100 protein-coding genes and 2 pseudogenes (1 of these 102 only partly in view) are annotated in these 113,388 nt (G+C 66.1%); 39 read left to right on the top strand and 63 right to left on the bottom strand.

Annotation, left to right across the window (positions count from 1 at the left end; all coding sequences use genetic code 11):
- The 3 genes from DM373_RS07770 to DM373_RS07760 form a co-directional block, all read left to right on the top strand.
- A protein-coding gene (locus DM373_RS07770) for an ABC transporter ATP-binding protein (RefSeq protein ID WP_110992985.1) crosses the window boundary here: on the top strand, positions 1-34 show its end. It extends 842 nt beyond the left edge of the window; 34 of the gene's 876 nt are visible here — the last part of the coding sequence; its start codon lies off the left edge, out of view; it ends in the stop codon at positions 32-34.
- Positions 31-747 (top strand): ABC transporter ATP-binding protein, encoded by a 717-nt coding sequence (locus DM373_RS07765; protein ID WP_110992984.1) that lies wholly within the window; start codon positions 31-33, stop codon positions 745-747. Before DM373_RS07770 ends, DM373_RS07765 begins: the two co-directional genes overlap by 4 nt.
- A 697-nt stretch (positions 748-1,444) precedes the next feature.
- The gene (locus DM373_RS07760; RefSeq protein ID WP_110992983.1) at positions 1,445-2,212 is read left to right on the top strand and encodes an SDR family oxidoreductase; all 768 of its coding nucleotides are present in this window, start codon (positions 1,445-1,447) and stop codon (positions 2,210-2,212) included.
- Between the two features lie 78 nt (positions 2,213-2,290).
- On the opposite strand, the gene DM373_RS07755 is transcribed toward DM373_RS07760, so the two are convergent.
- From DM373_RS07755 to DM373_RS07745, 3 genes are all read right to left on the bottom strand, one after another.
- Positions 2,291-3,379: an AGE family epimerase/isomerase gene (locus tag DM373_RS07755; protein WP_110992982.1), complete on the bottom strand. Its 1,089-nt coding sequence runs from the start codon at positions 3,377-3,379 to the stop codon at positions 2,291-2,293.
- Positions 3,380-3,534: 155 nt separating this feature from the next.
- Positions 3,535-4,167 carry a TetR family transcriptional regulator gene (locus DM373_RS07750; RefSeq protein ID WP_110992981.1) on the bottom strand — a complete coding sequence of 211 codons (633 nt, stop codon included), beginning with the start codon at positions 4,165-4,167 and terminating at the stop codon, positions 3,535-3,537.
- Between the two features lie 122 nt (positions 4,168-4,289).
- Positions 4,290-4,745, bottom strand: coding sequence for a phage infection protein (locus DM373_RS07745; RefSeq protein ID WP_110992980.1), 456 nt, complete (start codon positions 4,743-4,745; stop codon positions 4,290-4,292).
- Positions 4,746-5,084: 339 nt separating this feature from the next.
- On the opposite strand from DM373_RS07745, the gene DM373_RS07740 reads away from it, so the two are divergent.
- Positions 5,085-7,151 (top strand): AsmA family protein, encoded by a 2,067-nt coding sequence (locus tag DM373_RS07740; RefSeq protein WP_110992979.1) that lies wholly within the window; start codon positions 5,085-5,087, stop codon positions 7,149-7,151.
- Positions 7,152-7,222: 71 nt separating this feature from the next.
- On the opposite strand, the gene DM373_RS07735 is transcribed toward DM373_RS07740, so the two are convergent.
- Together DM373_RS07735 and osmE are read right to left on the bottom strand one after the other, a co-directional pair.
- Positions 7,223-7,750 (bottom strand): ferritin-like domain-containing protein, encoded by a 528-nt coding sequence (locus tag DM373_RS07735; RefSeq protein ID WP_110992978.1) that lies wholly within the window; start codon positions 7,748-7,750, stop codon positions 7,223-7,225.
- 26 nt (positions 7,751-7,776) lie between these two features.
- A complete protein-coding gene (gene osmE, locus DM373_RS07730; protein WP_110992977.1) occupies positions 7,777-8,118 on the bottom strand; it encodes an osmotically-inducible lipoprotein OsmE in 342 nt (113 codons plus the stop codon).
- A 124-nt stretch (positions 8,119-8,242) separates the two neighbouring features.
- Between osmE and DM373_RS07725 the strand changes: the two genes are divergently transcribed.
- Positions 8,243-9,133: an esterase/lipase family protein gene (locus DM373_RS07725; RefSeq protein ID WP_110992976.1), complete on the top strand. Its 891-nt coding sequence runs from the start codon at positions 8,243-8,245 to the stop codon at positions 9,131-9,133.
- A gap of 115 nt (positions 9,134-9,248) precedes the next feature.
- Here the strand turns inward: DM373_RS07725 and DM373_RS07720 are convergent, their stop codons facing one another.
- A complete protein-coding gene (locus DM373_RS07720) occupies positions 9,249-10,121 on the bottom strand; it encodes a DMT family transporter (RefSeq protein ID WP_110992975.1) in 873 nt (290 codons plus the stop codon).
- Between the two features lie 205 nt (positions 10,122-10,326).
- On the opposite strand from DM373_RS07720, the gene DM373_RS07715 reads away from it, so the two are divergent.
- The 3 genes from DM373_RS07715 (at position 10,327) to DM373_RS07705 (ending at position 12,541) form a co-directional block, all read left to right on the top strand.
- Positions 10,327-11,115, top strand: a complete 789-nt coding sequence (locus DM373_RS07715) for an AraC family transcriptional regulator (RefSeq protein WP_110992974.1) — start codon at positions 10,327-10,329, stop codon at positions 11,113-11,115.
- A gap of 63 nt (positions 11,116-11,178) precedes the next feature.
- On the top strand, positions 11,179-11,463 hold the full coding sequence (locus tag DM373_RS07710) for a PsiF family protein (protein ID WP_110992973.1): 285 nt from the start codon (positions 11,179-11,181) through the stop codon (positions 11,461-11,463).
- Between the two features lie 70 nt (positions 11,464-11,533).
- On the top strand, positions 11,534-12,541 hold the full coding sequence (locus DM373_RS07705; RefSeq protein ID WP_110992972.1) for an AI-2E family transporter: 1,008 nt from the start codon (positions 11,534-11,536) through the stop codon (positions 12,539-12,541).
- Between the two features lie 118 nt (positions 12,542-12,659).
- Here DM373_RS07705 and DM373_RS07700 read toward each other — a convergent pair whose 3' ends face one another.
- Complete coding sequence (locus tag DM373_RS07700) at positions 12,660-13,931, bottom strand: Hsp70 family protein (protein WP_110992971.1); 1,272 nt, start codon at positions 13,929-13,931, stop codon at positions 12,660-12,662.
- 164 nt (positions 13,932-14,095) lie between these two features.
- Here DM373_RS07700 and cbpA point away from each other — a divergent pair, with 164 nt between their 5' ends.
- Positions 14,096-15,055, top strand: a complete 960-nt coding sequence (cbpA, locus tag DM373_RS07695) for a curved DNA-binding protein (RefSeq protein WP_110992970.1) — start codon at positions 14,096-14,098, stop codon at positions 15,053-15,055.
- A 2-nt stretch (positions 15,056-15,057) separates the two neighbouring features.
- Positions 15,058-15,363: a chaperone modulator CbpM gene (locus DM373_RS07690; protein WP_110992969.1), complete on the top strand. Its 306-nt coding sequence runs from the start codon at positions 15,058-15,060 to the stop codon at positions 15,361-15,363.
- A gap of 82 nt (positions 15,364-15,445) precedes the next feature.
- Here the strand turns inward: DM373_RS07690 and DM373_RS07685 are convergent, their stop codons facing one another.
- The 7 genes from DM373_RS07685 to urtA all read right to left on the bottom strand — a co-directional run bounded on the left by DM373_RS07685 (position 15,446) and on the right by urtA (position 22,171).
- Entirely contained in the window at positions 15,446-15,988 is a 543-nt protein-coding gene (locus DM373_RS07685; protein ID WP_110992968.1) for a GNAT family N-acetyltransferase, read from the bottom strand.
- 5 nt (positions 15,989-15,993) lie between these two features.
- Complete coding sequence (locus DM373_RS07680; protein ID WP_110992967.1) at positions 15,994-16,518, bottom strand: GNAT family N-acetyltransferase; 525 nt, start codon at positions 16,516-16,518, stop codon at positions 15,994-15,996.
- Between the two features lie 31 nt (positions 16,519-16,549).
- Positions 16,550-17,248 carry an urea ABC transporter ATP-binding subunit UrtE gene (gene urtE / locus DM373_RS07675; protein WP_110992966.1) on the bottom strand — a complete coding sequence of 233 codons (699 nt, stop codon included), beginning with the start codon at positions 17,246-17,248 and terminating at the stop codon, positions 16,550-16,552.
- Between the two features lie 126 nt (positions 17,249-17,374).
- Positions 17,375-18,232 (bottom strand): urea ABC transporter ATP-binding protein UrtD, encoded by an 858-nt coding sequence (gene urtD, locus DM373_RS07670; RefSeq protein WP_110992965.1) that lies wholly within the window; start codon positions 18,230-18,232, stop codon positions 17,375-17,377.
- Positions 18,229-19,308: an urea ABC transporter permease subunit UrtC gene (gene urtC / locus DM373_RS07665; protein WP_110992964.1), complete on the bottom strand. Its 1,080-nt coding sequence runs from the start codon at positions 19,306-19,308 to the stop codon at positions 18,229-18,231. The genes urtD and urtC overlap by 4 nt, the downstream gene beginning before the upstream one ends.
- Entirely contained in the window at positions 19,308-20,828 is a 1,521-nt protein-coding gene (gene urtB, locus DM373_RS07660; protein ID WP_425272568.1) for an urea ABC transporter permease subunit UrtB, read from the bottom strand. Before urtB ends, urtC begins: the two co-directional genes overlap by 1 nt.
- A gap of 77 nt (positions 20,829-20,905) precedes the next feature.
- Positions 20,906-22,171: an urea ABC transporter substrate-binding protein gene (urtA, locus tag DM373_RS07655; RefSeq protein ID WP_110992962.1), complete on the bottom strand. Its 1,266-nt coding sequence runs from the start codon at positions 22,169-22,171 to the stop codon at positions 20,906-20,908.
- Between the two features lie 532 nt (positions 22,172-22,703).
- Here urtA and DM373_RS07650 point away from each other — a divergent pair.
- Positions 22,704-23,003: a hypothetical protein gene (locus DM373_RS07650; protein ID WP_110992961.1), complete on the top strand. Its 300-nt coding sequence runs from the start codon at positions 22,704-22,706 to the stop codon at positions 23,001-23,003.
- Positions 23,004-23,089: 86 nt separating this feature from the next.
- On the opposite strand, the gene cycA is transcribed toward DM373_RS07650, so the two are convergent.
- The 11 genes from cycA to cbiE all read right to left on the bottom strand — a co-directional run bounded on the left by cycA (position 23,090) and on the right by cbiE (position 34,746).
- On the bottom strand, positions 23,090-24,505 hold the full coding sequence (cycA, locus tag DM373_RS07645; RefSeq protein ID WP_110992960.1) for a D-serine/D-alanine/glycine transporter: 1,416 nt from the start codon (positions 24,503-24,505) through the stop codon (positions 23,090-23,092).
- Positions 24,506-24,735: 230 nt separating this feature from the next.
- Complete coding sequence (locus tag DM373_RS07640) at positions 24,736-26,100, bottom strand: PepSY-associated TM helix domain-containing protein (RefSeq protein WP_110992959.1); 1,365 nt, start codon at positions 26,098-26,100, stop codon at positions 24,736-24,738.
- 58 nt (positions 26,101-26,158) lie between these two features.
- Positions 26,159-28,225 carry a TonB-dependent copper receptor gene (locus DM373_RS07635; protein WP_110992958.1) on the bottom strand — a complete coding sequence of 689 codons (2,067 nt, stop codon included), beginning with the start codon at positions 28,223-28,225 and terminating at the stop codon, positions 26,159-26,161.
- A 68-nt stretch (positions 28,226-28,293) separates the two neighbouring features.
- Positions 28,294-28,725 (bottom strand): DUF2946 domain-containing protein, encoded by a 432-nt coding sequence (locus DM373_RS07630; RefSeq protein WP_110992957.1) that lies wholly within the window; start codon positions 28,723-28,725, stop codon positions 28,294-28,296.
- Positions 28,726-28,745: 20 nt separating this feature from the next.
- Positions 28,746-29,231 carry a copper chaperone PCu(A)C gene (locus tag DM373_RS07625; RefSeq protein WP_110992956.1) on the bottom strand — a complete coding sequence of 162 codons (486 nt, stop codon included), beginning with the start codon at positions 29,229-29,231 and terminating at the stop codon, positions 28,746-28,748.
- A 48-nt stretch (positions 29,232-29,279) separates the two neighbouring features.
- Positions 29,280-29,669 (bottom strand): DUF2946 domain-containing protein, encoded by a 390-nt coding sequence (locus DM373_RS07620; protein ID WP_110992955.1) that lies wholly within the window; start codon positions 29,667-29,669, stop codon positions 29,280-29,282.
- A 269-nt stretch (positions 29,670-29,938) separates the two neighbouring features.
- Positions 29,939-30,793 carry an SPFH domain-containing protein gene (locus tag DM373_RS07615; protein ID WP_110992954.1) on the bottom strand — a complete coding sequence of 285 codons (855 nt, stop codon included), beginning with the start codon at positions 30,791-30,793 and terminating at the stop codon, positions 29,939-29,941.
- Between the two features lie 27 nt (positions 30,794-30,820).
- Entirely contained in the window at positions 30,821-31,258 is a 438-nt protein-coding gene (locus DM373_RS07610) for an NfeD family protein (protein WP_110992953.1), read from the bottom strand.
- A 425-nt stretch (positions 31,259-31,683) separates the two neighbouring features.
- Complete coding sequence (locus DM373_RS07605; protein WP_110992952.1) at positions 31,684-32,451, bottom strand: cobalt-precorrin-6A reductase; 768 nt, start codon at positions 32,449-32,451, stop codon at positions 31,684-31,686.
- Positions 32,448-33,542: a cobalt-precorrin-5B (C(1))-methyltransferase gene (locus DM373_RS07600; protein WP_110992951.1), complete on the bottom strand. Its 1,095-nt coding sequence runs from the start codon at positions 33,540-33,542 to the stop codon at positions 32,448-32,450. Before DM373_RS07600 ends, DM373_RS07605 begins: the two co-directional genes overlap by 4 nt.
- Positions 33,535-34,746, bottom strand: coding sequence for a precorrin-6y C5,15-methyltransferase (decarboxylating) subunit CbiE (gene cbiE, locus DM373_RS07595; RefSeq protein ID WP_110992950.1), 1,212 nt, complete (start codon positions 34,744-34,746; stop codon positions 33,535-33,537). The genes DM373_RS07600 and cbiE overlap by 8 nt, the downstream gene beginning before the upstream one ends.
- Positions 34,747-34,987: 241 nt before the next feature.
- On the opposite strand from cbiE, the gene cobG reads away from it, so the two are divergent.
- From cobG to cobJ, 4 genes are read left to right on the top strand one after another with little or no spacing between them, the layout of a single operon-like run.
- Positions 34,988-36,310: a precorrin-3B synthase gene (gene cobG / locus DM373_RS07590; RefSeq protein ID WP_110992949.1), complete on the top strand. Its 1,323-nt coding sequence runs from the start codon at positions 34,988-34,990 to the stop codon at positions 36,308-36,310.
- Positions 36,303-36,929, top strand: coding sequence for a precorrin-8X methylmutase (locus DM373_RS07585; protein ID WP_110992948.1), 627 nt, complete (start codon positions 36,303-36,305; stop codon positions 36,927-36,929). The genes cobG and DM373_RS07585 overlap by 8 nt, the downstream gene beginning before the upstream one ends.
- Entirely contained in the window at positions 36,926-37,660 is a 735-nt protein-coding gene (locus tag DM373_RS07580; protein ID WP_110992947.1) for a precorrin-2 C(20)-methyltransferase, read from the top strand. Before DM373_RS07585 ends, DM373_RS07580 begins: the two co-directional genes overlap by 4 nt.
- Positions 37,657-39,348: a precorrin-3B C(17)-methyltransferase gene (cobJ, locus tag DM373_RS07575; RefSeq protein WP_110992946.1), complete on the top strand. Its 1,692-nt coding sequence runs from the start codon at positions 37,657-37,659 to the stop codon at positions 39,346-39,348. The genes DM373_RS07580 and cobJ overlap by 4 nt, the downstream gene beginning before the upstream one ends.
- A 96-nt stretch (positions 39,349-39,444) precedes the next feature.
- Here the strand turns inward: cobJ and DM373_RS07570 are convergent, their stop codons facing one another.
- From DM373_RS07570 to DM373_RS07505, 14 genes are all read right to left on the bottom strand, one after another.
- Positions 39,445-40,041: a MarC family protein gene (locus tag DM373_RS07570; RefSeq protein ID WP_110992945.1), complete on the bottom strand. Its 597-nt coding sequence runs from the start codon at positions 40,039-40,041 to the stop codon at positions 39,445-39,447.
- 286 nt (positions 40,042-40,327) lie between these two features.
- Positions 40,328-43,093: a hybrid sensor histidine kinase/response regulator gene (locus DM373_RS07565; protein ID WP_110992944.1), complete on the bottom strand. Its 2,766-nt coding sequence runs from the start codon at positions 43,091-43,093 to the stop codon at positions 40,328-40,330.
- A gap of 126 nt (positions 43,094-43,219) precedes the next feature.
- Entirely contained in the window at positions 43,220-44,515 is a 1,296-nt protein-coding gene (gene purD / locus DM373_RS07560; protein ID WP_110992943.1) for a phosphoribosylamine--glycine ligase, read from the bottom strand.
- Positions 44,516-44,648: 133 nt separating this feature from the next.
- Positions 44,649-46,256: a bifunctional phosphoribosylaminoimidazolecarboxamide formyltransferase/IMP cyclohydrolase gene (gene purH, locus DM373_RS07555; RefSeq protein ID WP_110992942.1), complete on the bottom strand. Its 1,608-nt coding sequence runs from the start codon at positions 46,254-46,256 to the stop codon at positions 44,649-44,651.
- Positions 46,257-46,332: 76 nt separating this feature from the next.
- Positions 46,333-46,653, bottom strand: coding sequence for a DNA-binding transcriptional regulator Fis (gene fis / locus DM373_RS07550; RefSeq protein ID WP_008093076.1), 321 nt, complete (start codon positions 46,651-46,653; stop codon positions 46,333-46,335).
- Positions 46,650-47,663, bottom strand: a complete 1,014-nt coding sequence (dusB, locus tag DM373_RS07545; RefSeq protein WP_110992941.1) for a tRNA dihydrouridine synthase DusB — start codon at positions 47,661-47,663, stop codon at positions 46,650-46,652. The genes fis and dusB overlap by 4 nt, the downstream gene beginning before the upstream one ends.
- Before the next feature lie 175 nt (positions 47,664-47,838).
- Positions 47,839-49,173, bottom strand: coding sequence for a DUF3426 domain-containing protein (locus DM373_RS07540; RefSeq protein ID WP_110992940.1), 1,335 nt, complete (start codon positions 49,171-49,173; stop codon positions 47,839-47,841).
- Positions 49,174-49,217: 44 nt separating this feature from the next.
- Complete coding sequence (gene prmA, locus DM373_RS07535; protein WP_110992939.1) at positions 49,218-50,096, bottom strand: 50S ribosomal protein L11 methyltransferase; 879 nt, start codon at positions 50,094-50,096, stop codon at positions 49,218-49,220.
- A 386-nt stretch (positions 50,097-50,482) separates the two neighbouring features.
- A complete protein-coding gene (gene accC, locus DM373_RS07530; RefSeq protein ID WP_110992938.1) occupies positions 50,483-51,838 on the bottom strand; it encodes an acetyl-CoA carboxylase biotin carboxylase subunit in 1,356 nt (451 codons plus the stop codon).
- Positions 51,839-51,855: 17 nt separating this feature from the next.
- The gene (gene accB, locus DM373_RS07525) at positions 51,856-52,314 is read right to left on the bottom strand and encodes an acetyl-CoA carboxylase biotin carboxyl carrier protein (protein WP_110992937.1); all 459 of its coding nucleotides are present in this window, start codon (positions 52,312-52,314) and stop codon (positions 51,856-51,858) included.
- A 98-nt stretch (positions 52,315-52,412) separates the two neighbouring features.
- Positions 52,413-52,865: a type II 3-dehydroquinate dehydratase gene (gene aroQ, locus DM373_RS07520; RefSeq protein ID WP_011535870.1), complete on the bottom strand. Its 453-nt coding sequence runs from the start codon at positions 52,863-52,865 to the stop codon at positions 52,413-52,415.
- Between the two features lie 177 nt (positions 52,866-53,042).
- Complete coding sequence (locus tag DM373_RS07515; RefSeq protein ID WP_110992936.1) at positions 53,043-54,806, bottom strand: protein-disulfide reductase DsbD; 1,764 nt, start codon at positions 54,804-54,806, stop codon at positions 53,043-53,045.
- Between the two features lie 169 nt (positions 54,807-54,975).
- Positions 54,976-56,937: a methyl-accepting chemotaxis protein gene (locus DM373_RS29910; RefSeq protein ID WP_110992935.1), complete on the bottom strand. Its 1,962-nt coding sequence runs from the start codon at positions 56,935-56,937 to the stop codon at positions 54,976-54,978.
- Between the two features lie 119 nt (positions 56,938-57,056).
- Positions 57,057-58,673, bottom strand: a complete 1,617-nt coding sequence (locus DM373_RS07505; protein WP_110992934.1) for a response regulator — start codon at positions 58,671-58,673, stop codon at positions 57,057-57,059.
- A gap of 249 nt (positions 58,674-58,922) precedes the next feature.
- Here DM373_RS07505 and DM373_RS07500 point away from each other — a divergent pair, with 249 nt between their 5' ends.
- The 4 genes from DM373_RS07500 to speA all read left to right on the top strand — a co-directional run bounded on the left by DM373_RS07500 (position 58,923) and on the right by speA (position 63,218).
- A complete protein-coding gene (locus DM373_RS07500; protein ID WP_110992933.1) occupies positions 58,923-59,990 on the top strand; it encodes a DUF2333 family protein in 1,068 nt (355 codons plus the stop codon).
- 1 nt (position 59,991) lies between these two features.
- Complete coding sequence (locus tag DM373_RS07495; protein WP_110992932.1) at positions 59,992-60,528, top strand: NUDIX hydrolase; 537 nt, start codon at positions 59,992-59,994, stop codon at positions 60,526-60,528.
- A 254-nt stretch (positions 60,529-60,782) separates the two neighbouring features.
- On the top strand, positions 60,783-61,154 hold the full coding sequence (locus tag DM373_RS07490) for a translation initiation factor Sui1 (RefSeq protein WP_110992931.1): 372 nt from the start codon (positions 60,783-60,785) through the stop codon (positions 61,152-61,154).
- A 150-nt stretch (positions 61,155-61,304) separates the two neighbouring features.
- Positions 61,305-63,218 carry an arginine decarboxylase gene (speA, locus tag DM373_RS07485; protein WP_110992930.1) on the top strand — a complete coding sequence of 638 codons (1,914 nt, stop codon included), beginning with the start codon at positions 61,305-61,307 and terminating at the stop codon, positions 63,216-63,218.
- A 123-nt stretch (positions 63,219-63,341) separates the two neighbouring features.
- On the opposite strand, the gene DM373_RS07480 is transcribed toward speA, so the two are convergent.
- A complete protein-coding gene (locus tag DM373_RS07480) occupies positions 63,342-64,685 on the bottom strand; it encodes an MATE family efflux transporter (protein ID WP_110992929.1) in 1,344 nt (447 codons plus the stop codon).
- Between the two features lie 232 nt (positions 64,686-64,917).
- Here DM373_RS07480 and DM373_RS07475 point away from each other — a divergent pair, with 232 nt between their 5' ends.
- Complete coding sequence (locus tag DM373_RS07475; RefSeq protein WP_110992928.1) at positions 64,918-69,816, top strand: alpha-2-macroglobulin family protein; 4,899 nt, start codon at positions 64,918-64,920, stop codon at positions 69,814-69,816.
- 117 nt (positions 69,817-69,933) lie between these two features.
- Here the strand turns inward: DM373_RS07475 and DM373_RS07470 are convergent, their stop codons facing one another.
- Positions 69,934-70,227: a hypothetical protein gene (locus tag DM373_RS07470; RefSeq protein ID WP_110992927.1), complete on the bottom strand. Its 294-nt coding sequence runs from the start codon at positions 70,225-70,227 to the stop codon at positions 69,934-69,936.
- A gap of 68 nt (positions 70,228-70,295) precedes the next feature.
- Between DM373_RS07470 and pbpC the strand changes: the two genes are divergently transcribed.
- Together pbpC and DM373_RS07460 are read left to right on the top strand one after the other, a co-directional pair.
- Complete coding sequence (gene pbpC / locus DM373_RS07465) at positions 70,296-72,644, top strand: peptidoglycan glycosyltransferase PbpC (protein ID WP_110992926.1); 2,349 nt, start codon at positions 70,296-70,298, stop codon at positions 72,642-72,644.
- A gap of 109 nt (positions 72,645-72,753) precedes the next feature.
- Positions 72,754-74,421, top strand: coding sequence for a ShlB/FhaC/HecB family hemolysin secretion/activation protein (locus tag DM373_RS07460; protein ID WP_110992925.1), 1,668 nt, complete (start codon positions 72,754-72,756; stop codon positions 74,419-74,421).
- A 417-nt stretch (positions 74,422-74,838) separates the two neighbouring features.
- On the opposite strand, the gene DM373_RS07455 is transcribed toward DM373_RS07460, so the two are convergent.
- Positions 74,839-75,249 (bottom strand): response regulator, encoded by a 411-nt coding sequence (locus DM373_RS07455; protein ID WP_110992924.1) that lies wholly within the window; start codon positions 75,247-75,249, stop codon positions 74,839-74,841.
- A 48-nt stretch (positions 75,250-75,297) separates the two neighbouring features.
- Positions 75,298-75,480 (bottom strand): Flp family type IVb pilin, encoded by a 183-nt coding sequence (locus DM373_RS07450; protein ID WP_110992923.1) that lies wholly within the window; start codon positions 75,478-75,480, stop codon positions 75,298-75,300.
- A gap of 287 nt (positions 75,481-75,767) precedes the next feature.
- On the opposite strand from DM373_RS07450, the gene cpaB reads away from it, so the two are divergent.
- The 8 genes from cpaB (at position 75,768) to DM373_RS07410 (ending at position 83,249) form a co-directional block, all read left to right on the top strand.
- Positions 75,768-76,718, top strand: a complete 951-nt coding sequence (cpaB, locus tag DM373_RS07445) for a Flp pilus assembly protein CpaB (protein WP_110992922.1) — start codon at positions 75,768-75,770, stop codon at positions 76,716-76,718.
- Positions 76,719-76,827: 109 nt separating this feature from the next.
- Complete coding sequence (locus DM373_RS07440) at positions 76,828-78,048, top strand: type II and III secretion system protein family protein (RefSeq protein WP_167409810.1); 1,221 nt, start codon at positions 76,828-76,830, stop codon at positions 78,046-78,048.
- Positions 78,045-79,235 carry a CpaE/TadZ family protein gene (locus DM373_RS07435; protein WP_110992920.1) on the top strand — a complete coding sequence of 397 codons (1,191 nt, stop codon included), beginning with the start codon at positions 78,045-78,047 and terminating at the stop codon, positions 79,233-79,235. The genes DM373_RS07440 and DM373_RS07435 overlap by 4 nt, the downstream gene beginning before the upstream one ends.
- Complete coding sequence (locus tag DM373_RS07430) at positions 79,232-80,488, top strand: TadA family conjugal transfer-associated ATPase (RefSeq protein WP_110992919.1); 1,257 nt, start codon at positions 79,232-79,234, stop codon at positions 80,486-80,488. The genes DM373_RS07435 and DM373_RS07430 overlap by 4 nt, the downstream gene beginning before the upstream one ends.
- Positions 80,485-81,366: a type II secretion system F family protein gene (locus DM373_RS07425; RefSeq protein ID WP_110992918.1), complete on the top strand. Its 882-nt coding sequence runs from the start codon at positions 80,485-80,487 to the stop codon at positions 81,364-81,366. Before DM373_RS07430 ends, DM373_RS07425 begins: the two co-directional genes overlap by 4 nt.
- 8 nt (positions 81,367-81,374) lie before the next feature.
- Positions 81,375-82,256, top strand: a complete 882-nt coding sequence (locus DM373_RS07420) for a type II secretion system F family protein (RefSeq protein ID WP_110992996.1) — start codon at positions 81,375-81,377, stop codon at positions 82,254-82,256.
- A gap of 11 nt (positions 82,257-82,267) precedes the next feature.
- On the top strand, positions 82,268-82,969 hold the full coding sequence (locus tag DM373_RS07415; RefSeq protein ID WP_110992917.1) for a tetratricopeptide repeat protein: 702 nt from the start codon (positions 82,268-82,270) through the stop codon (positions 82,967-82,969).
- Positions 82,970-82,982: 13 nt separating this feature from the next.
- Positions 82,983-83,249, top strand: coding sequence for a DUF3613 domain-containing protein (locus tag DM373_RS07410; protein WP_110992916.1), 267 nt, complete (start codon positions 82,983-82,985; stop codon positions 83,247-83,249).
- Positions 83,250-83,255: 6 nt separating this feature from the next.
- On the opposite strand, the gene DM373_RS07405 is transcribed toward DM373_RS07410, so the two are convergent.
- Complete coding sequence (locus DM373_RS07405) at positions 83,256-84,038, bottom strand: response regulator (protein ID WP_425272567.1); 783 nt, start codon at positions 84,036-84,038, stop codon at positions 83,256-83,258.
- A 110-nt stretch (positions 84,039-84,148) separates the two neighbouring features.
- The gene (locus DM373_RS07400) at positions 84,149-84,619 is read right to left on the bottom strand and encodes an A24 family peptidase (RefSeq protein ID WP_110992914.1); all 471 of its coding nucleotides are present in this window, start codon (positions 84,617-84,619) and stop codon (positions 84,149-84,151) included.
- Between the two features lie 75 nt (positions 84,620-84,694).
- On the opposite strand from DM373_RS07400, the gene DM373_RS07395 reads away from it, so the two are divergent.
- Together DM373_RS07395 and DM373_RS07390 are read left to right on the top strand one after the other, a co-directional pair.
- On the top strand, positions 84,695-85,138 hold the full coding sequence (locus tag DM373_RS07395) for a TadE/TadG family type IV pilus assembly protein (RefSeq protein WP_110992913.1): 444 nt from the start codon (positions 84,695-84,697) through the stop codon (positions 85,136-85,138).
- A gap of 26 nt (positions 85,139-85,164) precedes the next feature.
- A complete protein-coding gene (locus DM373_RS07390; protein ID WP_110992994.1) occupies positions 85,165-87,771 on the top strand; it encodes a PAS domain-containing sensor histidine kinase in 2,607 nt (868 codons plus the stop codon).
- On the opposite strand, the gene DM373_RS07385 is transcribed toward DM373_RS07390, so the two are convergent.
- From DM373_RS07385 to DM373_RS07355, 7 genes are all read right to left on the bottom strand, one after another.
- Positions 87,756-89,711: a pilus assembly protein TadG-related protein gene (locus tag DM373_RS07385; protein ID WP_244215050.1), complete on the bottom strand. Its 1,956-nt coding sequence runs from the start codon at positions 89,709-89,711 to the stop codon at positions 87,756-87,758. The genes DM373_RS07390 and DM373_RS07385 overlap by 16 nt on opposite strands.
- 245 nt (positions 89,712-89,956) lie before the next feature.
- Positions 89,957-90,517 (bottom strand): DUF4136 domain-containing protein, encoded by a 561-nt coding sequence (locus DM373_RS07380; protein ID WP_110992912.1) that lies wholly within the window; start codon positions 90,515-90,517, stop codon positions 89,957-89,959.
- 20 nt (positions 90,518-90,537) lie between these two features.
- A complete protein-coding gene (locus DM373_RS07375) occupies positions 90,538-91,173 on the bottom strand; it encodes a DUF4136 domain-containing protein (protein WP_110992911.1) in 636 nt (211 codons plus the stop codon).
- 21 nt (positions 91,174-91,194) lie between these two features.
- The gene (locus DM373_RS07370) at positions 91,195-91,944 is read right to left on the bottom strand and encodes a methyltransferase domain-containing protein (protein WP_110992910.1); all 750 of its coding nucleotides are present in this window, start codon (positions 91,942-91,944) and stop codon (positions 91,195-91,197) included.
- The gene (locus tag DM373_RS07365) at positions 91,941-92,246 is read right to left on the bottom strand and encodes a MazG-like family protein (protein ID WP_110992909.1); all 306 of its coding nucleotides are present in this window, start codon (positions 92,244-92,246) and stop codon (positions 91,941-91,943) included. The genes DM373_RS07370 and DM373_RS07365 overlap by 4 nt, the downstream gene beginning before the upstream one ends.
- A gap of 107 nt (positions 92,247-92,353) precedes the next feature.
- Positions 92,354-93,205, bottom strand: a complete 852-nt coding sequence (locus DM373_RS07360) for a MaoC family dehydratase (protein WP_110992908.1) — start codon at positions 93,203-93,205, stop codon at positions 92,354-92,356.
- Between the two features lies 1 nt (position 93,206).
- Positions 93,207-94,559 carry a 3-oxoacyl-ACP reductase gene (locus tag DM373_RS07355; RefSeq protein ID WP_110992907.1) on the bottom strand — a complete coding sequence of 451 codons (1,353 nt, stop codon included), beginning with the start codon at positions 94,557-94,559 and terminating at the stop codon, positions 93,207-93,209.
- Positions 94,560-94,673: 114 nt separating this feature from the next.
- On the opposite strand from DM373_RS07355, the gene DM373_RS07350 reads away from it, so the two are divergent.
- Positions 94,674-95,951 carry an acetyl-CoA C-acetyltransferase gene (locus DM373_RS07350; RefSeq protein WP_110992906.1) on the top strand — a complete coding sequence of 426 codons (1,278 nt, stop codon included), beginning with the start codon at positions 94,674-94,676 and terminating at the stop codon, positions 95,949-95,951.
- A gap of 50 nt (positions 95,952-96,001) precedes the next feature.
- A complete protein-coding gene (locus tag DM373_RS07345; RefSeq protein WP_110992905.1) occupies positions 96,002-96,790 on the top strand; it encodes an AraC family transcriptional regulator in 789 nt (262 codons plus the stop codon).
- Between the two features lie 153 nt (positions 96,791-96,943).
- Here DM373_RS07345 and DM373_RS29610 read toward each other — a convergent pair.
- The 5 genes and pseudogenes from DM373_RS29610 to DM373_RS07325 form a co-directional block, all read right to left on the bottom strand.
- Positions 96,944-97,540 (bottom strand): annotated as a pseudogene (locus tag DM373_RS29610) (methyl-accepting chemotaxis protein); the annotation flags it as partial.
- A gap of 261 nt (positions 97,541-97,801) precedes the next feature.
- Positions 97,802-98,734, bottom strand: a pseudogene (locus DM373_RS29605) (HAMP domain-containing protein); the annotation flags it as partial.
- 425 nt (positions 98,735-99,159) lie between these two features.
- Positions 99,160-99,558: a Cu(I)-responsive transcriptional regulator gene (cueR, locus tag DM373_RS07335; protein WP_110992903.1), complete on the bottom strand. Its 399-nt coding sequence runs from the start codon at positions 99,556-99,558 to the stop codon at positions 99,160-99,162.
- Positions 99,555-101,954, bottom strand: a complete 2,400-nt coding sequence (locus DM373_RS07330) for a heavy metal translocating P-type ATPase (protein WP_110992902.1) — start codon at positions 101,952-101,954, stop codon at positions 99,555-99,557. The genes cueR and DM373_RS07330 overlap by 4 nt, the downstream gene beginning before the upstream one ends.
- A 54-nt stretch (positions 101,955-102,008) precedes the next feature.
- Positions 102,009-102,395 (bottom strand): hypothetical protein, encoded by a 387-nt coding sequence (locus tag DM373_RS07325; RefSeq protein WP_110992901.1) that lies wholly within the window; start codon positions 102,393-102,395, stop codon positions 102,009-102,011.
- A 145-nt stretch (positions 102,396-102,540) separates the two neighbouring features.
- Between DM373_RS07325 and DM373_RS07320 the strand changes: the two genes are divergently transcribed.
- Together DM373_RS07320 and DM373_RS07315 are read left to right on the top strand one after the other, a co-directional pair.
- Positions 102,541-102,738 (top strand): heavy-metal-associated domain-containing protein, encoded by a 198-nt coding sequence (locus DM373_RS07320; RefSeq protein ID WP_110992900.1) that lies wholly within the window; start codon positions 102,541-102,543, stop codon positions 102,736-102,738.
- 108 nt (positions 102,739-102,846) lie between these two features.
- Positions 102,847-104,046: a multidrug effflux MFS transporter gene (locus tag DM373_RS07315; RefSeq protein ID WP_110992899.1), complete on the top strand. Its 1,200-nt coding sequence runs from the start codon at positions 102,847-102,849 to the stop codon at positions 104,044-104,046.
- On the opposite strand, the gene DM373_RS29185 is transcribed toward DM373_RS07315, so the two are convergent.
- The gene (locus DM373_RS29185; protein ID WP_110992898.1) at positions 103,979-104,176 is read right to left on the bottom strand and encodes a hypothetical protein; all 198 of its coding nucleotides are present in this window, start codon (positions 104,174-104,176) and stop codon (positions 103,979-103,981) included. The genes DM373_RS07315 and DM373_RS29185 overlap by 68 nt on opposite strands.
- Positions 104,177-104,686: 510 nt before the next feature.
- Here DM373_RS29185 and DM373_RS07305 point away from each other — a divergent pair.
- A complete protein-coding gene (locus DM373_RS07305; protein WP_110992897.1) occupies positions 104,687-105,397 on the top strand; it encodes an ArsR/SmtB family transcription factor in 711 nt (236 codons plus the stop codon).
- Here DM373_RS07305 and DM373_RS07300 read toward each other — a convergent pair.
- The 5 genes from DM373_RS07300 to DM373_RS07280 all read right to left on the bottom strand — a co-directional run bounded on the left by DM373_RS07300 (position 105,394) and on the right by DM373_RS07280 (position 109,817).
- Positions 105,394-106,344, bottom strand: a complete 951-nt coding sequence (locus DM373_RS07300) for an adenosine deaminase (protein WP_110992896.1) — start codon at positions 106,342-106,344, stop codon at positions 105,394-105,396. The two genes, DM373_RS07305 and DM373_RS07300, sit on opposite strands and share 4 nt — an antisense overlap.
- 88 nt (positions 106,345-106,432) lie before the next feature.
- Positions 106,433-107,119, bottom strand: a complete 687-nt coding sequence (locus DM373_RS07295; protein WP_110992895.1) for an SDR family oxidoreductase — start codon at positions 107,117-107,119, stop codon at positions 106,433-106,435.
- A gap of 438 nt (positions 107,120-107,557) precedes the next feature.
- Positions 107,558-108,142 carry an IMPACT family protein gene (locus tag DM373_RS07290; protein ID WP_110992894.1) on the bottom strand — a complete coding sequence of 195 codons (585 nt, stop codon included), beginning with the start codon at positions 108,140-108,142 and terminating at the stop codon, positions 107,558-107,560.
- Positions 108,143-108,151: 9 nt separating this feature from the next.
- Positions 108,152-108,814, bottom strand: coding sequence for a TetR/AcrR family transcriptional regulator (locus tag DM373_RS07285; protein WP_110992893.1), 663 nt, complete (start codon positions 108,812-108,814; stop codon positions 108,152-108,154).
- A gap of 85 nt (positions 108,815-108,899) precedes the next feature.
- The gene (locus tag DM373_RS07280; RefSeq protein WP_110992892.1) at positions 108,900-109,817 is read right to left on the bottom strand and encodes a LysR family transcriptional regulator; all 918 of its coding nucleotides are present in this window, start codon (positions 109,815-109,817) and stop codon (positions 108,900-108,902) included.
- Positions 109,818-109,935: 118 nt separating this feature from the next.
- On the opposite strand from DM373_RS07280, the gene aptA reads away from it, so the two are divergent.
- Both aptA and DM373_RS07270 read left to right on the top strand, forming a co-directional pair.
- The gene (gene aptA, locus DM373_RS07275; protein WP_110992891.1) at positions 109,936-111,282 is read left to right on the top strand and encodes an omega-aminotransferase AptA; all 1,347 of its coding nucleotides are present in this window, start codon (positions 109,936-109,938) and stop codon (positions 111,280-111,282) included.
- Between the two features lie 71 nt (positions 111,283-111,353).
- Positions 111,354-112,847 carry a CoA-acylating methylmalonate-semialdehyde dehydrogenase gene (locus tag DM373_RS07270; RefSeq protein ID WP_110992890.1) on the top strand — a complete coding sequence of 498 codons (1,494 nt, stop codon included), beginning with the start codon at positions 111,354-111,356 and terminating at the stop codon, positions 112,845-112,847.
- Positions 112,848-113,388 lie beyond the last annotated feature (541 nt).

Raw genomic sequence — 113,388 nt, 5'->3', positions numbered from 1 at the left:
CTACCTGGGTGCCGACGAAGAGGAACTGGTATGACCGCACCCATTCTCGAACTGAAGGATCTCGAGGTGTTCTACGGGCCGATCCAGGCCCTGAAGAAAGTCTCGATGCACATCAACGAAGGCGAGACGGTAAGCCTGATCGGCGCCAACGGCGCGGGCAAGTCGACCTTGCTGATGTCGATCTTCGGCCAGCCCCGGGCGGCCTCCGGGCAGATCGTCTACCGTGGCACCGACATCACCCGCAAGTCGTCGCACTACATCGCCTCCAACGGCATCGCCCAGTCCCCCGAAGGGCGCCGGGTGTTCCCCGACATGACCGTCGAGGAAAACCTGATGATGGGCACCATCCCCATCGGCGACAAACATGCCGATGAGGACATGCAGCGCATGTTTTCGCTGTTCCCCAGGCTCAAGGAGCGGCGTAACCAGCGGGCGATGACCATGTCCGGCGGCGAGCAGCAGATGCTCGCCATCGCCCGGGCGCTGATGAGCCGGCCCAAGCTGCTGCTGCTCGACGAACCGTCGTTGGGGCTGGCGCCGATCGTGGTCAAGCAGATCTTCGCCACCCTACGTGAACTGGCGCAGAGCGGGATGACCATCTTCCTCGTCGAGCAGAACGCCAACCATGCGCTGAAGCTGTCGGACCGCGCCTATGTGATGGTCAACGGGCAGATCCGCATGACCGGCACCGGGCAGGAGCTGTTGGTCAACGAGGAGGTGCGTAACGCCTATCTGGGCGGGCACTGAGCAGCCAATCGCGGGGCAAGCCCGCTCCCACGACTGTGGACTGCCTCCCAGGATTGGATGGATTTCCAACTTTCCTGGAGGCAGTTCAACTGCGTGGGAGCGGGCTTGCCCCGCGATGCTTTTTGTGCTCGGTCCAGCATGTGGACAACTTGTCGCATATCTTTCTCGAAGCACTCTACAACCCCCTCGCAAGCCCTTGTTTCCACAGGTACAAAACTTTCCACGATTTATGTGGAACCGCCTGTGGAAAACATGGTGGCACCTCGCTGTGCGCCTTTGTTTTCAAGGTCTTCAAGGGCTTGTACGTTTTTTGATCATGTACGCTTTGTGGTTGATTCAACGACTGTTTTCGCCTGCGGGAGGGCGTGTCCACAAGGGCCGGATATCTGTGGATAACTCTGTGCAAAAACCTTGGACAGACTGCCACAGGCGGCATGGTTGAAAGCGTTGCGCCATCAGTGAGAGATTTCCACAGGGCCTTGGCCGTACAAAAGGTTCCGCGCAACCGACCAGTTGCCCCCAATCCGTGGGGAAAGGCTTGTGGATAAGGTGCGCATAGCTCTCTCAGGGCCATCTAACGCGGGGCTTTCAAGGCTTTGATCATTTTTTGATCAAGCATTGAAACGGTTGTCGCCAGAGCGTGCGCCGGGCATGCTGCGAGGCTTGCAGCAGGTAACCCACAGCCAAGGAGAAGAGCATGACATCCACCGTATTCATTACTGGCGCGACTTCCGGTTTCGGCGAGGCCACCGCCCGCCGTTTCGCCGAGGCCGGCTGGAAGCTGGTCCTCACCGGCCGTCGCCAGGAGCGCCTGGATGCCCTGCGCGCCGAGCTGTCGGCCAAGACCGAAGTGCACACCCTGGTGGTCGATGTGCGTGACCGCAAAGCCATGGAGGCGGCCATCGCCAGCCTGCCGCCGGCCTTCGACAAACTGCAGGGCCTGGTCAACAACGCCGGCCTGGCGCTGGGTGTCGATGCCGCGCAGAACTGCAGCCTGGACGACTGGGAAACCATGGTCGACACCAACATCAAGGGCCTGATGTACACCACTCGCCTGTTGCTGCCACGCCTGATCGCCCACGGGCGCGGTGCGTCGATCCTCAACGTCGGCTCGGTGGCGGGCAACTACCCGTACCCGGGCGCCAACGTGTACGGCGGCACCAAGGCCTTCGTCGGCCAGTTCTCGCTGAGCCTGCGTTGCGACCTGCGCGGTACCGGGGTGCGGGTGAGCAACATCGAGCCAGGCCTGTGCGAGAGCGAGTTCTCGCTGGTGCGCTTCGGTGGCGACCAGGCCAAGTACGACGCCACCTATGCGGGTGCCGAGCCGATCCAGCCGCAGGACATTGCCGAGACCATCTTCTGGATCCTCAACCAACCGGCGCACATCAACATCAACAGCCTCGAGCTGATGCCGGTGAGCCAGGACTGGGCAGGTTTCTCGATCGATCGTTCGGCCAAGGGCTGAATCATGTGATGGGGCCCGCTTTGCGGGCCATACGCGTAGGAGCGGCGGTTCGCCGCTGCGACATGCCCCGCGATTGCGTCAGCCCAGGCGCTGCAAACCTTCCAGGCAGGTCGCTAGGTGGTACGGCGTGGTCGAAGGCATGTCATGCCGGCTGACCGCGCCATTGCCATCCCGGCACTCATGCCAGCCGCCGTCATGCAGGAACTGCCCTTGCAGAGCCTGCAACTGCTCAAGCCATTTTTCATCGCTGGCCGAGCGCAGTACCAGCGCCCGCAGGTACTCCGCCTGGGCCCAGATCCGCTGGGTGGCGTCGAGCACCTTGCCGTCCACATCCAGCATCGCCAGCACCGCCGAATCCTTCACTCCGCACTGTTCGGCATAACCGAACGCACGGCTGATGGAGGCATGCAGCGGCGTGCCGCGCAGCAGCGGCGAGCTGTCGAGCAGGTAGAACCACTCGAACTGATGGCCAGGCTCGAACCAGTTATCCACAGCACCGCGCGGTTTCTCCAGCATCAGGCCGTGTTGCGGTTCGACGAATTGCGCCTGCAGCGCTTCGCACAGTTGCAGCAGCGACTGGCGTACGTGGTCGTCCTCGCGCACGGCCAGCACCTGCAGGAAAGCTTCGGCCAGGTGCATCTGTGGGTTCTGCAACGGGCCGCTGCCCAAGTCCGACCAGTCTTCACCGAGGCTGGCCTCATACAGGCCATCGTCACGGGCGAACTGCTCGGCCACCACTTCCAGGGCGCCATTGAGCGTGGCTTCTACCAAGCCTTCACCGACCTTGCCCCAGTAGTGGGCACAGGCGAAGACGATGAAGGCGTGAGTATAGAGATCCTTGCGCCGGTCCAGCGGCTTGCCTTCGGCGTCGATGCTGTAGAACCAGCCGCCGTGTTCGGCGTCATGAAAGTGCTTTTGCAGCGAACGGAACAGCGCCGCTGCGCGTTCGGCAGCGCCCGGTTGTTCGATGCGGCTGCTGAACAAGTACAGCTGGCGCGCGCAGGCCATGGCGCGGTAGCGCTGTACCGGCAGCGGGCGGTGTTGGGCGTCCAGGGCTTCGTAGGGGAGCGCTAGCTCGGCGTTCCAGCCCGGGCCTTGCCACAGCGGCACGATGCGTTGGGCGAAGTGCTGTTGGAAATGGGTCAAAGCGGGGCGGGGGTCGGACATGCTGGCGCTCATGGACGGTCGGGCAGGGCGCCATGGTAGCAGAACTGGGGGTATGGGATGCCTGTGCCGGCCCTTTCGCGGGGCAAGCCCGCTCCCACGCGGTACAACGTGGGAGCGGGCTTGCCCCGCGATTGGGTCTTAAAGGCGAAATCAGTTCAGCCCGGATTCCCCAACCCCTGCCAATGCCGCGCCCCCACGAAGATGAAGCGCAGCTGCTGGGTGATCTTCTCCTGCGCCGTCATCGCCTGAGGGTTGCCCGGCTCCGGGCTGTCGATCAGCTCCGGCAGGGTGGCGAACACGGTCTTGACCACCAGGTCGGCCATCACCGCCAGGGCGGCGCCGTCCAGGTGCTGCCAGCGCGGCATGCGCGCAAGGTCGGTGGCCAGGTCGCTGCTGATGTCCTGGCGCAGGCGGGCGATGGCCTGGCGTACGGCTTGCGAGCCGCCGTACTGTTCGCGGGCCAGGAACAGGAACTGGGCACGGTGAGCGTTGACCACGTCGAGGAAGATGCGCACCGAGGCGTCGGTGATACCGCCCAGCTCGAATTCGTTGTGCCGCACCAGGCGGATGGTTTGGCGGAAAGTGGTGTCGATTTCGGCGACCAGGGCCAGGCCCAGGGTGTCCATGTCGGGGAAGTGGCGATAGAAGCCAGTGGGCACGATGCCGGCAGCCTTGGCCACTTCGCGCAGGCTGATGCTGCCAAAGCCACGGCCGCTCTCCATGAGCTGGCAGGCGGCGTCCAGCAGGGCCTGGCGGGTCTGTAGCTTCTGTTCGGCACGCGGCAGCATGGGGCGGGATTCTGTGACTGTGAGGCCGGCCATTCTGGATAAAAAAACAAAGCCCGGTCAATGGACCGGGCTAGGTGGGGAGCATATACAGCGGGGCGGTTTGTAGTTTTCGGCCATGGCGATCAGCTCACACGGCTGAGTTCGACGAGGCGATCCGAGCCACCTTCGGCAACGCGGTTGTTGCGTTCGATCAGACGGTCCGAGCCACCTTCGGCAACGCGGTTGTTGCGTTCGATCAGACGGTCCGAGCCACCTTCGGCAACGCGGTTGTTGCGTTCGATCAGGCGATCCGAGCCACCTTCGGCAACGCGGTTGTTGCGTTCGATCAGGCGATCCGAGCCACCTTCGGCAACGCGGTTGTTGCGTTCGATCAGGCGATCCGAGCCACCTTCAGCGACGCGACCGGCACGTTCCTGCAGGCGTTCGGCGCCACCTTCAGCCAGGGTGTTCAGCGGCTGGGCAACAGTGGCTGCGCTGGAGCGCGATTCGGCGCTCAGGTGCTGGTCTTCAGCAGGCAGGGCGAAAGCGTTGGCGGCAAGTACGGACAGGGTCAGGCTCAGCAGCAGATGGCGTTTCATGATTCGGTGCTCCTCTCGGGGGCTGAAAAGTGGCTACGGAGGCAATGCTACGCCGCGTAACGCCAGAGAGAAGTTCATCAGGGTAATGGTAACAATCGATGCTATTGATACTCAGGTGCGACGGCTCTGGGTCAATGGTTTTGGCGATGATGACAACATTGTGCGCTGCCGATCTCGCAGTAACACCAAGGCCCGCGGCAGACCAATAGCGCAGAAAACAGCCTGGAAAACTTCGCTATCATGGCAACCCGGACTAAACCCTGCGGGTTTTCGTCAGTCCGACATGTTAAGTGCCATCGTTATGCCCGCCTCGTGCCCGGCAGTCAGGAGAACCCCGCAATGACGCGCCCCGCCAGAATCCTTGTCTGGACCTTCGCCACCCTGGCCACGCTGCTGGCGATCCTGGTGGTGGTGATCGCCACCTTCGACTGGAACCGCGTCAAGCCGCTGCTCAACGAGAAGGTGTCCGAGGCACTGCACCGGCCCTTCGCGATCAACGGCAACCTTGCCGTGCACTGGCGTACCGAACCGGAAGAAGGCGGCTGGCGCGCCTTCGTGCCCTGGCCGCATTTCACCGCCGAAGACCTCTCGCTGGGCAACCCGGACTGGCTCAAGGAGCCGCGCATGGTCGGCCTCGAGCGGGTCGAGTTCCGCCTGGCGCCACTGCCGTTGATCGTCCAGCGCATCAGCATCCCGCGCATCGACCTGGTCAAGCCCAGCGCCAGCCTCACCCGGCTGGCCGACGGCCGCGCCAACTGGACCTTCGACTTCGGGCCCAAGGACGACAACGAACCACCGTCGAAATGGGTGTTGGACATCGGCGCCATCGGCTTCGACCAAGGCAACGTCAGCTTCGACGACCAGACCCTCAAGACCAGCCTGAAGGTGCAGATCGACCCGCTGGGCAAACCGATCCCGTTCAGCGACATCGTCGGCAAGGCCCGCGCCGAGAAAGCCGGCAACGCCCAGGCCTACGCCTTCGGCCTCAAGGCCCAGGGCCGCTACAAAGGCCAGGCAGTGACGGCCACCGGCAAGATCGGCGGCCTGCTGGCGCTGCAGGATGCCAGCCAGCCGTTCCCGCTGCAGGCCGACGCCCGCATCGGCGACACCCAGGTGGCGCTGGCCGGTACCCTGACCGACCCGCGCAATCTGGGCGCCCTCGACTTGCGCCTGAAGCTGTCCGGCAGCAGCCTGGGCAACCTTTACCCGCTCACCGGCGTGACCTTGCCGGACACCCCGGCTTATGAAACCGACGGCCACCTCAACGCCAACTTGCATGCTGTGGACGGTGCGCAGTTCCGCTACGAGGGCTTCAACGGCAAGATCGGCGCCAGCGATATCCATGGCGACCTGGCTTTCGTCGCCAGCCAACCCCGGCCGAAACTGTCCGGCAACCTGGTGTCGAACCAGTTGCTGTTCAAGGACCTTGCACCGCTGATCGGCGCCGACTCCAACAGCCAGCAGCAGGCCCGTGGCGGCGCCAGCAAGCAGCCGGCGGGCAAGGTGCTGCCGGTGGAAGAGTTCCGCACCGAGCGCTGGCGGGCCATGGATGCCGACGTCTCGTTCGCCGGCAAGCGCATCGTCCACAGCGAGCAGTTGCCGTTCAACGACCTGGCCGCCCATGTGATCCTCGACGATGGCCTGTTGCGCCTGGAGCCGCTGCGCTTCGGCGTGGCCGGCGGCAACCTCGATTCCAACATCAGCCTGGACGGGCGCAGCACGCCGCTGCAAGGGCGTGCCAGGCTCACTGCCCGGGGCTTCAAGCTCAAGCAGCTGTTCCCCAGTTTCGCGCCGATGCAGACCAGCTTTGGCGAACTCAATGGCGATGCCGACCTGCGCGGCCGCGGCAACTCGGTGGCGGCGTTGCTCGGCACCGCCAACGGTGACTTGCGCCTGTTGATCAACGATGGCGCGATCAGCCGCAGCCTGATGGAGATCGCCGGGCTCAATGTCGGCAACTATGTGATCGGCAAGCTGTTCGGCGACGAGGACGTGAAGATCAATTGCGCGGCGGCCGATGTGGGTATCAAGGATGGCCTGGCCACTACTCGCCTGTTCGTCTTCGATACCGAGAACGCGATCATCTACATCAACGGCACGGCCAACTTCGCCAGCGAGCAGTTGGACCTGAAGATCACCCCGGAGTCCAAGGGCGTGCGGCTGTTCTCGCTGCGTTCGCCGTTGTATGTGCGTGGGCCGTTCGCCAAGCCGAATGCCGGTGTGCAGGCGGTGCCGTTGGCGCTGCGTGGCGCGGGGATGGTGGCATTGGGTGTGGTGGTGGGGCCGGCGGCAGGGCTGCTGGCGCTGATCGCGCCGAGCAGTGGCGATGCGCCGAACCAATGCACGCCGCTGTTGCAGCAGATGAAAGCCGGCAAGGCGCCGGCTGCGGTGAAGGCCAAGCAGTAGGGCCTCATCGCGGGGCAAGCCCGCTCCCACGACGTTTATCCCGTGGGAGCGGGCTTGCCCCGCGATATCGATCACAACCCCTGCAACAGATCCGACATATCGTCCGCGTGCTCTTCTTCCTGGGCCAGGATGTCCTCGAAGATTCGCCGTGTAGTCGGGTCGCTGTCGCCGATGAACTGGATGATCTCGCGATAGCTGTCGATGGCGATGCGCTCGGCCACCAGGTCTTCCAGCACCATCTCCTTCAGGTTCTTGCCTTCCACGTACTGGGCATGCGAATGCTTGCTCAGGTGGTCCGGGTTGAAGTCCGGCTCGCCGCCCAGTTGCACGATGCGCTCGGCCAGCTTGTCGGCGTGCTCGGCTTCCTGGGTGGCATGCTCGAGGAATTCCGCTGCAGCGACGCTGGCCTTGATGCCGCTGGCCATGAAGTAGTGGCGCTTGTAACGCAGCACGCACACAAGCTCGGTGGCCAGCGACTCATTGAGCAGGCGCAGGATCTTCTCGCGGTCGGCCTGGTAACCCTCGGTCACCGCGCCGTTTTCAGCGTGCTTGCGCGCACGTTCGCGCAGGGTCTTCACATCGGTCAGTTCAACGCTCATGTTCATCTCCGTAAGCATCAGGGTGGTCATGCGCCGTGGGCGGCGTCGCTGTCTTGCTGGCGTTGCTTGCACGTCTTGAAGCCCTTGGCGTCGACATGCCCGGTGGCGTCAAAGCGCACGTAGTAGGCCTGCTGGTGGCCGTCGCGGTTGAGGATGTAGTCGTTGCAGGTGCCGCCATGGGGCAGATCGATGACATTCGACGGGTTGCCGCCGATGGCGATGACCTTCTGCATGGTCATGCCGTTCTCCACCTGCTTGACCAGCGGCTGGTCGCGGTAGGTCACGTAGTCCACCGGGTTTTCCGGGCGGCTGCTGCAGGCGGCGAGGGTGGCGCTTGCCAGAAGAATGGCCAGGGTCTGCTTGTACATGGTCCCGCTCCTTGCTCGAGGGTCTGTTCAGCTTGGAACCGCGCGGCGCGCCAGGAGTTCGATTGCGCAGGGCTTTGGCGGCGCTGTAGTGTGGGCCGGTCGTCCATGGAAAGGGGCTGGGGCAATGACGCAGGCGTTGGCTACACGCTATCCACTGGTACTGGTGCCCGGCATGCTCGGGTTCGTGCGCTTGCTGCTCTATCCCTACTGGTTCGGCATCGTCCCGGCCTTGCGCCGGGGCGGCGCGCAGGTGTTCCCGGTGCAGGTCTCGCCCTTGCATGGCAGCGAGGTGCGCGGCGAACAGCTGCTGGCCATCATCGAGGACATCTGCCAGCGCACGGGTGCCGAAAAGGTCAACCTGATCGGCCATAGCCAGGGCGCGCTGAGTGCCCGCTATGCGGCGGCGAAACGCCCTGACCGGGTGGCCTCGGTGACCTCGGTGGCCGGGCCCAACCATGGCTCGGAGCTGGCCGACCACCTGGAGCGTACGGCGCCGGGCGACTCGCCCCAGGGGCGCATCCTCAAGGCTGTGCTGCATGGCCTGGCGGTGTTGCTGGTGTGGCTGGAGACCGGCTGGCGCCGCGATCCGCTGCCGATCGACGTGCATGCCTCGCATCAGTCGTTGACCTGCGCCGGGGTGGCGCTGTTCAACCAGGCTTATCCGCAGGGGCTGCCCGAGGTCTGGGGCGGGGAGGGGCCGGCTGAGGTGAACGGGGTGCGCTACTACTCCTGGTCCGGCACCCTGCAGCCAGGGCTCACCGACCAGGGCCGCAATCGCTTTGATGGCAGCAACCGCTTCTGCCGCCTGTTCGCCCGCAGCTTCGTCAGGGAGAAAGGCCAGTGCGATGGCATGGTCGGGCGCTTCAGTTCGCACCTGGGCCAGGTGATCGGTGACGACTATCCGCTCGACCACCTGGACATCGTCAACCAGTCGCTCGGCGCGGTGGGCAAGGGCGCCGAGCCGGTGCGGCTATTTACCGAGCATGCCGCCCGGCTCAAGGCGGCGGGGTTGTGATCAATCGCGGGGCAAGTCGCAGCGGCGCACCGCCGCTCCCACGTGTCAGCAGGCTCTCTAGTGTTGGCAGGCTCGCAGCGTGGGAGCGGGCTTGCCCCGCGATCATGTGCAGGCGCTACCGACGCACCGGCGTAGTCCAGCGCTCGGCCAGCAGCACCCCAACCAGGGTCAGCAACCCGCCAACCAGGTGATAGCTGGCCAGCTGTTCATCCAGCACCACAGCGGCAATCACCGCCGTCACCACCGGCAACAGGTTGAAGAACAGCGTGGTCCGGCTCGGCCCCAGCCGGTGCACCGCCTGCATCCACACCCGTGGCGCGACCATCGAGGCCAGCACGCAGGCATACACCACCAGGCCAATGTTATGGCCGTTCAGCCCGGTCTTGGGCGACAGCAGGAACAGCGGCAGCAGCACCAGGATCGCCACCAGGATCTGCAGGTACAGCAGCTGCATCGGCGGCAGGCGCAGTTGCCATTTCTTCAGCAGGAAGCTGTACAGCGCATAGGCGAAGGTGGCCACCAGCATCATCAGGTCGCCGCTGTTCAGGCCCTGGTGCAGCAGCGCCGAGGGCTGGCCGGCCGAGACCACCTCGAGCACGCCGAAAAACGACACCAGCGCGCCGAGCAAGGCGCCGTAGCTCAGGCGCTGGCCCAGCCAGGCGATGGACAAGGCCAGCGACATCAGCGGCATCAGCGACAGGATGATGCCCATGTTGGTGGCGCTGGTGATGCCGGCGGCGAAGTAGGCCAGGCTCTGGTAGATGGCCATGCCCAGCACGCCCAGCACGAAGACCTTGCTCAGGTGCGGGCGGATCGCCGCGCGGTTGCGCCATACCTGGGGCAGCAGGAAGGGGGTGAACAGCAGGCCGGCCAGCAGCCAGCGGTAGAAGCCGATCTCGGCCGGGAAGATGGCACCGGCGGACAGCTTGGTGACCACGGTGTTGCCGGCCCAGATGAGGATGGCGGTGAGGGGGAAGAGGTAGTTCATGCAACGGGTACTCGCAGTGACAGACTGGGGCCGCTGTGCGGCCCTTCGCGGGTAAACCCGCTCCCACAGGATCTGCGCAATCTTCTGTGGGAGCGGGTTTACCCGCGAAGGGCTGCGTAGCGGCCCCTGATGGGTCGGTATTATCGGTTGTCTGTTGCAAAGCCTATACTCCCATCCAGACAACCCGCCCCGCGAAGCAGCCAACATGCCCCGCCAGTACCTCGACATCCCGCAATTCGACCAGCTCCCCGCCCCGGTCTACTTCCGCTACGACGAATTCGGCGCTGGCAGCCAGAGCGCGCCCCATCGTCACCCCTGGGGCCAGCTCAACTACGCCTCCCACGGCGTCATGCACCTGGATGTCGAAGGCCAGCGCTTCATCTCGCCTCCCCACTACGCCGTGTGGGTGCCGCCGGGCACCGAGCACGGCTGCTACAACCCCCAGGCCATCGTCTACCGCTCGGTGTACCTGGAGCGCAGCCTGTGTGCCGAGCTGCCAGCCCAGCCCTGCAGCCTGGTGGTCAGCGACATCCTCAAGGCGATCCTCGGCGACTTCGCCCGGCGCGACCTCAAGGTGGCCCGGGACGGCTGCGACCAGCGCCTGGTCCAGGTGTTGCTCGACCAGCTGCACCAGGCGCCGAGGCAAACCTGCTACCTGCCGTTCGCCCGCAGCGAGAGCCTGGGCCAGGTGCTCGCCGGGCTGCAAGCCGAGCCCGGCGACAACCGCCCACTGGCCGACTGGGCCGCGCAGGTGCATGTCAGCGAGCGCACCCTGGCCCGGCACTTCCTGCGCGAGCTGGGCATGAGCTTTGGTGAGTGGCGCCTGCGCCTGCGCTTTCTGCGGGCCATCGAGGCGCTGGAGGCCGGCACGCCGATCCAGGCCATCGCCTTCGACCTAGGCTATAGCAGCGGCTCGGCGTTCATCGCCATGTTCCAGCGCCAGGCCGGCTGCACGCCGGAGCAGTACCGGCGGCAGGCCCGGGCAGAGATGTAAGAATTGTTGTCTACACTCAGCTCGACACGCGCGCATCGGGCGCGCCGACAAGGAGACCACTCCATGAAGCTGCTGCATGTGCCACTGCTGGTGCTGGGCATGTTGATCGCCGGGCAAGGATTCGCCGCCACCGCGCAACAGGAAAAGATGAAGACCTGCAACGCCGACGCCACCACCAAGGCGCTCAAGGGCGACGAGCGCAAGGCGTTCATGAGCACCTGCCTGAAGAAGGATGTGCCGCAGACCCAGCAGGACAAGATGAAAACCTGCAACGCCGACGCCACCACCAAGGCGCTCAAGGGCGACGAACGCAAGGCGTACATGAGCGACTGCCTGAAGAAGAAATGACCTGCGCCTATGCCTGTGCTTTGAAGGCTGGCAGACTGCGGGACTTTCCGCTGTCTGCCGTCGAGGCTGTATGACCTTCACCCCCCGCCAGATCTCCCTTGCCAGCCTGGTCATCGTCATCGGCGGCCTGTTGCTGGCATTGCCCCTGAAGTTGCTCCCCAGCTTGCTGGCCGGGCTGTTGGTGTTCGAGCTGGTCAACATGCTCACCCCGCGCCTGCAGCCTTTGATTGCCGGGCAGCGCGCCCGCTGGCTGGCGGTCGCCCTGCTGGGCACGCTGGTGGTGAGTACCCTGACCCTGCTGTTTGCCGGTGCCTTCAGTTTCCTCCTGCACGAGGCCGAGAACCCCGGCGCCTCGCTGGACAAGTTCATGGCCCTGGTCGAACGCGCCCGTGGTCAGTTGCCGCCGTTTATCGAAGCCTACCTGCCGGCCAGCGCGGCCGAGTTCAAGGTGGCTATCGGCGACTGGATCAAGAGCCACCTGAGCGACCTGCAGCTGGTGGGCAAGGGCATGGCGCACATGTTCGTGACGCTGCTGATCGGCATGATCCTCGGCGCCATCGTCGCCTTGCAGCGCATCCCTGACATCTCTCGGCGCAAGCCCCTGGCCGCGGCCTTGTTCGAGCGCCTGAGCCTGCTGGTGCAGGCGTTTCGCAACATCGTCTTTGCGCAGATCAAGATCTCGCTGCTCAACACCGCGTTCACCGGCATCTTCCTGGCCGTGGTGCTGCCGCTGTTCGGCGTGCACCTGCCGCTGACCAAGACGCTGATCGTGCTGACCTTCCTGCTCGGCCTGCTGCCGGTGATCGGCAACCTGATGTCCAACACCCTGATCACCATCGTCGGGATGTCGCTGTCGATCTGGGTGGCGGCGGCGGCGCTGGGCTATCTGATCGTGATCCACAAGGTCGAGTACTTCCTCAACGCGCGGATCGTCGGCGGGCAGATCAGTGCCAAGGCCTGGGAGCTGTTGCTGGCGATGCTGGTGTTCGAGGCCGCGTTCGGGCTGCCGGGGGTGGTGGCGGGGCCGATCTACTACGCGTACCTGAAGAGTGAGCTCAAGCGGATGGAGTTGGTCTGACAGATTGCTTGAAGCTGTACCGGCCTCTTCGCGGGTAAACCCGCTCCCACAGGATTTACGGTGAACCTGTGGGAGCGGGTTTACCCGCGAAGAGGCCGGTACAGGCTAAGGCAAAGGATCAGATTGTCCCGTAGCGCTTGCGCGCCTCGATCGCCAGCCCGCTACCGATGCTGCCGAAGATATTCCCTTCCACATGCCGCGCATTGGGCAGCATCGCCGCCACGCTGTTGCGCAGTGCCGGGATGCCGCTGGAACCGCCGGTGAAGAACACCGTGTCCACCTGGCTTTCATTCACCCCGGCCCTGGCCAGCAGCTCGGTCACGCTGCCACGCACACGCTCCAGCAGCCCATTGATGGCATCCTCGAACAACGCGCGGGTCAGCTCGGCGCAGAGCCCCGGTTCGATGCGGCCAAAGTCGACGCTACGGCTGTCACGCTCGGTCAGCTCGATCTTGCTGGCCTCCACTTCCATCGCCAGCCAGTGCCCGGCGCGCTCCTCGATCAGCTTGAACAGCCGGTCGATGCCTAGGGTGTCCTCGATGTCGTAGCGCATGTTGCCCAGCGCCAGCTGCGACTTCTGCGAGTACAGGGCGTTGATGGTGTGCCAGGTGGCCAGGTTGAGGTGGTAGCTGGTGGGCATCAGTGCGCCGCTCTTCATCCGGCTGCCGTAACCGAACAGCGGCATCACGCCCTGCAGGCTCAACTGCTTGTCGAAGTCGGTACCGCCGATGTGCACGCCGCCGGTGGCGAGGATGTCGTCCTGGCGCTCGTCCACCAAGTGACGCTCGGGCGACAGGCGGATCAGGGTAAAGTCCGAGGTACCGCCGCCGATATCGACGATCAGCACCAGCTCTTCACGGCTGATGCCCGACTCGTAGTCGAACGCCGCGGCGATCGGCTCGTACTGGAACGACACGTCCTTGAAACCGATCTTGCGCGCCACCTCGGCCAGGGTGTCCTCGGCCTCCTGGTCGGCAGCGGGGTCTTCGTCGACGAAGAACACCGGGCGGCCCAGCACCACCTGGTCGAATTCGCGGCCGGCGGCGGCTTCGCCACGTTTTTTCAGCTCGCCGATGAACATGCCCAGCAGGTCCTTGAACGGCAGGGCACTGCCCAGCACGCTGGTATCGTGCTTGATCAGCTTGGAACCCAGCAGGCTCTTGAGCGAGCGCATCAGGCGGCCTTCGTAGCCTTCCAGGTACTCGTGCAGGGCCAGGCGGCCGTACACCGGGCGACGTTCCTCGATGTTGAAGAAGACCACCGAAGGCAGGGTGATCTTGCCGTCTTCCAGGGCGATCAGCGACTCGACGCCCGGGCGGTGCCAGCCGACCGTGGAGTTGGAGGTGCCAAAATCGATGCCGAGGGCGCGGGCCGGGGATACGTCAGACATGAGGGGAAAGCTTCCGGAGGCAAAACGGCCGCGCAGTGTATGCCAGTTGGCTACAGAATCAAGACCGGTCGTCTGCCGTGAGGCAAAGCCAAGCGCACCTTGAAAGGCTATGCTTGGCCCCTATCTTCAGTTGCAACCTGCACTTTCACATTGGTGATCCACAGATGGACTTCAAAGACTATTACAAGATACTCGGCGTCGAACCGAGCGCGGACGAGAAGGCGATCAAGGCCGCGTACCGCAAGCTCGCGCGCAAGTATCACCCCGACGTCAGCAAGGAGCGTGACGCCGAGGAAAAATTCAAGGAGGCCAACGAGGCCTACGAAGTGCTTGGCGACAAGGACAAGCGCGCCGAGTTCGACGAAATCCGCAAGTACGGCGGCCAGCACGGCCGGCCGTTCCAGGCCCCGCCTGGCTGGCAGAGCCGCGGCGGCAACGGCGGCGGCGGTTTCGAGGGCGGCGACTTCTCCGACTTCTTCAGTTCGATCTTCGGCGCCCGGGGTGGCAACCCCTTCGGTGGTGGCGGCCGGCAACAGCGCAGTACCGGCAGACGAGGGCAGGACGTGGAACTGGAACTGGCGGTCTTCCTCGAAGAGACCCTGAACAACGAATCCAAGCAGATCAGCTTCCAGGTGCCGCAGACCAACGGCGCCGGCCAGCGCACCGGGTTCACCACCAAGACCCTGAACGTGAAGATTCCCGCCGGGGTGACCGACGGCGAGCGCATCCGCCTCAAGGGCCAGGGCGCGCCAGGTGTGGGCGGTGGGGCCAACGGCGACCTGTTCCTGACCCTGCGCATGGCACCGCACCCGCTGTTCGATGTCGAAGGCCATGACCTGATCATCACCGTGCCGCTGGCCCCGTGGGAGGCTGCGCTGGGCGCCAAGGTGGCAGTGCCGACCCTGACCGGCAAGATCAACCTGACCATCCGCCCCGACAGCCAGAGCGGCCAGCGCCTGCGGGTCAAGGGCATGGGCCTGTTGAACAAACAGGGCGAGCGCGGCGACCTCTATGCGCAGTTGAAAGTGGTAATGCCCGCCCAGTCCGACGCCGCCGCGCGCGAGTTGTGGACCCAGCTCTCCGAGAAAGCTGCGTTCAACCCGAGGACTCAATGGAGTAAGTGACCATGAGCAGCACCCTGATCGTTCAACTGGACATGCGTACCCTGTGCCAGGAGGCCGATGTCACGGCCGACTGGGTGATCGAGATCGTCGAGCACGGCATTGTTGAACCGTCGGGGCGAACGCCCGACGAATGGCTGTTCGATGACCGCGCGCCGGTTACGTTGAAGCGCGCGGTGAAGCTGCATCAGGAGCTGGAGCTGGAGTGGGAAGGGGTGGCGCTGGCACTGGAGTTGCTGGAGGAGGTGCAGCAGTTGCGCAGCGAGAACAGCATGTTGCGCCAGCGCCTGGGCAGGTTCACCCAGATGTGAGAGCTACAGCATCGCGGGGCAAGCCCGCTCCCACGAAGCACCTCGGTACATGGCGTGGGAGCGGGCTTGCCCCGCGATGGCGTCAACGCCGTTCTGAGGCGGCAGCCAGCACCTTGAAATACAACGCCGTCGCCCGATACACCCCATCCGGCCCACAGGCGTAATCCGGGATCTCCCCCGCCTTGCTGTACCCCTGCGCCCGATAGAACGCCTCCGCGCCGGAGCCGGCCTCGGTATCCAGGTACAGCATCCCCCGCCTGATCCGCCGGGCATCGGCCTCCAGCGCATTCATCAGTTGCTGCCCCAACCCCCGTCGCCGCGCATCGCTGTGCACCAGCAGCTTCTGCACCTCGGCCCGGTTCAGCCCGTTGGGCTTCAGGCACAGGCCCAGCTGCACGCTGGCCAGCACCTCATGGCCCTGGGCGATCACCCATAACAGTTGCTCGCCACTGGCCAGGCGCGCCTTCACCTCATCGAAATAGGCATTGGCCTGCTGCTCGTCGATATCCGCCAGAAAGCCCACCGAAGCACCCTGTCGCACCGCATCCAGCAGCAGGGCCACCAGGCCCTCGCGGTAATAGGCCAGGCCTTCGTGGGTGACGCGTTGCAGGTGGGCGGCGTTCATCGGGTTCAGCTCCTTGAGGGGGGAAGGGCGTTGTCGTCCAGATTCAGCTGCATGAAGGTCAGGTCCAGCCAACGGCCGAACTTCACGCCCACCTGAGCCATCTGCCCGGTGATGGCGAAGCCCAGGCGTTGGTGCAGGCGGATCGACGCGGCGTTGCCGCTCTCGATGGCGGCGACCATCACATGTTTGTCGCAAGCGCGCGCACGTTCGATCAGGGCCGCCATCAGGATCGGCCCCAGGCCTTTGCCACGCTGGTCGCCACGGATGTACACCGAGTGCTCGACGGTATGCCGGAAGCCTTCGAAGGGCCGCCAGTCGCCGAACGAGGCGTAGCCCAGCACCCCGGTTTCATCCACCGCCACCAGGATCGGGTAGCCCTGCTGCGCGCGGGCCTCGAACCAGGCCTGGCGGTTGGCCAGGTCGACCGGGGTTTCGTTCCAGATCGCCGTGGTGTTGCGCACGGCGTCGTTGTAGATGGCGAGGATGCCCGGCAGGTCAGCGGCCAAGGCATCGCGAATCGGGTAACTCATGACAGCGTCTCGCAAGGGAAGTGGATTCAGATTAAATGGTAACCAGGCCACGCACACCTTCGGCCTGCATGTTTTCGCCGCGCCCCTGCTGGACGATCTCGCCACGGGCCATCACCAGGTACTGGTCGGCCAGTTCCTCGGCGAAGTCATAGAACTGCTCCACCAGCAGGATGGCCATGTCGCCACGGTCGGCGAGTTTGCGAATCACCGCGCCGATCTCCTTGATCACCGACGGCTGGATGCCTTCGGTCGGTTCGTCGAGGATCAGCAGGCGCGGGCGGCTGGCCAGGGCACGGCCGATGGCCAGCTGTTGCTGCTGGCCGCCGGACAGGTCGCCGCCACGGCGCTGTTTCATCTGTTCCAGCACCGGGAACAGCTCGTAGATGAACGCGGGTACCTCCCGTGCCTCGCGGGCCGGGAAGCGCGACAGGCCCATCAGCAGGTTTTCCTCCACCGTCAGGCGCGGGAAGATCTCGCGGCCCTGGGGCACGTAGGCGATGCCGGCCTGTACCCGTTGCTGCGGCTTGAGTGCGGTGATCGCTTGGCCTTCCCATTCCACCCGGCCCTCGCGGGCTGGCAGCAGGCCCATCAGGCAGCGCAGCAGGGTGGTCTTGCCCACGCCGTTGCGCCCGAGCAGGCAGGTGACCTCGCCGACCTTGGCCTCGAAGGTCAGGCCGCGCAGGATGTGGCTGCCGCCGTAGTATTGGTGCAGGGTGTCGATTTTCAGCATGTTGTGCCCTTGTGTGATTTGAGCGTGGGAGCGGGCTTGCCCCGCGATGGCGTCAGGCCTGGAAGTGATGTTGGCCGGGCTGGCGCAATCGCGGGGCAAGCCCGCTCCCACGCAACCCCCGCAGGCCTATCTACCGAGATACACCTCGACCACCCGCTCATCCGCCTGCACCTGCGCCAGCGATCCCTCCGCCAGCACGCTGCCCTGGTGCAGCACCGTCACATGGTCGGCAATGCTGCCCACGAAGCCCATGTCGTGCTCCACCACCATCAGCGAATGCGTGCCTGCCAGCGTGCGGAACAGCTCGGCCGTGAACTCGGTCTCGGCGTCGGTCATGCCCGCCACCGGCTCGTCCAGCAGCAACAACTGCGGCTCCTGCACCAGCAGCATGCCGATCTCCAAAAACTGCTTCTGCCCGTGGGACAACAGCCCGGCCGGGCGCTGGGCCAATGGCAGCAGGCGCAAGGTGCTCAGCACCTGGTCGATGCGCTGGCGCTGCTCGCCACTCAAGCGCGCCGCCAGGCTGGCCCACACCGACTTGTCGGCCTTCAAGGCCAGCTCCAGGTTCTCGAACACCGTCAATGCCTCGAACACCGTGGGCTTCTGGAACTTGCGGCCGATCCCGGCCTGGGCGATCTGGTATTCGCTCATGCGGGTCAAGTCGAGGGTGTCGCCAAAGTAGGCGCTGCCGCTGTCGGGGCGGGTCTTGCCGGTGATCACGTCCATCAGCGTGGTCTTGCCCGCGCCGTTGGGGCCGATGATGCAGCGCAGCTCGCCCACGCCGATGTACAGGTTCAGCCCGTTGAGCGCCTTGAAGCCGTCGAAGCTGACGCTGATGTCCTCCAGGCTCAGCACCGTGCCGTGGCGGGTGTCGAGCCCGGCCTTGCGCGGCTGGCCCAGGCCGATGGCGTCGCGGCCGGCACCGAGTGGGTCGAACACCGGTTCCAACATGAATTCCGGATGCACCGGGGGCACGCCTCTCATGGCTGGCTCCTTTTCTTCACAAGCCCGACCACGCCCTTGGGCAGGTACAGGGTGACGACGATGAACAGCGCACCGAGGAAGAACAGCCAGTACTCGGGGAACGCCACGGTGAACCAGCTCTTCATGCCATTGACCAGCCCGGCGCCGAGCAGCGGCCCGATCAGCGTGCCGCGCCCGCCCAGGGCCACCCACACGGCCGCCTCGATGGAGTTGGTCGGCGACATCTCGCTGGGGTTGATGATGCCCACCTGCGGCACGTACAGCGCCCCGGCCAGGCCGCACAGCACGGCGCTGAGCACCCACACCAGCAGTTTGAAGCCACGCGGGTCGTAGCCGCAGAACATCAAGCGGTTCTCGGCATCGCGCACGGCGGTGAGCAGCCGGCCGAACTTGCTGCGGGTGAGCTGCCAGCACAGGCACAGGCTGGCCAGCAGCAGGCCGACCGTGAGCAGGAACAGCACCGCGCGAGTGCCTTGCGCGGTGATGTCGAAGCCGAGGATGGTGCGGAAGTTGGTGAAGCCGTTGTTGCCGCCAAAGCCGGTCTCGTTGCGAAAGAACAGCAGCATGCCGGCGAAGGTCAGGGCCTGGGTCATGATGGAGAAGTACACGCCCTTGATCCGCGAGCGGAAGGCAAACCAGCCGAATACCAGTGCCAGCAACCCCGGCGCCAGCACCACCAGGCACAGGGCCCAGGCGAAGTGCTGGGTGCCGGCCCAGTACCAGGGCAGCTCGTTCCACGACAGGAAGGCCATGAACCCCGGCAGGCCGTCGCCGGCTGCCTGGCGCATCAGGTACATGCCCATGGCGTAGCCACCGAGGGCGAAGAACAGCCCGTGGCCCAGGGACAACAGCCCGGCGTAGCCCCACACCAGGTCCAGCGCCAGGGCGACGATGGCATAGCAGAGGATCTTGCCCACCAGGGTCAGGGTGTAGGCCGAGACCTGCAGCGCGTGCCCGTCGGGCAACAGCGACAGCAGCGGCAAGGCCAGCAGCACCAGAACCACGGCGGCGCCCAGGGCCAGCGAAACCCGCGGCCCGGCCTTTTGTGCGGCAGTGACAAGCAGTGGCTGGTTCATCAGTCGATTACCCGTCCCTTGAGGGCGAACAGGCCTTGCGGGCGCTTCTGGATGAACAGAATGATCAGCGCAAGGATGAGGATCTTGCCGAGCACCGCACCGATCTGCGGCTCCAGCAGCTTGTTGGCGATGCCCAGGCCAAAGGCGGCCCAGAGGCTGCCGGCCAGTTGCCCGACACCGCCGAGCACCACCACCAGGAACGAGTCGATGATGTAGCTCTGGCCCAGGTCAGGCCCGACGTTGCCGACCTGGCTCAGGGCCACGCCGCCCAGCCCGGCGATACCCGAGCCCAGGCCAAAGGCGAGCATGTCGACGCGCCCGGTGGGCACCCCGCAGCAGGCCGCCATGTTGCGGTTCTGGGTCACTGCGCGCACGTTCAGGCCCAGCCGTGTGCGGTTGAGCAGCAGCCAGGTGAGCAGCACCACGGCCAGGGCGAACAGGATGATGACGATGCGGTTGTAGGGCAGCACCAGGTTGGGCAGCAGCTGGATGCCGCCGGACAGCCAGGCCGGGTTGCTCACCTCGACGTTCTGCGCGCCGAAGATCAGGCGCACGGCCTGGATCAGGATCAGGCTGATGCCCCAGGTGGCCAGCAGGGTTTCCAGCGGGCGGCCGTACAGGTGACGGATCACCGTGCGTTCCAGGGCCATGCCGACCCCGGCACTGACGGCGAAGGCCACCGGCAGGGCGATCAGCGGGTAGAACTCGATCGCCCCTGGCGCGTAGCGCTGCAGCAGCACCTGGACCATATAGGTGCTGTAGGCGCCGAGCATCAGCATCTCGCCGTGGGCCATGTTGATCACCCCGAGCAGGCCGAAAGTGATCGCCAGGCCCAGGGCCGCCAGCAGCAGGATCGAGCCCAGCGACAGGCCACTGAAGGCCTGGCCCAGCAGTTCGCCTACCAGCAGTTTGCGTTGCACCTGGGCCAGGCTGGTTTCGGCGGCGGTGCGCACGGTGGCGTCGGTTTCGGCGTTAGGTTGCAGCAGCGCTTCGAGGCGGGTGCGGGCCAGCGGGTCGCCGGTTTCGCCCAGCAGGCGCACGGCGGCCAGGCGCACGGCGGGTTCGCTGGCGCCCAGTTGCAGGTTGGCCAGGGCCAGGCCCAGGGCGGCGTGGACGGCGGCGTCTGGCTCGGCGGCGAAGCGGCGGTCGAGGAAGGCCATCTGGGCGGGCTGTGCACTCTTCTGCAATTGCTGGGCGGCGGCCAGGCGGGTGTCGGCCTGATCGCTGAGCAGTTGGTGGCTGGCCAGGGTGTTGTCGAGCAGCCCGCGCAGGCGGTTGTTCAGGCGCAGCTTGCGGGTGTCGCCCTCGGCGATGCGGCCTTGGCGCAGGTTTTCCAGCAGCGGCAGGCGCGCGGCATCGGGTTGTGCGGCCCAGGTTTCGAGCAGGCTGGCCTGTTCGGCTGGCTTGGCGCTGAGGAAGAATTCGCCCTCGCTGGCTTGGGTGGCCAGGGGTAGAAGCAGCAATAGTGTGAGCAGAAGTCTAAGCATGCGGGCCATCCTGGAAATCGGCGGTGGATTCATCGCGGGGCAAGCCCGCTCCCACGCTGTCCCTCATTCACGTGGGGGCGGCGTGGGAGCGGGCTTGCCCCGCGATGGCGTCAGTTGCCCTTCACCGCATAGTCAGGCCGCTTGTCATTCCCCGGAATGAACGGACTCCACGGCTGCGCCCGCAGCGGCTGCTCGGTCTGCCACACCACGCTGAACTGCCCGTCATCCTGGATCTCGCCGATCATCACCGGCTTGTGCAGGTGGTGGTTGCTCTTGTCCATGGTCAGGGTGAAGCCCGACGGCGCCTTGAAGCTCTGCCCGGCCAGCGCCTCGCGCACTTTGTCCACGTCCGTGGACTTGGCCTTCTCGGCGGCCTGCGCCCACATGTGGATGCCCACGTAGGTGGCTTCCATCGGGTCGTTGGTCACCGCCTTGTCGGCGCCCGGCAGGTTCTTGGCCTTGGCGTAGGCCTTCCAGTCGGCGACGAACTTCTGGTTGACCGGGTTATCCACCGACTCGAAGTAGTTCCACGCCGCCAGGTGCCCCACCAATGGCTTGGTGTCGATGCCGCGCAGCTCTTCCTCACCCACCGAGAACGCCACCACCGGCACCTCGGTGGCCTTCAGGCCCTGGTTGGCCAGCTCTTTGTAGAACGGCACGTTGGAGTCGCCGTTGACCGTGGAGACGACCGCCGTCTTGCCGCCGGCGGAGAACTTCTTGATGTTGGCGACGATGGTCTGGTAATCGGCGTGGCCGAACGGCGTGTACACCTCTTCGATGTCCTTGTCGGCCACGCCCTTGCTGTGCAGGTAGGCGCGCAGGATCTTGTTGGTGGTGCGCGGGTAGACGTAATCGGTGCCCAGCAGGAAGAAGCGCTTGGCGCTGCCGCCGTCTTCGCTCATCAGGTACTCCACCGCCGGGATCGCCTGCTGGTTCGGCGCGGCGCCGGTGTAGAACACGTTCGGCGACATCTCTTCACCCTCGTACTGCACTGGGTAGAACAGCAGGCCGTTGAGCTCCTCGAACACCGGCAGCACGGATTTGCGCGAAACCGAGGTCCAGCAGCCGAACACCACCGCCACCTTGTCCTGGGTCAGCAGCTGGCGGCTCTTTTCGGCGAACAGCGGCCAGTTGGACGCCGGGTCCACCACCACCGCTTCGAGCTGCTTGCCGTTGACCCCGCCCTTGGCGTTGATCTCGTCGATGGTCATCAGCGCCATGTCCTTGAGCGAGGTCTCGGAAATCGCCATGGTGCCCGACAGCGAATGCAGGATGCCGACCTTGATGGTCTCGGCGGCCTGGATGCTCCAGCTCAGGCCCATCGCCGCGATCGATGCGCTGAGGGTGAAGGCCTTGATCAGACTGCGTCGCTTCATTTGGTCACTCCGATGTGAGGGTTGTGGTGCTGGCAGGTCGGAGATTGCAAAGGCTGTGCCGAGCGGCGTAAGGCTTGTAGTAGAGCGGTTGTGCGACGATTCGGGGCGTTTGGGGCGTCCAGGATGGTGCTTGCAGGTTGGGCCTGCACAGGATTGGGGCCAGTGCCCGTGAACACTTTTGACACATAAGCGGTACTTGAGTACCGTGCCCCACCGCAGTAGTTTCTGCGGTTCGGGATTGGCGTCCCGTAATCAGAGAGATCGAGCACTGACGCACCTTGTGGCGGTGTTCTGCATGGCTGCACCCGTTATGGGCGGAGTCGTGTGTGGGAGCCTTCGGGCTCACCGGTTCTCTCTGCCGGCACGCCAACCCGCACGGCTTCGCCCACCCATATTGGCGTGTGGGAGCGGAGCTTCATAAAGAGAGAGCTGCAAGGAGATGCACCATGCTCAAGAAGATCGTTCCAGATCCCCCGTTCGCGCCTGTCGCTGGCGCACCTCTCATCGATGCCCTTCAGCGAGAGGTGCACCTATGAACCCGGAATCGCGGGTCAATCCCGCCATTTGCAAACCCCGCCCCGTTACCGCCTGTTCACAGTTCGGCACCTGCAATCACGCCCACGCTCCGATGCTTTCGGTGCATGCCGGGGTGGATAGCGAGGATGCGCTGGTGTGCGCCGTGGCGGCGTTGAAGGCGGCGTATGAGACCAATGCCGCCGCGTTGGAGAAGGCCGGGGAGCCGTTGCGCAGTTTGCTGACGGCTACGGAGAATTCGCTGGAGAAAGGGTTGGCGCTGGCCGAGGCCGTGCTTGAGGGGTTGGAGCAAGGCTAGCGGGCCCCATCGCGGGGCAAGCCCGCTCCCACGCCTGCTGTGTGAGGTCGGCGTGGGAGCGGGCTTGCCCCGCGATGGGTTCAGGATCAGTTGTTCGATGCCCCACGCACGGTGGCACGCGGCTGGCGCTTGCTGCGCACGAACTGATAGGTCACCGCCAGCAGCACAAACCAGATCGGCGTCACCACCAGCGCCTGGCGGGTGTCGTCACGCAGGCTCAGCAGCACCAGGATGCCGGCGAAGAACACCAGGCACACGTAGCACATGAAGCGCCCGCCGGGCATCTTGTAGCTCGACGCTTCATGCAGCGCCGCACGGTTTTTGCGGTAGCTCAGGTACGACAGCAGGATCAGCGTCCAGACGAACATGAATAGCACCGCCGACACCGTGGTCACCAGGGTGAACGCCTCGACCACGTCGGGCACCAGGTAGATCAGCACCGCCCCCAGCAGCAGGCAGGCGCAGGAGAAGTACAGGCCGTTGGCCGGCACCGCACGGCGCGAGAGTTTTTCGAAGGCCTTGGGCGCATCGCCTTCCTGGGCCAGGCCGAACAGCATGCGGCTGGTGGAGAACACCCCGCTGTTGGCCGACGAGGCCGCGGAGGTGAGCACCACGAAGTTGATGATGCTCGCCGCCGCCGGCAGGCCGGCCAGCATGAACAGCTCGACGAACGGGCTCTTGCCCGGCACCACGTCGCGCCATGGCGTGACCGCCATGATCGCCACCAGGGCCAGCACGTAGAACACGATGATGCGGATCGGGATCGAGTTGATCGCCCGGGGCAGGGTGCGCTCGGGATTCTTGGCTTCAGCGGCAGTGGTGCCCACCAGCTCGATGCCGACGAAGGCGAACACGGCAATCTGGAAGCCGGCGAAGAAGCCCATCAGCCCGTGGGGGAACATGCCGCCGTCGTTCCACAGGTTGGCCAGGCTCGCGGTGTCGCCGCCGGGCGACTGGAAGCCGGTGATGACCATGTACAGGCCGGTGACCACCAGGCCGAGGATGGCGACGATCTTGATCAGGGCGAACCAGAACTCCATCTCGCCGAACAGCTTCACCGTCACCAGGTTCAGCGACAGCAACAGCGCCACGCAGCTGAGCGCGGGGATCCACTGCGGCATGTCGGGGAACCAGAACTGGGTATAGGCGGCGATCGCCACCACGTCGGCGATACCGGTGACCACCCAGCAGAACCAGTAGGTCCAGCCGGTGAAGTAGCCGGCCCAGGGGCCGAGCAGGTCGGCGGAGAAGTCGATGAACGACTTGTAGTTGAGGTTCGACAGCAGCAGCTCGCCCATGGCGCGCATGACGAAGAACAGCATGAAGCCGATGATCATGTAGACGAAGATGATCGACGGGCCGGCCAGGCTGATGGTCTTGCCCGAGCCCATGAACAGGCCGGTGCCGATGGCACCGCCGATGGCGATGAGCTGGATGTGGCGGTTGGTCAGGTTGCGTTGCAGGTGCTGGTCTTCAGCAGGGGTGGAGGAGGTCCGGGTCATAGGCTGCATTCCATTGAGGGTCAGTCTTCTTGTCAGAGGTAGCCGGCTAGGCTAACACGCCCGTTCCAGATGGGGGCGCGACAGATCGACACGATTTTGGCGATGCAGCCTGGTGCTCGGCATGACCGGAATCAATGGTTGCCGGTGCCGGCCTCATCGCGGGGCAAGCCCGCTCCCACGCCTGCCCTGTGAGATTGGCGTGGGAGCGGGCTTGCCCCGCGATTGCGATGTCAGGCCCTGACCATCACCTGGCGCCTCACCACCAGGCTATCCACCACCCACATCACCACCATCGACACCCCCACCAGCGGGAACGCCACGCCCAGCACCACCATCACCCCCACGGCGGTCTTCCAGCGCGGCAGGTCATGGCGCAGCGGCGGCACGCCCAGGCCACTGGCGGGCTTGCGCTTCCACCACATCACCAGCCCGCTCACCGAACCCAGCAGGATCATCAGGCACACCAGCAGGATGACGATCTGGTTCAGCGGCCCGAACATCTTGCCCTCGTGCAGCATCACGCCAAGCTCGGTGGCGCGGGCCACTGGGCTGTAGTCCTGCCAGCGCACGTCGGCCAGCACCTTGCCGGTGTACTGATCGACATGCAGGGTGGCGTCGTTGCGCGGGTCGTCGGCAAATACCGCGATGGTGAACACGCCGTCGGCAGTGGTTGGCAAGGTGATGCTGTAGCCCGGCGCGACCTGGCGCAGGGTGGCGACATCCTCGACCTGCTGCAGGCTGACCTGCGGCGCGGCAGGCGCCTGGTCGGCCATGTGATGGCCGGCATGCTCGGCATGCGCGCCGGACACCGGCATCGGGGTGTTTTCCAGCGCCCAGGGCACGGTCTGGCGGTGGGCGTCGTTCAGCTCGCCCGCCTGCTTGTCCGACTTCGGCACGTCGTTCCACATGGCCGCCGGGAAGCGGTTCCACAGGTCGGCGTACTGCTTGCCCCACAGGCCGGTCCAGGTCATGCCGCTGATCAGCATCAGCAGCAACAGGGCCGAGCCCCAGAAACCGGTGACCGCGTGCAGGTCGCGCCACAGCACCCGGCCGCGTGCGCTCAAGCGTGGCCACAGCACCCCGGCGCTGCTGCGCCCGCGTGGCCACCACAAATAGAGGCCGGACACGACCAGGACGATGCCCCAGCCGGCCGCCAGTTCCACCAGCCGGTCACCGACCGTGCCGACCATCAGCTCGCCATGCAGGGCGCGGGCGATGGCTTGCAGGTTCTGCTTGCCGTCCTGCTCGCCCAGCACCTTGCCGCTGTACGGGTCGACGAACACATTGAGTTCGCGCCCGCCGTCGTGCACCACGAACTGCGCGCTGCGCTCGGCGTCCAGCGGCGGCAGGTACTGGCCCACGTGCCCCTGTGGATAAGCCTGGCGCACGTTGGCCAGCAGGGTGTCGGCGCTTTGCCGGTGGTGGCCGGCCTCGACCACCATCAAGTCGCGGTACATCAGCGGGTCGAGCTGTGGCTTGAACAGGTAGATGATCCCGGTGATCGCCAGCAGGATCATGAACGGCGCGACGAACAGCCCGGCATAGAAATGCCAGCGCCAGGCCAGGTTGTAGAACGATACGTTTGGTTTGCTCATGGGAGCCTCCCGTAGACCTGAGTTGGGCGCGGTCAGGCCCCGCGCCCGTTTGTTGTTGTCAGAAGCTGAAGTCGACCTTGGTCCAGAAGGTCCTGCCTGGCTCGTTCACCGGCTGCGTCGAGTTCGCCGGATAGCCGAACCCGGCATTCCCTGCCAGGTTCAGGTGCTCGGCGTAGGCCTTGTCGAACAGGTTGTCGACGCCCGCGCTGAGCTTGAGGTTGTTGTTGATCTTGTAGGCGCCGTTGAGCGAGAACACGCCGAAGCCGGCGCTCTTGCCGTAGTCCTTGCCCACCACGTTGCCCTGGTTCTCGGCGATGCGGTTCTGCTCGGCCACCAGCCGCCACAGCGTGCCGACGCTCCAGGCGTCACGGCTGTAGCTCAGGCCCAGGCGGCTTTCCAGGGGTGGCATCTGCGGCAGCGCCTTGCCGTCGCTGCTGTTCTTACCCCAGGCGTAGGCCAGGGTGGCGTCGGCCTTCCAGTTTTCCGTGAGCTTGTAGGCCGCACCCAGTTCGCCGCCCATGATGCGGGCGTCGATGTTCTGTGCCTGGGAGGTGTAGCCACCCATCATGGTGCGGCGGTAGTCGAACAGGATGTAGTCGCGCACCTGGCCGACGTAGCCCGAGGCCCAGGCTTCGAGGCGTTCGCCCTGGTACTGGATGCCGAAGTCGAGCTGGGTGGTCTTCTCCGGCTTGATGCCGTCGAAGGCGTTCGCTGCGCCGGCCGGGGCCAGCTTGGGCGAGAACAGCTCCCAGTAGTCGGGGAAGCGCTGGGCATGGCCGAGGCCGATGTAGGTGGTCGCGGGGATTGCCGCCAGGTCATGCTCGTAGCGCACGAAGCCGCTGGGCAGGGTGTCGGCCCGGGTGTCGCCCTGGGTCGGGCTGGCCTTGCGGAAGTCGCGGGCCGAGGCGCGGTCCAGGCGGGCGCCGGTGATCAGGCGGTCAACGCCTGTGGCATACCAGGTCAGTTCGCCGAAGGCGCCGTAGTTGTGGAAGTCGGCGTCCTTGGTCCAGGGTTGTCCTTTGTGCGCGTCGATGCCCATGCCGCCGCGCTGGCGGTGCTCGTTGGTCTGTGCGTCGATGCCGCTGATCAACTGCACGTCGGCCCAGCGCCAGGTGGCCTTGATCCGTGCGCCCATGGTGCGGCGGTCGACGTTGCTGACCATGGGCATGCCCATCATGCCGGTGCCCGACGGGGTGCGCAGGCTGTAGTTGTCCATCACGTGGTCGGCGTAGTTGTAGTAGACCTGCGCCTCGACCTTGTCGAGTACCTCGCCGAGGTTGGACTTTTCAAAACGCAGGCCGAGGCTTTCGCGCTTGAACTGCGAGCCGTCCATGCCGCGCCCGGCGGAACGGGCCTCGCCGTCGCCCTTGCCGGCGGTCAGCTCCAGCAGGGTGTCGGCGTCCGGGGTCCAGCCGACGGTGGCATCACCGTTCCACTTGTCCCAGCGCGAGGGCACGGTGTCGCCGTTGCCGTCATCGAAGTCGTCGGAATGCGACTGGTTGCCGATGAAGCGCACGTAACCCAGCGAGTTGCCGGCGGCGGCGTCGAGCACCTTGTCGAAGCGGCCGTTGGAGCCGACCAGCACACTGGCGTTGACCCGGCTGCCGAGCTCGCCGAACTTTTCCGGTTCACGTTCGAAGAGGATGGTCCCGGCGGAACCGCCGGGGCCCCAGATCACGCTTTGCGGGCCCTTGATCACGGTGAGGCGGTCGTAGGTTTCCGGCGAGATATACGACGTCGGCGCATCCATGCGGCCGGGGCAGGCGCCGAGCATCATGCCGCCGTTGGTGAGGATGTTCAGGCGCGAGCCGAACATGCCGCGCAGCACCGGGTCGCCGTTGGTGCCGCCGGCACGGATCACCGAGAACCCGGGGATGGTCTTGAGGTAGTCGGCGCCGTCGCTGGCCGGCACCGGCTGGCGTGGGTCCTTGGGGTTGGTGACCACGGTCAGTGGCGAGCTGGGGGCGATGGCGGTGATCACCGTCGGGCTCAGCTCGGCAGTGTCGTGGGCGTGGCCTTCGTGGCCGGTTTCGGCGGCCACGGCCAGGGGGGCGAGCAGTGAGCCGCACAGCAGGGCGATGGTCCCGCGCAGGGAAAGGGCGAAAACAGGGGTACAGCCGGACATAGTGATTCCAGTCGATCAGTCGTGAGTCGGCGCGAAGCCTCCTGGCTTCGGGCAGTAGAAAAGTGGTTTCAGACGACGATCGAGGTGGGTGGCGCGCGGCTGCGCGCGCCGGGGAATACAGCCTGCCGGGCATGGCCCTGGCGCGTGGCGACGGGCAGGTGGACGGGGGGGAGTACGCTGCCCGCGGTAAGCGGGCTGAGGGTCTGGGGCAGGGCGGGGCAGTTGAACAGCAGGCTGCAGTAGCCGCACTTTTCCCACATCACATGCAGCTGGCCATCGTTGCCGTGGCCCTGGTGATGATCGTGGCCATGCTCCATGGGCATGGCCATCGACATGTCCATCGGCATGGCCATGCCGGCGTGGTGCTCCATCGGCATCGACTGGGAAACCAGTGGGCCGATGAAGATCATCCACATGGCGAACAGGCTCAGCCAGCCGCCACCGACGCGCCTGCGATCAGGGCGGGTGCTGCGGGTCGAGCTGTTGCGCGGCAGGCTCATGGCGAGCGCCTGTCAGCTGATCAGTGTGCGTGCTCGTGCGACGCGGGCTGGTCGGTCGGTGGCTGCTTCTGCACGGCCACGTCGACGGTGACGTCACCGGCTTTTTCGAAGTGCAGGGTCAGCGGGAAGCGCTTGCCGTCGGTGAGCAGGCTGCGGTCCTTGGGTTGCATGATCATCACGTGGTAGGCGCTGGGGGCGAACACCACGTCCTTGCCGGCCGGCACCACGACGCTTTGCACGTGTTGCATCTTCATGGCGCCGGCGGCGCTCATCACGTGTTCGTGCAACTGGGCGTCATCGGTGATGGGGCTGTCCACCGAGAGCAGGCGGTCATCGGCCTTGCCGTTGTTGTGCACGACGAAGTAGGCCGCCACGTTGGGCGCGTTCGGCGGCAGTTCCAGTGACCAGGGGTGGGCGATGTGCAGGTCGCCTGCCGTGTATTCATGGGCATTGGCATAGGCGCCGGGCAGCAGCAGGGCGGCCAGGACAAGGGCTTGCTTGAGCATGGGTGAATCTCCGGTCTGTTCAGGTTCTGATGGACAGCGTAGTGAACATCAGGCCAGCGGAGAGGCACGGGGATTGAGCGCAGGCCATAACTGGCGCGGCGTGGGCTGGTAGTCGGCGAGGTGCGCAACGTGCCCGGTGAGCAGCAACGGCGGGTTGTGCAGTTGTGGCGGGTAGCCGGGCAAGGCCAGCAAAGGCGCGGCGCCCGAGCAGCACCAGCAGTTCATCATGCTGGCGCTGTCATCGCTTTGCGGGCCTAGGTCGATCTTGGCCAGGGCCTGTACATCGACTTTGGCCTTGTTCGCCATGCTCGAACAGAACGCCCCCCACAGCAGCTGTTCGGCCGGGCCCTTGGGCGCGGCAGAGGACAGCGGCATGGCCAGCAGGTTGAACAGCACTGCAAGGCAGGCTATCCAGGCGATGTGCCGACGTGGGGGCATGGAGAGATCCGGTCAGGAATCGTGATGGCTATTGTACGGCGGAGTATAGGTAAAAATGCCGGGGTGCGGTGAAGTGCCGCACCTGGGGCAGATCGTGGGAGCAGGCTTGTGGGAGCGAGCATTGTGGGAGCAGGCATTGTGGGAGCGGGCTTGCCCCGCGATGGGGCCCGCCCAGGCAACATCACTCCCAGGCATGGCGCTATCGCGGGGCAAGCCCGCTCCCACAATGCCTGGCATCCACGATGCCCGCACCCGCAGGGCTTGGGGTATCAGGCCTTGGCGCGGCCCATCAAACCGCGCACGGTCTCTTGCAGGTCGGCCGGCAGCACCACGACTTTCGAATTGTCGCTGCTCGCCAGGTTCTCCATCGCGCCGATGTAGCGTTCACCCAGCAGGTACATGGCCGGCACCGTCTCGCTGCCCACCGCTTCCTTCACCAGGGTGATCGCCCGTGCCGAGGCCTCGGCCAGGTTGACCTGGGCTTCGGCATCCAGCTTGGCCGCCTGCAACCGCGCCTCGGCTTCGAGAATGGCGGCCTGCTTGTTGCCTTCGGCGCGGGTCACATCGGCTTTACGCTCACGCTCGGCGGCGGCCTGGCGCTCCATGGCGGTCTGCATGCTCGGCGATGGCTTGATGTCCTGGATCTCCACCGAGCGCACGGTCACGCCCCAGTCTTCGGTCTGTTCGGACATCGCCTCACGCAGGCGCGCCTTGATCTGCTCGCGGCTGGACAGCGCTTCGTCCAGGTCCATGGCGCCGACAATGGCGCGCAGCGAAGTCATGGTCAGGCTGGTGACGGCGAACGAGAAGTTCTGCACACCGTAGGACGCTTTCTGTGGGTCGACGACCTTGGCGAAGCACAGGGCGTTGGCGACGATCACCGCGTTGTCCTTGGTGATGATCTCCTGCTGCTGCACGTCGAGGATGATGTCCTTGGTCGGCAGGCGGTAGGCAACCACGTCCATGTACGGGATGACGATGTTCAGGCCGGGCTTGAGGGTGCTGTGGTAGCGGCCCAGGCGTTCGACGATCCATTCCTCGCCCTGAGGCACGATGCGCACCCCCTTGAACACGGTGATCAGGACGAATACGGCGAGGGTGGCGACGACGATGAGGCTGGTCATGTTTGCGAACTTCCTTTTAGTGCGGATTCAAGCCCGGGTGACCCGGGCGGTGTTGCCTTCGACGGCGGCCAGGCGCACACGCTCGCCGGCGGGGATGTCGCTGTCGGCGACGCAGGTCCATTCTTCGTTGCCGAGGATCGGCTTCTGGAAGCGCACGCGGCCTTTCTGGAACTGCGAGACGCTGGCGGTCAGCAGGCCGACCTCGCCGATCACGCTGTCGGCGGTCCAGCGTACGTCCGCTTTCTTGCGGCGGAACACCTTGAACCACAGCACTGTGGTGATGGACGAGAACACGACCCACAGCAGCCCTTGCATATCCAGTTGCAGGCTGGGGGCGAGCAGCGCGATGAGCGACACCAGCACGGCGCCGATGCCGAACCAGAGAATGAAGAAGGTGGGGAGCACCAGTTCCAGCAGGATCAGGGCCACGCCGAAGACGAGCCAGATCCACCATTGCATTTCCATATGGGTGGGGCCTTCCAGTAGAGGGGGGGTGAGTTTACGGCAAGAGCGGCGGGTGGGGCCATCGGTTGGATGTGTCTCTGGGTTTCACGGAGTTTGTGTCAGGGCTGACAGGTGTTCGGCGATAGATATGCAGCGCAGCCAGGTGTTCGCCGAAGGTTTTACAGCGCCTGTGAGATCGAGCGCCGCCCGCGCGGCGCATCGCGGCACAAGGCCGCTCCTACATCTGTTTCGGGCCAATTATTCCTGTGAAAGTACCAGCGCCTGCCTTGGTGCATGCCTTGAGTCATGCGGGGCGGCGGCAACGCCCACACTGAAACCGCGTCGTACCAATAAGGCGGACCAGGTGATGGCACAGGAGGGATTGTCCCGAAACAGATGTAGGAGCGGCCTTGTGCCGCGATGCGCCGCGCGGGCGGCGCTCGATCTCAAGAGCGCTGCATATCTTTCGGCGAACACCTGTCAGCCCTGACGCGATGTGCCTCCAGCGCCTCCAACAGCACCTCAGCCCTTTCGAAAACCCGCTCCACCTCCGGCAACACCGGCCGCTTGAGCACCAACACCGGCACCCCCCGCTCCCGCGCCACCTCCAGCTTCGGCTCGGTGGCCACGCTACCGCTGTTCTTGCTCACCAGCACATCGATCTGCCGACGTTCGAACAGCGCGCGCTCATCGTCGATACGGAACGGCCCACGCGCACCGATCACCTCGCAGCGCTCATTACCCGGGCAAGCGTCGAGGGCACGAAGGGTCCAGAACTGATGCAAAGGAATCTCGTCCAGATGTTGCAACGGCTCACGCCCGAGGGTGAACAGCGGTCGCTGGAACGGTGCCAGTGCCTCGATCAATTCATCCCATCCCGCCACCTCGCGCCAGTCGTCCCCCGGCTGCGCCTGCCAGGCCGGGCGCCTGAGCGCCCAACAGGGAATGCCGGCCATGGCCGCAGCCTGCGCGGCGTTCTGGCTGATCTGCGCGGCATAGGGGTGAGTGGCGTCGATCAGCAGCTCGATGCCTTCCTCACCCAGGTAGCGCGCCAGGCCTTCGGCGCCGCCGTAGCCGCCAACCCGCACCTGGCAGGCCAGGTCCTGGGGCACGCGGCCGATGCCGGCGAGGCTGTAAACATGCTGCGGCCCGAGTGTGCGGGCGATGGCCAGGGCCTCGGTCACCCCGCCCAGCAGCAGGATGCGCCCCTTCATTGCACGCCCGCCTTGCCGACGATGCCGCCCTGGCGGTCGATGGCGAACACCTCCACCTGCACCTGGGCCGGCACCACGCTGCGGGCGAAGGCCAGCGCATGGCGGCAGACTTCGTCGCCCAGGGCGATACCGGCGGTATGGGCCAGGGCGAGGGCCTGCTGACTGGTGTTGGCGCCGACGATGGCCGTTTGCAACGCTGCGTCGGCGCCAATGTCGGCGGCCCAGCCGGCCAGCTGTGGCAGGTCGATGCTCGAATGGCGGCTGTGCAGGTCCATGTGCCCGGCGGCCAGCTTGCTGATCTTGCCGAAGCCGCCGCACAGGCTCAGGCGCGGCACCGGCACCTTGCGCAGGTGCTTGAGCACGGCGCCGACGAAGTCGCCCATCTCGATCAGGGCGATTTCGGGCAGGCCGTACACCCGGCGCATGGTGTCTTCGCTGGCGTTGCCGGTGCACGCGGCGATGTGGGTGTAGCCGTTGGTGTGGGCAACATCAATGCCTTGGTGGATCGAGGCGATATAGGCCGCGCAGGAGAACGGCCGGACGATGCCGCTGGTGCCGAGGATCGACAGCCCGCCGAGGATGCCCAGGCGCGGGTTCATGGTCTTCAGGGCCAGGGCTTCACCGTCGCGGACATTGACCGTGACTTCGAAACCGCCGGCGTAGGCACATTCGTTTGCCAGCTGCTGCAAGTGCTCGCTGATCATCCGCCGCGGCACCGGGTTGATCGCGGGCTCGCCGACACCCAGTACCAGGCCCGGACGGGTCACGGTACCCACGCCTTGCCCGGCGACAAAGCGGATGCCGGGTTCGGCGCGCAGGCGCACCTGGCTGTAGAGCAGCGCCCCATGGGTGACATCCGGGTCGTCGCCGGCATCCTTGAGCGTGCCGGCCTCGGCGCCGCCTGCGCAGGCGCGGCAGAACTCCAGGCGCATCTCTACCACCTTGCCCTTGGGCAGGGTGATGTGCACCGCATCATTGGGCTGGCCGGTCAGCAGCAGGCGTGCTGCCGCAAGGCTGGTGGCGGTGGCGCAGCTGCCGGTGGTCAGGCCGCTGCGCAGGGGCGCGGGTTGTTCGCGGGTTTCTTCACGCATCGAGAGGTTTGACCACGTCGAGCAGGGTGATCGGCAGCGCCTGGCGCCAGGTGTCGAAACTGCCCAACGGCTGGGTGTGGGCGATATGGATGCGGGTCAGTTCGCCGCCATGCTGCTGGCGGAACTGCGCCAGGGCGACTTCGCTCTGCAAGGTCACGGCATTGGCCACCAGCCGCCCGCCAGGGCGCAGGCGCTCCCAGCACAGCGCCAGCACGCCTTCGCGGGTGACGCCGCCGCCGATGAAGATCGCATCGGGGCGCTCCAGGTCGTGAAGTGTCTGCGGGGCCTTGCCGCGAATCAGCTGCAAGCCGGGTACGCCCAGGGCATCGCGGTTGTGTTCGATGAAACCCTGGCGGCCTTCGTCGGCCTCGATGGCCAGGGTGCGGCAGCTGGGGTGGGCACGCATCCACTCGATGCCGATCGAGCCGCAGCCGGCGCCCACGTCCCACAGCAGCTCGCCCGGTTGCGGCGCCAGGCGGGCCAGGGTGATGGCGCGTACATCGCGTTTGGTCAACTGGCCGTCATGTTGGAAGGCGCTGTCCGGAAGGCCGGCGACGCGGGGCAGGCGTGGGGCATCGACGCTGGCCTGGCAGTCGATGGCGACCAGGTTCAGCGCGGCGATATCGGCGTGCGGCCAGTCTTCGGCCGTGCCGCTCAGTTGGCGCTCCAGTGGCCCGCCGAGATGCTCGAACACCTGCAGGCGGCTGGGGCCGAAGCCGCGTTCGCGCAGCAGCGCGGCGATGGCGGCCGGGCTGTGTTGGTCGTTGCTCAGCACCAGCAGGCGCAGGCCGCTGAACAGGTGGGCATTGAGCGTGGCCAGCGGGCGGGCGACCACCGAGACCACCTGCACGTCCTGCAGCGGCCAGCCCAGGCGGGCGGCGGCGAGGGCGCAGGAGGAGGGCATCGGCAGCACCTGCATCTCGCTGCTGGGCAACTGGCGCGCCAGGCTGGCGCCGACGCCGTAGAACATCGGGTCGCCGCTGGCCAGCACGCACACCGGCTGGCCGCGCAGGGCCAACACCGGCTCCAGCGAAAACGGGCTGGGCCAATGGACCTGCTCGGCGTTCGTGCAGTGGGGCAGCAGGGCCAGCTGGCGCGGGCTGCCGACGATGTGCGTGGCCGCCAGCAGGGCGCGTCGGGCTTGCTTGCCCAAGCCGCTGAAGCCGTCTTCGCCGATGCCTATAACTGTGAGCCAGGGGGCCATGTGGTTCGTTCCGCCAATGTTGGAGCCGCTTCGCGCCTCTTCGCGGGTAAACCCGCTCCCACAGGTACAGCACCGCCAACAGGGGCCGCGTAATTCTGTGGGAGCGGGTTTACCCGCGAAAAAGGCGACGCGGTTCAGGATTTCTAATCAATCGCAGCAGATGCTCGACCACCGGCTTTTCATGCCGCCGAGCAAAGCAGGCATAATACCGCGCCTTCTACACTGAAGCGCACCTTCACGATTGCCGGATGCCCCTTTGAAGCAGGCCCAGCCCCCCAACATTACGCCTCGTCCCTCGGCCTGCCCGGGGTTGTGGCGCGTCGTCGCCGCGCGCGATGGCGGCATCTGCCGGATCAAACTGCCCGGCGGCCTGCTGCTGGCTGACCAGGCCGAGGCGGTGGCCGACGCCGCCGAGCGCTTCGCTGGCGGCGTGATCGAGGCTACCAACCGCGCCAATCTGCAGATCCGTGGCATCGGCAACGACCACCGCGGGCTGGTCGAGTACCTGCTGGCGGCGGGCCTGGGCCCGCGCGAGGCGGCCGGCGACGATGTGCGCAACCTGATGCTCAGCCCGCTGGCCGGGCTCGACCCCAGCATGCTGTTCGACACCCGGCCATTGGCCGGGCAGATCCTCGACCTGCTTGAAGGCACGCCACGCTTCCATGAGCTGTCGGCCAAGTTCGCCGTGCAGCTCGACGGCGGCGAAGGGCTGGCGATGCTCGAACACCCCCATGACCTGTGGCTGTCCGCCGCACGGCTGGAGCAGCGCACCTGGCTGATGTTCGGCCTGGCGGGCTGCCCGGTCGACCCACCAGTGGGCGCGGTGCCGGTGGAACAGGGGGTGGCGCTGGTCTGGGCAGTGCTTGCGCGCTTTCTCGACCTGGCCACGCCCGAGCAGTCGCGCATGCGTCAGTTGCTGGCGACTTGCAGCGTCGAGCAGTTCATCGACGGGCTGGACATCCGCCGCGACGCTGCCGTGTCGAGCTGGCGGCGCGCCCAGGCACCGGATGCCTGGCTGGGCGTGTTGGCGCAAGGTCAAGGCGTGGCCCTCGGCGTGGCCCCGCCGTTGGGGCGCCTGACGCCGGCCATGCTGCGTGGCGCTGCGCACATCGCCCGGCAGTGGGGTGACGGTAGCCTGCGCCTGAGCCCCTGGCAGAGCCTGGTGCTGACCTCGCTCGCCCAGGAATCCATCGGCCAGGCCCGCGATCAGCTCGCGGCGCTGGGCCTGCTCTGCGCCCCTGACCAGCCACTGGCCCGTGTCACCGCCTGCACGGGCTCCAGCGGCTGTGCCAAGGCCCTGGCCGACACCAAGGCCGATGCCGTTGCCCTGGCCGCCCGCCTGCAGCGTGGCGCCCCTGCCAGCGTGCACCTGTCCGCCTGCCCCCGTTCCTGCGCCGTGGCCCATGTCGCCCCGGCCACCTTGCTGGCCTGCGCCCCGGGCCGCTACGACCTTTACCTGCGCGATGCGCGCCTGCCGGGTTTCGGCAGGCTGCGCGCCGCCAACCTCACCCCAGAAGAAGCAGGCGCCATGCTCGACCTGCCGACGGAGCACCTTGATGATTGATTACATCCGCGATGGTCAGGAGATCTATCGCAATTCCTTCCGCATCATTCGCGAGGAGGCCCGGCTCGAGCGCATTCCTGCCGACCTGGAGAAGCTCGCCGTGCGCGTGATCCATGCCTGCGGCATGGTCGAGGCCATCGACGGCCTGCAGTTCTCCGAGGGCGCCGGCACCGCCGGGCGTGAAGCCCTGGCCAAGGGGGCGCCGATCCTGTGTGACGCGCACATGGTCGCCGAAGGCATCACCCGCGCGCGCCTGCCGGCGAACAACCCGGTGATCTGCACCCTGCGCGACCCCAGCGTGCCGGAGCTGGCCAAGGCCGAGGGCAACACCCGCTCGGCGGTGGCCCTGGAACTGTGGCGCCCGCACCTGGAAGGCAGCGTGGTGGTGATCGGCAACGCGCCGACCGCGTTGTTCTACCTGCTGGAAATGATCGATGCCGGTGCCCCCAAGCCTGCGCTGATCCTTGGCTTCCCGGTCGGCTTCGTCGGTGCCGCCGAGTCCAAGGCCATGCTCGCCGCCGACAGCCGCGGCGTGCCCTTCGTGATCATGCAGGGCCGCCTGGGCGGCAGCGCCATGGCCGCCGCAGCGGTCAATGCCCTCGCCACGGAGGTGGAATGATGCAGGCTCGCGGACGACTGCTGGGCCTGGGCGTGGGCCCGGGCGACCCCGAACTGATCACGGTCAAGGCCCTGCGCCTGCTGCGTGAAGCGCCGGTGGTGGCGTACTTCGTGGCCAAGGGCAAGCGTGGCAACGCCTTCGGCATCATCGAGGCGCACCTGCAGGCCGAGCAGACCCTGCTGCCGCTGGTGTACCCGGTGACCACCGAAGCGCTGCCGGCACCGCTGTCCTACGAGCAGGTGATCAGCGACTTCTACGACGAAGCCAGTGTGCAGGTGGCCGAACACCTCGACGCCGGCCGCGATGTGGCGGTGATCTGCGAGGGCGACCCGTTCTTCTACGGCTCCTACATGTACCTGCATGACCGCCTGGCGTCGCGCTACGAGGCCCAGGTGATCCCGGGTGTCTGCTCGATGCTCGGGGGGGCCTCGGTGCTGGGCGCGCCGCTGGTGTATCGCAACCAGACCCTGACCGTGCTCTCCGGCGTGCTGCCTGCCGACGAACTCAAGCGTCGCCTGGCCGATGCCGATGCGGCGGTGATCATGAAGCTGGGGCGCAACTTCCCCAAGGTTCGCCAGGCCCTCACCGAACTGGGCATGGATGGCCGCGCGCTGTACGTCGAGCGTGCGACCATGGCCAACCAGAAAATCGTGGCGCTGGACGAGGTGGACCCACAGTCCTCACCGTACTTCTCGCTGATCATCGTGCCGGGTGAAAAATGGCAGGGATGAACAACGCACCGGCCATCGTCATTCTCGGCCCCGGCAGCCTGGCGACCGCGCAGCGCATCCAGCAACGTTATCCACAGGCCGTGATCCATGGTCTGCAAGGGCGCGTTGAGGGGGCAGACTGTTACTACAGCGCATTCGGCGACGCCCTGCGGGCCCTGTATCGGCAGGACACCCCGATCATCGCGCTGTGCGCGGCCGGTATCGTGATCCGCACCCTGGCGCCGCTGCTCGACGAGAAAGGCAGCGAGCCGCCGGTGCTGGCCGTGGCCGAGGACGGCAGCGCCGTGGTGCCGCTGCTCGGTGGGCTGGGCGGGGTCAATGTCATGGCCCGGGAAATCGCCGAGGCACTGGGCGTTAATGCCGCGATCACCACCAGCGGTGAGCTGCGTTTCGGCACCTGCCTGCTCAATCCGCCAGAGGGCTATGCCTTGGCGGACCTGGAGCAGGGCAAGCGCTTCGTCTCCGACCTGCTGGCCGGGGAAACGCTGCGCATCGAAGGCGATGCACCCTGGCTCGACCGTGCCCAGCTGCCCGTCAGCGACAACGCGCAGCGCACCCTGCATGTGGGCAGTGCGGCGCGCCCGGCCAACCGGGATGAGCTGGTGATCCATGCCCGTTGCGTGGTGGTGGCGGTTGCCGCCGGTGGCGCCGACCTGGCCCGGCAGGTGCGTGAAGCCTTGCAGGCGGCGGGTATCGCCGAAGCGGCGCTGGCCTGCTTGCTGGCAAGCGAAGCCGACATGGCCGCGCCGGCGTTGCACGAGGCTGCGCAAAGCCTGAACCTTGCCCTACGCTTCGCCCCTGCTGCCAGCAGCCTTGAACAGATGCTGGCCGATACGCTGCCACAGGCACGGGTCGAAACCCATGCCGGGTTGGCTGTGGCGGTGGCTGCCATGCCGGTCGACAGCGCGCAACTGGGGCGCCGTCGTGGCCGCCTGGCCGTGATCGGCCTGGGCCCTGGCGCCGCCGAGTTGATGGTGCCGGCGGTCAAGGCCGAACTGGCGCGGGCCCAGGACGTGCTGGGCTATGAAACCTACGTGCGCATGGCCGGCCCGTTCCGCGACGACCAGGTGCTGCACTGCACCGACAACCGCGAAGAAATGCAGCGTGCCCGCCATGCGTTCGAGCTGGCGGCGCAAGGGCGCTCGGTGGTGGTGGTGTCGTCGGGCGACCCGGGCGTGTTCGCCATGGCTGCCGCGGTGCTCGAGGCGCTGCACGAATCCAGTGACCCGGCCTGGCAGCGGGTCGACCTTGAGATCCTGCCGGGCGTCTCTGCCTCCTTGGCCACCGCCGCACAAGCCGGGGCACCCTTGGGCCACGACTTCTGCGTGATGTCGCTGTCGGACAACCTCAAGCCGTGGTCGATCATCGAGAAGCGCCTCGACCTGGCGGCCCAGGCCGACCTGGTGCTGGCGTTCTACAACCCGATCTCCAGGTCGCGGCCGCATCAGCTGGGCCATGCACTGGAAGTGGTGCGCCGCCATCGCCAGGCGCATACGCCGGTGGTGCTGGGGCGTGACATCGGGCGCCCGGGGCAGACCCTGAGGACGGTCACGCTGGGCGAGCTGGTGCCCGAGATGGTCGACATGCGCACCATGGTGCTGGTCGGCTCGTCGACCACCTGCACCTTCCCCCGTGCCGACGGCAACCAGTGGGTCTACACGCCACGCTGGTACCCCGCCAAAGCCTGACCTGCTGAACGGCACATTCTTGCCTGCATAGTCTTCGAGTCTCACCCGGCATCTGCCGGGTTCTGACTCAAGGATATCTTCGAGATCCGAGGCGCGTTACGGCAGCATGTAGCCCTTGATCCCGGTGAAGATGATCTGCGCCGCCAGGGCGCAGACGAACAGGCCCATCAGCCGGCTGACGATCTGCAGGCCCTGGTCGCCGAGCAGGCGTTCAATGCGGTGCGAGAGGTACAGCACCAGGCCGACGGTGAAGCTGGCCAGGGCGATACTGACGATGGCCAGCAGCTTATCGTCCCAGTGCGGTTGGCCCACTCCCATCACCAACAGCGCACCGATGGTGCCCGGGCCGACGGTCAGCGGGATGGTCAGCGGCACGATGGTCACGTCCTGCTGCACATTGTCGGTCTGGATCGCCGACTTGCCCTGGGCCATGGCCAGCGCCGAGATGAACAGCACCGAACCTGCGCCGATACGGAAGGCGTCGGCGGTGATGCCGAACACGCCGAAGATCACCCGCCCGAACAGGTACAAAAGCACGCTGGCGATGAGCGTGGCGATGGCCACGCGCCAGGCCAGTTGCTTGCGCTCTTTGCTGGAGTGGCCACGGGTCAGGCTGATGAAGCACGACAGCACGAAGAACGGGCTGTAGAGCACGAGCATTTTCAGGTAGACGCTGAACAACTCATGGAGCATGGGGGAGGGTCCGTGGCGGGAGCAGGTGCGGGCAAGTGTATCAGCAGGTTTGACGGCTGTTGGGGCCGCTTCGCGCCCCTATCGCCGGCAAGTCGCAGCGGCGAACCGCGGCTCCGACAGGAACAGCACAAGGCTTGAGGTCGGCGCGGCCAGTGTGGGAGCAACTGTCTTTTGTTGTCAGTGCTGGCCTCATCGCTGGCAAGCCAGCTCCCACAGGGACGATGCTTGCCTCGAGGTTGGCGCGGTCAGTGTGGGAGCCGGCTTGCCGGCGATAGGGCCTGCCGCATCACTCGAGAGGCGCGGTGACCACCTGGCGCTGCCCCGCCCAGAACTGGATCAGCTCACGCAACTGCGACAGCTCCACCGGCTTGGCCATGTGCCCGTCCATGCCGGCCAGGCGTGCGCGCTCCTTGTGTTCGGCGAGGATGTGCGCGGTCAGCGCCACCACCGGGGTGCGCGGGCGCTGGTTGGCGGTTTCCCAGGCACGCAGCAGTTGCGTGGCGGAGAAACCGTCGAGCACCGGCATTTCGCAGTCCATCAGCACCAGGTCGTAGCGCTTGGCTTTCATCGCCTGCAGGGCCTCTTCACCGTTGCTGGCGGTGTCCGGTTCGAGGTTGAGCTTGCCAAGCATGCCGCGGATGACCTTGGTCGAGATGCTGTTGTCCTCGGCCACCAGGACGCGGAAGTCGTGCGGCAGGTCCAGGGGCTGCTGGATGCCCGGTGGCATTGGCGGCGCGGCCAGTTCGCGGCCGCGCAGGGCCAGCTCTTCGGCCAGGGTGGTCTTGAGCGTGTAGCCGGCCACGGGCTTGGCCAGGATGCGCTTGACCCCGGCATTGCGGGCGATGACCTTGCTCGGCGCGTTGCTGATGCCGGTGAGCATGACCACCAGGATGTCGTGGTTCAGGCTTGGGTCTTCCTTGATCTTCGCCGCCAGCTGCATGCCGGTCATGCCGGGCATGTTCTGGTCGAGCAGCACCACGTCGAAATAGTCGCGCAGGTGCGCCTTGGTGCGCAGCAGGGCCAGCGCCTCCTTGCCGGAAGGCACGGCGCTGACGTTCATGCCCCAGGCGCTGCATTGCTGCACCAGGACCTTGCGGCAGGTGTCGTTGTCGTCGACCACCAGCACCCGCGCGTCGCGCAGCGGGCTGTCGAGGTCGGTCGGCGGTTGCTCCAGGCGGTGCGGGTCCAGCGGCAACGTCAGCCACAGGGTGTTGCCCATGCTGGTGCTGGTCTTGATGCCGAACTCACCCTGCATCAGGCCGATCAATTGCTTGGCGATCACCAGCCCGAGGTGGCCGCCGAGCTTGTTGCTGGAGAGGAAGTGGCGGCTGTGCAGTTCTGCCTGCAGCAGGGCGTCGCGCTCGGCCGGCGCCATGGGGGCGCCGCTGTCCTGCACGGCAATGCGCAGGCGCGGGGTGTCGCCGCGCTGGTCGAGGGCCACCACCAGCAGGATCTCGCCCTGTTCGGTGTTCTTCAGGGCATTGTCGAGCAGGCTCGACAGGGCCTGGCGCAGGCGGGTCGGGTCGCCGCTGACCACCCGTGGCACCTGTGGCTGGGTGAAACTGATCAGCTCGATGTTCTGCTGCTCGGCCTTGGCCCGGAAGATGTTCAGGCAGTCTTCGATCAAGGCGTTGAGGTCGAACTGCACGTCGTCCAGTTCGATCTGCCGCGATTCGAGCTTGGAGATGTCGAGGATTTCGTTGATCAGCGTGAGCAGTTCGTTGCCGGCGCTGTGGATGGTCTGCACGTAGTCGCGCTGCTTGACCGACAGTGGCGTGCCCAGCAGCAGCTCGGTCATGCCCAGCACGCCGTTCATGGGGGTGCGGATCTCGTGGCTGATCTTGGCCAGGAACTCGGCCTTGGCGTTGATCTCGGCGTCGCTGGCGGCCAGGGCACGGCTGGCGCGGAAGCGCTCTTCGCTGATGCGCCGCAGGCGCTCGCTGACGGCCAGGTTGAGCAACAGGCCGCTGACCACCGTCAGCACCATCAGGATGCACAGCAGCCAGGGTGTGGAGGTACGCGTGAGGCCGAGCAGTGCCGGCAGCAGCACCAGGCCGCCGATGTTGTACACCAGCATGGCCAGGGCAAACAGCCGCGCCGGCCCGTAGCCCTTGTACCAGTGATAGCTGCTGACCAGCAGCATGCTCAGGCTGCCCAGGGCCATCAGGGCGTAGGTCATCAGGTTCAACGGCAGGGTGTCGACGAACAGCAGCACCAGGCCACTGACAGCGGCCACCAGCATCTCTGCGTGCAGCAGGCGGTTCACCCGTGCCGAGCTGCAGGGCGCGAAGAAATGCAGGGTGAAGTAGAGCCCGGAAAGCCCGGCCAGCACCAGGGTCAGGTAGGCGGCTGGGGTCTGGGCGCTGTACCACAGGTGCCACCAGGGGCCGCTGAGGTTGAGCAGGATGAGTGCGCTGAGCAGCATCAGGGCGTGGTAGAGCGCCAGCAGCAGGGTGGTGCTGGAGCGGGTGTAAGCGAAGCGGATCAGGTTGTGCAGGATCAGCATCACCAGGCCGCCGAACAACAGGCCGAACAGCAGCGGCTGGCGCTGGTCGGCGGCGGCCTCGGCGGCAGGTTCCAGGCTGATGGCCGGGCGCAACTGGTGTTCCGACACCAGCCGCAGGTATACATCCACCGCCTGGCTGCTGCGTGGCAGTGGCAACACGTGGTCGCTGCCATTGACCGACAGCGTGCTGGTCTCGCCCTGGCGCCCGTGGTGCAGCTGGCGCAGCAGCTTGCCGCCTTCGAGGGCGTAGAGGTCGATGCGTGACAGGTCGGGGGCGAAGATGCGCAGCAACTGCTCCTGCTCGCCAGGTTCCAGGCGGTAGTGCAGCCACAGGGCCTGGTCGGGGAGGGCGGCGTCCAGTTCGTCCAGCGGCAGGGGGCTGAACTGGTTGCGGTAACGCTCGGAGCGCACGTCGGAAAGCTGCAGATTGGCCTGTTCGTCGAGCAGCACCGACCAGCCGCCGGCGTCTTCGGCCGCAGCCGGGAGCAGGCAGAACAGGGTCAGCAGGCTGATGATCAGGGCTGTGGCAATCCGAAGCCGACGCACGACGAAATCCCTTCTTAGCTAATGTGCCGGATAGCAACTATGCGCGGCGCGCCAAGGCGAAGGCAAGGCCCCGCAGGGCCCTGCCGACGAGCCGAGGGCCGTGCGCGACGGCCCTGGGCTTGAGCATTACTGCTGGTGTTCACCGCGCTCGCGGGCAATGGCCCGGTAGCCGATGTCGCTGCGGTAGAAGCTGCCTTCCCACTTGACCTCCTTGGTCAGGCGGTAGGCCTGTTGCTGGGCGGCCTCGACGGTATCGCCCATGGCGGTGGCGCAGAGCACGCGGCCACCGGCGGTGACCACCTGGCCATCCTTGAGCGCGGTACCGGCATGGAACACCTTGCCTTCGAGCTTGGCGGCAGCGTCCAGGCCGCTGATCGCAGCGCCCTTGGCGTAGTCACCCGGGTAGCCACCGGCAGCCAGCACCACGCCCAGGCTCGGGCGCGGGTCCCACTGCGCTTCGACTTTGTCCAGGGCCTTGGCGAAGGCGGCTTCGATCAGCAGCACCAGGCTCGACTCCAGGCGCAGCATGACTGGCTGGGTTTCCGGGTCGCCGAAGCGGCAGTTGAATTCGATGACCTTGGGGTTGCCCGCCTTGTCGATCATCAGGCCCGCGTAGAGGAAGCCGGTGTAGACGTTGCCTTCTTCGGCCATGCCGCGCACGGTCGGCCAGATCACCTGGTCCATCACGCGCTGGTGCACGTCGGCGGTGACCACCGGGGCCGGGGAATAAGCGCCCATGCCACCGGTGTTCGGGCCGGTGTCCTGGTCGCCGACACGCTTGTGGTCCTGGCTGGTGGCCATCGGCAGCACGTTGTGGCCGTCGACCATGACGATGAAGCTGGCTTCCTCGCCGTCGAGGAACTCTTCGATCACCACGCGCGAGCCGGCTTCACCGAAGGCATTGCCGGCGAGCATGTCGCGCACGGCGTCTTCGGCTTCCTGCAGGGTCATGGCGACGATCACGCCTTTACCGGCGGCCAGGCCGTCGGCCTTGATCACGATCGGTGCGCCTTTTTCACGCAGATAAGCCAGGGCCGGCTCGATCTCGGTGAAGTTCTGGTAGTCGGCGGTCGGGATCTTGTGGCGGGCCAGGAAGTCCTTGGTGAAGGCCTTGGAGCCTTCCAGCTGGGCAGCGCCCTTGGTCGGGCCGAAGCAGTCCAGGCCGCGGCTGCGGAACAGGTCGACCACGCCGATGACCAGCGGCGCCTCGGGGCCGACGATGGTCAGGTCGACGTTCTTTTCGGCGAAGTCGGCCAGTTGCTCCAGGGCGGTCACGTCGATGGCGACGTTTTCGCACTTGGCTTCGGTGGCGGTGCCGGCGTTGCCTGGCGCCACGAAGACTTTCTCGACCCGTGGGTCCTGGGCGACTTTCCAGGCCAGGGCGTGCTCACGGCCGCCGCTGCCGATGATCAAAACTTTCATGTCAAAACCTCTGTTTGTCGGCGACCCCCCCGGCCTGTGGGAGCGGGTTCACCCGCGAATACGGCGGTGAACCCAGCATCGCATTCGCGGGTAAACCCGCTCCCACAGGGGATGGGGTCAGCCAGGCATCTGATTAATGGCGGAAGTGGCGCATGCCGGTGAATACCATCGCGATACCAGCTTCGTCGGCAGCGGCGATGACTTCGGCATCGCGCATCGAGCCACCCGGCTGGATAACCGCGCTGATACCCACTTTAGCCGCGTTGTCGATGCCGTCACGGAACGGGAAGAACGCATCCGAGGCCATGACCGCACCCTGTACCTGCAGGCCGGCATGTTCGGCCTTGATGGCAGCGATACGCGCCGAGTTGACGCGGCTCATCTGGCCGGCGCCAACACCGATGGTCTGGCGCTGCTTGGCGTAGACGATGGCGTTGGACTTGACGAACTTGGCCACTTTCCAGGCAAACACCAGGTCGTGGACTTCCTGTTCGGTCGGCGCGCGCTTGGTGACGATCTTCAGGTCATCGGCAGTGATCATGCCGATATCGCGGCTCTGCACCAGCAGGCCACCGTTGACGCGCTTGAAGTCCCAACCGGCGGCACGCTCGGCTGGCCACTCGCCGCACTCCAGCAGGCGTACGTTCTGCTTGGCGGCCACGACGTCGCGGGCGGCCTGGGAGATTTTCGGGGCGATGATCACTTCGACGAACTGGCGGTCGACGATGGCTTGCGCCGTTTCGCCATCCAGCTCGCGGTTGAAGGCGATGATGCCGCCGAAGGCCGATTCGGTGTCGGTGGCGTAGGCCAGGTCGTAGGCCTTGCGGATGCCGCCTTCGTTTTCCGGCACCACTGCGACGCCGCACGGGTTGGCGTGCTTGACGATGACGCAGGCCGGCTTGACGAAGCTCTTCACGCATTCCAGCGCGGCGTCGGTGTCGGCCACGTTGTTGAACGACAGCTCCTTGCCTTGCAGCTGGATGGCGCTGGAGATGCTGGCTTCGCCTTTCTTCGCTTCAACGTAGAACGCCGCGCTCTGGTGCGGGTTCTCGCCGTAGCGCATTTCCTGGGCCTTGACGAACTGGCTGTTGAAGGTGCGCGGGAACTCGCTGCGGCCTTCGGTGGACAGGGTGTCCTGGGTCTGGTCGATGCTGCCCATGTAGTTGGCGATCATGCCGTCGTAGGCGGCGGTGTGCTCGAACGCCTTGAGCATCAGGTCGAAACGCTGGGCGTAGGTCAGGCCGCCGGCCTTCAGGCCTTCGACGATACCGGCGTAGTCGCTGGCGTTGACCACGATGGCCACGTCTTTGTGGTTCTTGGCTGCCGAACGGACCATGGTCGGGCCGCCGATGTCGATGTTCTCGATGGCGGTCGGCAGGTCGCAACCCGGCTTGCTGATGGTGGCTTCGAACGGGTACAGGTTGACCGCGACCAGGTCGATCGGCTTGATGCCGTGCTCGTTCATGATGGCGTCGTCGGTGCCGCGACGGCCGAGGATGCCGCCGTGGATCTTCGGATGCAGGGTCTTGACCCGGCCGTCCATCATTTCGGCGAAGCCGGTGTAGTCGGCCACTTCCACCGCGTTGACGCCGTTGTCCTTGAGCAGCTTGTAGGTGCCGCCGGTGGACAGGATCTCGACACCGAGCTGTTGCAGCTCACGGGCGAATTCGAGGATCCCGGTCTTGTCGGAGACGCTGATCAAAGCGCGGCGGATCGGCAGGCGGGTAGTCTGGTCGGTCATTTCAGATTCCATAACGCGGTGGAGTCAGCAAAAAAGGCGCCTCGTTACGAGCGCCTTTTTGGTTGGGGTTCTGGCCTTACAACAGATCGTACTGCTTGAGTTTCTTGCGCAGCGTGCCTCGGTTGAGCCCGAGCATCTCGCTGGCCTTGGTCTGGTTGCCCTTGACGTAGTTCATCACGCTTTCGAGCAGGGGCGCCTCGACTTCGGAGAGCACCAGGTTGTACACGTCCGTGACGGTAGCGCCTTCCAGGTGGGCGAAGTAGTTGTGCAGCGCCTTCTCGACGCTGTCGCGCAGGGTCTGGCCCTCCTCGCTCGGCGTGTTCAGGTGCTGCTTGAGGTTGGCGTTATCGCTCACGGGCGTTGTTCCACTCACTAATGTCTCGGTCATCATCGTCATGCGGCCACCCCTTGTTCGTCCTCTGTCCCAAGGCTCTGTCGACGTTCGGCGAAATAAGCCTGAACGTTGGCGCACTGCGCTTGTGTGTCTTGCAAAGCGTTGAACTGGCTGCGGAACTCCTTGCCGCCAGGTCGGGTTGCCAGGTACCAGCCAACGTGCTTGCGGGCGATCCGCACGCCCATCACATCGCCGTAGAAGGCATGCAACGCGGCCAGGTGTTCCAGCAGAATGCGTTCCACTTCATCCAGCGCAGGGGCGGGCAGGTGCTCGCCAGTGCGCAGGTAATGCTCGATCTCGCGGAAAATCCACGGCCGCCCCTGGGCGGCACGGCCGATCAGCAGGCCGTCGACCCCGGTGGCGTCCAGCACCGCCCGGGCCTTTTCCGGCGAGGTGATGTCGCCGTTGGCGAATACCGGGATCGACACCGCCTGCTTGATCGCGGCGATGGTGTCGTACTCGGCGTCACCGGTGTACAGGTCGGCGCGTGTGCGGCCATGCACCGCCAGCGCCTGGATGCCGGCCTGTTCGGCGATCTTCGCCACGTTCAGGCCGTTCTTGTTCGCCCGGTCCCAGCCGGTGCGGATCTTCAGGGTCACCGGCACCTCGACAGCGCCGACCACGGCGTGGAGGATCTCGCTGACCAGCGCTTCGTCTCTCAATAAAGCAGAGCCGGCGGCCTTGTTGCAGACTTTTTTCGCCGGGCAACCCATGTTGATGTCGATGATCTGGGCGCCGGCTTCGACGTTGGCCCGTGCAGCGGCTGCCATCATCTGCGCATCACCGCCGGCGATCTGTACCGAGCGCGGCTCGGGATCGCCTTCGTGGATGCGGCGCAGGCTCGACTTGCGGCTGTTCCACAGGCTCATGTCGCTGGATACCATTTCCGACACCACCATGCCCGCCCCCAGGCGCTTGCACAGCGTACGGAAAGGTTGGTCCGTGACCCCGGCCATTGGCGCAAGGATCAGGTTGTTGTGCAGTGTGTATGGGCCGATGCGTACCGCCGACATAGGTGTTCCCTGTTGTGGGGCCGAATCATTGGAGTCGAAAAAGGGTGGGCATAATACCCGCTCTCGATGACCGGATAAAGATGAATCTGGATAAAATCTGAACAGTTGCGGCGTTATGCCCAGGGGTTTGGGACAGCCGGTTGGCGCCGGTGACCCGGCGCCGGGCAGGGCCGGATCACTCCGGCGAGCGGAAGCTCAGGCTGTAGTTCACCGCCTTGGGCCCCGGGTCGAGGATGTCCAGGGCGATGTGGATCGGCGTCTGGCTGGGCATCTCGCCACGGCCTGCCAGCTCCCCCGACAGATACTCGCTGGGCTTGAAGCGCCGGCTGGCGATCAGCTGGCCATTGAGGTCGGCGAAACGCAGCTCCAGCAGCGGGAAAGGCTGGGCGAAGGGGGCGCGGTTGTAGATGATCGCATCGACGATCAGCGCGCCTTTGAAGTCAGGGTGGCTGCGCACCACCAGGTTGCTGCTCTTGATCCGCGAGATGTCGACGCGGGTCGGCACCTGGCAGCCGACCATCGGGCACAGCTGCTGGAACCACGGGCGGTACTGGTCCTGGCGAGCCATTTCGTCGAAGTGGTACCAGATGTACTGGAATGCCAGCAAACCGGCCGCCAGCAGCGTCAGCAGCCCCCACAACAGGCGCTTGCCCCAGTTCGGCGCGGGTTTTTCCCAGCCCAGTTGCAAGGGGTCGTCGACTACATCGACCAGCGGTTCCTTGCGCGCGCGCTCGGGTTTGAGCGCCAGGCTCGGCTCCACACGCTCGCCGGGCTGTTCGTCCAGTTCGTCTGCATCGCGGGCCGACAGGCGTTCGCTGCGCAGGTCGTCGTCCCGTGCCGACAGGCCTGGCTCGGGGAGCGGCTCGTCGCGGCTGGACAAGCGCTCGACCGGCGTGTCGAGCTCATCATCGAGTGGCGGGCGGCTGACGGCCGGTTCGTCGTCCAGGTCGAGCTCGGCGCTGCCCAGGGTCGGTTCGGTGCGCTCGTCGGCAGCCGGCTCCAGGTCCAGCGGCTCCTGTTCGACCAGTACCGGCGCCTCGGAGTGCTGCGCCACGGGCTCGACAGGGTCGTCGGTGGCGGTGCCGAATGGCTCGTCGCTGTGTTCGTCGACGCCGTGCTCGTCACGGCTGGCATGCAAGGTGGGCGCTGGCGAGGCGGCCCGCCGGTCGCCGGGGCTGCGCCGTTCCAGGCGAGCCAGCTCCTGATCGAGGTCGAAGTCTTCCAGCGCCTCGGCGGTGCTGGCCCAGTCTTGCTTGACCGGCGGCACCGGCTCGATGGCCGGCGCCGCAGCCTGTGCCACGACCGGCTCGGGCGCCTGCTCAGGCTCGGCGGCCGGGGCGGCTGGCTGCCCCGTCGCCGCGCGATTCTGCTCCAGCAACTGCTTGGCGGCGTTGAACACCTGCAGGCAGTTGCCGCAGCGCACCACGCCCCGCGCCACGCTCAACTGGTGATGGGTGACGCGAAAGCTGGTCTGGCAATGTGGGCACTGGGTGACGAAACTGTCGGTCATGCGGCGATCCGGGGGGGCTGTGCAGGTGTTGAGTCTAGGCGCGCTTAGCGGCGACGACCACTGATCCGTACCCAGCCATCGCGCACGACGATCGGGTCCAGGTCGAAGTCGGCGGCGTAGGCCGCGGCCACTTCCTCGCCCTGTTCGGCAAGGATGCCCGACAGTGCCAGCAGGCCGCCGGGGCGTACCAGACCGGACAGTTGCGGCGCCAGCGCCACCAGGGGGCCGGCCAGGATGTTGGCGACCAGCACGTCGGCCTGCATGGCCGGCATGTGTTCGGGCAGGTACAGGGGGAACCTGTCGTCGGCGATGCCATTGCGCTGGGCATTGTCGCGCGAGGCTTCCAGCGCCTGCACGTCGATGTCGGTGCCGACCGCTTCACGGGCGCCGAGCAGCAGCGCGGCGATGGCGAGGATGCCCGAGCCGCAGCCGAAGTCCAGCACCTGGGTGCCTTGCAGCTGTTGGCCGTCGAGCCATTCCAGGCACAGGGCAGTGGTCGGGTGGGTGCCGGTGCCGAACGCCAGGCCCGGGTCGAGCAGCAGGTTGACCGCGTCCTTTTCCGGCGCCTCGTGCCAGCTCGGCACGATCCACAGGCGCTGGCCGAAGCGCATGGGCTGGAAACCGTCCATCCAGCTGCGTTCCCAATCCTGGTCCTCGATCACCTCGGCCTGGTGCTCGGGCAGTGCGGCGCCGGTCAGCAGGCTCAGATGGGCGAATACCGCGTCGGGCTGGGTGTCAGCCTCGAACAGCGCCAGCAGGTGGGTGTGCGACCACAGCGGGGTGGTGTTGAGGTCCGGTTCGAAGATCGGCTGGTCTTCGGCGTCCATGAAGGTCACCGATACAGCCCCCACTTCCAGCAGGGCGTCTTCGTAGGTTTCGGCTTGTTCCGGGCTGATGGCCAGGCGTACTTGCAGCCAGGGCATGGCGGGCACCTTTGGTAAATCGACAGGGGCAGCCCGAGGCTGCGCGAAAGGGCGCCAGTTTACGTCAGGCGGGCGCTAAAAGGGAGTGAGGTGGCGAGTGGGGCATAGCAATAGATACCGCGGATACGTCCTTGGTCAGCGTCAGGCAGCAGGTACCCGCGCAACTGCTGGCCTGGCAGAAGCAGCCGGTCGTAGTCGCCTGGCCGTTCACGTCCAGGCATAGGTGCCTTGTGCGGCCTATCGCTGGCAAGCCAGCTCCCACAGGGTCATGCGATCTTCTGTGGGAGCCGGCTTGCCGGCGATTGGGGCGCGCAGCGGCCCCGGGTTTTCTCGGGCCATAAAAAACCCCGGCACTGGGCCGGGGTTCTTTCATCTCGCTAACGCGATCACTCCTGGTTGGCCAGTTTGTGCTCGAGGTAGTGGATGTTGACGCCGCCTTTGCAGAAACCTTCATCACGCACCAGGTCGCGGTGCAGCGGGATGTTGGTCTTGATGCCGTCGACGACGATCTCGTCCAGGGCATTGCGCATGCGCGCCATGGCTTCGTCGCGGTCCTTGCCGTAGGTGATCAGCTTGCCGATCAGCGAGTCGTAGTTCGGCGGAACCGAATAACCGCTGTACAGGTGCGAGTCGACGCGAACGCCGTTGCCACCCGGGGCGTGGAAGTGCTTGACCTTGCCTGGGCTCGGGATGAACTTCTTCGGGTCTTCGGCGTTGATCCGGCACTCCAGCGAGTGACCGCGGATCACCACGTCTTCCTGGCGGAACGACAGCTTGTTGCCAGCGGCGATGCTCAGCATCTCCTTGACGATGTCGATGCCGGTGACCATTTCCGAAACCGGGTGCTCGACCTGGACGCGGGTGTTCATCTCGATGAAGTAGAAGCGGCCGTTCTCGTACAGGAACTCGAAGGTACCGGCACCGCGGTAGCCGATCTCGATGCACGCGTCGACGCAACGCTTGAACACTTCCTGGCGGGCCTTCTCGTCGATGCCCGGGGCCGGCGCTTCTTCGAGAACCTTCTGGTGACGGCGCTGCAGCGAGCAGTCACGGTCGCCCAGGTGCACGGCGTTGCCCTGGCCGTCGGACAGTACCTGCACTTCCACGTGACGTGGGTTGGTCAGGAACTTCTCCAGGTAGACCATCGGGTTGCCGAACGCAGCACCGGCTTCGGTGCGGGTCAGCTTGGCCGATTCGATCAGGTCTTCTTCCTTGTGCACCACGCGCATGCCGCGACCACCACCGCCACCGGCGGCCTTGATGATCACCGGGTAACCCACCTCGCGGGCGATTGCCAGCGCGGTTTCTTCGTCTTCCGGCAGCGGGCCGTCGGAGCCCGGAACGGTCGGCACGCCCGACTTGATCATGGCGTCCTTGGCCGACACCTTGTCGCCCATCAGGCGGATGGTGTCGGCTTTCGGGCCGATGAAGATGTAGCCGGAGTTTTCCACCTGCTCGGCGAAATCGGCGTTTTCCGCGAGGAAGCCGTAACCCGGGTGGATGGCAGTGGCGCCTGTCACTTCAGCAGCGGCGATGATCGCCGGGATGTGCAGGTAGGATTCCTTGGACGGCGCAGGGCCGATGCAGACCGTCTCGTCCGCCAGGCCCAGGTGCATCAGTTCAACGTCGGCCTTGGAGTAGACGGCGACGGTCTTGATGCCCAGCTCTTTGCAGGCACGCAGGATCCGCAGGGCAATTTCCCCGCGGTTGGCGATCAGGACTTTTTCGAGCTTCCCAGACATCGTTGGCTCTCCGCGGTTCAAACGATGGTGAACAGCGGCTGGTCGTATTCAACCGGCTGACCGTCTTCTACCAGGATGGCGTCGATCACACCGCCGATTTCGGATTCGATGTGGTTCATCATCTTCATGGCTTCGACGATGCACAGGGTGTCGCCCTTCTTCACGGTCTGGCCCACTTCGGCGTAGTTCGGCGAGGTCGGCGAAGGCTTGCGGTAGAAGGTGCCGACCATCGGCGAGCGCACCACGGTGCCTTTCAGGGCCGGGGCGGCAGCGGCGGCTTCGGCAGCCGGGGCAGCAGCGGCAACCGGGGCGGCGACTGGCGCGGCTACCGGAGCAGGTGCGTAGTACTGTTGAGCGGCCGGGGTCTTGCTGTTACGGCTGATGCGAACGGACTCTTCGCCTTCCTTGATCTCCAGTTCGTCGATACCGGACTCTTCCAGCAGTTCGATCAGCTTTTTGACTTTACGGATATCCATTAATCAGCAACTCCCAAGGTTCGGTCGGGGACTTAATTTGAAAACGTGTCGAAAACGTTTCTTCTGAGCCTTGGCCGGTGGGCCAAGGCCTTGTGTCATCAGGGCTGTGCGTTGGCAGCCAGGTGTTCCAGCGCAGACTCCAGGGCCAGCCGGTAACCGGTGGCGCCCAGGCCGCAGATCACCCCTACGGCAACATCGGAGAAGTAGGAGTGATGACGGAACGGCTCGCGTTTGTGCACGTTGGACAAGTGCACTTCGATGAATGGGATGCTCACCGCGAGCAATGCGTCACGTAATGCGACGCTGGTGTGGGTGAAAGCGGCCGGATTGATCAGGATGAAGTCCACGCCTTCGTTGCGCGCGGCGTGGATTCGGTCGATCAATTCATATTCGGCATTGCTCTGCAGGTATTGCAGATGGTGGCCGGCGGCGCGGGCGCGCTGCTCCAGGTCCTGATTGATCTGCGCCAGCGTGGCTGCGCCATAGTGGCCCGGTTCGCGGGTGCCGAGCAGGTTCAGGTTGGGGCCGTGCAGCACCAGTAGGGTTGCCATCTGCGATTCCTTGGTTTTGTAGGGCAATTCGACATAGCGCGGCGACTATGCCGCAAGCAGCGATGAGTGTCCAGTTCCCGGCAATAGCCAGCACGATGACCGAGATTCGCGCAAAGTATGTGACCAGATGATTAACTCTGGTCACTTGTTACCGGTTTTTTCACCGGTCGCGGGAAGTTATAGACCGAGTTGGTCGCGCACGCGCGCCAAAACCTGCGCAAAATCGCCGGCGTTTATCTCGCCAATCACCCGATCAGTGGTTATTTCGCTGCCGTTCGCCGCAAAAAACATCAGCGCGGGCGGGCCGAACAGGCGGTAGCGGTCGAGCAGGGCGCGCTGTTCGGCGTTGCTCTGGGTGATGTCGAAGCGCAGCAGGCGGAACGCGCCCAATTGTTTGACCACAGGCTCGGCGTTGAGCACTTCGTGCTCGATCACCTTGCAGCTGATGCACCAGTCGGCGTACCAGTCGAGCAGCACCGGTTGGCCTGCGGCCTTGGCCTCGGCCAGGGCCGCGTCGAGGGCGGCCGGGGTGCTGAGGGTCTGCCAGGCATCGGCCTTGGCCTGGGTTGGGGCCGTGGCCGCGACCGGTGCCGGCAGCGGGCGCAGCGGGTCGCCCTGGCCGCTCAGGGCGCCGTACCAGCAGGCCAGTGCGTACACCAGCAGTACCAGGCCGAGCAGTTGCGCCAGGCGTTGGCGCGGTGACTTGACCACGAACTCCAGGGCGCCCAGGAACAGCGCCACGCCAGCGGCCAGCAGGCCGACCAGTAGCAGGGTCAGCGGCCCCGGCAGCACGCGGCTGAGCAGGCCGATGGCCAGGCCCAGCAGCAGTACGCCAATGGCGTTTTTAACGGTGTTCATCCACGGGCCGCTTTTCGGCAGCCAGGCCGCACCGCCGGTGGCCACCAGCAGCAGCGGGGCGCCCATGCCCAGGCCCAGGGCGAACAGTTTCAGCGCGCCGCCCACGGCGTCGCCGCTGGCGCTGATGTACAGCAGCGCACCGGCCAACGGCGCCGAAACACAGGGTGAAACCAGCAGGCTCGACAGCACGCCCAGCACCGCCGCGCCCAGCAGCGAGCCGCCGCGGGTGTGGTTGGCGACCTTCTCCAGGCGGTTGCCCAGTGCCTGTGGCAGCTTGAGCTCGAACAGGCCGAACATGGCCAGGGCGAACAGCACGAAGAACCCGGCGAACGGCACCAGCACCCAGGCCGACTGCAGGCGTGCCTGCAGGTTGAGGCCGGCGCCGAACAGGCCCATCAGTGCCCCCAGCACGGCGAAGCTGGCCGCCATCGGCAGCACATACGCCAGCGACAGCGACAGGCCGCGCAGGCCGCCGACCTGGCCGCGCAGCACCACCCCGGACAGGATCGGCAGCATCGGCAGCACGCAGGGGGTGAAGGTCAGGCCAAGGCCGGCCAGGAAGAACAGCGCCAGGGATTTCCAGTTCCAGCCCGGTTCACCGCTGGCCGGCAGCGCGCCGCCCTCACCATCGATGCTCAGCCGCGCGGTTTCCGGCGGGTAGCACAGGCCCTTGTCGGCACAGCCCTGGTAGCCCACCAGCAGGGTGAAGGCGCGTTGATCGGTGCGTGGCAGCTCGATGTCCAGGACGCCGTGGTACACCTCGACGTCGCCGAAGAACTCGTCGTGCTTGGCCTCGCCCTTGGGGATGTTCGGTGCGCCCAGGGTGATGTCTGCAGGCTCGGTGCGGAACTGGAAGCGGTGGCGGTACAGGTAGTAGCCGTCGGTGGCGACGAAACGCAGCTTGATGCTTTGCGCGTCGGCCTGGATCAGGCTGAGCTTGAAGGCTTCGTGTACCGGCAGGAAGTCGGCGCTGTTGGACAGCGAGGCGGCGCCGAGGGTGGCGCTGGGGCGGTTGTCGAGCAGGCCGCTGGCGAAGGCGGGGCTGGCCAGCAGCAGGAACAGCAGGAAAAACAGGCGGCGCATGGCGGACTCGCGAGGTGGAACTTGGCGGGCATCATAGCGGAGTTGGCGAGGCTATGGGCCATCGCGGGGCAAGCCCGCTCCCACGGGACCGGTGTTCACCTCGTGGGGCAAGCCCGCTCCCATAGGGCCGGTGTTCACCTCGTGGGAGCGGGCTTGCCCCGCGATGCTTTCAGAGCCTGAACGCGCGTACCGCCGTGTTCAACTCTCCACCCAGCTTGAGCAGCTGCTCCCCCTGCTCGCGCCCTTCACCAATACGTTGCAGGTTGTCCTCGCCCAGCTCGTGAATCCGCTCACTGTGCCCGCGAATCTCGCTCACCGCGCCGGTCTGTTGCGCGGTCACATCGGCAATCCGCACGGCGGTGTCGGCAATGGTGCGGATGGCGCTGACGATTTCGTCCAGCGCGCCATCGGCCGATTGCGCCTGGTTGGCGGTGGCCTCGGCATGCTCCAGCTGCGTGCGCATGCCGTCCACCGAGTCGCGGGCGGCCTGCTGCAGGCGGTCGATCAGTGCCTGGATCTCGCCGGTGGCGCCGGTGGTGCGCTGGGCCAGCGAGCGCACTTCGTCGGCGACCACGGCAAACCCCCGGCCCATTTCACCGGCCCGGGCGGCTTCGATGGCGGCGTTGAGGGCCAGCAGGTTGGTCTGTTCGGCAATCGCGCGGATCACCGTGAGCACGCCGCCGATGGTGGCCGACTCCTCGGCCAGTTGTTCGATCATGCGGGCGTTGCCCTGCACCTCGTCGACCAGCGAACGCAGCCCGGACAGGCTCTGGCCGATCACCGTCTGGCCCTGTTCCACCGCACGCCCGGCGTGGTGGCTGGCCTCGGCGGCGGCGCTGGCATCCCCGGCCACCTGCTGGATGGTCGCCTCCAGCTCGCCCAGGGCATCGCGGATCTGCGCGGTGTCGCCGGCCTGGCGTTCGGCGCCGTCGTGCAGGGCGCTGCTCATGCCGGCCAGGGCGTGGCTGCTGCCGGCCACCTGCTCGGCGTTGTGGCGCAGGGTGCCCACCAGCTCCACCAGGTACTGGCGCAGGCGGTTCAGCGACTCCTGGATGTCGTGCAGTTCGCGGTTGGTCTTGCCCAGCTCGATGGTGTGGGCGAAGTCGCCCTCGGCCCAGCGCGACAGGGCCGGCACGAGGCTGCTCAGGGTGCCTGCCAGGCGCCGTTGCAGGGTGTCGATCAGCAGGGCGATGAGCAGGATCAGGCCGATCATCAGGCCCTGGAGGATACGCACTTCGCCCGCAATCTTGCCGTGCTGGGCGCGCACTTGTGGCTCCAGCCCGGCGATGGCCTGCTGCACGGCGTCAAGACGCTCGCCAGTGCTGGCGGCGAGGGCGGCGCGCCGCTCGATCTGCTCGCGGGTGCGTTGCAGCTCGGCGGGGTAACGGTTGAGCAGGCTTTGCAGCTCGCGCTTGAGGCCGACCGCGACGTCTTCCTGCTGGGCGCTGGTTTGTGCGTCCAGGCCCATCATGGCGGCGAAGTCGTCGGCGTTGGATTCGGCGGCGCGGGTCACTCCCAGCAGCGGCAGGCCGTCGAGGATCTGGGCCTGGGCGGCGATCAGTTGCAGTTCGCGCAGCACTTCATCGGCCAGTTCCGCACGGCCACTGCTGACCAGCTTGTCGCGGGCCAGCGACAGCCGGCCCAGGTGCAGGGTGGCGTCCATCAGCGGGGCGAGGTAGCGACTGGCCTCGGCGCTGCCGCTGTCGCGGGCGTAGCCTGCCAGTTGTTCAAGGTTGGCGCCCAGTTCGCGCTCGGCCTGCAACAGCAAGGCCTGCGGGTCGCCGGCCAGCTTGCCGGCGGCCAGCAGTTCGTTGGCGGTGAAGGCCTGCAGGCTGTCGAGGCTGGGGCGCAGTTCGCCCGACAAGTCCTCGGGCCATTCAGCCAGGGCGGCCTGGAGTTGCTTGTTGGCTTCCACGGCGGCGGCATGGCGCAGGGCGTCACCGCTGGCCAGGTAGGCCTGGGTGTTGCGCGCGGCGTCGTTCTGGAACTGCTGCGACAGGCCCAGGTAGCGCTCCATCAGTTGATAGGGGCGCTCCAGTGCACGTTGCGACCACCACAGGGTCGCGCCCAGGGCGATGCACACGGTTACCAGCAACAGGGTGTTGAAATTGGTCAGCCACTTCAGGCGCATAGCCGCGGACTTCCTGCGGGGAGTGGAGGTAGGTGCCTGAAGTTATTGCGGTTTTATGACGAGGTGATGACGACGCAGCGTTGGCGCCAAAAATAAGTGGCACAGTGCCGGTATCGGGATTACGGATCGACCCGCACCACGCAATTGCGCCCGGCATGCTTGGCCCGGTACAGCGCTTCGTCCGCCGCGCTGGCCATGGTCAGCGCATCGAGGCTGTCGTCCAGCTGCACCACGCCGCCGCTGAAGGTGCACTGCAGGTCGTGCGGCTGCGCCGGGTAATGGATTTCGGCAAAGCGCCGGCGGATGTCGTCGAGCACCTTGTGCGCGGCAGCCAGCCCGGTGTTGGGCATGACGATGGCGAATTCCTCGCCGCCATAACGGCCGATGTAGTCGGTCTTGCGCAGGCGTTGCTTGAGGAACAGCGCCAGGCTCTTGATCACCCGGTCGCCCATGGGGTGGCCATGGCGGTCGTTGATCTTCTTGAAATGGTCGATGTCGAGCATGGCGAAGCACAGCGGCTGCTCCTCGCGCCGGGCGCGGAAGCTGCAGTCTTCGAGCAATTGCAGGATGTGGGTGTGGTTGTACAGCCCGGTGAGGCTGTCGCGGACCATGCGCGCCTTGAGGTGGCGGGCGCGGGCGGCGCGGTTGCGCACGGTGGTGATCAGCTGGCGCGAGCGGATCGGCTTGGTGAGGAAGTCGTCGCCACCTTCGCTCATGGCGTCGAGCTGCTTGTCCAGGTCGTCCTCGGCCGACAGGTAGATGATCGGCACGCTGACGTAGCGGTCGTTGTGGCGGATCACCTTGGCCAGCTCCGGGCCAGTGCAGGCGGGCATGTACAGGTCGAGGATGATCAGGTCGGGCTGGAAGTCGGCCAGCTCGCTCATGGTGCGGATCGGCTCGGTGAGCGTGCGGGTGATTATCCCGGCGCTGTTGAGCAGGCGCTCGGTGTGCAGGGCCTGGGCGCGTGAATCGTCGATCACCAGTACGCGGAACGGGTCGTACTGGGTGGCGCTGGTCAGCAGTTCGACTTTTTCCAGCAGGCTGGAGGCCTCCAGGGTGCCGGTGAGGAATTCCTGGCCGCCGGCGCGCACGGCGGCCAGGCGGGTGGGGGTATCGGTTTCGTGCAGGCTGAAGAACAGCAGCGGGATGTGCTGCTCCAACCCTTGCTGGGCCTGGGCCGCCAGTTGCAGGCCGACGCCGGGGCCGGTGAAGTCGACGTCCATGATGATGGCCGCCGGCAGGCGCTCGCTCATCGACGCCTGGAAGGCGTTGGCGCTGAACAGGGCCTGCACGGTCAGGCCGAAAAACTCCAGTTGCTGGGCCAGGCGCTCGGCGCGCTCGTGGTCCTGCAGGACGATGTACACCGGTTTGCGCAAAGGCGGCAGCGGTACGTTGTCGAGCTGGTCGCCCTTGCGCAGGCCGGTGCGCGACAGGCGCTGCATCAAGCGGTTGAGTTCGGCGATCAGTTCCGAGTTGAGCCGCGCGCTGTTGGCTTCGATCGCGCGCAGCGTCTGGCCGATGGCCGTGGACAAGTTGCCGTGCTCGGGTTGTTCGAAGCGTTCGGCGTAGCGCTGCAGCCGCAGGTTGGCCTCGCCCAGCTCGCCCAGGCCGGCGCTCGACCATTCACCACGCTGCAGGCGCTGCCAGATTTCGAGGATCTGCCGGGCCTGGTGGATGACCCGCTGGGCAAAATGCTGCTTGAGGCGCTCGTGGCTCGGGTCGGCTGGCTGGGTCATGTCCTGACTGCTTGTTAGTAGAGGAGGTGCAGGTTCAGTGATGGCTCTATGCTAGCACCGCTTTTCCGACTAGCGAGTGCCCAGGGTCAACAAAGTGTTCAGGGACGATTATTCAGTTGCCGACCCGTTGGTCGCTTATACGAATGGCGGCGTCTGCTTTATAGTGCTGCCACGCGGGCTTGCCGTGGCACCCTGGCGCCAACCAGAGGTCCAAGCCCTGTACCGTCTCCACTGATCAAGGACAATGCCATGCTGGATTGGAAAAACCGCGAGGCCAAAGCCGAGCCTCGCGAGCGGGTTGAAGCCCGTGGCTCGGCCACCCGTAGCTATCTTGGCGGCCTCTGGAGCCGCGCCTTGGGGACCCTGATCGGTCTGTACCTGCTGGTCTGCCTGGGCCTGGGTTGGTACTGGAGCGAGGAGCCGGCACTGTTCCCGGTGCAGCAGAATGCCCAGGCCGCCGCCGAGCGCAACGGCCAGCAGATGGTGGTCGGCTACACCACCGTCGAAACCCTCAAGACCGTTGCCGGCACCCTGCTCGACAAGCCGGGTGGCTACATCTCCAACGACCGTTTCCCGCCCGGGCTGTGGATGGACAACATGCCGAGCTGGGAATATGGCGTGCTGGTCCAGGTTCGCGACCTGTCCCGTGCGTTGCGCAAGGACTTCGCCCGTTCGCAGTCGCAGTCCACCGAAGACGCCGACCTGGCCAAGGCCGAGCCGCGCTTCAACTTCGACAACAAGAGCTGGATCCTGCCGTCGAGCGAGTCGGAGTTCGAAGAGGGCATCAAGTCGCTCAGCCGCTACCAGAACCGTCTGGCCAAGGGCGACCAGGGCGCGATCTTCTACACCCGTGCCGACAACCTCAACAACTGGCTGGGTGACGTCGCGACCCGCCTGGGTTCGCTGTCGCAACGGCTGTCGGCCAGCGTTGGCCGGGTCAAGCTCAACAACACCCTGAAGACCGAGTCGGTGGCCCCGGGCCAGGCGCCTCAGGTCGATGAAGAGGTGGTCGAAACCCCATGGCTGCAGATCGACAACGTGTTCTACGAGGCCCGTGGCCAGGCGTGGGCGCTGTCGCACCTGCTGCGCGCCATCGAGGTCGACTTTGCCGACGTGCTGGCGAAGAAGAACGCCACGGTCAGCGTGCGCCAGATCATCCGTGAGCTGGAAGCGTCCCAGGAAGCGCTGTGGAGCCCGATGGTGCTCAACGGCAGCGGCTTCGGCATGTGGGCCAACCACTCGCTGGTAATGGCCAACTACATTTCCCGGGCCAACGCCGCGGTCATCGACCTGCGCCAACTGCTGTCCCAGGGCTGACATGGCCATCAGCCCTGCCGAGGTCGCGCACCGCGCGGCCTCCGATGCCGAACGGGTGGCCTGGGTGGATGACCACGACCTGCCGCTCGGCGCCTTGCCGCGGGCCGAGCTGCGTGAGCGCGGCCTGATCGGGCGCTGCACCTTCATCCTGCTGTTCAACAGTGCCGGCGACTTGTGCGTGCACCGGCGTACCCTGAGCAAGGCGCTGTATCCCGGGTATTGGGATGTGGCGGCGGGCGGCATGGTCGGGCATGAGGAAAGCTATGCAGATTCGGCGGCGCGGGAGCTGGAAGAAGAGCTGGGGGTAAGCGGCGTTGCGCTGCGCTTCCACGAGAGGTTCTACTTCGACCAGCCGGGCAATCGGCTGTGGTGCGCGGTGTTTTCGGCGGTGTGGGACGGGGCGTTGCGCTTGCAGCCCGAAGAGGTGAGCGAGGCGCGGTTCATCCCGGTCGAACAGGCCGAGCTGGAAAGTGCGTCACTGCCCTATTGCCCGGATTCGCTGGCGGCGTTGCAGCGGTACCAGGCTAGCCTGATCTGACCGATCGCGGGGCAAGCCCGCTCCCACGCAATTGCACTTCATATCGTGGGAGCGGGCTTGCCCCGCGATGAGGTCGCAAAACATTCGTAAATTGGCGCAATCCTGTACTTAGCAACAGCCCGATTTATCGTTACACTGCGCGCCCTTTTCGGGCTGCCGCACAACCTTGCGGCAGTAGCGCCGCCCCTGCCAGAGTGGGGCTTCGCGGTCGGCTCCCGTCGGCCAGTTTTTGTCCTCAGCACAGAGGCACAAAAGTGACCAAGAAAGCTTCTTCCTTCGCCGCCCTTGGCGGTCTCGTTTACTCCACCGATGCCGGTCGGCACTGCCCTGACTGTGGCAAGCCGGTGGACGCCTGCATCTGCAGCCAGCAGGTCATCCCGGAAGGCGATGGCATCGCCCGCGTACGCCGCGAAAGCAAAGGCCGCGGCGGCAAGACCGTGACCACGGTCACCGGTGTGCCGCTGCCCCTGGACCAGCTCAAGGAGCTCGCCACCGCCCTCAAGCGCCGCTGCGGCACCGGCGGCGCGCTCAAGGACGGGGTCATCGAGATCCAGGGCGACCACGTCGAGCTGTTGCTCGGCGAGCTGACCAAGCAGGGTTTCAAGGCGAAAAAGTCCGGCGGCTGAGGCCGTCACGGGATTTTTGCCCAAGGCTTTCTAAACTCGGTTCTGTGCGCGCGGTCTACCTGCGGGCACGGACGAATCGTCATTTTCAGCTTCTACACTGCGCCCGCCCCTTGCGGGGCAGTGTCTTCGACTTATCCATAGGGGACTTGAATGTCCGTACGACGCACACGCAAAGACGATGGTAGCCAATGGACCGTGGCGGACAGCCGCAGTGTTTACGGCATCCGCCATTGGGGCGCGGGTTATTTCGCCATCAATGAAGCCGGGCGCGTCGAAGTGCGCCCCAACGGCCCGGGCAGTGCCCCGATCGACCTGTTCGAGCAGGTCGATGAACTGCGCCAGAGCGGCCTGTCGCTGCCGCTGCTGGTGCGCTTCCCGGACATCCTGCAGGACCGCGTGCGCCAGCTGACCGGCGCGTTCGACGCCAACATCGCGCGCCTGGAATACCAGAGCCAGTACACCGCGCTGTATCCGATCAAGGTCAACCAGCAGGAGGCGGTGGTCGAGAACATCATCGCCACGCAGAACGTCTCCATTGGCCTGGAAGCCGGCTCCAAGCCCGAGCTGCTGGCGGTGCTGGCGTTGGCACCGAAAGGCGGCACCATCGTCTGCAACGGTTACAAGGACCGCGAGTTCATTCGCCTGGCGCTGATGGGCCAGAAGCTCGGCCACAACGTGTTCATCGTGATCGAGAAGGAGTCCGAGGTCGCCCTGGTGATCGAAGAGGCCGCCGAGCTCAAGGTGAAGCCGCAGGTTGGCCTGCGCGTGCGCCTGTCGTCGCTGGCGTCGAGCAAGTGGGCCGACACCGGTGGCGAGAAGTCCAAGTTCGGCCTGTCCGCCGCCCAGCTGATCTCGGTGGTGCAGCGCTTCCGTGACGCCAAGCTGGATCAGGGCATCCGCCTGCTGCACTTCCACATGGGCTCGCAGATCGCCAACCTGGCCGACTACCAGCACGGTTTCAAGGAAGCGATTCGCTACTACGGCGAACTGCGCGCCCTGGGCCTGCCGGTCGATCACATCGACGTCGGCGGTGGCCTGGGCGTCGACTATGACGGCACCCACTCGCGCAACGCCAGCTCGATCAACTACGACATGGACGACTATGCCGGCGTGGTGGTCGGGATGCTCAAGGAGTTCTGCGACGCGCAGGGCCTGCCGCACCCGCACATCTTCTCCGAGAGTGGCCGTTCGCTGACCGCGCACCACGCCATGTTGGTGATCCAGGTGACCGACGTCGAGAGCCACAACGACGAAGTGCCGCGCATCGAGAACAAGGAAAGCCTGCCCGAGACCGTGCAGTGGCTGGCCGACCTGCTGGGCCCGACCGACATCGAGATGGTCACCGAGACCTACTGGCGCGCCACCCACTACATGGGTGACGTGGCTGCGCAGTACGCTGACGGCAAGCTGACCCTGGCCGAGAAAGCCCTGGCCGAGCAATGCTACTTCGCCGTTTGCCGCCGCCTGCACAACTCGCTCAAGGCCCGCCAGCGCTCGCACCGCCAGGTGCTCGATGAGCTGAACGACAAGCTGGCCGACAAGTACATCTGCAACTTCTCGGTGTTCCAGAGCCTGCCGGACACCTGGGCCATCGGCCAGGTACTGCCGATCATCCCGCTGCATCGCCTGGACGAAGAGCCGCTGCGCCGAGCGGTGCTGCAGGACCTGACCTGCGACTCCGACGGCAAGATCAACCAGTATGTCGACGAGCAGAGCATCGAGACCAGCATGCCGGTGCATTCGGTCAAGGAGGGCGAGGACTACCTGCTGGGCGTGTTCCTGGTCGGTGCCTACCAGGAAATCCTGGGTGACATGCACAACCTGTTCGGTGACACCGACTCGGTGAACATCTACCAGAATGCCGATGGCAGTGTGTACCACGCCGGTATCGAGACCCACGACACCATCGAAGACATGCTGCGCTACGTGCACCTGTCGCCGGAGGAGTTGATGACCCACTACCGCGACAAGGTCGCCAGCGCCAAGATCAGCGCGCGCGAGCGGACCCAGTTCCTGGATGCCTTGCGCCTGGGGTTGACCCGGTCTTCGTACCTGTCTTCTTGAGGTCCATTGGGGCTGCGCTGCAGCCCTTCGCGGGTGAACCCGCTCCCACAGGGCTAACACGCAACCGTGGGAGCGGGTTTACCCGCGAAGGGCCGCAAAGCGGCCCCAGTTCATCGCGCACCGTCAGGCATGGCGTAGCCACAGGTCCTGCTGCTGCATCCGCCACCCCACCCACCCCAACGTCACCGCCCGCAGCGCCATGAACAGCAAAAAGGCCAGCCACAAGCCATGGTTGCCCATCCCGCTCAACCCCAGCGCAAAGGGCAGGGCGATCAGCACCGATACCAGCATTGCATTGCGCATCTCCCGCGCCCGCGTGGCGCCAATGAATAACCCATCGAGCAAGTAACTCCACACCGCGATCAACGGCAGCAGCGCCAGATACGGCAGGTACGGGTACGCCGCCTCACGCACGCTGGCGATATCGGTTTGCAGGTCAATGAACACATGCCCGCCCAGCAGGAACAGCACGGCAAAGCCGAGGCTGACGATCAGCGACCAGCCGCAGGCCACCACCAGTGCACGGCGCAGGCTGTCCCGGTCGCGCGCGCCAATGGCATGCCCGCACAGGGCCTCCACCGCATGGGCCAGGCCGTCGAGCGCATAGGCGGTGAGCAAAAGGCCGTTGAGCAGCAGGGCATTGGCCGCCACCGTCGCCTCACCCAGGCGCGCGCCCTGCAGGGTCAGCAGCAGGAACACCAGTTGCAGTGCCAGGCTGCGCAGGAAGATATCGCGGTTGACCGCCAGCAGCGGCCGCCAGGCCTGCCAGCGTTGCAGCGCGGCCCAGGCAATATGCCCGGGGTAGGCGCGCAGCGCCGGGCGGGTGAGGGCCAGGCCCAGCAGCGCACCGCTCCATTCGGCGATCACCGAGGCCCGGGCCGAGCCGATCACGCCCCAGTCCAGGCCCAGCACGAACCACAGGTTCAGGGCGATGTTGAGCAGGTTGGTGGTCAGCAGGATCGCCAACGGTGCCCGGGCGTTCTGGGTGCCGAGGAACCAGCCGACCAGGGCGTAGCTGGCCAGGGCTGCCGGCAGGCCGAACAGGCGGGTGTGGAAGAAGGCTTCGGTGGACGCGTGCAAGGCGGCGCTGGGCTGTATCGCCTGGAGCGCCAACTGGCTGAAGGGCAGGGCCAGCAGGCCGATCAACACGGCGAAGGCCAGTGCCAGCAACAGCCCTTGCACCAGCACCTGGCGCAGCGCGGCGCCGTCGGCACGGCCGGCGGCCTGGGCGGCGAAGCCGGTGGAACCCATGCGCAGGAAGCCCATCAGGCCGACCATGAAGGTGAACAGCGTGGCGCCGACGGCCACCGCGCCCAACTGGTGGGCATGGGGCAGGTGGCCGATCACCGTGCTGTCGACCAGCGCCACCAGCGGCACCGAGATGTTGGACAGGATCATCGGCGCGGCCAGGCCCCAGACCTTGCGGTGGGTGGGGCGGTGGTGCCAGGCAGTGGACAGTGAAGACATGTGGGCTCCAGCGGGGGTGCAAATAGGGCAATCGCGGGGCAAGCCCGCTCCCACGGGTGAGATCATGGCGTGGGAGCGGGCTTGCCCCGCGATTGCCCAGCGGATTGTACCGGCCCGGCAACCAATCGGCGCGAACAGGGTCTCACTTGCCGCGCGCGGTCGGGTAACCCTGGCAGCGTTGCGCTATAGTTGCCCCCCTCACGTACACGCTGCCAAAGAGTTCACCCTCAAAATGCTCAACAAAGGATTGTTGCTGGCCTGCGCGCTGGCCCTGCTCAGTGCCTGTGATTCCTCCACACCGGAGAAACCACCGGCGCCCGCCGAGAAACCCGCCGCTGCCGTCGAGCAACCGGCGGCCAAGCGCGAAGACCCCGCCGCGCTCGCCAAGCGCTACGCCGGCCGCGAGCTCGCCGTGCTGGATGTCTCGGAAGTGCAGCTCGACGGTGCCAGCACCCTGTCGGTCAGCGTGTCCGCGCCGCTGGACGCCAACCAGGACTTCGCCGCCAAGCTGCACCTGGTCGACACCGTCAAGGGCAAGGTCGACGGCGCCTGGGAACTCTCCGACAACCAGATGGAGCTGCGCCTGCGCCACCTGGAACCGCAGCGCAAGATGGTCCTGACCATCGACAAGGGCCTGCTGGCGGTGAACGGCAATACGCTCCAGAGCGAATCGGTCAGCCGCTTCGAAACCCGCGACATGCAGCCCACCGTGGGCTTCGCCAGCCGTGGCTCGCTGTTGCCGACCCGCCTGGCCGAAGGCCTGCCGGTGATTGCCCTGAACGTGCCCAAGGTCGATGTCGAGTTCTTCCGGGTCAAACCCGAGATGCTCTCGACCTTCCTGGCCAACTGGGGCCGCAACAGCAGCCTGTACTACTACCAGTCCAAGGAAACCCTGGACATGGCCGAGCTGGTCTACGGCGGCCGCTTCGACCTCAACCCTGCGCGCAACACCCGCGAGACCGTGCTGCTGCCGATCGCCGGGATCAAGCCGTTGCAGGAGCCAGGGGTGTACCTGGCGGTGATGCGTGCCTCGGGCACCTACGACTATTCGCAGCCGGCGACCCTGTTCACCTTGAGTGACATCGGCGTCTCTGCCCACCGCTACCGCGACCGCCTGGACGTCTTCACCCAGGCCCTGGAAGGCGGCAAGGCACTCAAGGACGTGACCCTCGAGCTGCACGACGACAAGGGCAAGTTGCTGGCGCAGGCCAAGACCGACGGCGACGGCCACGCGCAACTGCCGATCACCGCCAAGGCCGACACCCTGATCGCCACACAGGGCGTGCACACCACCCTGCTGCGCCTGAACACCGCGGCCCTGGACCTGGCCGAATTCGACATCACCGGCCCCCAGGCCAACCCGCTGCAGTTCTTCATCTTCGGCCCACGCGACCTGTATCGCCCAGGCGAAACGGTGTTGCTCAACGGCCTGTTGCGCGACCAGGACGGCAAGCCGGTCAAGGCCCAGCCGGTCAGCGTCGAAGTGCGTCGCCCGGATGAGCAGGTGAGCCGCAAGTTCGTCTGGGAGGCCGACCAGAACGGCCTGTTCCAGTACCAACTGCAACTGGCCACGGAAGCACCGACCGGCCGCTGGCAACTGCTGCTGGACCTGGGCGGTGGCCGCAAACAGGTCTACGAATTCCTCGTCGAGGACTTCCTCCCCGAGCGCCTGGCGCTGGAGCTCAAGGGCAGCAGCAAACCGCTGTCGCCCGAGCAGACCGCCACCATCCAGGTCAATGGCCGTTACCTATACGGCGCCCCGGCGGCCGGCAACCGCCTCAGCGGCCAGGCCTACGTGCGCCCGCTACGTGAAGCGGTGAAGGCGCTGCCGGGCTACCAGTTCGGCGCGGTCACCGAGACCGAGCTGAACCAGGACCTGGAGCTGGACGAAGTCACCCTCGACCAGGCCGGCAAGGCCCGAATCGATATCGAAAGCCGCTGGAGCGAAGCGCGTTCACCGCTGCAACTGACCGTGCAGGCCAGCCTGCAGGAGTCCGGTGGCCGGCCGATCACCCGCCGCCTGGAACAGCCGATCTGGCCCGCCGAACGCCTGCCGGGCCTGCGTGGCTTGTTCGACGGTGAAGAGACCGACGGCGACGGCCCGGTGGAGTTCGAGTTCCTGGTCGCCGACCAGAACGGCAACAAGCTGGCCGCCAACGACCTCAAGGTGCGCCTGATCCGCGAGCGCCGCGACTACTACTGGAACTACTCCCAGAGCGACGGCTGGAGCTACAACTACAACGAAAAATTCCTCACCCAGAGCGAAGAGACCCTCAGCGTCAAGGCCGGCTCCACCGCCAAGCTGAACTTCCAGGTGGAGTGGGGCCCATACCGCGTCGAGGTGGAAGACCCGCAGACCGGCCTGGTGTCGAGTGCGCGCTTCTGGGCGGGCTACCGCGCCCAGGACAACGCCGAAGGCGGCGCGGTGCGCCCCGACCAGGTGAAGATCGCCCTGGACAAGCCAGCCTTCAAGGAAGGTACCACCGCCAAGGTCACCGTCACCCCGCCGGCCGCAGGCTCCGGCTACCTGATGATCGAGTCCGCCGACGGCCCGCTGTGGTGGCAGGAAATCGACGTGCCGGCCGAAGGCAAGACCTTCGAGGTCGAGCTGGACAAGAAGTGGGCACGCCATGACCTGTACATCAGTGCCCTGGTGATTCGCCCGGGCGAGCGCAAGGCCAACGCCACCCCCAAGCGCGCCGTAGGCGTGTTGCACCTGCCGCTGGACCGCGCCGAGCGCAAGCTCGCGGTGAGCCTGCAGGCACCGGAGAAGATGCGCCCGAAACAACCGTTGACCGTGAAGTTCAAGGCCGTCAACGCCGACGGCAGCGTGCCCAAGCAGGTGCATGTGCTGTTGTCCGCGGTGGACGTGGGCATCCTCAACATCACCGACTTCAAGACCCCCGACCCGTTCGCCAGCCTGTTCGGCCGCAAGGCCTACGGCGCCGACCAGCTGGACATCTACGGCCAGCTGATCGAAGCCGGCCAGGGCCGCCTGGCCAGCCTGGCGTTCGGTGGCGACGCGGCCATGGCCAAGGGTGGCAAGCGCCCCAACACCACGGTGACCATCGTTGCCCAGCAGAGCCTGCCGGTGACCCTGGATGAGAAAGGCGAAGGCCAGGCCACGGTCGACATCCCCGACTTCAACGGCGAACTGCGCCTGATGGCCCAGGCCTGGACCGAAGAGCACTTCGGCATGGCCGAAGGCAAGACGGTGGTGGCCGCGCCGCTGATTGCCGAGCTGTCGGCGCCGCGTTTCCTTGCCGGTGGCGACCGCACCAGCCTGGCGCTGGACCTGGCCAACCTGTCTGGCCGTGCCCAGCAACTTACGGTGCAGGTGATCGGCGAAGGCCAGTTGAACCTGTTGGGCGGGGCCCAGCAGAACATCGCGCTCGGCGAAGGCCAGCGCACCACCTTGATGATCCCGGTGCAGGCCCAGGGCGGCCTCGGCCAGGGCAAGGTGCGGGTGCAGGTTAGTGGCCTGCAATTGCCGGGCGAGCCAACCAACGCCTTCGAACGCGAATGGACCCTGGGCATCCGCCCGGCCTACCCGGCGATGCTCAAGCACTACCGCGTGGCCCTCAAGGACCAGCCGTGGAGCCTGCCGGGCAGCGACCTGGCCGAGTTCGAGCCGGCGGGCCTGGAGGCCACGCTGGCCTTGTCGAGCCGCCCGCCGCTGAACCTGGCCGAGCAGATCCGCGCCCTGGAAGCCTACCCCTATGGCTGCCTGGAGCAGACCACCAGTGGCCTGTACCCTTCGCTGTACGCCGATGCCGACAGCCTCAAGCGCCTGGGCATCAAGGGCGAGCCGAACGACGTGCGCAAGCGCAAGATCGAGATGGGCATCGAACACCTGCTGGGCATGCAGCGCTACAACGGCAGCTTCGGCCTGTGGAGCTCGGACAGCGAGGAAGAGTACTGGCTGACCGCCTATGTCACCGACTTCCTGCTGCGCGCCCGCGAGCAAGGCTACGGGGTGCCGGCCGAAGTCCTGAAGAAGGCCAGCGAACGCCTGCTGCGTTATGTGCAGGAGCGCAACCTGATCGAGGTCGACTACAGCCAGAACGCCGAACACACCCGTTTTGCCGTGCAGGCCTATGCCGCGCTGGTGCTGGCGCGCAGCCAACAGGCGCCGCTGGGTGCCCTGCGCAGCCTGTTCGACCGGCGCAGCGATGCCCGCTCCGGCCTGCCGTTGGTGCAGCTGGCGGTGGCGCTGGACAAGATGGGCGACAAGCCGCGTTCCCAGCAGGCCTTGCAGGCGGGCCTGGCGGTCAGCCGCAGCCAGGGCTGGATGGCCGACTATGGCAGCGCGCTGCGTGACCAGGCGCTGATCCTTGCACTGTTGCAGGAGAACAACCTGGCGGGTAACCAGGTCGACCAGCGCTTGTTCGCGCTGTCTGACGAGCTGGCGGCCAACCGCTGGCTGTCGACCCAGGAGCGCAATGCCCTGTTCCTTGCCGGCCGTGGCCTGCTGGGCAAGCCGGAGGGCAGCTGGAAGGCACGCCTGGACAGCGCTGGCGAGGTTCGCGAGTTCAGCAACAGCGATTCGGGGATGAAACTCGAAGGCCCGCTGCTGGCCTCGCCGCTGACGGTGCAGAACGAAGGCAGCGACACCCTGTACCAGCAGCTGACGCTGTCGGGCTACCCGCGCCAGGCCCCGGCCGCCAGCGGCAATGGCCTGGAAATCCGTCGCGAGTACCTGGGCATGAATGGCCAACCGCTGGATGTACGCAGCCTGCGCAGCGGCGACCTGGTGCTGGTGCACCTGGCGCTCAAGGCCCGGGACCGCGTGCCGGATGCTCTGGTGGTCGACCTGCTGCCGGCGGGGCTGGAGCTTGAAAACCAGAACCTGGCGCAGAGCGCCGCCAGCCTGGACAACGCCAGCAGCGCAGTGAAGCAGTGGCGCGAGTCGATGCAGAACGCCAGCGTGGTGCACCAGGAGTACCGCGACGACCGCTACGTGGCGGCGCTCAAGCTCGACAGCTACGGCACCACCCACCTGCTGTACCTGGCGCGTGCGGTGACCCCGGGCAGCTACCGCATCCCGCCGCCGCAGGTGGAGTCGATGTATCGGCCGAACGTGCAGGCGGTTGGCGAGAGCCAGGGCGAGATGGTAGTGCGCGCCCGCTGAGGCAGCACAGGCAGTGACACGTGGGAGCGGGCTTGCCCCGCGATGGCGTAAGCAGGAGCGGCATCGTCGCCTGATATCACGCTATCGCGGGGCAAGCCCGCTCCCACAGGTGTATCGCTAGTGCACCACCCAACTCAACACCCACAACCCCAGCAACGCCCAGATGATCCCGAGAATGATCGATGCCCGCATGAACGCGCGCACCGCCGAGTACAGCAGCATTAGCCCGACGATCAAGGCGAGGATGCTGACCAGCGAAGTGTCCATGCCCAGGGTGCGTGCCAGGCCATCGATGAAGTTGCCGCCGGCATTGGCCAGCAGGTTGAACAACCCGCCAAGGCCATCGACGATGAAGCGGATCACCGACCCCAGTACCTGGCCCAGCCACTCGAAAAAACCTTCTACATGCATAGTTGCTTCCTGATGAACGAATCGGTGGTTCCAAGCCTTTGGCCATCACCCGGCCCGGTCGGTTCCCGATGCCAAGCTTAGCCCGCCCACGCCTGATGAGAGCCCTGCGGCGCGGCGCCGTTGGCCTGTTGCTGGCCATCGCCCTGTTGTGGTTGGCCGACCGCATCTGGCCGCTGCCGATGCCGGGCGACGACCTGGCGCGGGTGGTGCTGGCCGAGGATGGTACACCGCTGTGGCGCTTCGCCGATGCCGATGGCGTGTGGCGTTATCCGGTCAGCCCGGACGAGGTTTCGCCGCTCTATCTGGAGGCCGTGCTCGGCTACGAGGACCGTTGGTTCTATCACCACCCGGGGGTCAACCCCATGGCCTTGGCCCGTGCGGCCTGGCTCAACCTGCGTGGCGGGCGCGTGGTGTCCGGCGGCAGCACCTTGTCGATGCAGGTGGCGCGCCTGCTCGACCCGCATGACCGTACCCTGCCGGGCAAGCTGCGCCAGCTGTGGCGCACGGCGCAGCTGGAGTGGCACCTGTCCAAGCGCGAAATCCTGCAGATCTACCTCAACCGCGCACCGTTCGGCGGTACCTTGCAGGGCGTGGCGGCCGCCAGTTGGGCTTACCTGGGCAAATCACCGAAACACCTGACGCCGGCCGAGGCCGCGTTGCTCGCGGTGTTGCCGCAGGCACCGAGCCGCTTGCGCCCCGACCGCCATCCGCAACGCGCCCAGCGTGCCCGCGACAAGGTGCTGCAGCGCCTGGCCGAGTACCAGCTGTGGCCGGCACAGCGCATTGCCGAGGCGCGTGAGGAACCCTTGCTGCTCGCCCCGCGCCAGGAGCCGGCACTGGCGCCGCTGCTGGCCCGGCGCCTGAACACGCCGGGCAGCCCGCCGTTGATCCGCACCACCCTCGACGCCACCTTGCAGCGGCGCCTGGAAGACCTGCTGCTGGGCTGGCGTGCGCGCCTGCCCGAGCGCACCTCGGCGGCGTTGCTGGTGGTGGAGACGCAGAGCATGGCGGTACGTGCCTATCTTGGCTCGATCGACATCGGCGACGAGCGCCGCTTCGGGCATGTCGACATGATCCATGCCCTGCGCTCGCCCGGCTCGACCCTTAAACCCTTCCTCTATGCCATGGCCATGGACGATGGCCTGATCCACTCCGAGTCGTTGCTGCAGGATGTGCCGCGGCGCTATGGCGATTACCGCCCGGGCAACTTCTCCATGGGCTTCAGTGGCCCGGTGTCGGCCAGCTCGGCACTGGCGTTGTCGCTCAACCTGCCGGCGGTGCAGTTGCTCGAAGCCTACGGGCCGAAACGCTTTGCCGCGCAGATGCGCATGGGCGGCGTGCCCTTGGTATTGCCACCCTTGGCCGAGCCGAACCTGTCGTTGATCCTGGGTGGTGCCGGCAGCCGGCTGGAAGACCTGGTCGGCGGCTACGCCGCCTTCGCCCGCGAGGGGCGCAGCGCGAAGATCCGCCTGCAACCGCAGGACCCGCTGCTGGAACAGCGCCTGCTGTCACCGGGTTCGGCATGGATTACCCGGCGCATTCTCAGCGGCCTGGCACGCCCCGACCGCGACCCCCACGCCGAGCTGGTGCAGCGCCCGCAACTGGCCTGGAAGACCGGCACCAGCTATGGCTTTCGTGATGCCTGGTCGGTGGGCGTCGGCCCGCGTTACCTGATCGGTGTCTGGATCGGTCGCCCAGACGGCACGCCGGTACCGGGCCAGTTCGGCCTGGCCTCGGCGGCGCCGCTGATGCTGCAGGTGCACGACTTGCTGAGCAACCGTGATGCCCAGCGCGGCATCCGCCTGCCGGTGGATGCCGTGCCGGACTCGGTGGGCGTTGCCGCGATCTGCTGGCCGCTGGGCCAGCCGATGAACCGCCAGGACCCAAACTGCCGCCGCCAGCGCTTCGCCTGGACCCTCGACAACACCACGCCACCCACCTTGCAGGCCGCCGACCAGCCGCTGGGCCTGGGCCTGCGCGATACGGTATGGGTCAACGACCAGGGGCTACGTGTCGATGCCGGTTGCCCGGGCGCCAGGGCCCGTGACATTGCCCTGTGGCCGGCACCGCTGGAGCCCTGGCTGCCGCGCGTCGAACAGCGTGCGGCGCGGCTGCCGGCCGTGGACCCGAGCTGCCCGCCGCAGGTAGCGGCCAGCGCACCGCCGCTGTCGATCGTCGGTGTGCGCCCGGGTGACAACCTGCGTCGCCCGGCCAGCAACAGCGAGCCGCTGCAGGTGCGGGTGTCGGCGCTGGGCGGTGGCGGGCAGCGCTGGTGGTTCATGAATGGCCAGCCGCTGGGCGAAACGCGCGGGCAGGACAGCCTGCTGGTGCGTTTCGAACAGGCCGGGCGCATCGAGCTCAGTGCGCTGGACGAGAGCGGCGAAACCGCGCGGGTGGAGTTCCAGGTCAGCGAGTGATCCAGCGGGGCCGTGGCCTGGTGGCTGATTGCAATCCCGGCACCTACGCTTGCTGTGGCGGGGGTGAGCAACGGGCACTCGCGTACCTTCGGGATCAGGGAGCGTCCGCATGCGTCCACTGCTGGTGATGTTGCTGGTGTGCTGGGGCGGCCTGGTCCACGCTGCCCCGCTGCCGGGTTTCCTCGACAGCAGTCAGATCGAAGCACAGCTACCCACGGCGAATCTGCCGGTGGATGCCTACCGCCCCGCTGCGCCGGCCCTGCAATTGCCCGCGCCGAGTGCGGTGCAGCAGCCAGCGCTGTCGATGAGCACGCCGGTGCAGGTGCACAAGGTGCGTTTCGAAGGGGGCACCGTCTACCCCTTGAGCGACTTGCGCGAGCACTATCAGCCGTTGATCGGCCGGCAGGCCAGCCTGGGCGAACTGGTCGAGCTGACTGACAGGCTGACCCAGCGCTATCGGCAGGACGGCTACCTGCTTTCGTACGCCTTTCTGCCGCCCCAGGACTTCAGCGAGGGGCGAGTGCGGGTGGTGCTGGTGGAAGGCTACATTGGCGATTATCAGGTCGAGGGCGACATCGGCCCGGCGCGCGGCTACCTGGCCCAGTTGCTGGACAAGCTCATGACCGAGCGGCCACTGACCCGGGCGAACCTGGAGCGCTATACCGGCCTGATCGGCCGCATCCCCGGTGTCACTGCCCGGGCGCAGGTCCTTGCGCCGGGCACTGCCGACGGGCGCGCGCGGATGGTGGTCCGGGCCGTGCGCAAAGCGTTCACCGGCACTGCCCAGCTCAACGACGGCAGCCGCGATGACCTGCAGGCACTGCTGGGTGCCGGCAGCAATGCCCAGACCCGTTACGCCGAGCAACTGAGCGCCAGCGTGCTGCTGCCGCCGGGTGAGGACGAGGCCCACTACTATCGCCTGGACTACGCCCAGTTCGTCGACGGTGAGGGCTCGCAGTTGCTGCTGTCGGCCTCGCGCTATCGCAGTGATCCGCGCACGCGAATTCGCCTGGACAATGGCGATGACTTGATCCAGCAGCGCGAGAGTGAGCGCTATTCGGTTGGCCTGAGCCAACCGCTGATCGTCTCTGCCAACGAGTGGCTGGAGGCGGTGGGGCGCATCTACATGGTCAAGGACCGTACCGACTACCAGTGGCTTGGCGCGCCCCGGCAGATGGACAGCGAGACCGATGTCCGCGCGCTGTCGTTCGAGGTCGATTGGCGCAAGGCGGAGGCTCGGCGCCTGCGCATCGTGAGTGGCGGGGTGTATCAGGGCCTGGACCATTTCGGCGCGCGCAGCAACGCCGACCACGACCTGGATTTTCTACGCTTGCGCCTGTCCGGGCTGCAGAGCGACGACTTCACCGACCGTTGGCAGGGCGTGGCCTCGGCGGCGGGTTACTGGAGCAATGACAGCCTGCCCGACAGTGAGCGGGTGGTGTTCGGCGGGCAGAACTACGGGCGTGGCTACCCCCGTGACCAGGCCTACGGTGACAAGGGTTGGGGGTTGGCGTACGAGCTCAACTACAGCTTCAGGCGTGAGGGGGATTGGTTTCGAGTGCTGCAGCCGTATGCCGTGCTGGATGCTGCGCGGGCCTGGTTCAACAGGCTGGAAGTGCAGTCGGCGCGTATGTCCTCTGCCGCGATTGGCCTGCGCTTTGGGGATGGGCGGGGTTACAACATCGCTGTCGAGGTGGCCAAGCCGATGGCGGACATTGCGCTGGACAGCTTGAGCCGGCAGCCACGGGTGACGGTGAGCTTTAGTTATCGACTGTGAGGGGGGAGAGACTGGGCTTGGGGGCGTCCCGATCAAGATGGTCGGGGGGCTGACAGGTGTTCGCCGCAAGGATTGTGTCGTCTATGAGATCGAGCGCCGCCCGCGCGGCGCATCGCGGGACAAGCCCGCTCCCACATTTGTTTCGAGCCAATTACTCCTGTGAAAGTACCGGCGCCTGCCTTGGTGCATGCCTTGAGTCATGTGGGGCGGCGGCAAGGCCCACGCTGAAACCGTGTCGTACCAACAAGGCGGACTAGGTGATGGTCCAGGAATAATTGGCCCGAAACAAATGTGGGAGCGGGCTTGTCCCGCGATGCGCCGCGCGGGCGGCGCTCGATCTCATAGGCGCCACAACCCTTACGGCGAACACCTGTCAGCCTTGCCCCCCTTTCGCGACGGATGCTTCGCTGTGTCGCCCTAATTCACCGCATGCAGCAACGGTTTGGGGAACAGGTTCTCCAGCGTCTCCAGCAACCTCGCGTGGTAGATCGGCTTGCGGAACAGGTCCAGCACCTGCAGGCGCAGCAGATCGCTGCAGTCGTCCATGTCGGCGTGCCCGGACATCACGATCACGGGCAGGTGCTGGCGAGCAGTGTGGTCGCGCAGGCGTTTAATCAGGCCGATGCCGCTCTCTTCGGGCATGCGCAGGCCGGTGATCACCAGGGCGACATCCGGGTGGCGGGTGAGCAGTTGCAGGGCCGTCCTCACCGAGACGGCGGTATGGCAGCAGAAACCCTGGTTTTCCAGCAGTTCGGCCAGCTCCAGCAGGGCCTCCTCCTCCTCGTCATCGACCAGCAGTATCTGTTGACGCAAGGAAGAGGTCGGCATGGTCGGCTCCCGAAGGTCTGGATCAATCGGCATGCACGCAGCGCGAGGTTACTGGGTGATCGCGGTCTGGATCGTGGTCATGATGGCTTTTACCTCGCCCGAGATGGGGGTGACGAACCCGGCCAGTACGACTGCGACCATGGCCGCGATCACCGCGTATTCGATACCGGAGGCGCCGTCCTTGCGCTGAAGGAAGTTCTTGCAGTGGAGGATGATCAGGTGCAGCAGCATGGCACGTCTCCTTGCGCACGGTCGGCGCCGGTCACGGGGCTTGAAATGTGACACCCCTTTGCCATCACAGGATCGCCAAGCCATGGCAGCCTGCAAATGTAACAAAGCATTAATTCGAAAGTATTAACTTTAATCAGCGTGGCTAAGTTCCTGTTTTCTTTATGCGTCAATTTCATGGCTTAAAAAACGTAGCCGGACAAATGGCGATTCGACAGGGCTGCGCTAACTTGCAATAGCGAAATAGTTACTTTTTGCCAGCATTGGTCCCCGGCGCAGGGAGTGCGGAAATGAGCAGTCGCTTGACCATGGTCCTCGCTGGCCTGTTTCTGTTGGCTGCATTGCTGGCCGGCTATTGGGGCCTGCGCCTCAGCCGCCCGGCGCAATCCGCGCCAACGCCTATCGTCGCCGCCCCCTCCGAGGCGTCGGCCCCCGCACTTGCCCCGGCGCCTGTCCAACCTCCGGAACCGCCTCGCACACCCATCCTGGTGCTGCGCAGGGCTGTGCCGGCCAATACCCCGTTGACCGCCGACGACGTGCTGGTCGAGCGCTTGCAGGTGGTGCCCGCCGGCGCTTTCCAGCAGCCTGAACAGGTGCTGGGGCGCAGCAGTTCGCGGCCGCTGGAGGCCGGCAGTTGGCTCGATGAGTCGAGCTTCCAGGCGGGCGGCCCGCTGGCGCGGATGATCCGCAGCCACGAGCGCGCGGTGGCGGTGGCGGTGGACGATGTGGTGGGCGCAGCCGGGCAACTGCGGCCCGGCGACTATGTCGATGTGCTGCTGTTCCTGCGCGAAGAAACCAACAACCCGCAATCCTCCGCCCAGGTGGTGCTGCCGGCCCTGCGTGTGCTCAGCGTCGACCAGCAGACGGGCCTGGCCAATGACGGTCGCCCGGCGCAGACCGCCGAAGAACAGAAAGCCCGCCGTGACCAGCAGATGATGGGCGGCACCGTTACCCGCACCGTGGGCTTGGCCGTGCCCCAGGCCCTGGCCAGCCGCCTGCTGCTGGCCGCCCAGGCCGGCACCTTGCGCCTGGCAGTACGCAGCGCCGACGAACAGTTGCTGGCGCGTTACTGGTCCGGCCAGGACGCAAGCGCTCAAGTGGACGCCGCCAACCGAGAACTCTACCGCTTCAGCCAGCTGTCCCAGGTGCCGCTGGCCGGCCCGGCCGCGGTTGCGGCAGTGCCCACCATGCAGATCATTCGTGGCGCTGCCCAGGCCGCCGACACGAACAAGACCCCCTGACCCGGCAAGGATGCATTGCATGCGTAGTTCTTTGCGTAGTTCCTGGCGTCATACGCCGCGTCGCTCCGCGCAGCGGCCCTGGCTGTTGTGTCTCGCCTTTTGGTTGTTGATGCCGGTGGCGCAAGCGGCTGGCAAGGGGTGTGCGGCATTCGACCAGTTGCCTTCGGTGATCGAGATGGACCAGGGCCTGCAGCAGGAATTGCGCCTGCCGGTGACCATCATCCGCGCCGCGGTGGGTGACCCCAAGGTGGCCGATGTGCAGCCCAGCGGCGAACGCGGCGTGCTGCTGACCTCGGTGGGGCAGGGCAATACCAGCGTGATGCTGTGGACCGACTGCGCCCCGCGACCGCACCGGGCCATGCTGTTCGTCAAGGGCCGGGCCAGCGCCGACATGGCCGAGGTGGCGCAACCCTTGGCCGGGCAGGACGCCCTGCCGATCCAGGTGCAGGCCGATATCCGTTTCGTCGAGGTGCGCCGGCAAAAATACAAGGAGGCCGGCGCCAGGCTGTTCTTCAAAGGCTCCAACAACAGCCTGTTCGGTTCGCCCGGCACGGTACCCAACACCTTCGTGCGCCCTGGCTATGTGCCAGGCATTCAGACCGGTAGCAACCCGGTGACCTACGCCGATGTGCGGCCGGGCATCCCGCTCGACAACAACGTCTTCAACATTGTCTGGGGCGGCGGTAGCAGCCGTTTCCTGGCGATGATCAACGCCCTTGAGAACAGTGGTTTCGCCTACACCCTGGCGCGCCCCAGCCTGACCGTGCTCAGTGGCCTGACCGCAAGCTTCCTGGCTGGTGGCGAGGTGCCCATCCCGGTGCCCAGCAGTGGCAGCGACAACGTCTCGATCGAATACAAGGAATTCGGCGTGCGCCTGGCGTTGACCCCCACCGTGGTCAGCCGCAACCGTATCACCCTCAAGGTGGCCCCCGAGGTCAGCGAACTGGACTACAGCAACGCGGTGACCATCGCCGGCACCCAGGTGCCGGCCCTGAGCGTACGGCGCACCGACACCAGCATTTCCCTGGCCGATGGCGAGAGTTTCATCATCAGCGGGCTGGTCAGCAGCAACGTGCGTTCTTCCGTGGACAAGCTGCCGGGGCTGGGCAACCTGCCGATCATCGGCGCGTTCTTCCGCCAATCGGCGCTCAACCGTGAAGAGACCGAACTGCTGATGATCGTGACCCCGCACTTGGTCCAGCCGCTGGCCGCCGACGCGCGCCTGCCGGAGTTGCCAGGCGAGGCGCTGCGTACCTACGACCCCAGTTGGGGTCGCCTGTTCTTCATGGAAAACGGCAGCTTCGAAGGCCAAGGCGGGTTGTCCCGATGAGCGAAAGCCACAACCAGACTTACCTGGCACTGACCCGCAACCAGGACGACCTGCAATGGCTGCAGGGCGCCCTGGCGCCGCTGGGGCAGGTGATCGGCGCCAATGGGCCGAGCCTCGACGAGTTGCTGGCGCTGGTCGACATGACCTTCAGCAACCTGGTGTTCATCGGCCTCGACCGCGAGCAACTGATCGCCCAGTGCGCGCTGATCGAAGGGGTACTGGAGGCCAAGCCGATGCTGGCCATCGTCGCGCTCGGCGATGGCATGGACAACCAACTGGTACTGCATGCCATGCGCGCTGGCGCCCGCGACTTCGTCGCCTATGGTTCGCGTGCCAGCGAGGTGGCCGGGCTGGTGCGGCGCCTGGGCAAACGCCTGCCGACCGTGGCCAGCAACCCCAGCCTGGGTGGGCTCAGCGTGCTCTACGGTGCCCAGCGCGGGGCCGACGGTGCGCTGTTGACCACCCACCTGGCGCGGGTGGTGCAGGACAGCGGCCAGCAGACCCTGCTGCTCGACCTCGGCCTGCCCCGTGGCGACAGCCTGGCGCTGCTGGGGCTGGAGGCGTCGTTCCACTTCGGCGATGCCTTGCGCCATCTGCGCCGGCTCGACGCCACGCTGATCGACAGCGCCTTCACCCGCGACAAAGGCGGCCTGCGCATTCTCGCCTACGCCGCCAACGACGAGGCGCTGGAGCAGACCAGCGCCGCCGAGCTGTACATGCTGCTCAGTGCCTTGCGCCAGCATTTCCAGCACATCGTGCTGAACCTCACCGGGCAGGCCGACAGCGAAGCGGTGCGCACCCTGGTCAGCCATTGCGACAAGCTGATCCTGTACACCGATCAGAACATCCTCGATTGCCGGCGCAACCTGGAACTGCTCGAGCAGTGGCGTGATCGCGGCATCAAGCTCGACCATGCCAGCCTGCTGGTCGACCGCTTCATGCGCCATGTGGCGCCGGATGCCGAGGCCCTGGCCAAACGCTATGGCTTGAAGCTGCTCAAGGTCATGCCCTACAGCCCGGAGCTGCGCCTGAATGCCAAGAACCAGGGCCTGAGCCTGTTCGAGCTAGCCCCGCGCGAAGCGCTGAGCCAGGCACTGCGCGAACTCGGCGAGCGCCTGGCGCGGCGCTCGGAAAACCTGGCGCCCCCCACCCACACCTGGCTGCGCCGCCTGTGGAGCAACCGATGAGCAGCGAAGAACCCTTTGGTGGGCAGCGCCAGGCGGCAAACGACCCGCAGGTGCTCAAGCGTGCCCTGCACCGGCATGTCATCGATGCCATCGAGGACACTGGCCGCAACCTGCTCGAAGGCGCGCGCCCGGCCCTGGCGCAGTTCGTCCTGGAGCAGGTGGGCGACTATGTGGCGCGCCTGCGCCTGGCCCTGTCGCGTTACGAGATGGAGCGCCTGGCCGAAGAGATCGTCGACGAGCTGACCGGCTACGGCCCGCTGGAAGTGCTGCTGCGCGACCCGAGTGTCACCGAGATCCTGGTCAATGGCCCGTACCGGGTGTTCGTCGAACGGGGCGGGCTGCTGCAGCACACCGACTTGCGCTTTATCGACGCACACCATGTGCAACGGGTAATGCAGCGCATCCTGGCGCCCTTGGGGCGGCGCCTGGACGAATCCTCGCCGATGGTCGATGCGCGCATGCCCGACGGCAGCCGGGTCAATGCGATCATCCCGCCGGTGGCGCTGGACGGGCCGTGCCTGTCGATCCGCAAGTTTCGCCAGGACATGCTCAAGAGTGCCGACCTGCTGGCCACCCGGGCCATCGACCAGGCCATCTACGACTTCCTCGAACGCGCCGTGGGCCGGCGCTGCAACATCCTCGTCAGTGGCGGCACCGGCACCGGCAAGACCACCTTGCTCAATATCCTCAGCCAGATGATCGCGCCCCAGGAGCGGCTGGTGACCATCGAGGATGTCGCCGAGCTGCAATTGCACCACCCGCACGTGGTGCGCCTGGAAACCCGTCCGCCCAACGCCGAAGGCCATGGCGAGATCAAGGCCAGCGAGTTGATTCGCAACGCCCTGCGCATGCGCCCCGACCGCATCATCCTCGGCGAGATCCGTGGCGCCGAAGTGGTCGATGTGATGACCGCGATGAACACCGGCCACGATGGCTCGATGAGCACCGTGCACGCCAACAGTGCGCAGGATGCCCTGCTGCGTCTGGAAACCCTAGTCGGCCTGACGGGCCGCCAGGTGGCCGAGAAGACCCTGCGCCAGATGATCTGCGCGGCGCTGGATGTGGTGATCCAGCTGACCCGCCTGGCCGATGGCCGCCGTTGTGTGAGCGAAGTGCTGGAGGTGGTCGGCGTGCGTGACGACGTGTACGTCACCAATACCTTGTTCCGCCTCGACCGGCGCGGCGGCGATGTGTTCCTCAGCGAGGCGCCGCACCCGGCAGGGGCCAAGCTGCGCCACGAGGGCCTGCTGTGATCGGCCCGCTGCTGCTGGCATTGGCGCCGCTGTGCCTGGGCATGGCGCTGCTGCTGTGGCGTGTGGCCCTGCACAAGCGCGGTGAGGAGCGCATCCTGCAGCGCCTGGGGCGGGCCTACCGCGCGGTGCGCGGCGCCAGTGCCAGGCGTGACTGGCTCGACCCGCTGTTGCAGCGGGCTGGCCTGGCGCCGGGCGAGCGTGGCCTGCACTACGGGTTGCTGGCCTGGCTGGGCCTGGTGCTGGTCGCCGGCCTGGCCGCGGGCTGGGTGGCGGCGTTGCTGATGCTGTTCGGCCTGCCGTTGCTTGGCCATGCCTACCTCAGTTGGCGCTGCCGCCGACGGGTGCGGCAGATCGTCGAGCAATTGCCTGGGCTGCTGGACTACAGCGTGCGCAGCCTCAAAGCCGGGCGTACCTTGAACGACGCGGTGCTCGGGGGGATCGATGGCACGCGCGAGCCACTGCACTCGGCGATGCTGCGGGTGCGGCGCAACGTGCGCATGGGCGTGCCGCTGGAGGATGCGGTCAGTGAACTGGCCGAGTTGTACCGCCAGGACGAGCTGCGCCTGTTCGCCCTGGGCCTGCGCATCAACCAGCGCCATGGCGGCAATGCCAGCGAATTGATGGAGAACCTGATCAAGCTGATCCGCGAGCACGAGCAGGGCGACCGCCAGTTGCGCGCGATGACCGGCGAAACGCGCATCACCGCGTGGATCCTGGGAGCGTTGCCGTTGGGCATGGTCGGTTATTTCCTGCTCGCCAACCCCGGTTACCTGCTGGCCATGTGGCGAGACAGCCATGGGCAGACCATGCTGCTGCTGGCTTTCGCCCTCCAGGCCGTCGGTTGCCTGGTGCTGTGGCGCATGATGAGGCGCCTGTGAACGGGGCCATGCTGTTCAGCGCCCTGTGCCTGTTGGCCGGCTTCGCCCTGCTGGCGCTGCAGGCCGCGCGGCAGCTGCGCGCCCGTCAGCGGGTGGCGCGCCGCCTGCAGGGGCGGCTGGCCCCTGACGAACGGCTGGGCGACTGGCTGCAGTGGCTGGGCAGCAGCCCGCTGGGGCGACGCCTGCAGCGACTCGACGGCGAGACCCAGGTGCTGTTGGAGCGCCTGGGCTGGCGGCGCAGCCGGCAGCGGGCGTTGTTCGCCGCGTTGCAGCTCGGGCTGCCGTTGCTGGCCGCCGGCCTGGTGCTGGTGATGGTGCATGGCTTGCCGGGTGAGCGCCGGGGCAACTGGATGGTGCTGGTGCTGTGTGCGCTGGGTGCCGGCTACCTGGTGCCCAAGCGCCTGCTCGCCGCAGCGGCGGCGCGGCGCCAGCGCAAGATCGCCCAGGACGTCAGCCTGATGATCCCGCTGCTGCGCATTCTGTTCGAGACCGGCCTTGCGGTGGAGCAGGCCTTGCGCGTGCTGGCCCTGGAGGGGCGCAGCCTGGTGCCGAACATCTGCGACGAGTTGCAATTGGTGTTGCAGCGGGTCGACTCGGGCCTGGCGCTGGGGCCGGAACTGGAAAAGACCGCACGGCTGCTGGCGGTGGACGAGTTCATCGACACCTGCGTGATCCTCCAGCAGTTGCTGGTGCAAGGCAGCGGTTCGATGAAGTCGTTGCTGGCGCTCAAGGAACTGCTGGATGACCGGCGCTTGACCGGCCTGCAGGAGCGGGTGTCGAAGATGTCGGCAAAGATGTCGGCGGTGATGATGGTGTTCCTGTTCCCGGCCTTGCTTATCGTCCTGGCCGGGCCGGGCTTTTCCGCCTTGGCGCGGGCATTGGGATCCTGAGGGGGAAAGGGATGAAAGCGATCATGCTGATGACGGGCCTGTTGCTGCTGACCGGTTGTGCCGGGCAGCCGCCCGAAGGCCTGGCCCGCCTGCTCGGTGGCGGCAGCTGCGGCAAACCCGCCGCCGACCAGCAACTGAGCCTGGACATGGCCGACCAGATGATTGGCGAAGGCCGCCCGCATGCGGGGTTGGCGCACCTGGAGCAACTGCCGGAAACCCTTGACCAGGTGCGCCTGCGCAAGGCCAAGGTGCTGCGCCTGCTGGGCCGCAGCGAGGCCGAACCCCTGTACCGCAGCCTGCTGGGGGGCTGCCTGGCGGCCGAGGGCGAGCATGGCCTGGGGCAGATAGCCGCGGCGCGGGGCGACGACACCCAGGCCCTGCGTAACCTGCAGCGCGCAGCGCGCCTGGCGCCGACCGATGAAAAAGTGCGCAACGACCTGGGCGTGGTGCAGATGAAACTGGGCAACGATGAGCAGGCGCGCTTCGAGTTCCTCACCGCCCTTGAACTGAAGGATGACAACCCATTGCCGGCGGTCAACCTGGTGACCCTGTCACTGCTGCAGGACAACTGGAACCAGGCCGAGGATCTGGTCAAGCGGCTGCGGCTCAAGCCTGAGCAGTTCGCCGAAGCCCAGGCCCGGGCTCAGCAGCTCAGGGCCGGCGGGCGCGGCCCGCTCGCCGCCCGCACCACGCCGACGGCGGCCATCAATTGAACGGGAGGTAAGCATGTTCAAGCCCTGGATAGCCCTGGCCTGCCTGGCCGCACCACTGCTGGCACAAGCCGAGGAGCCTGTGCGCCAAGCGCGGGCAGAAACCGCCACCGAGGCGCTGTTGCAGGTGCAGGCGAGCAATCGGCAGGCCTCGCCGGTGCGCCAGCAGCAGACCGACAAGGAGCGCGACCAGTCCATGCAGCGCTGGCTGGACAGCTACAAGTACGAGATTCCGGACTTCTATCGCTGGACCAAGATCAGCTCGTCGAACAACGGCGGTTGATGGCCGTCAATGGGTGGTGAAGCGCTGGTGCAGCGGCGACGAGCTCGGCGCCAGCGCCAGTGCCAGCTGCGTGCGGTTGTGCATGTGGGTCAGGCGCAATACCTGTGACACATAGAGCTTGACGGTGTTCTCGGTGATGCCCAGCTCGCAGGCGATCTGGTAGTTGGTCTTGCCCTTGCTCACCAGCTTTGCCACTTCCATCTGGCGCGGGGACAGCTTCTCGAATGCCGACGGCAGTTCCGGCTCGGCCTCCTCGATGTCCGTGGCGCGGCGATGCACGCCCTGGCCGCGGGCTTTTTCCAGGTCCTGGTAGAGTTCGTCGATGGACTCGGCCAGGCCCTGCAGGCGCTGGTTGAGGTTGCCCAGTTCGCGGAAGTTGCGCTGGCGCTCCAGCAAGGCAAGCTCCTGGCGCCGCACGCCTTCGAGCAGCTCAGCCAGGTCCATGGGTTTCTGGTAGTAGTCGGCAAAGCCTTCACGCAGGGCGCGGATCACATCCTGCTTGTCGGCGCGGCCGGTCAGCATGATCGCCTCGAACAGCCGCTGGTTGCCGGCGATCTGCTTCAGCGCACGGACCAGCTCGATACCATCGCGCTCGGGCATGTGCAGGTCGCAGAGCACCAGGCCGATGGCTTCGTCGGCGATGTATTGCTCGATGGCCTGGTCCGTGGAATGGGCCGGGACGCAGCGATAGCCTTCACTTTCCAGCCAGTCGCACAACTCTTCGACAATCAACGGCTGGTCGTCGACAACCAGCACTTTCACTTCACTGACGGACTTGTTCACGATCAACTCCCTGTCGTATCGGTCTTGCTGCCGGGCCGCGGGCACCGGCAGCAAAAAAGTAGTCGCACTTTGCAATCAAGTACATGGACTGTACACCTTATCCGAACGTTCAGTCTTCATTGGATCCAGACTGCCGTCAGGAGAAAGCCGGCCAGTACGTAAGGCGCAAAGGGCTGCTTGTCGCCGACTTCTTCAGCGAGTTTCTGCAGGCGTTTTTTCAGTTTTGGGTTGAGCAAGGTCCACAGCCGGCGCCGGCCCAGCAGCCAGGCCAGCACGGTGATGCCGGCGCCGATGAAGGTACCCAGCACATACTGCGGGCTGGTGGCCAGGGCCAGGGCGGCCATCAGCTTGACGTCGCCGGCACCGAAACGGCCGAGCATGTAGCCGGGCAATGTCAGCAGCATGACGATGGCCAGGGCCCAGCCGGCATCGCTGGCATCGGCGCCGATCCAGGTATGACCGGTGGCGAACAGCCAGGCCAGGGCGCAGGTCGCGACACCCAGGGTGAGGGCGTTGGAAATCTGCCGTTCACGGACATCTTGTTCGGTGCACAAGGCAAGCCACATCAGGAGAACAATGCTTTGCATTGGCAAATTGCCATCCCTATTCGTTGAACGGTTCTATGCTGTCAGACAGGTCTCACAGTCAGGGTAGACGCGATCATGCAAGCAAGCCCGGCGGGACGGCAAAAAGGCGCGGCAGCCATTGAGTTTGTCGCAGTGTTCATGATTTTTTTCGCGGTGTTCTATGGGCTGGTCAGTTACGCCCTGCCGATGCTGATGCTGCAGTCGTTCAACCAGGCCAGCAGCGAGGCGGTGCGTCGCTGCGTGGCCGTCGACCCGGCAAGCGCCACCTATGCCCTGGACGTGCAAGGCGTGGCGCACCAGGTAATAAGCCGGCAGTTGGCCTGGATGCCCGACGCCCTCGGCTTCAATGTGGCGGGCGACACCCGGGTTGTGGTGGGGGCGGACAAGCTGCTGACGGTCACCATCGACTACCCCCGTGATCGGCTGGAGCGGGTATTGCCTGTGCTGGTGCTGCCGCTGATCGGCGAGGTGCCCAAGCTGCCTGCACGCCTGCAGGCCCAGGCGAGCCTGCAGCTGTGACGGGCGGCCTGTTCGACCGTTGGCGCATGGCGCCGTCCCCTGCACCCGAGCTTGCCAACGTGCCGGCGGTGGGCCTGCAACTGTGGCTCGACGATCAGGCTCGGGTGCTGCGCCTGGCGGGCCCGCTGCGGACCTTGCTGGCCTTGCCCGGGCGTTCCGCCGCGCGGGTGCACGACTACCTGCAACGCCACAGCTTGCTGGTGCTCGAAGGCGAGCCCGGCGATTGGCAGGGGCAGCCGCTGGATCTGGACTTCCACACCGTCATGGGCCAGGCGCTGCATACCCGTGGCTGGTTGCAGCGCCACGGCGAGGCCTGGCTGCTGCAACTGTTCGATATTGGCGACCTGCTGCGCGAGCAGCGCTGGGACCGCCAGCGGCCACTGCTGGTGGAGATTGGCCATGCGCTGCGTGAATGCGGCGCCGAGCGCTTGCTGCAGACCACCCGCGAGCAGTTGCAGGCGTTGGCCGAACACTGGCAGGCCTCCTCGCTGCGGCTGATGCTGCGTGAGCCGGGTGGTTGGCGCCATTACGCCAGCAACGAGAACCAGTGGCCCTGGCCGGACGATGGCCGGCTGCAGCCCTGGCTGCGGCAACTGCCTGCGCAGACCTTGATCGAGGTCACCGATGACCCCGAGCTGCTGGCGCGCTGCGGGGGGCTTTCGCTGTTCCTGGTGCCCTATCGCCAAGGGCGGGATGCCGAGGCCTGGCTGCTGTGCGCCGGGGCCACGCAGACGCCCCCGGCCGACATGGCGCTGGCGTTGGCGCGGACCTTGGTCGAGCCGCTGCTGGCGCGCCATCGACACCAGCAGTTGCAGCGCCAGGCCAGCCACCTCGACGACCTCCAGCAGCAACTGGGGGCGGGCTGGTGGGAGTGGCCGCTGGACGGCCAGTTGCAACTCGATCCGGCGCTGGCCACGACGCTGGCGTTGCCGTGCCAGGTCGGTGAAGGGCAATGGTTGGCACGCCTGCACCCGGCCGACCGTGAGCCCGCGCAATTGGCGCTGCAACAGGCGCGCGAGGGGTTGGCGCTGAACCTGAGCCTGCGCCTGGGCGAGGCCGATGGCATGGGGGCGCAGCGCTGGTTCCAATGGGTCGGCCAGTTGCAGGGGCAGCAGTTGCGCGGTTTTCTGCTCGACATCAGCGCGCTCAAGACCCAGGAGCATCAGGCCGGCACTGCCCGTGCCCGCCTGGAGAACCTGATCGCCAGTTCGCCGGCGGTGATCTACGTGCAGCGCTACGCCGACGGCGCGCTGCACAGCGAGTTCTTCAGCGCCAGCCTGGCGCCGTTGCTGGGCTGGCCGGCCGACGGCGAACTGGCGCGCCAGCCGGGCCTGGCCGTGCACCCGGATGACCGGCCGCTGTGGCTGGCGCGCACCCGCGACCTGTTGCGCGACGGCCAGGTGCGCTGCCGTTACCGCCTGCGCGACCAGCTTGGTGGTTACCACTGGATGCACGATGAAGCGCGCCTGCTGCGTGACGACCTAGGCCAGCCGCGGGAGGTGGTCGGGCTGTGGCTGGATGTCAGCGAAGCGACCGAGGCCGCCGAGCGCACGCGCCAGAGCGAAGAGCGCTACCGCGTGCTGGTGGAGGACTCGCCAGCGATGATCTGCCGCTACCGCCCGGACCTGAGCCTGGTGTTCGGCAACCGGCCCCTGGCCGACTACCTGCACTGCACGCCGGAGCAGTTGGTGGGCGCGAACCTGGGCCAGTGGCTGTCCGCCAGCCAGCGTGAAGACTTCCTGCAGCGCTTGCAGGCGCTGACCCCGGAGCAGCCGATGAGCAGCGCGGAAATTTGCCTGCAACTGCCTGGCCGTGAGCAGGCCTGGTGGGTGTGGGCCGATCGCGGGCTGTTCGATGCCCAGGGCCGCCTGCTGGAGATCCAGGCAGTCGGCCGCGACAACACGGCGGTGCGGCGCAGCCAGCAGCAATTGCTGCAAGGGGCGAAAATGGCCACGCTGGGCGAGCTGGCGACCGGGCTGGTGCACGAGATCAACCAGCCGCTCAACGTGATGCGCATGGCGGTGGTAAACGCGCTGCAACGCCTGGAGAGCGGCATTGCCGAGCCTGCGTACATGGAGCAGAAGCTGCGCCGGATCGAGGCCCAGATCGAGCGCGCCGCGCGGCTGGTCGAGCACATGCGCGTGTATGGCCGGCGTTCGGCGCCCGAGCGCGAGTGCTTCAGCGCCTGGGGCGCGGTCGAAGGGGCCCGTGCCTTGCTGGAGGAGGGGCTGCGCGGCAAGGGCGTGAACCTGTGCATCGAGGCGCCCGCCGAGCAACCGCAGGTGTTCGGCCATCAGGACCAGCTGGAGCAGGTGTTGATCAACCTGATGGTCAACGCCCGTGACGCCTTGCTCGAACAGCGCCGCGCGCAGCCCTGGATCCGTGTGCGCCAGACCTTGCAGGGCTCGCGCCTGTGCCTGGTGGTGGAAGACAACGGCGGCGGCATCGACCCGCATCTGCTCGAGCGTATCTTCGAGCCTTTCTTCACCACCAAGCCGGCCGGGGTCGGCACCGGCCTTGGGCTGTCGGTCAGCCATGGGATCGTCAGCCATATGGGCGGCAGCCTGTCGGTGGCCAACAGCGACGAAGGCGCGTGTTTCCGGGTGGAACTGCCGCTTCACAGCAGCAGTTGAGCATGCCCGCTGCTGCAACTGAGGTTGGCGCCGACCTGGGCGTTGGCCAGGTCGATGCCCAGGGTCTTGAGCAGGCCATTGACCAAGGGGTCGAGCAGCGTGCCCAGCAGGTTCTTGAGCAGCGGCTCGAGGATGGCTTTCACGCCGTCTAGCAAGCCGGCCGTAAGCGTCATGATCTGGCCCAGGCCACTGCCGCTCGTGGGTTTGTAAGCTTCCAGATGGATGCCCATGAGCGTGTTCGAAAGGCTGGAAACCACCTGTGCCTGGTCGCTGTCCATGTTCTGGTAAACCGGCGCCTGGCCTATCTGTGCAGGGGCCGAGCTACCGCTGAACACCAGCCTTTTTTCAATTGGATTGACCCCTAGCAGCGTGCTGTCGATGCGCACGCCTATGCCGCCGCCGGCGAATGGTACGCGGGTGCCGCACGAAGGTGGCAGGAACAGCAACCGGCTGCAGACGTTGGTGCCGATATCGATCAGGGGTAACGCCTTGACTTGATTGGGTGGGTCGCTGCCCTGGGTGAGGAAGGTCTGCGCCGAGTCGAATTTGCCGACGGAGATTTTTGCCGCGGAGCGTTGGGTGAGTGTCGTGAGGGTCTTCGGCGAGCAACTGTAGTTGTCAGGTGGCGCAGGTTGCAGGCGGCTGCTGGCCTGGGCCACCTCCAGGCCGACCTGTAGGCTGACGGTGCCCGGCATCAGGATGATGTCGCTGACTTTGCAGGGCACGGCCAGGGCACAGGTCAGCGACTGTACCGTTCCCAGCAGGTTCAGGCTGAGCAGGTTGCTGACTACGTTGGTCAGCGGCGCCGCCAGGTCGAGCACCGCGTTGAGCAGCCCGGTGACAAGATTGAGTACGGGCAGGTCGAGGGAGATCAGTGCGCGGACCTGGGCGGTATGGACACGCAGCGAGTCGGTACGTGGGTCGCCGATGGCCGAGACTTGCGCAGGCTCTATCACCCGTAGCTGCACGCGGCCATTGACCAGCCCCAGCAGGCTGATGGGCAGGTCGGCAGTGACCGCCCGTTGTTGCGCCGCCACCAGGATGACGCCCTGCACCAGTTGCAACAGTTGGATGCTGGTGTCCAGGCCGGCCATGGCGGTGCCGGTCTGGAGGTTGAGCAACTTGCCCACGCTGATGCTGTCAGGCAGGTCCACTGCCAGCTTGAGCAGGTTGCTGACCACATCGGCGGTAGCACCGCTTTGCTGCAGTACCTTGCCCGCCGCCTTGAGCAAGGTGGTGGCGTCGGTATTGAAGGCCAGCAGTTGCTGGTAGTCCCCTGCATTCAGGTGCAGGTCCACGGCCAGTTGGTCCATGTACTTGAGCAGGTTCAACTGAGTGTTTGCGATGCCTTGCCAGCCCAGCAGGTCGAGTTGTGTGTTGCCCCCGAGCGCCTTGGTCAAGGCATTGAGCAGAGCCCCTTGGTTCGAGTTGACCGTGGCCAGGGTGCTGCGGATGCTCAGCATCGCCTGTGGCGCCGCAGACTTGGCCGCCACCGCGCTTGCATGCAGCGTGGTGGTGCGCAAAAAATTGCCATCGATCAGGCTGAACAGGCCACCGGCGGCACTGGTGTTCACCTGCTCGCGGACTTCGACCTTGATCGCTTCAGGGCGGCTGTTGTCGGCGGTGAATACCCGCAGGTTGTCAGCGCCGGTGCGCAGGTAGCCACAACTGGCGATCAGTGGGTTGTTGACGGAATGGCCGTTGCGGGTGGCGGCGTTGCGGGCCAGCACCGAGGCCTGGACGCCGGCGCCGCTGCACACGCCTGCATGCTCGGCGGCCTCCAGCGCGGCCATGTCGGCGATGCGCTGCAGCTTGCGTTGTTCCAGGTACAGGCGCCCGCTGTCGACGGCGAGCAGCATGAACAGCAGGGCCAAGCCAAGGGTCAGTGCGGCCATCAGGCCGATCGCGCCGCGTTGGCGTATTGCGGGATGGGCAACCACAGGCACTCCTTTGCCGGCCAGTGGCCTGGCAGCACGGCGGCGGTGCAGGGAGTGTAGTCAAGGTGGTGGCAAGTTGCCTTGATTGGCAAGCGGGTCATGCGGTCCCTGTAGGAGCGGCCTTGTGCCGCGAAAGGGCCGCAGAGCGGCCCCGGCAATCTGTGCACCTGGGCAAAAACCTGGGGCCGTTGCGCAGCCCTTTCGCGGCACAAGGCCGCTCCTACAGGAATCGTGCAGGCCCATCGGGCTCAATGGGGTGGGTAGTTGCTCAGTACCTGGGTCACGGTTTTCTGGATCGCGGCGTTGCGCTCCTGTGGGCTGGGCGGGTAGTTGTTCATGATCTGCTCGGCGCTGCCGCGCCAGACCAGCTTGCCGTCGCGGCCATCGAACATGTCGACCTGGATGGTCGCCACCTTGTAGTCGACGCTGCGGGTTTCGTTGTACATCGGGCCGCCCCAGTAGCCCCCCCAATAACCGCCCCAGGCGCCACCGTAGTTGGTGGTGACCTGCTGCTGGCGGTCCTCGACGATCAAATAGGCGCGCACTTTCACATCAGCCTTGGCGTTGCCCTGCACGGGGCGCAGGCCACGCTGGTCGAGCTGGCCGGCGACGGCCTGGCGGATGCGCTGTTCGGTGAGGTCGCTCTTGATCCGCGGGTCGTCCGGCCGGTACTGCAGGCCGGGCTCCTGCCAGGCCCAACTGCGGTAGGCGGCGAAATCGCGGCTGGCATCGAAATCCTGCTGGACGTTGTTGCTCGCACAGGCACCGAGCAGCAGCGCGAAGGACAGTACAACGAGACGTCGCAACATGATGGTTCTCCGTCAAAAAGTTAACTGGGAGGATAGCCGCTCAGTGCCTTGCTCACCGATTCGCGCAGGGCGCTCTCGCGCTCGCGCGGCGAGTCCTTGTCGCTGCCGCTTTCGGCGCTGGCGCTCCACACGGGCTGGCCGTCGCGCGCATCGAACAGGTCGATGCGCACCACCATGACCTCGACCTGGTAGGTGCGCACGATCGGTACGCTGCCATAGGCGCCGTAGCCGTTGCGGTAGCCGCCGTAGCCGACGCTGCCGTAGGGGTAGGGCCCGTAGTAGGGGTCGTAGCTGTCGTAGTCGCGCACTTGGCGCAGGCGCCGTTCCAGGCGGATGTCGGCGCTGACCAGCAAGTCTGGCGCGCCACCCCGGGCCGGGCGCAGGCCTTGTTGATCAAGGGCGCTGCTCACCGCGTCGGCCAGTTGGCCCGGTTCGCCGTTGGCCAGGCCGATGGGCTGCTGGTTGTCGCGCCAGCTCCAGCTGCGGTAGCGGCCATAGTCGCGCGGTGGCGTCGGGTAGGCGCTGGCATCGAAGGTGCTGGCGGCCTGGGGCGGGGCCGGCGGGATGGGGTTGCCACTGGCCACGTAGGGGTTGCTGCTTTGGCAGGCGGCCAGGGCGAAGGGCAAGAGGGCCAGGCAGAGCAAGCGGTACGGCATGGTTCCTCCTGGCCGTTGGGGTCAGTGCGGGCGGCAGATCCAGTGCAGGTAGCGGCCGAGCCCGGCAAAACTCGGGTGACGGCGGTGCGCCAGTTCCATTTCCAGCAGGTCGAGCAGGTCGGCCTTGTCCTGGAATTCCTTGGGCATGTAGTCGTGGAACACGCGCACGCCGCTTTCGCTTTCGACCTGCCACAGAGGTTCAAGTTGCGCCCGCAATTGGCGTGGATCAAGTGGTTTTTGCGGGGTCAGGCTCTGCTTTTCACCGGCCAGACGGTTGCTGCGCAACTTGCGGAAATGGCCCTTGAGCAGGTTGCGGTAAACCAGCGCGTCGCGGTTGTAGAACGCCAGCGACAGCCAGCCGCCGGGGGCGGTCAGCTGGTGCAGTACCGGCAGGATGCTTTCCGGTTCGGCCAGCCATTCCAGCACCGCGTGGCACAGCACCAGGTCGTAGGGTTCGGTCAGCTGGCCGAGCAGGTCCTGCCACGGCGCCTGGATGAACGTGGCCTGTACGCCGGCCTCGGCGAAGCGGGTACGGGCGCCTTCGAGCATCGGCTCGGCGGGCTCGGCCAGGGTCAGCTGGTGGCCGCGCTGGGCCAGCCACAGGGCCATGTGGCCGAGGCCGGCGCCGATGTCGAGGATGCGCAGCGGGCGGTCGGGCAGGGCGTCGGCGAGGTCGGCCTGGAGCACTGCCAGGCGGATCGCACCCTTGGCGCCACCGTAGATCTTCTCGGCGAAGCGGGTGGCCAGTTCATCGAAGTGACGGTCGTTCATTTGCCGAAGCGCCTCTCGCTGTCGGCCAGCTTGGCCCGTACCACTTCGTTCATGTCCAGGCCCAGCTCGCTGCACAGCAGCAACAGGTACAGGACGATGTCGCCGACTTCCTGGCCGGCATGGGCGAGCTGCTCCGGGGGCAACTGGCGTGACTGGTCTTCACTCAACCATTGGAAGATTTCCACCAGCTCGGCCATTTCCACGCTGGCGGCCATGGCCAGGTTCTTCGGGCTGTGGAAGCCGCGCCAGTCGTTGGTGTCGCGGATCCGGTGCAGGCGTTCGGTCAGTTCTTGCAGGTTCATCGGGGTTCTCCTCGTGGCGCATAGCTTCCGGCGAGGTCGAGGGTAAAGCAAGTGACATCAGTGGTGGCCTCATCGCGGGGCAAGCCCGCTCCCACGCCCCGCGATGATCAGAGTGAACGCCAGAGGCCCACCATGTGCAGCAGTCCGCCATGCCCATCCAGTCGCAGCTCACCGGTTGGCGCCGCCGCACTGGCGCTGAGTACCACTTCCGACGGCAACCGCACCGGCTTGTGGAAATCCACTTCGAAGCCATAGCCGGCCTTCGGCAGATGGCCCTGCAGCGCCGCCAGCGCCATGGCTTTGCTCCACATGCCGTGGGCGATGGCCCTGGGGAAACCGAACAGGCGTGCGCTGGCCGCGCTCAGGTGAATCGGGTTGTAGTCACCGCACACCCGAGCGTAGCGCCGGCCGATATCGCTGTCGGCGTACCAGCGCGTGGCCTCGGGCAGCTCAGCGGGTTCGGCTGCGCTGGCTGGCTGCGCGCTGGCGTCGAGTTTCAGCCCGCGTACCAGCATGCGGCTGGTCTCGCGCCAGAGCAGGCCCAGGCCATCCTCGGCCTCGGTGATCAGGTCGAAAGTGCCGCCTTTTTCGTGCGCCTGCAGGTTCTGTGCATGCACGGCGAACCGCAGCCCGTCGATGCCGCCGAGCGGGCGCAGCACTTCGATGCTGTTATGCACATGCACCATGCCCAGCAGCGGGAAGGGGAAGGCGTTGGCGGTCAGCAGTTGCAACTGCAGGGTGAACGCCATGATGTGCGGGTAGGTACCCGGCAGGCGGCCATCGTCGGGGAAGTGACAGAGCCGGCGGTAGGCCGCCAGGTGGTTCGGATCGACCCGCAGGAAGCAGCGCAAGCCTTGCTCGGGGAGCTGCGTGGCGCTGATCTTGCGTTTGCGCAGGGCGCGCAGGTACAGGTTGGCCCGTGCGTCGGGGCTGTGCAGGTCGTGCCAGGTCAAGGTCATGTCAGGCTCCTATCAGTGCCTGCCCGCAAACGCGCAGGACCTGGCCGTTGACCGCCCCCGAACCCGGCTGGCTGAGCCAGGCGATGGCTTCGGCGACATCCTGGGGCAGCCCGCCCTGGCCCAGCGAGCTCAGGCGCCGCCCGGCCTCGCGCAGGCCCATGGGCATGGCGGCAGTCATGTGGGTTTCGATGAACCCGGGGGCCACGGCGTTGATGCTGGCGCCGTGTTTGGCCAGTGTCGGTGCCCAGGCCTGGGCAAAACCGATCAGCCCGGCCTTGCTCGCCGCGTAGTTGGCCTGGCCACGGTTGCCGGCGATGCCGCTGACCGAGGCGAGCAGGGTGATGCGTGCGCCATCGTGCAGCTTGCCGGCCGCGAACAGCGCCTGGGTGAGCACTTGCGGTGCCTTGAGGTTCACCGCCAGCACCGCGTCCCAGTATTCCGGGGTCATGTTGGCGAGGGTCTTGTCGCGGGTGATGCCGGCGTTGTGCACGAGGATATCGAGGCCATCGGGCAGCGCCTCGACCAGTTGCGCGGCGGCGTCGGCGGCGCAGATGTCCAGGGCCAGGGCGCGGCCACCCAGGCGCTCGGCGAGGGCGTCGAGGTCTTTTTGCGCCTGGGGCACGTCCAGCAAGGTCACCTCGGCGCCATCACGGGCCAGGGTTTCGGCGATGGCCGCGCCGATACCGCGGGCGGCGCCGGTGACCAGGGCCCGGCGCCCGGCAAGCGGGCGGGTCCAGTCACCGACCTGGGCGGCGCAGGCGCCCAGGTGCAGGACCTGGCCGCTGATGAACGCGCTTTTGGGCGACAGGAAGAAGCGCAGCGCACCTTCGAGCTGGTCCTCGGCATCGGTGCCGACATACAGCAAGTTGGCGGTGGCGCCGTTGCGCAGCTCCTTGCCCAGCGAACGGCTGAAGCCTTCGAGGGCGCGCTGGGCAACGCCGGCCTGCGGGTCGTCGGTGGCCTGCGGGGGGCGGCCGAGGATCACCACGTGGGCGCAAGGCGCCAGGCTGCGCAGCAGCGGCTGGAAGAATTCGCGCAATTGCTTGAGCTGGTCGCTGTCGGCCAGCGCGCTGGCATCGAACACCAGCGCCTTGGGTTTTGGCCCCAGGCCGGCGACCCAGGCCGGCGATTGCAGGCTGTCGTCATTGAAGCTGTAGCATTCGCCGGTCAGGCGCGGGGCAATGCTCTCCACCTGCCTGGCCAGTGGCCCGCCGCCCAGCACCAGGGCACCTTCCACCGGGCGCAGGCGGCCTGGCTGCCAGCGCTCCAGCGGGGCCGGGCGTGGCAGGCCGAGGGCATCGACCAGGCGCCGGCCGAGGTTGGAGTTGGCAAAGCCGAGATAGCGGTCACTCATGTACGGATCTCCCTGAAGGCAAGCATGCAAGTGTGGACCATGTTTGTGGCAGGGGCGTTCGAGCAGGCGAAAAGAACTACGCTTACGGATCAATTTGCTTCTGGAGGTACAGGCATGCGTTCAACTCGCCGGGTCGCGATCCTGGGTGGTAACCGGATCCCTTTCGCACGCTCCAATGGCGCCTACGCCCGGGCCAGCAACCAGGCGATGCTGACGGCGGCGCTGGAGGGCCTCATCGAGCGTTACCGCCTGCACGGCCTGTGCCTCGGTGAAATGGCGGCGGGGGCGGTGCTCAAGCATTCCCACGACATGAACCTGACCCGCGAATGCGTGCTCGGCTCGCGCCTGTCGCCGTGCACCCCGGCCTACGATATCCAGCAAGCCTGCGGCACGGGGCTGGAGGCCGCGCTGCTGGTGGCCAACAAAATTGCCCTGGGGCAGATCGACAGTGGCATTGCCGGCGGCGTCGACACCACCTCCGATGCACCGATCGCGGTCAACGAGGGCCTGCGCCAGATCCTCCTGCAGGCCCACCGTGGCCGGACGCTGGGCGAGCGCCTCAAGCCCTTCCTCAAGTTGCGCCCACGGCACTTGAAACCCGCACTGCCGCGCAACGGTGAACCGCGTACCGGGCTGTCGATGGGTGAGCATTGCGAACGCATGGCGCAGCGCTGGCACATCGAGCGGGCGGCGCAGGATGAACTGGCGCTGCAGAGCCACCAGAAACTGGCCGCCGCCTACACCGAAGGCTGGCACGACGACCTGCTGACGCCCTACCTGGGCCTGACCCGTGACAACAATTTGCGCCCCGACCTCAGCCTGGAACAACTGGCCAGGCTCGAGCCGGTGTTCGACCGTAGCGGCCAGGGCAGCCTGACGCCGGGCAATTCCACGCCGCTGACCGATGGCGCCTCGCTGGTGCTGCTGGGCAGTGATGACTGGGCGCAGGCCCATGGCCTGGAGGTGCTGGCGTATCTGGTCGATGGCGAAAACGCCGCCGTCGATTTCGTCCACGGCCAGGAGGGCCTGCTGATGGCGCCGGTGTATGCGGTGCCACGGCTGCTGGCGCGCAACGGCCTGCGCCTGCAGGACTTCGATTTCTACGAGATCCATGAAGCCTTCGCCGCGCAGGTGCTGTGCACGCTCAAGGCCTGGGAAGACGCCGACTACTGCCGCACGCGCCTGGGGCTGGACGCACCGCTGGGGGCCATCGACCGCAGCAAGCTCAATGTGAAGGGCAGCTCGCTGGCCGCCGGGCATCCGTTCGCGGCGACCGGCGGGCGCATCCTGGCCAACATGGCCAAGCTGTTGGCCGGGCGCGGTAAAGGGCGTGGGCTGATTTCGATCTGCGCGGCGGGTGGGCAGGGGGTGACGGCCATCGTCGAGCGCTAAGCCGGCGCGGGGCTGTTAGTCTTGTCCGATCAGAAACAACAGGCTCAGCCATGTCGACCGTCGGACAGACCTCCGCCCCGCGCCCCATCCCCGCCCTGGACCATCTGCCCAGGCCACTCTACGCCCGTGCCGAAAGCCTCGGCGCCGGCTCCTGGACCACGCGCCACCAGCATGACTGGGTGCAGTTCTCCTACGCCATCAGCGGCGTGCTTGGCGTTTACACCCGTGACGGCAGCTACTTCGCCCCGCCGCAGTGGGGTGTGTGGATACCGGCGGGGGCCGAGCACGAGGTGGTGACTTCGATGCAGGCCGAGATGCGCAGCCTGTATGTGCGCCGCGATGCCTGCCCCTGGGCCACGCAGGAGTGCCGGGTGCTGGAGGTGACGCCGCTGGCGCGGGAGCTGATCAAGCAGTTCTGTACCTTTGCCGTGGACTACCCCGAAGGGGACAGTGCCGAGGCGCGCCTGGTGGCGGTGCTGCTCGATCAGTTGCGCAGCTTGCCGCAAGTCGCGTTCTCCCTGCCGTTGCCCCGCCATCCAGGCCTGCTGGCGCTGTGCAACGGGCTGATCGCCGCGCCCGACCAGGCGCAGACCTTGCAGCAATGGGCCGTGCAGTTGGGAGTGTCGGAGAAGACCTTGATGCGTTTGTTCCAGCGTGAGACGGGGTTGAGCTTTCGCAACTGGCGCCAGCGCATGCGCCTGTTGTCATCGCTGGCGCTGCTGGAGGCGGGAGAGAGTGTGACAGACGCGGCGTTGGGCTGTGGCTATGACTCCACGTCGGCCTTCATTGCGGCGTTCAAGCAGTTGTTCGGGGCGACGCCGGGGGAGTTGAGGTTGTAAGACACCTGCCGGCCTTGTGTCGCCTTTCAGGGCCTCATCGCGGGGCAAGCCCGCTCCCACGTTCGACTGCCCCCAAAAGGTTCGAAACCAATCGAACCCTTGGGGGCATTGTGGGAGCGGCGGTGCGCCGATGCGACTTGCCCCGCGATGCGGTCAGGTGCGGAAGCGTCGCACCAGTGCATCCAGCTCGTTGGACAGCCCGGCCAGGCTCTCGGAGTCCTGTCGCGCGGCCTGGGCCAGCTCGGCCACCAGTTGCGCATCGCCATGGATCTGGCTGATGTGCCGGTTGATGTCCTCGGCCACCTGGTGCTGCTCTTCGGCGGCGGTGGCGATCTGGGTGTTCATGTCGCGGATCACATCCACCGATTCGCGGATCTGGCCGAAGCTGTCGCGGGCCAGGCCGATGCGGCTGACCGACTGCTGCGACACCTCGATGCTGGCGTGCATCTGTTCGGCCACTTCGGCGGTGCGGCTGGCCAGGTTGCCCAGCAGGCCGTCGATTTCGGCGGTGGAGTCGGCGGTGCGCTTGGCCAGGGCGCGGACTTCGTCGGCGACCACGGCAAAACCACGGCCCTGCTCGCCGGCGCGGGCGGCTTCGATGGCGGCGTTGAGCGCCAGCAGGTTGGTCTGCTCGGCGATCGAGCGGATGGTGCCGAGGATCGACTGGATGGCGTTGCTGTCGCGTTCCAGCTGCTGGATCGACTGCGCCGACTGCTCGATTTCACGGCTCAGGCGGTCGACGCTCTGCACTGCGGCGTCGATCTGCTGCTGACCATCGCGGGCCTGCTGCTGGCCGCTGTCGGCGGACTGCGCGGCCTGGCTGCACGAACGCGCCACTTCGTTGGCGGTGGCGACCATTTCGTGGAAGGCGGTCGAGACCATGTCCACCGCTTCGCGCTGGCGCCCGGCGGCTTCGCTCATGTCGGCGGAGACCCGGGTCGAACTGCTGGAGGTGCTGAGGATCTGGCTGGCCGCGGTGCCGATGTGCTGGATCAGGCTGCGAATGGCGCCGAGGAACTGGTTGAACCAGCTGGCCAACTGCGCGGTTTCGTCGCGGCCGCGGATTTCCAGGTTGCGGGTCAGGTCGCCTTCGCCTTGGGCGATGTCTTCCAGGCCATGGGTGACGCTGTTGATCGGGCGCACGATGAGCTTGGCGAAGGCCGCGCCGACTACCGCGAACACGGCGGCGAGGATCAGCGCCACGGCGCCGATCAGCCAGGTCAGGCGGGTGGTGGTCTGCATCACTTCGCTTTCGTGGATCAGGCCGATGAAGGTCCAGCCCAGTCGCTCGTCAGGGTAGACGTTGGCCATGAAGCGCTCGCCGTTGATCTCGACCTCGACCAGGCCTTTGCCGGCCTTGGCCAGGTCGGCATAGCCATCGCCAAAGCTGGAAAGCTGTTTGAAGTTGTGGCTGGCGTCGCGGGGGTCGACCATCACGTTGCCGTTGTTTTCCATCAGGATCAGGTAGCCGCTTTCGCCCAGCTTGATCTGCTTGACGATCTCGGTCAGGCCCTTGAGCGACACGTCGATGTTGACCACGCCGCCGGGGTTGCCCAGCTGGTTGGCCACGGCGCGCACGGTGCTGACCAGTACGGCGTCGTCACCGGCCCAATAGTAAGGCGCGGTACGCAGGGTCTTGCCAGGGTTGGCCATGGCGGCCTGGTACCAGGGGCGGGTGCGCGGGTCGTAGCTGGCCATTTTCGGATCGCCGGGCCAGAACGCGTAGCCGCCGTCCTTCAGCCCATAGGACACATAGGCGTAGTCCGGGTGGCTCTGGGCCAGGCGGCTGAACAGGTCGAACAGGACCTTGTCCTGCTCGCCGGGGGCAATGTTGGCGGCATCGGCGCTGATGTGCTTTTTCACGTTGTCGGCGCTGGCGGCCACCAACGGCTGCGCGGCCAGGTAGTCGACGTTCTGGGTGATGCCCTGGAAGAACAGGTTCATGGCGTTGCCGACCTGGCGGATTTCCCGGCTGCTGTTGTCGAGGAAATCGTCGCGGGCTTCACCGCGCAGGTTGACCACTACCAGGGTGGCGACGATGACGATGGGCAGGCCGGCAATGACGGCGAACGCCCAGGTCAGTTTTTGCTTGATGTTCATCCACGCTCCCAGATTATTTTTTTCGATACACGAGGCAGGTACTCAGGGCATCGGCAGCATCTGGGTTTCTTGAAGGAAAATTCCCGTATTTATTGGATGAAACGGGTGTTTGAGGGGGAATCGGTCGGGGTTGGCTAATATGGCATACCAAGCGCAGCGATTGAGAGGCAAGGAGGCGTGGGAGCGGGCTGCCCCGCGATCGGCCGGTTTGGCACGATCGCGGGGCAAGTCGCGGCGGCGCACCGCCACTCCCACGCACTGGCCTGGGCTCAGTGGCAGCAACCATTGGCCAGGTCCTTGAGGATCGGGCAATCCGGGCGGTCGTCGCCCTGGCAGTGGGCGACCAGCTCACCGAGCGTGTCGCGCAGGCTGATCAGCTCCTCGATGCGCCGGTTGAGCGCATCGATGTGCTGGGTGGCCAGCGCCTTCACGTCGGCGCTGGCTCGTTGCCGGTCCTGCCACAGGGTCAACAGTTTTGCCACTTCATCCAGCGAGAAGCCCAGGTCACGCGAGCGCTTGATGAACGCCAGGCTGTGCAGGTCTTCCGGGCCGTAGAGGCGGTAGCCGCTGTCGCTGCGCGTGGCCGGGCGCAGCAGGCCGATGGACTCGTAGTAGCGGATCATCTTGGCGCTGAGCCCGCTGTGGCGGGCGGCCTGGCCGATGTTCATGGCGCCTCCTGGTCGGTGCTGGTGGGTTTCCAGGTTTTCAGCCACAGGGCATTGCTCACCACACTGACGCTGGACAGGGCCATGGCCGCGCCGGCCAGCACCGGGTTGAGGTAGCCGAAGGCTGCCAGGGGAATGCCGACCAGGTTGTAGATGAAGGCCCAGAACAGGTTCTGACGGATTTTCGCGTAGGTCTTGCGGCTGATCTCCAGTGCGGCGGGCACCAGGCGTGGGTCGCCGCGCATCAGGGTGATGCCGGCGGCCTGCATGGCCACGTCGGTGCCGCCGCCCATGGCGATGCCGATATCGGCGGCGGCCAGGGCGGGGGCGTCGTTGATGCCGTCGCCGACCATGGCCACCACGCCATCCTGCTTGAGCCTGGCAACGGTGGCGGCCTTGTCGGCCGGCAGCACTTCGGCATGCACATCGTCGATGCCCAGGGCGTCGGCGACGACCTTGGCGCTGCCACGGTTGTCGCCGGTCAGCAGGTGGCTGCTGATGCCACGGGCGTGCAGGGCGTCGATGGCCTGGGCCGCGCCGGGCTTGAGGCTGTCGCCGAAAGCGAACAGGCCGAGCACGCGGGGTTGGCTGCCGCGTTCGATCAACCAGGACAGGGTGCGGCCCTCGGCCTCCCAGGCCTGGGCATTGGCCGCCAGCCCACCGGGCAGCAGCTGGCTTTCGTCGAGCAGGCGGCGGTTGCCCAGCGCCAGGTCGCGGCCGCCCACCTGGCCGGCGATACCGCGGCCGGTCAGGGACTGGCTGCCGTTCACCTGCGGTACTTGCAAGCCTTGTTCGGCGCAGGCGTCGAGTACCGCTTTGGCCAGTGGGTGTTCGCTGCCACGTTGCAAGGCCCCGGCCAGGCGCAGCAACTCACCCTTGTCGCCACTGGCCGCCTGGCTGTGGACGATGCGTGGGCTGCCGGAGGTAAGGGTGCCGGTCTTGTCGAATACCACGCGGTTGACCGCATGGGCGCGTTCCAGCGCTTCGGCGTCCTTGATCAGGATGCCGTGGCGGGCGGCGACACCGGTGCCGGCCATGATCGCGGCGGGCGTGGCCAGGCCGAGGGCGCAGGGGCAGGCGATCACCAGCACGGCGACGGCGTTGATGAGCGCGGTTTCCAGCGGCGCGCCGGCCAGCCACCAACCGACCAGGGTGAGCAGGGCCAGCACCAGCACGGCGGGGACGAACACCTGGCTGACCCGGTCGACCAGTTTCTGGATCGGTGCCTTGGCTGCCTGGGCATCCTCGACCAGGCGGATGATGCGCGCCAGCACGGTTTCGGTGCCCAGTGCGCGGGTCTGCACCAGCAGCCGGCCCTCGCCGTTGATGGCGCCGCCGGTGACGGTATCGCCGGGTTGTTTGGGGACGGGCAGGCTTTCGCCGCTGATCAGCGCTTCGTCGGCATGGCTACTGCCTTCGAGCACTTCGCCGTCGACCGGGAAGCGCTCGCCAGGCTTGACCAGCACCAGGTCGCCCAGGCGCAACTGGCTGATCGCCACGTCTTCTTCATGGCCATCGACCACCCGCACCGCCCGCTCCGGGCGCAGTGCTTCAAGGGCGCGGATGGCGCTGGCCGTCTGGCGTTTGGCGCGGCTTTCCAGGTACTTGCCGAGCAGTACCAGGGCAATCACCACCGCCGAGGCTTCGAAATACAGGTGCGGCTCCATGCCGGCATGGGCGTTGGCCCATTGGTACAGGCTCAGGCCGTAACCGGCGCTGGTGCCCAGGGCGACCAGCAGGTCCATGTTGCCGGCCCCGGCGCGCACGGCCTTCCAGGCGGCGACGTAGAAGCGTGCGCCGAGGATGAACTGCACCGGTGTGGCCAGCAGGAACTGCGCCCAGGCCGGCAGCATCCAGTGCAGGCCGAACGGCTGCACCAGCATCGGCAGCACCAGTGGCAGCGCCAGCAGCAGGGCGGCACCGACGGCCAGGCGTTCGTTGCGCAAGCGGCGTTGTGCCTGGGCCAGGTCATCGTGCGCGGTGCGCGGCAGGGTGGCGCTGTAGCCGGCTTGCTCGACCGCCGCGATCAGCGCGGCGTCATCGACGGCCTGCAGCACTTCGAGGTGAGCGCGTTCGCTGGCCAGGTTGACGCTGATCTGCTCGACCCCCGGCACTTTGCCGAGGGCGCGCTCGACACGGCCCGCGCAACTGGCGCAGGTCATGCCGCCGATCTGCAGTTCGAGGGTGCGGGTGGGCACGCTGTAGCCCGCCTCGCGCACAGCGTCGACCAGCGCCGGCAGGCTGTCGGCCGGGGCCTGGACCCGGGCCTGTTCGGTGGCGAGGTTGACGCTGACCTGTTCTGCGCCGGTGACCTTGCGCAGGGCGCGCTCGACCCGACCTGCGCAGCTGGCGCAGGTCATGCCGGCGATCGGCAGGTCGAAGGTGGTGGATGCGGGCATGGCTCTTTCCTCCGTGGACAAGCCAGCAGCATCAACCTTGCCATGCTGGCAAGGTCAATAGCCCAGGCTGGCTCGCTTGAGCACCAGGCCACTGTGCCCCATGGCAATGCGGTATTTGTTGATCTGGCCCGCCTGCAAGGTCAGGCGCGTGCTGCGTTGGTCCTCGATGCCGGGGGCGCAACCGGGGCTCTGCCCGGGCAACAGGCGCAGGCGCACATCGATCGGGCCGGCGGGCAGGTTGAAGGAGGTCGACTGCTCCTGGAACACCCGGCCGGACAACTGATCGTTGAGGTAGATGCCGATCTCGCAATTGGTGGCCACTTCCAGGCGCTCCCGGGAAATGATCAGCACGCTGTAGTCCGAGTTGCCCTCGGCGCTGGCCGGTGGCACCGTGGCCAGCGCGCCCAGCAATACGGCGAGGGTCAGTGCTGTCCTGATCATGAAGAATCTCCTGCTGGCAAAAACGTCAAAGGCGCAGCTTGGCCGAGCCGCGCGTAGATTTCCAGCCCGGCCGTTGCAGGCAGAACTTGACCTTGCCCCGAGGGCAAGGCTGAGACTGCGAAAAACCCTGAAGGAGGCAACCTCGATGCAAGTGTTCAATGTACAAGGCATGACCTGCGGCCATTGTGTGAAGGGCGTTACCCGGGCGGTGCAGGCGCAGGATGCGGCGGCGCGGGTGGAGGTGGACCTGGCGGCGCGGCAGGTGCGGGTGGAGAGTGCACTGGCCGTCGAGCAGATCATCGCGGCGATTCGAGAAGAAGGTTACCAGGCCGAGGTGGCCTGACGGCTGCCAGGGGGCGTTTGACGCCCCCAATTATTACAAAGGTTTTCAACGTTGGATGATTCACAGCAGGTAGACTAACGCACTTGCTTAGCCTGCTATGGATTCTTCATGAACCTGCGAACCTTGCTGATCCTCGGCGCCCTCAGTGCGTTCGGGCCTTTGGCGATCGACTTCTATCTGCCTGCCTTCCCAGCCATGGCACACGCTTTCGCTACCGACGAGAAGCACGTGCAGACCACCCTGGCGGCCTACTTCCTCGGTCTCTCGCTGGGCCAGCTGGCCTACGGCCCGGTGGCCGACCGTTTTGGCCGACGCATCCCGCTGTTGTTCGGGGTCGGCCTGTTCACCGTGGCGTCGCTGGCCTGTGCCTACGCGCCCACGCTCGACAGCCTCATCGTGGCGCGCTTCGTCCAGGCGCTGGGTGGCTGCGCCGGCATGGTGCTGTCGCGGGCGATCGTCAGCGACAAGTGCGACGCGGTGGCGTCGGCCAAGGTGTTCTCGCAATTGATGCTGGTGATGGGATTGGCGCCGATCCTGGCGCCGATGCTCGGTGGCGTGCTGGTGAACGTGGCCGGCTGGCAATCGATCTTCCTCGCCTTGAGCCTGTTCAGCGGCGTGTGCCTGCTGGCCGTCGGCCTGGGCTTGCCGGAAAGCCTGCCGACGCATGTGCCGCGCCAACCCTTGTCTGGCGCCTTGCGCCAATACCTGCGGTTACTGGCTGACCGGACTTTTGTTGGCCATGCGCTGACCGGTGGCATTGCTATTGCCGGGATGTTCGCCTACATCGCCGGTTCGCCGTTCGTTTTCATCAAGCTGTACGGCGTACCGCCGGAGCACTACGGCTGGCTGTTCGGCAGCAACGCCGCAGGGTTCATCCTCATGGCCCAGGTCAATGCCCGCTTGTTGGCCAAGCGTGGGCCGGCCTTCCTGCTGGCCCGTGCGGTCTGGTTGTACCTGGCGGCTGCCCTGGTACTGCTGGCGGTGGCGGCACTGCACCCGGTCGCGCTGTGGCCGTTGCTGGTACCGCTGTTCGTGTGCATTTCCAGCCTGGGATGCATCATCCCCAACGCCTCGGCCTGCGCCATGAGCGGGCAAGGTGCACGGGCCGGCAGTGCCTCGGCGCTGATGGGCTGCCTGCAGTTCAGCGTCGCCGCCGGTGCGGCCGCGTTGGTCGGTGTGCTGCACGACGGCAGCGCGGTGCCCATGGCGCTGGTGATCAGCCTGTGCGGCGTGCTGGTGGTCAGTGTCGCAGTGCTGACCCGGCGCTTGCAGGCCAAGCGCTCGGCGGGAGTGCGTGGGGGGCATTGAGCCGCGTTTCCAGCAGGGCGACGAAGGCACGCGCTTCGCTTTCGCTGCGAAAGCTCACGACGTGCTGATCGAGCTGGACCTGCCACGGGCAATTGGGGTTTCGGTTCGACGTACAGACGACGATCTTCATCGCGATCCACCTCCAGTGAGCGAGCGCCGATGAAGTTTAGCGCCGCCCAAGGCGCTCGCCATGACCGACATCAGTACTCGGACTGACGGTCATGGCGGGCAGGAGCCGGGAAGCTTTCTGGTTTGATGCACGAAAGTCATGTAGGAGACTGTCGGTATTGTCGGGCGCTGCAACTGGGGCGAATAACCGTTGCAGGCTTTGGGCGCCGTTACGCGGGGGGAAAGGCCTTGCCAAGTGCCTGCCGCCGACCGTGACAGCCAGTTGCCCCCCTTATCGGCTGGGCTCCATCAGTGGCAGGGCGCATGCTTTCACGCGGCTTATACTGCTCCCGGCAGCCAGTGCCAGCCAGAGATACTTCCCTGCCAGAAGGGCGAACCAGCGCTCAGGGATGCGCAGGGGTATCGCACCATTCGCCGATCATTCATCGACACCCTCGTCTGGGCCACCTTGATGAGACCGGCAGGTTCGCTCTGGTTGTTCAGACGAGAACTTTCAGGGAGCTTCAGGTTGATGAACGCAGTCCACAGTATCAGCCAGGCCGCCGGCCTGATGGCAGACCCCAAACGCAGTGCCATGTTATGGGCACTGATCGATGGTACTCCGCGTGCGGCGGACGAGCTGGCGAGCATGACCAGCCTGAGCGTCTCCTCGGCCTGTTCGCACCTGACCCTGCTGGCCGGCGCGGGCTTGCTGAGGCTGGAAATTCGCGGGCGCAAACGCTTCTACCGTCTTGCCAACCCGGAGGTGATAGCGGCGGTGGAGGCGTTGGCCAGCGTGCAGCTCGAGAGCCGTGCGCGAGCCCGCGCCGGGACTCCACTGCAGATACCACTGTCCATGCGCAAGGCACGCCTGTGCGGCGATCACCTGGGCGGCGAGGTGGTCGCCGAGCTGTACCAGCGCCTGCTTGCCGCCGGATGGCTGGAAGGCAGCGAGCAGCACCTGTTCGTGAGCCAGGAAGGCCGGCTAAGGCTGCAGGCGATGGGGCTCTACATCGATGCGCTGGCACCGGCGCAGCCACGCGATTGCGTGATCTGCCATTGCAGCGAATGGAGCGATCAGGGGCCGCACCTTGGCGGTAGCCTGGGGCAGGCCCTGCTCAAACTGTTCGTGCAGTCGGGCTGGGTGCGTGAACAGGAAGGTAGCCGGGCGGTGCATATCACCCCGCTCGGCCTTCGGCAGATCAACGCTATCGCCAGCCTTCCTGCCCGGCAGGTGGGTTAGACCGCCAGGCGGGCGTCCAGGCTGTTTTGTGCCAGGCGGCGCGCCTGGTCCTGGGTCATGCCCAGGTGCTCATGCAGGGCGTGGAAGTTTTCAGTGACGTAACCACCGAAGTAGGCCGGGTCGTCGGAGTTGACCGTGACTTTCACGCCGCGCTCGAGCATGTCGAGGATGTTGTGCTGGCTCATGTGGTCGAACACGCACAGCTTGGTGTTGGACAGTGGGCAGACGGTCAGCGGGATCTGTTCGTCGATGATGCGCTGCATCAGGCGCTCGTCTTCGATGGCGCGCACGCCGTGGTCGATGCGCTTGATCTTGAGCAGGTCGAGCGCTTCCCAGATGTACTCGGGTGGGCCTTCCTCGCCGGCATGGGCCACGGCCACGAAGCCTTCGTTGCGGGCGCGGTCGAACACGCGCTGGAACTTGCTCGGCGGGTGGCCTTTTTCGGAGCTGTCCAGGCCGACGGCGATGAAGGCGTCGCGGAAGGGCAGGGCCTGGTCGAGGGTTTTCTGTGCTTCGTCTTCGCTCAGGTGACGCAGGAAACTGAGGATCAACCCGCTGCTGATACCCAGCTGCTCACGGCCATCCTTGAGGGCCTGGTTGATGCCGGCCAGCACCACTTCGAAGGGGATGCCGCGGTCGGTATGGGTCTGCGGGTCGAAGAAAGGTTCGGTGTGGATGACGTTCTGTGCCTTGCAGCGTTGCAGGTAGGCCCAGGTCAGGTCATAGAAGTCCTGCTCGGTGCGCAGTACGTCGGCGCCCTGGTAATAGAGGTCGAGGAATTCCTGCAGGTTGTTGAACGCATAGGCGCTGCGCAGGGTTTCCACGTCCGCCCAGGGCAGGGCGATCTTGTTGCGTTCGGCCAGGGCGAACAGCAGTTCGGGCTCCAGCGAGCCCTCCAGGTGCATGTGCAGTTCCGCCTTGGGCAAGGCGTTCAGCCAGTCATACATGTGTGCAATCTCGATCAGGTACGGTTGGCCGCTATTCTACAGGGCCCGGCCGGGCAATGCGCCCACCCGGGCCTGTATCGCCCGGGGCCTACCAGATAAGTGCTTCGCCCTTGTAGTTGATGAAGCGCAGGCCGCCGTTGCCGCTTTGGGCCTTGATCTGCTCAAGCATGCCACGGGTGCTGGTGAGCACGTCGATCTCGGCGTTCTCGCCGCCCATGTCGGTCTTCACCCAGCCTGGGTGCATGGCCAGCACGCACAGGTCGGGGCGCTGCAGCTCGACCACGAAGCTGTTGATCATCGAGTTGAGCGCGGCCTTGCTGGCCTTGTACAGGCAGATCTCGCCGCCGTCGGGGATGGTCACGCTGCCCAGGATCGAGCTCATGAACGCCAGCACGCCGGTGCCTTCACGCACTTGGCCGGCCAGGCGCCGGGCGACGCGGATCGGTGCCACGGCGTTGGTCATGAACAGGTCGCCGATCTGCGGCACCTGGACGCTCTCCAGGTCCTGCGGCAGCGGGCCCATTACGCCGGCGTTGACGAACACCAGGTCGAAAATCTCGCCCTGCAGCCGATTTTTCAGGCCATCGAGCTGGGCGGTGTCGTTCATCTCCAGGCGCTCGATACGCACGCCCGGTACCTCGCCGAGGGCGCCGGGCCGCTGTGGATCACGGACGGTGGCGACGATGTTCCAGCCATCCTCGCGCAGGCGTTGCACCAGGCCCAGGCCGAGGCCCCGGGAGGCGCCGATGATCAGGGCGGTCTTGTTCGCGGTCATTGCGATGCTCCTTGATTGGGCGAAACCTGTGGCTGCTCGCCCCATGGCAAAGTGTGGGCGCCCTCAAACGTGCAGGGCGTGGATGAGGAGCATATCCCAGTACTGCGTCGGCGGCCTGTGCGGCTGATGAAGTCTGTACAAAAAACGAACAGCTCGCTGCGAAGCCGATGGAATCAGGCTTTGGCTGACTGGTTAACGGGTTATCCACAAGCTGCTCCACAGTAATTGTGCGCAAGCGAATTGCCGCTGAAACGCTGGTTTCAGCGCATGCCGGTGTTCAAGGCTGGGGATAACTCACCGGGTTTCAGTGACTTGGATCACCGTCACATGATTGTGATCAAATTATGATCAAAGCGCTGCAGGCCTTGGAGCGCAAGGCCTGGGCAAGAGTGCCCCAAGCTTATCCACAGGCGGGCCCACAGCAGCTGTGGGCAACGCTCAGCGGCGCTCCAGCAGGATGCGCCCGCGGCTCAGGTCGGCCAGTTGTTGTTGCAGGGTGTGCTGGTGTGTATCGCCCAGCGCGATGTGCAGGTCGACGCCATTGGCAGTGAATTGCTCGTCCAGCACCAGGCCGTCTGCCTCCGCCAGGCGCAGCTTGACCAGTGCCAGCTCACTGAAGGTACAGCTGCAGGTGAATTCGCTGCGTTGCACCAGCAGCCGTTTGGGAGCCTGCTGCAGGCATTTGTTGGCGCCGCCGCCGTAAGCGCGGGCCAGGCCACCGGTGCCCAGTTGGATCCCGCCGTACCAGCGGATCACCAGGACCACCACCTGATCGCAATCCTGCGCCTCGATGGCGGCGAGGATAGGGCGCCCGGCGGTGCCGCCGGGTTCACCGTCGTCACTGCTGCGGTACTGGCCACCGAGCTTCCAGGCCCAGCAGTTGTGGGTGGCTGCCAGGTCGCTGTGGCGTTCGATGAAGGCCATTGCCTCGGCAGGGCTGGCGATCGGGCCGGCCAGGGTGATGAAACGGCTCTTGCGGATTTCCTCGCGGAACTCGCAGAGCTCGAGCAGGGTAGAAGGCATAGGTCCGGGTCAGGCGGGCGCGTTGATGCCGCAGCCTTTGAGAATGATGTGGATAAGATTGTTGCTCGCGTCTTCCATGTCCTGCTTGGTCAGGCGGCTGCGGCCGGTGACCTGGCAGATCTGGGTGGCGAAGTCGGCGTAGTGCTGGGTGCTGCCCCACAGCAGGAAGATCAGGTGCACGGGGTCGACCCGGTCCATCTTGCCGGCCTCCATCCAGGCCTGGAACACCGCGGCGCGGCCACGGAACCATTCACGGTAATCGGCGCTGAAGTATTCGGTGAGGCACTCGCCGCCGCTGATCACTTCCATGGCGAAGATCCGCGAGGCCTGCGGGTTGCGCCGGGAGAACTCCATCTTGGTGCGGATGTACTGGCTCAGTGCTTGGCCGGGGTCGTCGTCGACGCTCAAGGCGTTGAAGGTGCTGTCCCACAGCTCGATGATGTTGCTCAGCACCGCGATGTACAGGCCCAGCTTGTTGGTGAAGTAGTAGTGCAGGTTGGCCTTGGGCAGCCCGGCCTTGAGCGCGATGGTGTTCATGCTCGTGCCCTTGTAGCCGTGGCGGGCGAATTCGTCTTCGGCGGCCTGGATGATGGCCTGTTCGTTCTTCTGGCGAATGCGGCCGGCGGGCTTGCCCGAGGCGGGGGAGCGATGCGCAGGGACTTCTAGGGTCATGGACGATTCCGGACGGGTCGTTACGAATGTTCGACAGATTACCTGCCTGCGCCGAAGTGACAAGCATTTGCGGCCTGGATAAGTATCAACGTGTCGCAGCCAGGCTCTCGAGGAAGCTTTCCAGTACCAGGTTGGGACGTCGGCCTTTGCGCGTGACCCAGCTCAGGCCCAGGTCATAGAAGCGTTGCGCGGGCTTGAGCGCGCGCAGTCGGCCTTGCTGCACCCAGAAGCTGGCGTAGTGGTCGGGCAGGTAGCCGATATAGCGCCCGGTGAGAATGAGGAAGGCCATGCCTTCGCGGTCCGAGGCACTGGCGGTGCAGTGCAGCGCCTGGTAGTGCGCCTGGATGTCGGCGGGCAGGCGGAAGGTCGGGGCGATGGCGTCCTGGCTGTTGAGGCGCTCGTCGTCGATCTGCTGGTCATCGGCGTAGAACAGCGGGTGGCCGACGGCGCAGTAGAGCAGCGAGCGCTCGCTGTACAGCGGTTGGTACTCCAGACCCGACAGCGGGCTGGTCTGGGGCACCACACCGACGTGCAGGCTGCCGTCGAGCACGCCCTGCTCGACCTGGCTCGGGGCGATCATGCGGATCTGGATGCGCACGTCGGGGCCGCGGTCCTTCAGTTCGGCCAGGGCGTGGGTGATGCGCATGTGCGGCAGGGTCACCAGGTTGTCGGTGAGGCCGATGTTCAGCTCGCCGCGCAAATGCTGGTGCAGGCCGTTGACCTCGGTGCGAAACGATTCCAGGGCGCTGAGCAGCTGCAAGGCCGAGTGGTAGACCTCACGGCCCTCTTCGGTGAGCGAGAAGCCAGCGCGCCCGCGCTGGCAGAGGCGCAGGCCCAGGCGCTGCTCAAGGTCGTTCATCTGCTGGCTGATCGCCGAGCGGCCGATACCCAACACGTTTTCTGCCGCGGAGAAGCCGCCGCATTCCACCACGCTGCGGTAGATCTTCAGCAGACGAATATCGAAATCACTGACTTGGGCGAGGGGATCGGGGCGTCGGCTCATATGTTTAGTTATCTGCTGACTGAAGATTAGAAATGTTGGGTTTTCCGGACTTTATCCCCGTGCGAATTTAGCTGCAACAACATCCATCGTTGCCTAATCGTCTTCCGAGGAACCGCCGATGAACATGCCCGAAACCGCCCATTCCGGCCTGGCCAGCCAGCTCAAGCTGGATGCCCACTGGATGCCCTACACCGCCAACCGCAACTTCCAGCGCGACCCGCGCCTGATCGTGGCGGCAGAAGGCAACTACCTGGTCGATGACAAGGGTCGCAAGATCTTCGACGCTTTGTCGGGGCTGTGGACCTGCGGCGCCGGGCACACCCGCAAGGAAATCAGCGAAGCGGTGGCCCGTCAGGTGGCCACGCTCGACTATTCCCCGGCCTTCCAGTTCGGCCACCCGCTGTCGTTCCAGCTGGCCGAGAAAATTGCCAACCTGGTGCCAGGTGACCTGAACCACGTGTTCTACACCAACTCCGGCTCCGAATGCGCCGACACCGCGTTGAAGATGGTCCGTGCCTACTGGCGCCTGAAAGGCCAGGCCACCAAGACCAAGATCATCGGCCGTGCCCGTGGCTACCACGGCGTGAACATCGCCGGCACCAGCCTGGGCGGCGTCAACGGCAACCGCAAGATGTTCGGCCAGCTGCTGGACGTCGACCACCTGCCTCATACCGTGCTGCCGGTCAACGCCTTCAGCAAGGGCATGCCGGAGGAGGGGGGTATCGCCCTGGCCGACGAGATGCTCAAGCTGATCGAACTGCACGATGCTTCGAACATCGCCGCGGTGATCGTCGAGCCCCTGGCCGGTTCCGCCGGCGTGCTGCCACCGCCGAAGGGTTACCTGAAGCGTCTGCGTGAGATCTGCACCCAGCACAATATCCTGCTGATCTTCGACGAGGTCATCACCGGCTTCGGCCGCATGGGCGCCATGACCGGTGCCGAGGCCTTCGGTGTGACCCCAGACCTGATGTGCATCGCCAAGCAGGTCACCAACGGCGCCATCCCGATGGGCGCGGTGATCGCCACTGGCGAGATATACCAGACCTTCATGAACCAGCCGACCCCTGAGTACGCGGTGGAATTCCCCCACGGCTATACCTACTCGGCGCACCCGGTCGCCTGCGCCGCCGGTATCGCCGCGCTGGACCTGCTGCAGAAAGAGAACCTGGTGCAGTCCGCCGCCGAGCTGGCGCCGCACTTCGAGAAGCTGCTGCACGGCGTGAAGGGCACCAAGAACATCGTTGACATCCGCAACTACGGCCTGGCCGGCGCAATCCAGATTGCCGCGCGTGACGGTGATGCCATCGTCCGTCCTTACGAGGCCGCGATGAAGCTGTGGCAAGCCGGCTTCTATGTGCGCTTCGGGGGCGACACCCTGCAGTTCGGGCCAACCTTCAATACCCAGCCGCAGGAGTTGGACCGCCTGTTCGATGCGGTGGGCGAAACCCTCAACAAAGTCGACTGATCTTTCTGATTCTGATGCCAGGCGCGAGAACGTCACGCGCCTGGCACTCCCTTCTTTATCTGGAGTTTTGCATGAGCATTGTTCAGCACCTGATCCACGGCGAGCTGGTCACCAAGGGCGAGCGCACCGCCGATGTCTTCAACCCGTCCACCGGCCAGGCCGTGCGCAAGGTCGAACTGGCCAGCCGCGCCACTGTCCAGGAAGCCATCGATTCGGCCAAGGCTGCCTTCCCGGCCTGGCGCAACACCCCACCCGCCAAGCGCGCCCAGGTGATGTTCCGTTTCAAGCAGCTGCTTGAGCAGAACGAAGCGAAGATCTCGCAGATGATCAGCGAGGAGCACGGCAAGACGCTGGAGGACGCCGCAGGCGAACTGAAGCGCGGTATCGAGAACGTCGAGTTCGCCTGCGCTGCACCAGAAGTACTGAAGGGTGAGTACAGCCGCAACGTTGGCCCGAACATCGATGCATGGTCCGACTTCCAGCCGCTGGGCGTGGTGGCTGGTATCACCCCGTTCAACTTCCCGGCCATGGTGCCGCTGTGGATGTACCCACTGGCCATTGCCTGTGGCAACGCATTCATCCTCAAGCCGTCCGAGCGTGACCCGAGCTCTACCCTCTATATTGCCCAGCTGTTGCTGGAGGCCGGCCTGCCCAAGGGCATCCTCAATGTCGTGCATGGCGACAAGGAAGCGGTCGATGCGCTGATCGAGGCGCCGGAGGTGAAAGCCCTGAGCTTCGTCGGTTCGACCCCGATCGCCGAGTACATCTATGCCGAGGGCACCAAGCGCGGCAAGCGCGTCCAGGCCTTGGGCGGTGCGAAGAACCACGCCGTGCTGATGCCGGATGCCGACCTCGACAACGCGGTCAGCGCGCTGATGGGGGCTGCCTATGGTTCTTGCGGCGAGCGCTGCATGGCCATTTCGGTGGCCGTGTGCGTGGGTGACCAGGTGGCCGACGCCCTGATCGCCAAGCTCGAGCCACAGATCAAGGCGCTGAAGATCGGTGCCGGCACGTCCTGTGGCCTGGACATGGGGCCGCTGGTGACGGCTGCAGCGCGTGACAAGGTGCTGGGTTACATCGACGACGGCGTCGCCGCTGGCGCCCGGTTGGTGGTCGATGGCCGTGGCTTGCGTGTGGCGGGTAACGAAGATGGCTATTTCGTCGGTGGCACCCTGTTCGACAAGGTCACCCCCGAGATGCGCATCTATAAGGAAGAGATCTTCGGGCCGGTACTGTGCGTGGTGCGGGTGAACAGCCTGGAGCAGGCCATGCAACTGATCAATGATCATGAGTATGGCAACGGGACCTGCATCTTCACTCGTGACGGTGAAGCGGCGCGGCTGTTCTGCGACGAGATCGAAGTGGGCATGGTTGGGGTCAACGTGCCGCTGCCAGTGCCAGTGGCTTATCACAGCTTTGGTGGTTGGAAACGTTCGCTGTTTGGTGACCTGCATGCTTACGGCCCGGATGGTGTGCGCTTCTACACCCGTCGCAAGGCGATCACCCAGCGTTGGCCGCAGCGGGCCAGCCACGAGGCGTCGCAGTTCGCGTTCCCGAGCTTGTAAGGCACAGGGATGAAAGCGGGGCGGCCGAGAGGCCGCCCCGCTTTGCTTTTTGGGGCTTCTTTATATAGGTGTCAGGGCAGCTGAGAGTCGGTCTTGAAATTGTGTTGCGCGCGCGGTGTTCGCCGAGGGATTGTGTTGTGTCTTAGAAGGGTTCGCCGTGGGTCTTGCAGTGCCTATCAGATCGAGCGCCGCCCGCGCGGCGCTTCGCAGATAAACCCGCTCCCACAGGGTGAGGCGGGGGTAGCCTTTCGTTATTTGTTTCGGGCCAATTATGCCTGTGAGGGTACCGCGGCCCGCCTTGGCGCATGCCTCAAGTCAGGTGAGACGCCAGTGGCGCCCACCTCCTTACCGCGTCGTGCCCACAAGGCGGACCAGGTAATGGCACAGGAGAGACTCGCCCGAAACAGATGTGGGAGCGGGTTTACCCGCGAAGCGCCGCGGGGGCGGCGCTCGATCTCATAGGCGCTGCAAGTGCTGTGGCGAACACCTGGAGGCCCTGACGCGGTCTTTTTCCCCGATATTTCAATTTAATGAAATTAAC

Source organism: Pseudomonas sichuanensis, from assembly GCF_003231305.1.
Classification (GTDB): Bacteria; Pseudomonadota; Gammaproteobacteria; order Pseudomonadales; family Pseudomonadaceae; genus Aquipseudomonas; species Aquipseudomonas sichuanensis.
This window is presented reverse-complemented; position numbering and strand designations above follow the sequence as displayed.

Coding starts and splice junctions, on each gene's coding strand:
- DM373_RS07680 (WP_110992967.1), bottom strand. CDS start 16,518: ATGAGTTACCCGATTCGCGATGCCTTGGCCGCTGACCTGCCGGGCATC.
- DM373_RS07345 (WP_110992905.1), top strand. CDS start 96,002: ATGTCGACCGTCGGACAGACCTCCGCCCCGCGCCCCATCCCCGCCCTG.
- DM373_RS07715 (WP_110992974.1), top strand. CDS start 10,327: ATGCCCCGCCAGTACCTCGACATCCCGCAATTCGACCAGCTCCCCGCC.
- DM373_RS07390 (WP_110992994.1), top strand. CDS start 85,165: ATGGCGCCGTCCCCTGCACCCGAGCTTGCCAACGTGCCGGCGGTGGGC.
- DM373_RS07610 (WP_110992953.1), bottom strand. CDS start 31,258: ATGGAAATGCAATGGTGGATCTGGCTCGTCTTCGGCGTGGCCCTGATC.
- DM373_RS07420 (WP_110992996.1), top strand. CDS start 81,375: ATGCTGTTCAGCGCCCTGTGCCTGTTGGCCGGCTTCGCCCTGCTGGCG.
- pbpC (WP_110992926.1), top strand. CDS start 70,296: ATGCCAAGCTTAGCCCGCCCACGCCTGATGAGAGCCCTGCGGCGCGGC.
- DM373_RS07375 (WP_110992911.1), bottom strand. CDS start 91,173: ATGCCGTACCGCTTGCTCTGCCTGGCCCTCTTGCCCTTCGCCCTGGCC.
- DM373_RS07705 (WP_110992972.1), top strand. CDS start 11,534: ATGACCTTCACCCCCCGCCAGATCTCCCTTGCCAGCCTGGTCATCGTC.
- DM373_RS07355 (WP_110992907.1), bottom strand. CDS start 94,559: ATGAGTGACCGCTATCTCGGCTTTGCCAACTCCAACCTCGGCCGGCGC.
- DM373_RS07290 (WP_110992894.1), bottom strand. CDS start 108,142: ATGCCTTCTACCCTGCTCGAGCTCTGCGAGTTCCGCGAGGAAATCCGC.
- DM373_RS07605 (WP_110992952.1), bottom strand. CDS start 32,451: ATGAAGGGGCGCATCCTGCTGCTGGGCGGGGTGACCGAGGCCCTGGCC.
- cycA (WP_110992960.1), bottom strand. CDS start 24,505: ATGACCCGGACCTCCTCCACCCCTGCTGAAGACCAGCACCTGCAACGC.
- DM373_RS07615 (WP_110992954.1), bottom strand. CDS start 30,793: ATGACCAGCCTCATCGTCGTCGCCACCCTCGCCGTATTCGTCCTGATC.
- DM373_RS07580 (WP_110992947.1), top strand. CDS start 36,926: ATGATGCAGGCTCGCGGACGACTGCTGGGCCTGGGCGTGGGCCCGGGC.
- urtC (WP_110992964.1), bottom strand. CDS start 19,308: ATGAACCAGCCACTGCTTGTCACTGCCGCACAAAAGGCCGGGCCGCGG.
- DM373_RS07685 (WP_110992968.1), bottom strand. CDS start 15,988: ATGAACGCCGCCCACCTGCAACGCGTCACCCACGAAGGCCTGGCCTAT.
- aptA (WP_110992891.1), top strand. CDS start 109,936: ATGAACATGCCCGAAACCGCCCATTCCGGCCTGGCCAGCCAGCTCAAG.
- DM373_RS07270 (WP_110992890.1), top strand. CDS start 111,354: ATGAGCATTGTTCAGCACCTGATCCACGGCGAGCTGGTCACCAAGGGC.
- DM373_RS07380 (WP_110992912.1), bottom strand. CDS start 90,517: ATGTTGCGACGTCTCGTTGTACTGTCCTTCGCGCTGCTGCTCGGTGCC.
- urtD (WP_110992965.1), bottom strand. CDS start 18,232: ATGAGAGGCGTGCCCCCGGTGCATCCGGAATTCATGTTGGAACCGGTG.
- DM373_RS07760 (WP_110992983.1), top strand. CDS start 1,445: ATGACATCCACCGTATTCATTACTGGCGCGACTTCCGGTTTCGGCGAG.
- dusB (WP_110992941.1), bottom strand. CDS start 47,663: ATGTCGGCGGTACGCATCGGCCCATACACACTGCACAACAACCTGATC.
- DM373_RS07500 (WP_110992933.1), top strand. CDS start 58,923: ATGCTGGATTGGAAAAACCGCGAGGCCAAAGCCGAGCCTCGCGAGCGG.
- DM373_RS07585 (WP_110992948.1), top strand. CDS start 36,303: ATGATTGATTACATCCGCGATGGTCAGGAGATCTATCGCAATTCCTTC.
- DM373_RS07285 (WP_110992893.1), bottom strand. CDS start 108,814: ATGACCCTAGAAGTCCCTGCGCATCGCTCCCCCGCCTCGGGCAAGCCC.
- purD (WP_110992943.1), bottom strand. CDS start 44,515: ATGAAAGTTTTGATCATCGGCAGCGGCGGCCGTGAGCACGCCCTGGCC.
- DM373_RS07710 (WP_110992973.1), top strand. CDS start 11,179: ATGAAGCTGCTGCATGTGCCACTGCTGGTGCTGGGCATGTTGATCGCC.
- accC (WP_110992938.1), bottom strand. CDS start 51,838: ATGTCTGGGAAGCTCGAAAAAGTCCTGATCGCCAACCGCGGGGAAATT.
- cueR (WP_110992903.1), bottom strand. CDS start 99,558: ATGAACATCGGCCAGGCCGCCCGCCACAGCGGGCTCAGCGCCAAGATG.
- DM373_RS07690 (WP_110992969.1), top strand. CDS start 15,058: ATGAGCAGCACCCTGATCGTTCAACTGGACATGCGTACCCTGTGCCAG.
- DM373_RS07630 (WP_110992957.1), bottom strand. CDS start 28,725: ATGAGCCTGCCGCGCAACAGCTCGACCCGCAGCACCCGCCCTGATCGC.
- DM373_RS07410 (WP_110992916.1), top strand. CDS start 82,983: ATGTTCAAGCCCTGGATAGCCCTGGCCTGCCTGGCCGCACCACTGCTG.
- DM373_RS07725 (WP_110992976.1), top strand. CDS start 8,243: ATGACGCAGGCGTTGGCTACACGCTATCCACTGGTACTGGTGCCCGGC.
- DM373_RS07295 (WP_110992895.1), bottom strand. CDS start 107,119: ATGACCGCGAACAAGACCGCCCTGATCATCGGCGCCTCCCGGGGCCTC.
- DM373_RS07360 (WP_110992908.1), bottom strand. CDS start 93,205: ATGACCTTGACCTGGCACGACCTGCACAGCCCCGACGCACGGGCCAAC.
- DM373_RS29910 (WP_110992935.1), bottom strand. CDS start 56,937: ATGCGCCTGAAGTGGCTGACCAATTTCAACACCCTGTTGCTGGTAACC.
- DM373_RS07765 (WP_110992984.1), top strand. CDS start 31: ATGACCGCACCCATTCTCGAACTGAAGGATCTCGAGGTGTTCTACGGG.
- DM373_RS07440 (WP_167409810.1), top strand. CDS start 76,828: ATGCCGGTGGCGCAAGCGGCTGGCAAGGGGTGTGCGGCATTCGACCAG.
- DM373_RS07280 (WP_110992892.1), bottom strand. CDS start 109,817: ATGAGCCGACGCCCCGATCCCCTCGCCCAAGTCAGTGATTTCGATATT.
- urtE (WP_110992966.1), bottom strand. CDS start 17,248: ATGCTGAAAATCGACACCCTGCACCAATACTACGGCGGCAGCCACATC.
- fis (WP_008093076.1), bottom strand. CDS start 46,653: ATGACGATGATGACCGAGACATTAGTGAGTGGAACAACGCCCGTGAGC.
- DM373_RS07370 (WP_110992910.1), bottom strand. CDS start 91,944: ATGAACGACCGTCACTTCGATGAACTGGCCACCCGCTTCGCCGAGAAG.
- DM373_RS07400 (WP_110992914.1), bottom strand. CDS start 84,619: ATGCAAAGCATTGTTCTCCTGATGTGGCTTGCCTTGTGCACCGAACAA.
- DM373_RS29185 (WP_110992898.1), bottom strand. CDS start 104,176: ATGAAGATCGTCGTCTGTACGTCGAACCGAAACCCCAATTGCCCGTGG.
- DM373_RS07515 (WP_110992936.1), bottom strand. CDS start 54,806: ATGCGCCGCCTGTTTTTCCTGCTGTTCCTGCTGCTGGCCAGCCCCGCC.
- DM373_RS07330 (WP_110992902.1), bottom strand. CDS start 101,954: ATGCCCGCATCCACCACCTTCGACCTGCCGATCGCCGGCATGACCTGC.
- DM373_RS07395 (WP_110992913.1), top strand. CDS start 84,695: ATGCAAGCAAGCCCGGCGGGACGGCAAAAAGGCGCGGCAGCCATTGAG.
- DM373_RS07505 (WP_110992934.1), bottom strand. CDS start 58,673: ATGACCCAGCCAGCCGACCCGAGCCACGAGCGCCTCAAGCAGCATTTT.
- DM373_RS07700 (WP_110992971.1), bottom strand. CDS start 13,931: ATGTCTGACGTATCCCCGGCCCGCGCCCTCGGCATCGATTTTGGCACC.
- DM373_RS07320 (WP_110992900.1), top strand. CDS start 102,541: ATGCAAGTGTTCAATGTACAAGGCATGACCTGCGGCCATTGTGTGAAG.
- cbpA (WP_110992970.1), top strand. CDS start 14,096: ATGGACTTCAAAGACTATTACAAGATACTCGGCGTCGAACCGAGCGCG.
- DM373_RS07600 (WP_110992951.1), bottom strand. CDS start 33,542: ATGCGTGAAGAAACCCGCGAACAACCCGCGCCCCTGCGCAGCGGCCTG.
- DM373_RS07460 (WP_110992925.1), top strand. CDS start 72,754: ATGCGTCCACTGCTGGTGATGTTGCTGGTGTGCTGGGGCGGCCTGGTC.
- DM373_RS07325 (WP_110992901.1), bottom strand. CDS start 102,395: ATGATCAGGACAGCACTGACCCTCGCCGTATTGCTGGGCGCGCTGGCC.
- cpaB (WP_110992922.1), top strand. CDS start 75,768: ATGAGCAGTCGCTTGACCATGGTCCTCGCTGGCCTGTTTCTGTTGGCT.
- DM373_RS07305 (WP_110992897.1), top strand. CDS start 104,687: ATGAACGCAGTCCACAGTATCAGCCAGGCCGCCGGCCTGATGGCAGAC.
- DM373_RS07620 (WP_110992955.1), bottom strand. CDS start 29,669: ATGCCCCCACGTCGGCACATCGCCTGGATAGCCTGCCTTGCAGTGCTG.
- DM373_RS07650 (WP_110992961.1), top strand. CDS start 22,704: ATGAACCCGGAATCGCGGGTCAATCCCGCCATTTGCAAACCCCGCCCC.
- purH (WP_110992942.1), bottom strand. CDS start 46,256: ATGACCGACCAGACTACCCGCCTGCCGATCCGCCGCGCTTTGATCAGC.
- speA (WP_110992930.1), top strand. CDS start 61,305: ATGTCCGTACGACGCACACGCAAAGACGATGGTAGCCAATGGACCGTG.
- prmA (WP_110992939.1), bottom strand. CDS start 50,096: ATGCCCTGGCTGCAAGTACGCCTGGCCATCAGCCCGGAACAAGCCGAA.
- DM373_RS07740 (WP_110992979.1), top strand. CDS start 5,085: ATGACGCGCCCCGCCAGAATCCTTGTCTGGACCTTCGCCACCCTGGCC.
- DM373_RS07350 (WP_110992906.1), top strand. CDS start 94,674: ATGCGTTCAACTCGCCGGGTCGCGATCCTGGGTGGTAACCGGATCCCT.
- DM373_RS07430 (WP_110992919.1), top strand. CDS start 79,232: ATGAGCAGCGAAGAACCCTTTGGTGGGCAGCGCCAGGCGGCAAACGAC.
- DM373_RS07315 (WP_110992899.1), top strand. CDS start 102,847: ATGAACCTGCGAACCTTGCTGATCCTCGGCGCCCTCAGTGCGTTCGGG.
- DM373_RS07735 (WP_110992978.1), bottom strand. CDS start 7,750: ATGAGCGTTGAACTGACCGATGTGAAGACCCTGCGCGAACGTGCGCGC.
- DM373_RS07470 (WP_110992927.1), bottom strand. CDS start 70,227: ATGCATGTAGAAGGTTTTTTCGAGTGGCTGGGCCAGGTACTGGGGTCG.
- DM373_RS07450 (WP_110992923.1), bottom strand. CDS start 75,480: ATGCTGCTGCACCTGATCATCCTCCACTGCAAGAACTTCCTTCAGCGC.
- cbiE (WP_110992950.1), bottom strand. CDS start 34,746: ATGGCCCCCTGGCTCACAGTTATAGGCATCGGCGAAGACGGCTTCAGC.
- accB (WP_110992937.1), bottom strand. CDS start 52,314: ATGGATATCCGTAAAGTCAAAAAGCTGATCGAACTGCTGGAAGAGTCC.
- DM373_RS07300 (WP_110992896.1), bottom strand. CDS start 106,344: ATGTATGACTGGCTGAACGCCTTGCCCAAGGCGGAACTGCACATGCAC.
- osmE (WP_110992977.1), bottom strand. CDS start 8,118: ATGTACAAGCAGACCCTGGCCATTCTTCTGGCAAGCGCCACCCTCGCC.
- DM373_RS07365 (WP_110992909.1), bottom strand. CDS start 92,246: ATGAACCTGCAAGAACTGACCGAACGCCTGCACCGGATCCGCGACACC.
- aroQ (WP_011535870.1), bottom strand. CDS start 52,865: ATGGCAACCCTACTGGTGCTGCACGGCCCCAACCTGAACCTGCTCGGC.
- DM373_RS07495 (WP_110992932.1), top strand. CDS start 59,992: ATGGCCATCAGCCCTGCCGAGGTCGCGCACCGCGCGGCCTCCGATGCC.
- DM373_RS07540 (WP_110992940.1), bottom strand. CDS start 49,173: ATGACCGACAGTTTCGTCACCCAGTGCCCACATTGCCAGACCAGCTTT.
- cobJ (WP_110992946.1), top strand. CDS start 37,657: ATGAACAACGCACCGGCCATCGTCATTCTCGGCCCCGGCAGCCTGGCG.
- DM373_RS07755 (WP_110992982.1), bottom strand. CDS start 3,379: ATGTCCGACCCCCGCCCCGCTTTGACCCATTTCCAACAGCACTTCGCC.
- DM373_RS07455 (WP_110992924.1), bottom strand. CDS start 75,249: ATGCCGACCTCTTCCTTGCGTCAACAGATACTGCTGGTCGATGACGAG.
- urtA (WP_110992962.1), bottom strand. CDS start 22,171: ATGAAGCGACGCAGTCTGATCAAGGCCTTCACCCTCAGCGCATCGATC.
- DM373_RS07635 (WP_110992958.1), bottom strand. CDS start 28,225: ATGTCCGGCTGTACCCCTGTTTTCGCCCTTTCCCTGCGCGGGACCATC.
- DM373_RS07475 (WP_110992928.1), top strand. CDS start 64,918: ATGCTCAACAAAGGATTGTTGCTGGCCTGCGCGCTGGCCCTGCTCAGT.
- DM373_RS07625 (WP_110992956.1), bottom strand. CDS start 29,231: ATGCTCAAGCAAGCCCTTGTCCTGGCCGCCCTGCTGCTGCCCGGCGCC.
- DM373_RS07640 (WP_110992959.1), bottom strand. CDS start 26,100: ATGAGCAAACCAAACGTATCGTTCTACAACCTGGCCTGGCGCTGGCAT.
- DM373_RS07745 (WP_110992980.1), bottom strand. CDS start 4,745: ATGAAACGCCATCTGCTGCTGAGCCTGACCCTGTCCGTACTTGCCGCC.
- urtB (WP_425272568.1), bottom strand. CDS start 20,828: ATGAATCCACCGCCGATTTCCAGGATGGCCCGCATGCTTAGACTTCTG.
- DM373_RS07435 (WP_110992920.1), top strand. CDS start 78,045: ATGAGCGAAAGCCACAACCAGACTTACCTGGCACTGACCCGCAACCAG.
- DM373_RS07720 (WP_110992975.1), bottom strand. CDS start 10,121: ATGAACTACCTCTTCCCCCTCACCGCCATCCTCATCTGGGCCGGCAAC.
- DM373_RS07480 (WP_110992929.1), bottom strand. CDS start 64,685: ATGTCTTCACTGTCCACTGCCTGGCACCACCGCCCCACCCACCGCAAG.
- DM373_RS07415 (WP_110992917.1), top strand. CDS start 82,268: ATGAAAGCGATCATGCTGATGACGGGCCTGTTGCTGCTGACCGGTTGT.
- DM373_RS07570 (WP_110992945.1), bottom strand. CDS start 40,041: ATGCTCCATGAGTTGTTCAGCGTCTACCTGAAAATGCTCGTGCTCTAC.
- DM373_RS07750 (WP_110992981.1), bottom strand. CDS start 4,167: ATGCTGCCGCGTGCCGAACAGAAGCTACAGACCCGCCAGGCCCTGCTG.